Raw genomic sequence first — 113,523 nt, 5'->3', positions numbered from 1 at the left:
ATCATGATGAACGTGGGCAACCCGGAGCTGGCCTTCGAGTTCTCCCAGCTGCCCAGCGCCGGCGTCGGCCTGGCCCGGGTCGAGTTCGTCATCAACAACGTCATCGGCATCCACCCCAAGGCCATCCTGGAAATCGACCGTCTGCCCGCCTCCAAGCGGGAAGAGATCCTGCGTCGCGCCCGGGGTTACGCCAATCCGGTGGAATTCTTCGTCGAGAAGCTGGCCGAGGGTGTGTCCACCATCGCCGCCGCCTTCTGGCCCAAGCCCGTCATCGTGCGTCTCTCCGACTTCAAGTCCAACGAGTACCGCAAGCTGCTGGGCGGCGACCTCTACGAGCCCGAGGAAGAAAACCCCATGCTGGGCTTCCGCGGTGCCTCCCGCTACATCGCCAGCACCTTCCGCGACTGTTTCGAGATGGAATGCCGGGCCATGAAGAAGGTCCGCGAAGAAATGGGCCTGACCAACGTGGAACTGATGGTGCCCTTCGTGCGCACCGTCGATGAAGGCAAGGGCGTGGTCAGCCTGCTGGCCGAACATGGCCTCAAGCAGGGTGAGAACAATCTCAAGCTGATCATGATGTGCGAGATTCCCTCCAACGCCCTGCTGGCCGACCAGTTCCTGGAAGTGTTCGACGGCTTCTCCATCGGCTCCAACGACCTGACCCAGCTGACCCTGGGCCTGGATCGTGACTCCGGTCTGGTGGCTTCCCTCTTCGACGAGCGGGACCCGGCGGTGAAGACCCTGCTGGCCATGGCCATCGCCTCCGCCAACAAGAAGGGCAAGTACGTCGGTATTTGCGGCCAGGGCCCCTCCGACCATCCGGATCTGGCCGAGTGGCTGATGGACCAGGGCATCTCCTCCATCTCCCTCAACCCGGATACGGTGGTGGACACCTGGACCCGCCTGGGCGCCCACAAGGCCGGCTAAACGAAAAGGGAGCCCCGTCTCCCTGACGACTGCGGAAAAGGCGCCGAGTGCACAACTCGGCGCCTTTTTTCTTGGCATGCCCCGGGAGGTAGAAGGCATGCGGTTTTCCGGATCGGGTGCCTGGAGAGGCGCATCCGTGCTGGCTTGTGGGGGAGATGCTGGGGCGGGACCGAAAATGGCCAGCCACCGCGGCCGGCGGCTAGGTCCGGGCCTTGAAGGTAGGCAGGGAAATCTTGAAGACGATGGCGGCCCAGCGCAGGCCAAAGATCAGCGCCGCCGCCAGCCAGGCGGCCCAGACCGGGGAAACGCCGAGGGCCTGCAGGCCGATCAGCAGCAGGCAGCCGGCCAGGGCGGCCGAGGCGTAGAGTTCGCCGGGAAGGAAGATCAGGGGCACCTGGTTGCAGAAGATGTCCCGCAGTACGCCGCCGAACACCCCGGTGATGACGCCCATGAGGCTGGCCACCAGCCAGGGCGCATGCCAGTGCAGGGCGGCCTGGGTGCCGAGGACGGCGAACAGGGCCAGGGCCAGGGCATCCGGATAGAGGAAAAGGCGAGGGGAGATGGGGCGCCGGCGGACGATGAAAAAGGTGAGAATGCCGGTGGCGAAGGCGGTGATCAGATAGGTCTGGTCCACCACCCAGAAGACATTGCGGTCCAGCAGCAGGTCCCGCACCGTGCCGCCGCCCAGGCCCGTGGCCACCGCCACCATGACCGTGCCGACCAGGTCCATGCCCTTGCGTTCGGCTTCAAAGACGCCGGTGGCGGCACCAACCGCCACGGCCACCAGGCCGACCCAGTAGAGCAGATCGGCCAGCAGCATCAGACCTTGACCCGCATCAGGCGCTGCTTTTCCCGGTCCCAGTCGCGCTGCTTCTCGGTTTCCCGCTTGTCGTGCATCTTCTTGCCCTTGGCCAGGCCCACTTCCACCTTCACCCGGCCCCGGGTGTAGTGCAGGTCCAGGGGGACGAGGGTGAAGCCGGCCCGTTCCACCTTGCCGATGAGCTTGTCGATCTGCTCCCGGTGCAAGAGCAGCTTGCGGGTGCGGGTGGCTTCGGGATGGACGTGGGTGGAGGCGGTGTAGAGGGGCGTCAAATGCATGCCCAGCAGCCAGATTTCGCCGTTCTTGATGACGACGTAGGATTCCTTGAGATTCACCCGTCCGGCACGAATGGCCTTCACTTCCCACCCTTCGAGGGCGAGACCGGCTTCGATCTTCTCCTCGACGAAGTAGTCGTGAAAGGCTTTCTTGTTGGTGGTGATGCTCATTGGGCCGGGCTTTCCGCTAAAATGCGCCATTCTACAAGGATTCCGAGAAAAAGGCCGCCCATGGCCCTGGTGGAAAAATCAGTATTGATCGAGTTTTCGGCCCAGCAGATGTTCGATCTGGTGGACCGGGTGGAGGACTATCCCCAGTTCCTGCCCTGGTGCAGCTCCACGGAACTGAAGTTCCGCGACGGGCAGAAGACGGCGGCGACCCTGCATATCAACTATCACAGCGTCAAAAGCCACTTCACCACCGAGAATGAGAAGGAAATTCCCCTGTGGATGAACATCCGCCTGGTGGATGGTCCCTTCCGCCGCCTCGAGGGGCGCTGGGTATTCAAGCCTCTGGCGGAAAAGGCCTGCAAGATCGAATTCACCCTGAGCTACGAGTTTTCCAGCAAGCTCTTTGAAAAGGTGATCGGTCCCGTCTTCAATCACATTGCCAATACGTTCGTCGAAGCCTTCGTCAAACGTGCGGCCCAGATTTATGGCTGAAAAAATCAACGTCGAAGTCGTCTACGCCCAGCAGCGCAAGCAGGACCTGGTGTCCGTCAAGCTGGAGGAGGGCGCCACCGTGCGCCAGGCCATCGAGGCCTCGGGCCTGCTGGAGAAATATCCGGAAATCGACCTGGCCAAGAACAAGCTGGGCATCTTCGCCAAGCTGGCCAAGGCCGACGGGGTGCTGCGGGACAAGGACCGGGTGGAAATCTACCGCCCCCTCATCGCCGACCCGAAGGAGGTGCGCAAGCAGCGGGCCGCCGAAGGCAAGGTGATGAAGAAGGGAGCCGGGGACGAAGGCTCCGGCGAATGAAAAAGGCGGCTTGAAGCCGCCTTTTTTATCGAATCAGATCTGCTGCAGCGCTATTTGCACCATTCATTGACCGCTTGCTGTGCCTTGGCTGCTTCCGCAGCCCGCTGGCTGTCGTCGAGAATTTCCCGTTCGCCGGCGTCGTTGCGGCGGGCGATGCGCTCTCCGGACTGATAAAGCGCCAGATTGCGGCGGGCTGCATCGCAGTTGTCCTTGCGCTTCTTCTGCTGGGCAGCCTCCTCTTCAGCCTCTTTCGCCTTGTCCTGCCGGATTTTCTGCTGCTGGCGGAATTCCATTTCCTTTTCCGCCAGGCTCTTCGGTGGGGGCGTCTGGACACTGCCGGCAGGAGGCGTATCAATCACCCGTTTCTGCTGCACCTTGCCCACGGGAGGCTTGTCGGACATGACGGTGCGGCCGTTTTCGTCCTTCCAGGTATAAATTTGTGCCAGTGCCGAAGTGGCTGCGAAAAGTAGGGATATGGCAGCGATTCGGGCAATATGGGGACGGTTGCCGGAGGATGTCGCAGGCCGGAATGGGAAGATGGGCATGCCTAGGCTCTTTTCCGAGGGTAATCCAGTCCCGTATAATACGTTTTTGAGACTCCGGATCAAAGCCATGCGTGTAATCCAGAAGGCCTTGACGTTCGACGACGTCCTGCTTGTCCCCGCCCATTCCAACATCCTGCCTCGCGACGTCAGCCTGGCCACCCGCCTGACCCGCAACATCTCCCTGAATCTGCCCCTGGTGTCCGCCGCCATGGACACCGTGACCGAAGCCCGCCTGGCCATCGCCATCGCCCAGGAAGGCGGCATCGGCATTGTGCACAAGAACCTCTCGGCCAAGGCCCAGGCCGCCGAAGTTTCCAAGGTCAAGCGCCACGAAGCCGGCATCCTCAAGGATCCCATCACCATCACCCCCAGCATGACCATCGGTGAAGTGGTGGCCCTGACCCGCCAGCACAAGATTTCCGGCCTGCCGGTCTTGGAAGGCAAGAAGGTGGTGGGTATCGTCACCAACCGGGACCTGCGGTTTGAAGGCAAGCTGGATCAGCCGGTGACCAAGATCATGACCCCCAAGGAGCGCCTGGTCACGGTCAAGGAAGGTGCCAGCATCGAAGAGGCCAAGGAACTGATCCGCGAGCATCGCATCGAGCGCGTGCTGGTGGTCAATGACGACTTCGAACTGAAGGGCCTGATCACCGTCAAGGACATCCTCAAGACCTCCGAGCACCCCCTGGCCAACAAGGACGAAGCCGGTCGCCTGCGCGTTGGCGCCGCCATCGGCGTCGGTGCCGGCACCGAGGAGCGGGCAGAACTGCTGGCCGCCGCCGGTGTGGACGTGCTGATCGTGGACACCGCCCACGGTCATTCCCAGGGTGTGCTGGACCGGGTCAAGTGGGTCAAGCAGAACTTCCCCCATGTGGAAGTGATCGGCGGCAACATCGCCACCGCCGCCGCCGCCCGTGCCCTGGTCGATCACGGCGCTGACGGCGTCAAGGTCGGCATCGGCCCCGGCTCCATCTGCACCACCCGTATCGTGGCCGGCGTCGGCGTGCCCCAGATCACCGCCATCACCAATGTGGCCGAAGCGCTCAAGGGCACCGGCGTGCCCATGATCGCCGACGGCGGCATCCGCTTCTCCGGCGATATCTCCAAGGCCATTGCCGCCGGCGCCAACTGCGTCATGCTGGGCGGCCTGTTTGCCGGTACCGAAGAGGCCCCGGGCGAAGTGGAACTGTTCCAGGGCCGCTCCTACAAGTCCTATCGGGGCATGGGCTCCCTGGGCGCCATGCAGGCCGGCTCCTCCGACCGCTACTTCCAGGACAACACCGCCAACGTGGACAAGCTGGTGCCGGAAGGCGTCGAAGGCCGGGTTCCCTACAAGGGTTCCGTGCTGGCCGTGATCCACCAGCTGATGGGCGGCCTGCGCGCCTCCATGGGCTATGTGGGCTGCGCCACCATCGACCAGATGCGGGAGACCGCCGAGTTTGTCGAGATCACCGCTGCCGGCGTCCGGGAATCCCACGTCCACGACGTGCAGATCACCAAGGAAGCGCCCAACTACCACCAGGACTGATCCTCCGGGACCAAGCAAGGGCGGCCAGTTCCAACTAGGCCGCCCTTTTTCATAGCATCGGCTTCATCGCCCCTATTGCCCACATAGCAGACCCATCATGGCCCACCAGAAAATCCTCATTCTCGACTTCGGTTCCCAGGTCACCCAGCTCATCGCCCGCCGGGTGCGGGAGGCCAAGGTTTTCTGCGAAATCCACCCCTACGACGTGTCGGAAGAGTTCATCCGCAACTACGGCGCCAAGGGCATCATCCTCTCCGGTGGCCCCAGCTCCGTGACCGAGGGCGATACCCCCCGGGCCCCCAAGGTGGTGTTCGAACTGGGCATCCCCGTGCTGGGCATCTGCTACGGCATGCAGACCATGGCCCAGCAGCTGGGCGGCACCGTGATGACCGCCGAAGCCGCCGGCAAGGCCCGGGAATTCGGCTATTCCGAAGTCCGCGCCCACGGCCATACCGCCCTGCTGAAGGACATCGCCGACTTCACCACCCCCGAAGGCCACGGCATGCTCAAGGTGTGGATGAGTCACGGCGATTCCGTCATGGAACTGCCGCCGGGCTTCAAGCTCATGGCTTCCACCCCTTCCTGTCCCATCGCCGGCATGGCCGACGAGGAACGCAAGTTCTACGCCGTCCAGTTCCATCCGGAAGTGACCCACACCGTGAAGGGCCGGGCCATCCTGGAAAGCTTTGTGCACGGCATCTGCGGTTGCGGCACCGACTGGGTCATGGGCGACTACATTGCCGAGGCTGTGGCAGCCATTCGCGCCCAAGTGGGCAGTGAAGAAGTCATCCTGGGCCTCTCCGGCGGCGTCGATTCCAGCGTGGCCGCCGCCCTGATCCACAAGGCCATCGGCGACCAGCTCACCTGCGTCTTCGTGGACCACGGCCTGCTGCGCCTCAACGAAGGCGACATGGTGATGGACATGTTCGCCCGCAACCTGGGCGTCAAGGTCATCCGCGTCGATGCGGTGGACGACTTCATGGGCAAGCTGGCCGGCGTTTCCGACCCGGAACAGAAGCGCAAGATCATCGGCAAGGAATTCGTGGAGGTCTTCCAGGCCGAATCGAAAAAGCTCTCCGCCGCCAAGTGGCTGGCCCAGGGCACCATCTACCCGGACGTGATCGAATCCGCCGGCAAGGGCAAGAAGGGCGCCCACACCATCAAGAGCCACCACAACGTGGGCGGCCTGCCGGAAGACATGCACCTCAAGCTGCTGGAGCCCCTGCGCGAGCTGTTCAAGGACGAGGTGCGGGAACTGGGCGTGGCCCTGGGGCTGCCCCGGGAGATGGTCTACCGCCATCCCTTCCCCGGTCCCGGCCTGGGCGTGCGCATCCTGGGCGAGGTGAAGCAGGAGTACGCCAAGCTGCTGCAGCGGGCCGACGCCATTTTCATCGACGAACTGCGCGCCACCCTGGCCACCGAGCGGGACGTGGCCGCCGGCGCCTGCACCGAGGCCGATATCGGCAAGAGCTGGTACGACCTGACCAGCCAGGCCTTCGCCGTCTTCCTGCCGGTGAAGAGCGTGGGCGTCATGGGCGACGGCCGCACCTACGAAAACGTGGTGGCCCTGCGCGCCGTGGTCACCAGCGACTTCATGACCGCCCACTGGGCCCATCTGCCCTACGAGCTGCTGGGCAAGGTCTCCAACCGCATCATCAACGAAGTCCGCGGCCTCAACCGGGTGGTGTACGACGTCTCCGGCAAACCGCCCGCCACCATCGAGTGGGAGTGAGTGTGCCGTTCTGCCGATAGATATCAGGCAGCCTGGCCCAATAAAAAACCGGACGCGAAGTCCGGTTTTTTTATTCCGAGTCCTGGGGATCAGGTCCGGATGAAGCTCGAATCCGGGTTGAGGCGCGGCATTTCGTCGTCCTGCCGATCCTTCAAGGTCTCCCGCAGGGCACTCACAACTTCGGCATGGCCGTGCTGCTGCGCCAGCATCAGGGCGGTCTGGCCGTCACCGGCCGCCTGGGTCGGATTGGCGCCGGCCTGGAGCAGGGCCTGTACCAGGGGCAGGTGGCCGTTCATGGCGGCCATCGCCAGGGGCAGACGACCCTGTTCGTCCATCTGGTTGGGATCGATCTCCATGGCCAGGACGCGGCGGGCCAGGGACAGGTTGTTCCGTTCTACCGCGCCGCACAGGGCTCGGGTGCCTTCGCTGCTTTTCACCTTGGGCTTGGGCTCCAGGCCGCTCGGCACCAGGCGGGTGACCTGATTCACCAGGGAACCGGCCACCATGAAGCCGAGGGCGATGAGCAGGGGCATGCGCGATACGCCCAGGCCATCGGCCCACTGGTCCGGCAGGTTGGCGCCGACCACCAGCAGGGCGTAGAGCAGGAAAAAGGTGAAGCGGACGTAAAGGAAGAGGGCCAGCAGCACCATCAGGCCGAGGACGGCCACCAGGTAGTTGGTGTTGAGATGCAGGGCCTGGCTCAGGTCGTGGGGCAGGTTGGCCAGCACGGCCAGCAGCAGGACCAGGCCAACGAGCATCCATTCGCGGCGACGGCGGGCTTCAAATTGATCCATGGCGATCACTTGTGTGAAATATTTCACAAAATTGTCCGGCATTATTCTTCCCCCTGCAAGTCTTGCCTGAGCCGTTGGCACCCCCAACCCCTTTCCACCTGTCATGGTTCTGTCACATGGGGCGCGAACAATGGCTCGTTTTCGCCACGAGGCTCCCATGAAAGACTTCGACGACGCCTGTTGCAGCAATGCCAGTCCCAATCCCCATCTTCTCGATCTGACCAGTCCAGGCCGCCGCCAGATGCTGGCCGGCGGCCTGGGAGCCGCTGCCCTGGCCGGCCTGCCCATGCCGGCAGCAGCCGTCAGCGCGGCTTCCGATGCCGGGCGGGCGGCCAAGGTGCCCATTGGTTTCGATCCCATCCCGGTTTCCCAGCTGGATCAGGTACGGGTGCCGGCCGGTTACCGGGCCGAACTGCTCTATGCCTGGGGCGACCCGGTGTCCGACGGCCCCGCCTATCGGGCCGATGGGGGCAACAGTGCCGCCGAGCAGCGCCTGCAGTCCGGCAGCCACCACGACGGCATGCATTTCTTCCCCTTCGTCGAGGGCAGGAAGCTCTCTTCCACTCACGGCCTGATGTGCATCAACCACGAATATACGGACGACGGTCTGCTCCACGCCGGCGGCATGGCCGACTGGTCTGCCGAGAAGGTGGCCAAGTCCCAGGCGGCCCACGGGGTTTCAGTCATCGAAGTGAAGGAGGAGGGCGGCCGCTGGCAGGTGGTACGGCCTTCCGCCTACGCCCGCCGCATCACGGCCCAGAGCGCCATCACCGTCTCCGGCCCGGCCGCCGGCAGTGCCGGCCTGAAAACCGCCCAGGACCCCCACGGCCGGCTCATTTTCGGCACCCTCAACAACTGCGCCATGGGCCATACGCCCTGGGGTACCTACCTGACCTGCGAAGAGAATTTCAACGGCTACTTCAAGGCCGGCAGGAGCGCCACGCCGGACGAGAAACGCTACGGCATCAACGACAAGACCGCTGGCTATCGCTGGCACGAGTTCGACGAGCGCTTCGACGCCGCCAAGCACCCCAATGAGCCCCACCGTTTCGGCTGGGTGGTGGAAATCGATCCGTGGAACCCCATGCAGCCGCCGGTCAAGCGCACCGCCCTGGGCCGCATCAAGCACGAGGGCGCCACCGTGACCCTGGCGGCGGATGGCCGGGTGGTGGTCTACATGGGCGACGACGAGCGCTTCGAGTACATCTACAAGTATGTCTCCAGGGGCATCTACCAGCCCGGCGACCGGGCTGCCAACGCCAGCCTGCTGGACGAAGGCACCCTGTACGTGGCCAAGTTCGGCGAGGAGGGTAAGGGGCGCTGGGTGGCCCTGGAACACGGCAAGAACGGCCTTACGGCGGAAAACGGCTTTGCCGACCAGGCCCAGGTGCTGATCCGTACCCGCCAGGCCGCCGACCAGGTGAGCGCCACCAAAATGGACCGGCCCGAGTGGATCGCCGTCCATCCCAAGAGCGGCGAGGTCTATGTTTCCCTCACCAACAACGTCAAGCGCGGTACCAGTGAAGTGCCCGGGCTCAATGCCGCCAATCCCCGGGCCGACAACGTCTTCGGCCACATCGTGCGTTGGCGCGAGACCCCGGCCAAAGGCCGGCACGACGCCGGCAGCCTGGACTTCGAGTGGGACATTTTCCTCCTGGCCGGCGACCCCCAGCATCCGGAGGCTTCCCGCCGCGGCAACATCAAGGGCGATGCCTTCGGCAGCCCGGATGGCCTGTGGTTCGACGCCGCCGGCCGCCTGTGGATCCAGACCGACGTTTCCACCAGCGTCCTCAACCAGGGCGACTACGCCCGCCTGGGCAACAACCAGATGCTCGTGGCCGACGTGGCGACGGGCCAGGTCAAGCGCTTCCTCACCGGGCCCAAGGGCTGCGAGATCACCGGCATCACCAGCACGCCGGACGGGCGGACCCTGTTCGTCAATATCCAGCACCCGGGGGAGCCGGCCAGCGAGCGTTCCGAGCCGGCCAAGGCCACCGCCATTTCCCACTGGCCCCACAGCCAGTTCCCGGAAACGCCGGCCGGCCGGCCCCGTTCCGGCACCGTGGTGATCCGGCGCGAAGACGGTGGCGTGGTGGGGGGCTAGGGCAGCAGCTTGGGAGCCAGGGGGCGGACCAGGTAGGCCGCTCCCGGCCCGTAGGAGGAAAGATCGGGCGCTACCTGCCCGGGAACGAAGCCGTGACGGGCCCAGTAGGGCACGGAGCCCTGGACGGCAATCAGGCTGGCCCACCGCAGGCGGCCATGCCGGAACTCGGCTTTCTGTGCGGCCTTCATGGCATGGGCCGTCATGCGGGCCGCCAGCCCTGCCCCCCGGGCCAGGGGGCTGACGGCCATGTCATGCAGGTGCAGGGTGTCGGCGCCATCCCCTTGGCTACCGCCGCCGTCGCCAAGACAGGGCGGGCGGCCCAGGCGGGCGGGCTGGGTGAAAAGGTAGGCGGCCAGTTCGCCGTCCGCCATCTGCGCCACCCAGCACCAGTCCGGAAAGGCCGCCAGTTTGCCGCGAAAGACGGCTTCGTCCTCATGGAAGAAGGGCGCGTAGGCCCGGGCCTGGAGCGCCAGCACGGCGGGCAGGTCGGCCCCTTGCATGGGGCGCAGGCGGAAGTTGCTGGAGGTCATGGTCGCGAGCCCCTATTTGGGGCGGTTGGCGGACTTGTCCCGCTGCACCGTCTCCCGGGCAGCCAGGATGTCCGCCAGGTTGCCCTCGATCCAGTCCGCCAGGGCCTGGACCCGCGCCCCGGCCTCCCGGCCCAGGCCCGTCAGGCTGTATTCCACATGGGGCGGCACCACCGGGAAGGCCTGGCGCCGCACCAGACCGTCGGCCTCCAGCCATTGCAGGGTCTGGGCCAGCATGCGTTCGCTGACGCCGGCCACCTTGCGCCGCAGGTCGCTGAAGCGGTGGGTGCCCTCCAGCAGGGCCACCAGCACCAGCACGCCCCAGCGGCTGGTGACGTGCTGCAGTACTTCCCGGGAGGGGCAGCGGTCGGAAAAGACGTCGCCCCGGCGCATCAGTTCGGCCAGGGTCGGTGTCTCGGCGGGAGTGGGGGCCGGAACGGCGAGTGGGGAGGAGGGCATGGGTACTTACCTTTGTGTGCGTACTTATTTTTAGTTTGTATGGTTGCTATTCTCCCATTTCCCTTGGCAAAACCCAAGCCCGGGGCGGGAGGCGGCCAGTGGCCAATGCTTTCCGCCTCCAACCAGAGAAGAAGGAGCAATTCCATGATCGTCGTTACCGGCACCACCGGCCAACTGGGCCGCCTGGTCATCCAGTCCCTGCTGCAACGGCAGGTTCCCGCCAGCCGCATCGTCGCCGCCGTGCGCAACCCGGCCAAGGCCGCCGACCTGGCGGCCCAGGGCATCGTCGTGCGCCAGGCCGACTACAGCCAACCGGAAAGCCTGCGTACCGCTTTCGCTGGTGCCGAGAAGGTGCTGCTCATTTCCTCCAGCGAAGTGGGCCAGCGCCTGCCCCAGCACCGCAATGCCATCGAGGCCGCCCAGGCAGCCGGCGTGGGCCTGCTGGCCTACACCAGCCTGCTGCATGCCGATACCTCGCCCCTCGGGCTGGCGGAAGAGCATCGTCAGAGCGAAGCCCTGCTGCGCCAGTCCGGACTGCCCCACGTGATCCTGCGCAACGGCTGGTACACCGAGAACTACCTGGCCAGCGTCGCTCCGGCCCTGCAGCACGGCGCCTACATCGGCGCCGCCGGCGAGGGGCGCATCGCCTCGGCGGCCCGGGCCGACTATGCCGAGGCGGCCGCTGCCGTCCTCACCCAGCCCGATCAGGCCGGCAAGGTCCATGAACTGGCCGGGGACACGGCCTACACCCTGGCCGATCTGGCCGCCGCCATCACCCGCCTGAGCGGCAGGGCCGTGCCCTATGTGAACCTGAGTCAGGCCGATTTCGAGGCCGCCCTGCTCAAGGCCGGCCTGCCGGCGCCCCTGGCGGCCCTGCTGGCCGACTCCGATGCCGCTGCGGCCCGGGGCGCCCTGTTCGACGACCAGCACCAGCTGAGCCGCCTCATCGGCCGTCCCACCACGTCGCTGGAGGCCCTGCTGCCGTCCGTGCTGGGCTGACGACGTCTGCGCCCGTCTCTCCCAGGCCGTCCCGGGGTTACGCCCCGGGGCGGCTTTTTTGCGCCCATCGTCTATAATTTAGATAACGTTATCAAAATTAACTGCCATGGACGACGCCAATCCGGAACAACGCCCCAGCCGGGGACGGCCCCGTAGCCGCTATGCGGAACGCAGTGAGCAGGTGAAGCAGAACATGCGCCTCTACCGGGCCCGCCAGGCGGCAGAACAGGCGGCCCTGGGGCGGGCCCTGGAAGGCTTGCTGCAAGCGGTTTCCAGCGGCGACCTGCAGAGTAGCTTCGCCGCCGGCGCCGCCGTGGCCGGCATCTGGCAGGAAAGCCTGATGCGCTCCCGCTTCCTGGGGGAGGGCAAAAACAAATCGCCGAAGCGCCGGAAAAATCCGGACGGTTCGGCGACTGGGGCGGCGTGAAGCCAGATCAGGCGGCGGGCACGGCAGGCGGGGCGTCGTCGTTGGCGGCGCCTTCGCTGCCCTCAGCCGGCTCCTGATTTTCCGGAGTGTCGTCCGGCAGGCCTTCCTGCTTGCGGCGCAGCTTTTCCTCCTTTTTCCTTTTCTTGGCCAATTCCCTCTGGCGTTTTTCAAACTGAAAATTGGTTTTGGCCAACTGGATTCCTTCGCGGGTCTACTACGTTGATGATTCGGAATGTGCCGTCCGGTCGGGCACAGCGGTGAAGAAGCGGGACTGCATCTCTTCCAGTCCCAGGCTTTGCAGCAGTTCGTTGAGGCGCTCGGCGGGCTTGCGCCGGGGCAGGTTCTTGTAGGTGGCGATGATCAGCTCGTTTTTCATGGAATGCTCCCAGCCCACCAGTTCGGTCACCCGGACCTGGTAGCCGTGGGCCTCCAACTGCAGGCAGCGCAGCACGTTGGTCAGCTGGCTGCCGAATTCCCGGGTGTGGATGGGGTGGCGCCAGATTTCCGTCAGCACCGTCTGGCCCAGGGACTTGCCCTTGTTCTTGTTCAGCACCGCCGCCACTTCCGCTTGGCAGCAGGGCACCAGGACGATGAAACGGGCCTGCTTTTCCAGGGCGAAGCGGATGGCGTCGTCCGTGGCCGTGTTGCACGCATGCAGGGCCGTGACCATGTCCACCCGGGGCGGCAGCAGGGGCGAGGTGATGGAGTCGGCCACCGACAGGTTGTGGAATTCCATGCCGGGAAAGCCCAGCCGTTGGGCCAGTTCCCGGGATTTGCCCACCAGTTCGTCCCGGGTCTCGATGCCGACGATGCGGGCCAGGGGGGCGCCAGACTTGAAGAACAGGTCGTACAGAATGAAGCCCAGGTAGCTCTTGCCGGCGCCGTGGTCCACCAGGGTGAATTCCGGCTTGTCCTGCAGCAGCTCGAGCAGCAGGGGCTCGATGAACTGGTACAGGTGGTAGACCTGCTTCAGCTTGCGCCGGCTGTCCTGGTTCATCTTGCCGTCCCGGGTCAGGATGTGCAGTTCCTTGAGCAGATCGAGGGACTGGCCGGGGCGGATTTCCGGCATGGAGGCGGCGGCAGGGGCGGGCGTGGCTTTGGCTTTTGCAGGCATGGCGAAACGGGAGGCAGCGTGAGGCGAAGGGGCGATTATAGGCGCTGGGCCCGCAGGCCATGAGGTAAACTATGGGCCTGCTTCGATTCGCTGCCGCCTTTTTCCCTTATTTCGCCTCTTTGCCGTCCTTTTTCCGCCCATGACCGACGAATTTTTCATGCGTGAAGCCCTGTCCCAGGCCGTGGCTGCCGGCTGCCTGGGGGAGGTGCCGGTGGGCGCCGTCGTCGTGCGGGAAGGCGTCATCGTCGGCCGGGGTTTCAATTCGCCCATCGGCGACAGCGATCCCACGGCCCACGCCGAAGTGGCGGCCCTGCGGGATGCGGCCCGCAACCTGGGCAATTACCGGCTGCCCGGCTGCGAGCTGTTCGTCACCCTGGAGCCCTGCGCCATGTGTGCCGGCGCCATCATGCATTCCCGCATCGCCCGGGTGGTTTATGGCGCCCGGGACCCCAAGACCGGCGTGCACGCCAGCGTGCTCGACCTGTTCGCGGTGGACCAGCTCAACCACCACACGGAAATCGTCGGCGGCGTCCTGGCCGACGAATGCGGCCAGCTGCTCTCCCGTTTCTTTGCCGAACGGCGCAAGGCGGCCAAGGCATGAAACTGCGCGTCTCCCTCGGGCGCCAGGTCCTGGAACTGCTGGACGATCAGGGCCGGGTGCTGCGCGGCTATCCCGTCTCCACCTCGGCCAGGGGCGCGGGGGAGGAGAGCGGCAGCTTCTGTACCCCCCGGGGCCGCCATTACGTGCGGGCCAAGATCGGCGAGGGCCTGCCGGCCCATGCCGTATTCCGCGGCCGCCGCTTCACCGGCGAAATCTGCACGCCGGAACTGGCTGCCGCCATGCCGGAGCGGGACTGGATTCTCTCCCGCATTCTCTGGCTCTGTGGCCGGGAGCCAGGCTTCAACCGGCTCGGCCCGGTGGATACCATGGCCCGCTACATCTACATCCATGGCACGGCGGACGAGGCCGCCCTGGGCACGCCGGCGTCCCACGGCTGCATCCGCATGGGCAATGCGGACATCGTGGATCTTTTCGAGCGGGTCCCGGCGTTTACGGAAGTGGATATCGTCGAGGATTGAGCTTTTGGGACTGGGGCTGTGCAGATGGAAATTCCAAAAGCGGTGCCACGGCCGGCACCATGAAAAAAGCCCCGCAGTGCGGGGCTTTTTTTACAACCGTTCAGCGAACCTGGATTACAGGGGCTGAATGTTGGTTGCCTGGGGGCCCTTTTGGCCTTGACCGGCGACGAAGTTAACCTTCTGGCCTTCGCTCAGGGACTTGAAGCCGTCAGCCTTGATTTCGGAGAAGTGGGCGAACAGATCGGGGCCGCCATTGTCCGGGGTGATGAAGCCGAAGCCCTTAGCGTCGTTGAACCACTTAACGGTACCAGTTTCCATTTTGTATTCCTTAAAAACAGCTTAAAAAATGAGCAGATGCTCGAGGCGCGCAATAATCAAGGGAGACTACATGGAACAATGGAGTACCACTATGCAGAGGGACAACGATGAACTTGAATCTGGAACTTGAAGATTTAGCCCGATCCGTTATACGCACCCCCCAAGGGGCTGTCAAACGATTCTTGGAAAAATGCCGATTTATTTGATGTCGAGGCACCTCGGCATGGGCAATAGCCATCGTGCCTGCCGATGGCCCGGTGGATGACGCCGCGCCACCAAAGGCCTTCAGCCGGCAGCGGCGGCCCCCTTAACAGGACGCCCGGGTCATCCTAGTCAGCCTGGAAGTGCCGCTGCACTTCGCCGCTGGGGCCGGCGGCGTTGAAACTGCGCTCCGTCAGGCAGACCTCTCCCTGCCGATCCACCGTCAGGACGGTGGAGGCCCGGGTGCCGTATGCCGGTGACTGGACGAAGATGGCGGAGAGCATTCTTTCCCATTCCAGGGAGACGCCCGTATCCGGCAGGTGCTCGTCGGGCCAGCGGGTGGGATCTGCCAGCAGATGGAACAGGGGTTCGGTCTCCGGCAGGGCCTGCAGGGCCTCGCTGAAACGGGCCTTGGCCGCCACCAGCTTGGGCCAGGGGGTTTCCAGGAGATGGTTGGAAAGGCCGTAGATGCCGGGCGGAAGTTCCTGGATGCGGCCCTGCCGGTTGGAGTAGTAACAGAGGCTGTCCCGGTCGGCGAGAAACAGGTTGAAGCCGCCGTAGGCCCCGCCGTCCAGTCCGGAGAGGAAGTCCCGGGGCGAGAGGTCGCCGGCCAGATAGTCCCGGGTCAGGTCGCCCCGGGAGCGCTGGCCTTCGGGAGCCTTGGGATCCCGGTAGTTGGTGACGGCGGCAAAGCGCCGCCGCCGGTCGATGCCGAGCCAGGTGCCGCCGGCCTGCAGGTCCCTTCCGGCCAGGATGCCGGGCTGGTCGCTCCAGAAATCGGCGGCCAGGGTGGGGCGCGCATGGAATTCATCCCGGTTGGCACAAACCGCCAGGGGGTAATCCGGATGGGTCTGCCAGGCGAGGAGGATGAGGCACATGGGAAGGATTTTTGGCCACAGAGAGCACAGAGGGAAAAGCGGGTGTGCGCCAAAAGGACAACGGCGCCAGTTCAGCCTGCCGGGGTCAAAATACCCGGGGTTTAACTCTGTGTTCTCTGTGCGCTCTGTGGCAATGGTTTTTTAGTAGGGCAGGGGCAGCAGTTCCAGCACCGGGCCGTCCGGGCCGCCGGCATGCACCGGGCCGCCACTGGCGCAGTTTTCCGGGATCACTGCCAGCAGCTCCCAGCTGCCGTCCGCTGCCGGTGCCCCATTGACCACGGTACCGCCGTGGTTCTCGTCGGCCAGGGTGGAGAAAAGGGCGTCGCCAGCCCGGACCGGAGCAGCCACCTTGGCGCGGAAGAGGGAGCGCTTGACCTTGCCCAGGTACTGGGTGCGGGCAACGATTTCCTGGCCCGGGTAGCAGCCCTTGTGGAAGCTGACGCCGCCGATGCGTTCGAAATTGGCCATCTGGGGCACGAAGGCTTCCTGGGTGGGGCCGCTGATGTGGGGAATGCCGGCCTGGATCTGCAGCCATTGCCATACCGGCGTGCCCACGGGGCGGGCACCGGCGGCCAGGGCTGCCCACAGGCTGGGCGCGGCGGCCACGGCCACGGCGATTTCGAAGCGCTCCTTGCCTTCCAGGCGGATCACCTTGCCCGCCGGCGCTTCCAGTGCTTCCAGGGGCTGGGCCGGCACCGGCAAAGCGGCCTGGGCCAGCAGGGCGGCGCTGCCCGGTCCGGCCAGGCCGATCAGGGCCACTTCGTCGCTGCGACTGGTGATCTGCACCTTGGCCCGCAGCACAAACATCTGCAGGCGCTTCTGGATGGCGGGCTGCAGTTCGGCAGCCAGCTGCACCTGGTAGGCGTCGCCTTCCTTCCACAGCAGGAAGCTGGCCAGCATGCGGCCCTTGGCGGTACACCAGGCGGAATGCTGGGCCGCTTCGGCTTTCAGGTGGTTCACATCGCTGGTCACCTGGTTGTGCAGGAAGGACTTGGCATCCTCGCCGCCGACGGCGATCAGGCCCAGGTGGGAAAGGGGAGCCAGCACCGGTCCGTTGAGGGCGGCCTGGCGTTCGCCGGCGGCATCGCCGAAATCGGTGACCAGATCGGCGTCGAACTTGGCGCCAGCCGTTTCCAGGGTGTTTTTCCAGAGAGCGTTCATGGGGATTTCCGTGGCAATTGGGGGAAAGTTAAGGGTTTTCGTGAGTCGCTTGTCGGAAACGGTCGGCCATCGGGGGCCGGCTCGTACAGCAGGTCCGCGTCGTCATTGGCCGGCGCGGGCGTCAATAGCTGGGGAGAATACAGGGCTTGGGCTATTATATCGCCTCCTTTTACCCCGAATTCTCGGCAACGGCCAGGCCGGTGGCGGCAGCCGTTCCCCTAGACCCGCTTTCCTATGCGCTTGTTCCGCAGACTGTTGTCCCTGCTGATCCTCGCGGCCCTGCTGGGCGGCGGCGGCCTGGCCTGGCTGGCCCTGAGCCCGGTCCGCCTCAATGCCTCGCCCCTGGACTTCCAGGTGCAGCCCGGCAGCAGTGCCCGCGCAGCCGCCCGGCAGATGGTGGAGGCGGGCATCGATCTCAATCCCTGGGCCTTCGAGGCCCTGGCCCGGGCCAGCCGCAGCGCCGCGGCCCTCAAGGCGGGCAGCTACGAGGTGGAGCAGGGCATCACCCTGTGGGCTCTGCTGCAGAAGCTGACCCGGGGTGACGTCAGCCAGAGCGAACTGGCCATCATCGAGGGCTGGAATTTCCGCCAGCTGCGGGACAAGCTCAATGCCCACCCCGACCTGCGCCATGACGGCGCCGGCTTGTCGGACCGGGAACTGCTGCAGCGCATTGGCGCCGCCGAAAGCCATCCGGAAGGACTGTTCTTCCCCGACACCTATCTCTTCAGCAAGCAGTCCAGCGACCTGGACCTGCTGGCCCGGGCCTACCGGGCTATGCAGAAGCGCCTCCAGACCGAATGGGCGGCCCGGGACCCGGGCCTGCCCCTGCAGCATCCCTACCAGGCCCTGATCCTCGCTTCCATCGTGGAAAAGGAAACGGGTCGGGCCGCGGACCGGCCCCATATCGCCGCAGTGTTCGTCAATCGCCTGCGCCAGGGCATGCTGCTGCAGACCGACCCCACGGTCATCTACGGCATGGGCGAGCGCTTCGACGGCAATTTGCGGCGCCAGGACCTGCTCACCGATACGCCCTACAATACCTACACCCGGGGCGGCCTGCCGCCCACGCCCATCGCCATGCCCGGCCAGGCGGCCCTGCAGGCGGCGCTCCATCCCGCTGCCAGCCCGGCCCTTTATTTCGTCGCCCGGGGCGATGGCAGCAGCCATTTTTCCTCCTCCCTGGACGAGCACAACCGGGCGGTAAACAAATACCAGCGGGGCGGACGCTGATTACAGGATGACCATGCGCGGAAAATTCATCACCTTCGAAGGTATCGACGGGGCCGGCAAGAGCACCCACATCCAGTGGCTGGCAGACCAGCTCACGGCCCGGGGCAAGACCGTGGTCACCACCCGGGAGCCCGGCGGCACGCCCCTGGGGGAAAAGCTGCGGGCCCTGCTGCTGGCCGAGCCCATGCACCTGGAAACCGAGGCCCTGCTGATGTTCGCTGCCCGCCGGGAGCACCTGGCCGAGGTCATCGAGCCGGCCCTGGCGGCCGGCACCTGGGTCATCTCGGACCGTTTCACCGATGCCACCGTGGCCTACCAGGGCGGCGGCCGGGGGCTATCCCTGGACAAGCTGAAAGTCCTGGAGGACTGGGTCCACGGCCACCTGCAGCCGGACCTGACCCTGCTTTTCGATCTGCCCCTGGCGGTAGCCCAGGCCCGCATCGGCAAGGAGCGCATCCTCGACCGCTTCGAGCAGGAAGAGGCTGATTTCCACGAGCGGGTGCGCCAGTGCTATCTGCAACGGGCCGGCCAGTCCAACGGCCGCATCCGGGTGGTACAGGCCGACCGGACCGTGGATGAAATTAAGAAATCAATTGAAGAATTGATTTCAACTATTTGTTTATGAATATATTTCAATTACAGGAATCGGCCTGGCAACGGCTCCAGGGGCGGCGTGCGCAGCTTCCCCACGCCCTCCTGCTGATCGGCCAGCGCGGCGTCGGCAAGTTCGAACTGGCCCGGGCCTTTGCCGCCGGCCTGCTCTGCGAGGCGCCGGGCATGGACGGCCATGCCTGCGGCCAGTGTTCCGCCTGCAACTGGCTGGGGCAGGGCAACCACCCGGATTTCCGGCTGGTGCAACCGGCGGCCATGAGCGACGAAGAGGCCGAGGCCGACGAGGAAACGGGCAAGAAGAAGCCCAGCCAGCAGATCACCATCGACCAGGTGCGGGGGCTGGACGACTTCCTCCACGTCGGCACCCACCGCCAGGGGGTGCGCATCGTCCTGCTGCACCCGGCGGAGGCCATGAACCGCAACACCGCCAACGCGCTGTTGAAGAGCCTGGAAGAACCCCGGCCCGACACCCTGTTCCTGCTGGTGTCCAGCGAGGCCGACCGGCTCCTGCCAACCATCCGCAGCCGCTGCCAGACCGTGGAAGTGCCCCTGCCGTCGCCCCAGGCGGCCACCGCCTGGCTGGCGGCGCAGAAGGTCAGCGACGGCGGGCGCTGGCTGGCCCTGGCCGGCGGGGCGCCGCGCCTGGCGGCGGAACTGGCCGGCAGCGGCCAGCGCAGTCTGCTCGATGCCCTGCTCGGGCAGTTGCAGAAGGGACGCCAGCTGGACCCCATTGCCGCGGCCGCTCTGATCGAGAAAACTCTCAAGGCGGACAAGTCCGGCGCCCTCACCATGAAGCGGACGGTGGAATGGCTGCAGAAATGGAGCGCCGACCTGGCTCTGGTGGCGGAGGGGCTGCCGCCGCGCTACTTCCAGGACGATGGCGCTACAATAGGGCAGCTGGCGGCTTCATCAAGCACTATTAAAATAATAAATTTCAATAGATTGCTGATTAAATTTAAAGCTCAATCTGAGCATCCGTTGAACCTGCGCTTGGTACTGGAAGAACTCTTCTTCGCCTACCGGGCCCTGTACTGAAAGACGCGAGGACCCCATGTCGGACACCAATGCCGCAAGTTCTGCCGCTCCAGCCGCCGCCGGAGCCCGCCCCAGCGTTCTCTCCCTCAACATCAATTCCAAGTCGGCCCTTTACGCCGCCTACATGCCCCACCTGAAAAACGGCGGCATCTTCATCCCCACCAACCGTCGCTACACCCTGGGGGACGAAGTTTTCATGCTGCTCTCCCTGATGGAGGACCCGACCAAGCTGCCCATCGCCGGCACCGTGGTCTGGGTGACCCCGGCCGGGGCCCAGAACAGCAAGGCCCAGGGCATCGGCATCCATTTCAACAACGACGAGAGCGGCATCGAGGCCCGGCGCAAGATCGAAGGCCTGCTCGGCGGCCTGCTCCAGTCCAGCCGCGCCACCCATACCATCTGAGGGCCCTGGCGGCCCCGCGTAGAGAAACCATGCTTGTCGATTCCCACTGCCACCTGGACTTTCCCGACCTGGCCGCCAGGCTGCCGGAAATCCTGGCCAAGATGGCAGCCAACCAAGTCCAGGCCGCCGTCTGCATCGGCGTCAATCTGGAGGACTTTCCCCGGGTCCTGGCCCTGGCCGAGGCCCATCCCCAGTTGCTGGCCAGCGTCGGCGTCCATCCCGAACACACGGAAGGGGCCGAGCCCACGGCGGAGCAGCTGGTGGCCCTGGCCGCCCATCCCCGGGTCGTCGCCATCGGCGAAACCGGGCTGGATTACTACTGGCACAAGGACAAGCCGGAGTGGCAGCGACAGCGCTTCCGCACCCACATCGCTGCCGCCAAGGCCTGCGGCAAGCCCCTGGTGATCCATACCCGGGACTCGGCCGCCGACACCATCCGCCTCATGGCGGAGGAGGGGGCCGGAGCGGTGGGCGGCGTCATGCACTGCTTCACCGAGGACTGGGAAGTGGCCAAACAGGCCCTGGACCTGGGCTTCTACATTTCCTTCTCCGGCATCGTCACCTTCAAGAACGCCAAGGTGGTCAAGGAAGTGGCCGCCAAGGTGCCCCTGGAGCGCATCCTGGTGGAGACCGACTCGCCCTACCTGGCACCAACGCCCTTCCGGGGCAAGACCAACGAACCGGCCTACGTGCGCCACGTGGCCGAGGAAATCGCCACCCTGCGCGGTCTCACCCTGCAGGAGGTGGCCGCCGCCACCACCGCCAATTTCTTCCGCTGTTTCCCTGCCGCCGGCACCGCCCTGGCCGCCTGACCCTCGAGGAACCACCATGCGCAAGCTCCTGGCAGCCCTGCTGCTCTCCCTGGCTTTCCCCCTTGCCCAGCCGGTCCTGGCCGGCATCTACGACGACACCCTCAAGGCCGTGCTGGAAAACCACACGGAGGAGGCGGTGGCCCTGCTGGAGCGGGGCATCGATCCCAATACCGCCGATGCCGAAGGCAGCACCCTGCTCATGCTGGCGGCCCGCAACGGCAATGCGGAGCTGGTGGACCAGCTGATCCTGCGCCGGGCCAAGGTCACCGCCCGCAATCGTTTCGGCGACGACGCCCTGCTGCTGGCCAGCTTCCGCGGCCATCTGCCGGTGGTGAAGCTGCTCCTGGCCGGCGGCGCCCCGGTGAACCGCAGCGAAGGCTGGCCGCCCCTGGCCTATGCGGCCTTCAACAACCAGCTGGAGGTGATGGAATACCTGCTGGCCCACGGCGCCGACATCAACGGCACCAGCGACAACGGCACCACCGCCCTCATGGTGGCGGCCCGCAATGCCCATATCGAAGCGGTGCGCCTGCTGCTGAAGCACAAGCCGGATGTGGACAAGATCAACGAGGCCGGCGGCACCGCCCTGAAGTGGGCCGTGGCCGCCAACAATACGGAAATCGCCGACCTGCTGCGCCAGGCCGGCGCCGTCCTGGAGTAAGCGGGAACGCGGGTTTCGGCCGCTCCCGATTTTTCCTGCAGCAACCTGGTTTCGGGAAGAACACTGCCATGCAACGACGTGACTTCCTGCTCGGCGCCGGCGCTTCGGCGGCCCTGGGCGCGGCTACGGCCCGGGCGGCGGACGGCCAGCCGGTGGTGCGCTGGCGCCTGGCCTCCAGCTATCCGAAGAGCCTGGATACCCTCTACGGCGCCAGCGAAGTGCTGGCCAATCGGGTGGCGGCCCTGACCGAGGGACGCTTCCAGATCCGCCCCTTCGCCGCGGGCGAAATCGTCCCCGGTCTGCAGGCCCTGGATGCGGTGCAGCAGGACACCGTGGAGTGCGGCCACACCCTGGGTTCCTTCTACGTCGGCAAGAACCGGGCATTCGCCTTCGACAGCGTCCTGCCCTTCGGCCTCACCACCCGCCAGCAGACGGCCTGGATGCATTTCGGCAACGGTCTGACCCTGCTGCGGGAGCTGTACCGGGATTACGGCGTCATCAACTTCCCCGGCGGCAACACCGGCGCCCAGATGGGGGGCTGGTTCCGCAAGGAACTGCAGGGCCTGGCCGATCTCAAGGGCCTGAAGATGCGCATTCCAGGCCTGGGCGGGGAAATCATGGCGCGCCTAGGGGCGGTGCCCCAGACCATTCCCGGGGCCGACGTCTATCCGGCCCTGGAAAAGGGCGCCATCGACGCCGCCGAATGGTCCGGCCCCTACGATGACGAGAAGCTGGGCTTCTTCAAGGTGGCCCGCTATTACTACCATCCGGGCTGGTGGGAACCCAGTGCCCAGCTGAGTTTCCTGGTCAATGCCCGGGAATGGGAAAAACTGCCCAAGGCCTACCAGCAGGCCTTCGAGGTGGCGGCGGCAGAAGCCCACCTGCTCACCACCGCCGAATACGACGCCAAGAATCCGCCGGCCCTGACGCGCCTGCTGGCCCAGGGCGTCAAGCTGCGCCGTTTTCCGGATGACGTGATGAAGGCCGCCTACAGGGCCGCCTTCGCCTTCTACGAGAGGGTCGGCCGGGAATCATCCGAAATCCTCGAAAAAATCGCTTAGTTGATTGTTCCGAAAAGAAAATCACCTTATTTGAAGTGAAGGCCAGTTTTCACCGGCCTACCCTCTTCAGTTGAAGCTTAGGCTCCGCAGGTCAGTGCTTTGTTTGCGCTGACAAAAACTTTGTCAGGCTTGGATTTGAACTCAGTGTCCGGCTGATTGTTGTGTGACTTACACATCGGCGCAATGTAGTTGAGTTTTCGCAGCGATTCGTCTTTCATGTTCGGCAAAATGATATGCGCCCCAACCTCAGCTTGAGAGTCACACCCTTGCACGTGGCTTTTGGCGTTGCGGAAGCCTTCGCAAACTTCTTCCAGTGGCCAAGCCAAGTACCGCAACTACAATTTTTGTCTGAGGTTCCATTCAGATTTTTCATCGTGATCGAACCACTGCCGGTCAGTGTCTTGCTCATGAACATCTCCCTAAAGTGACCACGCACGCGCATGGCAATCCATGATATTGGGATTCTCTCCGAGAAATTCAATAGTCATTGACCTTGGCTTGTTGATTCGGCCTCCAAAATCCGGAATCCCTCATCCAGCGCTTCGGCCTTGCGGCGGAAATCCAGCACGTAATCGCCGAAACGATTGATGTGCTCCAGCCGGTATGGTGCCAGTCCAGCCAAGACTTCCTGGTTGATCACAGCCCCTTCGGCTTGGAGTTGCTTCAGCACCCGGCTCATCCCCACCACGTTGTGCAAGATGACCAGGTTGGCAACAAGATGGTTGTACTTGATGATCTTGCGCTGTTCATGGCGCAGGTTTTCGGCAATCACCCCTTCTCCGCCGAAGAACAGTTTTTTCTCGAAACCATTGAATTGCTCCGACTTGTTGGTTTCCGCGTGGATGAGCCGGCGTAGTTCGACGTTGCCAACGTATTTCAGCAGAAACATGGTTCGGATTACTTTGCCGAGTTCCTTAAAGGCGAAATACAGCTTGTTCTTTCGACTGTAAGTCCCCAGGCGGCGCAGGATGGCCGAGGCAGAAATTTTCCCGAGCTTGATGGAAACGGCCACGCGCAGCATGTCCGGCAGATGAGTCTCGATCATCTGCCAATTGATGTCATCACTGAATAATCGGTCGATATGGGTGAACTTCTTGTTGTTGTCGGGGCGATGGAATACCAGATCCTTGATGCCACGGATGCGCGGCATCAGCTTGATACCCAAGAGGTGGGAAAGAGCAAAAACCGTGTAGCTCTGGGCTTGGGTATCACCGTGAATGGTGTCCGGTCGGATATCCGAGGTATTGGTCATCAGTCCATCGAGGATGTGGGTGCCTTCGTAGGTACCACAGGAAATGAAGTGGCTGAACAGCGCAATGAACTTGTCGGAAACATGGTAGTAGCCGATACCGCCATAGCCGCCGTAGCGGATGTGATGCTCGGAAATCAGATTTTGCTCGTAGAGGTTCCATTTCGTGCCGTCGGCCGAAGCATGCTTGCCTGATCCCCAGTAGCCAGGCAATTCGAACTTGTTGTAGGCATTGATGACTTTGACGATGGCTTTTTCCAGCACCTCTTCCGTTACGTACTTGATGTTGAGCCAAGCGATCTGCTTGCGGCTCATGCCCCGAATTGAGCGCGCCGTCTGGGTCGGTCCGAGGTTGCAGCCATAACAGAACAAGGTGCTGATCACTCGTGGCCGCAATTCCTCGATCCGGCTTTCGGTCCCCATCAAGGGCCGAAACAACTTGTGCAATTGCAGCCAGCGCTCGGTGTCGATCAGTACGTCGACGATACTGATGTTCTCCATGTGCTCGGTGATTAGCTGGTCGATCGCCCTGATGCCGGGCGGTGGTTCGCTGGCTGGCGGTTTCTTCAGGATCAGCCGGCCATCGACGATTTCGGCATAGGCATTTTCGGGAAATTCGGCATCGACCTCCTCAGCCGTCTCCAGTAAAGCCGCCTTCAAGGACTCGGTAAAGGCCCTGGAATCCGTTTCGACACCGGTGACCTCGCCATACTGCGCCAATTCCCGATTCAGGGTGTCGTCATCAACCAGTTGTTCCCGGTAGTCGTCGTAGCGCTCACCGTGCTGAATAAACAGATCGCCCGACTTCAGTTCATCGCGGATCGCATACAGAACCGCCAATTCGAAGTAACGGCGATTGATGGCAACGACCTGACCGTCGGCGCGTTCGGAAATGACCAGCTTCCGCCAGGTCGAGGGGAGCCACTGGAAGTCCTCCTCGACATTCAGACCGACCAACGATAGCGGAACGACTTCGTGCCGGGTGCCACGTAGCGCCTGCAACGCTTTCATCATCCGGATCAGGGTATCGTCTTCACTGCTGCTCTGCGGATTGACGATTTCGATACAGTTCAGCAACTGAGCTCGAACCATCTTGTAAGGCTGGATGAGGAACGGCAGATGATTGCGTCCGGCGTAAGCCATGTGCTCATCGCAGATGGCCACCAGGTCATCGACCTCGGCGATCAGGCTGCCGCCGATGGCTTCCACCCGTTGATGATCCGTGCCGTCGATCCGGTAGGCCAGCAACATCTCTTTCAACTGGCCGATCAGGCGATCAGTTCGCTGGAGGTGTTCCTGCTGGTATTCACCCAGCTTGTTGCGTGCCTGATTGTCCAGGTTCTGGAGCATGCGGACGAATAGGTCGGCCGCATCGTCAAGCGTCTGGGCAAATTGCGAGCGGATGTAGATGACCGCCAGGGCATAGCGCTTCTGGGGCTTCAGCTCCGCCATTTCTGTCGCATCCAGCGAACGGGCGATGTAGCGGTACTGTTTGAGTTTTGGAACGGGAATATCGGGGATGGGTAGTTGGTCGACCAGCAACTGGAGCCTGCGGATATGCTGGAGATAGAAGCGGGTTTCCTTGTTGGTTGGCTTTTTTGGTTCGCGCTTGAGCAGGTTCCAGGTACTGCTGGTCTCACCCGACTTGACCTTGAACAAGTTGTCGATCAAGGCTTTCACCTTGGCATCAAGTTGGTCGGCAAGGCTCGCAAAATGGACGTCGTGGATCTTTTCCCGGGCCTGGACGGCCAGTCGGTCGAGTGTTGAGAAACCAGGGAGTTCGTAGCGGTGGTGCACCAGTTCTTCAAGCATCACATTGATGATGTCGGCCACCACATGTCGGCTGTCTGCGGCGGTTTCTGCAACATGCCGTAACCAGGCGCGTCCCTGATCGTCCAGAGGGCGAACATTCAGGTAGCGTCGCAAGGCAGCAATCAGGGTGGTGCGCGCCGTCGTTCGGTCGAACTGCCGAAGTTCATCTGCCCTGGCTGGCCGATGCCCCGTTTGGACCACAATGTGTTGGCGAATCGCCGCCGGAACATCCCTGATGTGGACGAAGTACCCAAGACGCTGAAACAGCTTCAGGTAGATGAATGCAGCCGAGCGAGCAATGGGACGCTTTACAGTCTTATCGATGAATCTGATTTCATCAGGCGTCAGGGTATAAATCTCGTCGAGATCCTGTGCCGATGGGTCCGCTTTCAGGCGGGGATACGCGGTCTCGTGAAGCTGGGTCATGCGGGATCAATCCCAATGCCTGCCGGTGGCCGGGTCACGGCAGACCGCCTCCAGGAAGCACTCACGGGCATCGGCAATACGATGGAGTTCGTCGAGCAAGGTGTAGAGGTGCTCGTCCAGGGTGTCGGTTGAAGGCGTCGGGACGGAAATTTGATATCGACGGCCATCCTGATCCAACGGTTGTGCCTGGAACTGGGCAAGGCAAGTGTTCGTCATGTCCCGCAAGGCATTGGCGACACCGCGTCGGCCGCCATTGAAGGCAGACAAATCGATGGAAACCTCGATCATTGCGAGTGGGACCTCGGGCAGACTGGGCAACTGTGGGGTCGAGGCTGTTGCTGTTTCTGGCAGCGCCCGATCCAGTCCCTGCTCGAAACGCGCCTTCTGGTCGGTGCTGACCCCATCCAGATAGCGCATGGCAGCCTTCACATCACGCCAGCCCACGTAACTCATCAACTCCCGGATATCCCAGCCGCTCATGCCAGCCCACTGGGCGAACCCACGGCGTAGCGAGTGACTACTGAAGGTCTCTGCATCGGCCACACCTGCCCGGCTCAGCAACTTTCGAAGCATGGGAATGATACTGCTCGGGGTCAATTCGACTTCAGATAGATGCCCCCAGCGATCGACCTTGCGGAATAGCGGCCCTCCAGTCAGTTTGGACAAGGCTAACCAGTCTTCAACTGCCTCGACCGGACACAGCCGGGACAGTGCTGGACATGAGTAGCTTCGGCCTTCCAGGTTGCGATCTCCCTTGCTGCGCGGCAAGAAACAGGTCAGCCCCTCGCCAGGCTTGATTTCGATAAATTCGATGCGAAGGTTGGCCAGTTCGTCGGAGCGGAACCCGCGCCAGAAACCGAGGAGAACCAGGGCTTGGTCCCGCGTGTGTCGCAGGGCGCTGGTCAAATCCCCCCGGCTGATTGCAGCCGCCGTGGCCGAAGTCAGCCAGTCGGCAACACCGCGCAGGATTTCCAGTTCCAGTGGCTTGGCCCGTTTTTCCTGGGCAGGATGCAGCGTTCGGATACCTTTCAACAGTTGCCGAATTTTTGGGGCTTTGGTCGGGTCCGGAAAGCCATGATCCTGATGCCAGCGCGACAGCGCCGCGAGGCGGTGCTTCAGCGTGTTCAGCGACAGGGATTCGGCATAGGCCGCCAGGTAGCGGGCAACCGAATCGATGGTTGCCGGCAACAAGCCTCCCCACTCGATCTCGAAGTGCTGGATGGCTGACGCATAGCTGCGTCGGGTATTGGCCCGTGCGGCGGCATTGAGGTAGAGATCGACCTGGCTCATCGCATTCCTAGCTGGATTCAGGTCCGTGCGCGCAGCGGCAGCGAGACTTGCGGTTCCAGCGCTTGGAGCACGGCGTGGGCCTTGAGTATGTCCTGATGTAACTGCGCATGCTTCGGGGCGTGTACGGTAACCACCAAGGCGTAGCGGATGGCAGGCGCCCCTGACGAAGCCTGGCCCCCAGCCTCGCGAGCGTTGTAATGCACGTCGAACAAGGGTTCAAGCAGGCTGCTACCGTAGTAACTGTGCTCAGCGTGCAGCACAGTTTCCCACTTACCCAGATCTGCCCGCAGTTCGGCCTCGGTCCGAAAGTCGGCCGATGGGAAAAAACTGACCGACGATGCATTGGTAGCACCGGCCTTGCGCTTGCTGCTGTTGGGTCGAAAGGTAATGCCGAGGCCGGCTTTCGTGTAGGCGCCGGCATCCTGAGGATCGACCGGGCTGGCGTAACAGAAGGTTGCCCGTAAACGCACCTTCCCCTCCAGCTTAAAAGCCGGCAAGGGAATCGGTGCGCGCAGGAATTTTCCTGGACGTAGCTCGCCCTGATAGATGATTCGAGCTACCCCGTCGTCACAGGTGATCAGGCGATTGATGTCCGACGGGACACGTCCCCAACCGACATGATGCACATCGTGCTCTTCATTGCTTTCGCAGCCATGGACCAACAGCGTCTTGATGGTCAACGGATGTACAGGGTCGCCCAGAATAGCCCGGATACCAACTGCCGAGCGCAGCGCGAGTGGTGCCGCGAAGCTGGTTCCCAGCGTGGCGGCCAGGTTCGGTCGGCTGCCAGGGGCTGCTACGTGAAAATACTCCTTGGGCGCGCCGCCAAACGCCACCACATCGGGTTTCCGTCTTCCCGGGCTACGACCGGGGCCGGTGGCGCTGTAACCAGCGCGTTTCCAATCCGGGCCGCTTCGATCGGCGGCGCCCACAGACAACGCATTCACGCTATCAGAAGGCACCTGGATACGGTTAAGGCCAAGTGCTGCATCGCGTTCCCCATTATTGCCGACTGCAACAGTCATCAGGGTTTCACCATCGCTCAAAATGCTGTCGATCACCGCTGTCCACGCGTGTACATCTTGGTCCTCGACTGGCAGATCCGGACCCAAGCTGAGGTTGATGAACTGGTATTGACGGGAAAGCAGTACGGTTTCGACGTGGCCGAGCGTGCGATACAACTCGTAGGGATCTTCTCCGTCAATCTTGGCATCCAGCACGCGATGATGGTCAACCGGCGCGTAGGGACGTTCTGCCGCTGCTTCCGGCTCAATCGGCCCAAACAGCAAAGCCGAGGTGACGCCGAGTCCATGCTCGGTGAAGTCGGGTACGTCGCTCGCATCCTCGTCAGCCAGGAAATAGCGGCGGACATAGCCATCGAGGATGTGCTCCGCCGGTAGGCCGCCATCCAGTACAGCGACCTTGGGTTCGCGAGAAAGCGGCTCGCCGCTCGGCAACGAGAACGACACCGCAAGCGGCATGCTGCGGGTGACCGGACGTGCCGCCCGCAAGTGCGGCATCGGCCGGACGACGCGGGTCAGGGTGAACTGGGCCAGGTTTTCTAGGGCGGCAGCCTCCCCCTCGACCGCAACGAACAGCAGGCGGCCCGCTTCAAATTCGAATTCGCCATTGACCCTGAAGCCGCAGTCCTTGGCGTAGTCAGCGAACATGGCACGAACATCCGAGGCGTCGCCTTCGGGGGGTAAATGCAGGCCGACCTCGAAAACGTGGCCGATATTGGCGCCCTCAAGATGCAGGCGATCAGATGGGGTCATGGCGGCAAAGGTCTCGATGCGAGCAAACTGCTCGGCGACCGGCATCTGTTCGTTCAGGTTTCGGGCGAAAGCCGGGAAGTTTCCCAGTGCCGCCCGCGTGCCAGCCACGAAAAGTTCCGTGGTTTCTGCTTCCGGCGGCGCCTTCTTCTGAGTTTGGCGGCGCGGCTGGATACGGCGGGTCCGCGACCCGACCGAGGCGAGGCCGACCTGATCGAGCAGCAGCTTCGGGAAAAACGACTTGGCCAGGTAGGCCGGGTGCAATACCAGACGGGCCACCGCTAAATCATCGGCACAGGCCTTCGCCGGTAATTCTTGGAAAATGCTGTTGGCTAACTCGATCTCCGGCACGATGATGCGCTTGGCCTCGCCAAGCGTATAGGGGTGAGCCTTGTCGCCAACCTTCTTCTTGGGCGCTTCGATGGGATAGGTCAGTAACTCGGCACGGCCGATCAGGTATCGCGTAGTCATTTATTTGAGCCCCCTGCCTTTGCGGGGTGATGGTCCCGCGTGTTTGCGAATGGTGTCGCGAGCGACCCCCGTCATCTGGCTAATCTGCATGTGAGTGTGCTGGCCCGCCTTGGCCAGTTCGATTGCTAGATTGAGGCGTTCTGCCTTGCTCAAGGCTTCCTGACGCTGGCCCAGTGCCGAGCCGATCAGTTGTTCTAACGGTGCTGTCTGCAAGGCATGGCCACGACGCAAGGCGTTAATGCTACGTTCGACATCCGACAGCGACTGCCCCTGTAGGCCGGCGGCCAGCACATCGACCCAAGACTCAAACAGTTTCAGGTCGTCGCCAAGGAATCGCTGGATGGCAACCGCAATCGCCGAGGCATCCGGTGCGTCGAACTTGAGGACCAGATCGAAACGTCGCCACAGCGCCGGATCGACCAGCTCCGGATGATTGGTGGCTGCCAGCAGTAATCCGCTGTCCGGCCACTGGTCGACTTCCTGCAACATAACGGTGACCAAGCGCTTCAGTTCGCCGATATCGGATTCATCGCTGCGCCGTTTGGCGATGGCGTCGATCTCATCGAGCAGTAGGACGGCGGCGTGCTTCTTGGCGTGGTCCAGGGCGGCACGCAGATTGTTGCCAGTCTTGCCAAGCAGGCTGCTCATGACCGCCGTCAGGTCAAGCACCCATAGGGGCTTGCCCAAGGCGCTGGCGATCCAGCGGGCCGAGAGTGTTTTGCCGACCCCGGGTGGCCCAACCAAAATGGCTGAACGGGTCGGGCTGATACCGCGAGCAGCCAGCCGTTCGCGTTCCTGGCGTTCGCGAATGATGGCGCCGATGGCGTCATGAACGCCGCCGGGAAGAATCGGCGGAGCCAACCCGACTCGATCATCGAAGACGCGAATCAGTGCTAGGCGGGAGTCGCCATCAACTGGTAATGCCACTTCGCCAGCTTCAACCACTGGTGTGCCTCGACGCAGGATTGAATTACCTGCTGATCGGGTCTGGGATGCTTTCAGAGATTGATCAAGACGTGCTGCCAGTTCGGGGCGCTGCTGACGATACTTGCGTACGAGGCGCGCTAGCAGCAGGCGTGTATCTTCATGTGCCTCTGAAGCAGCGAGTCGAGCTAAATTGGCGAAATCATCCTCTATGTTTTCTATCTCGCCTGAAATTCTTTTTTTTTCCACAAAATAGCCTTTTAAAGAGTGCAGTTTGTTTTGGCGAATTTTATGGCGAAATATAATTATTGGTCAATAAGGCCGATGTTGATCAGGCCATCCTGAGATCAAGCATTTTTGAATGGGAAACAATTACCGGTGAGAACTGGGCAGGGATAGCGTAAAGCGCGTTTTTTCAGCGGTCGATTGGACACGTACTTTCCCGCCATGTGCAATCACAATTGATTGGGTGATAGCTAACCCAAGTCCCGAATTTTCGGTTGTCCGCAGTCGGGAACTGTCAACCCGATAAAAACGATCGAACAGGCGGGGCAAATGCTCCGCAGGAATCTCGTTCCCTGTGTTTTCGACGGCAATATGTGTCAATCCGTCATCACGCTCCTCGATTTGCACTGTAACCACTCCATCGTTTGGCGTGTGCCTCAACGCATTGGACAGCAGATTGCTTATCGCTCGGCGCAACATCAATCGGTCTCCGAGGATTTGGCCGGCGCCAGAGAATGACAAGTCAATCGATTTCTCTTCGGCAAGCACATCGTAATACTCGAGCAAATCGCCAATTTCCTCGGCAAGGTCTATCGCCTCTCGATTGGGGATGATCTGGTTGTTGTCGGCCTTGGCCAGGAAAAGCATGTCGGAAATGGTTCGCGATAAGCGTTCGAATTCTTCCGCGTTCGATGCCAGGATGTCCCGGTAGTCCTCTGCAGAGCGTGCTTTCGAGAGCGTGACCTGGGTCTGGGTCAACAGATTGCTGACCGGCGTTCGCAACTCATGGGCCAAGTCCGATGAAAAATCCGACAGGCGCTGAAAGGATTCTTCCAAGCGCGAAAGCATGCCATTCAGTGTGTCAGCCAGATCCGCCAATTCGCGGGGGATGGCTTCGACCGGCAAGCGGGTATGCAGGCGATTGGCGGTGATCTCAGCCGCCTGCCGCTTAATGGCCAGTAAAGGCAACAGGCCGCGCCGGACGACAAACCAGCCGAGCAATCCCATCGCCAGGGTTGCCAAGCTCATGAACCCCCACAAGGTCTGCCGGAAGGAAGTCATGAAGTGCTCGTGATGGGTGATTTCGGTAGCAATTGCCACGGTGTAACTACCGCCACCATCGGTGCCTTTGATCATCGAGGAAATTCCCCGCCATGGCTGGCCGTCGTTACTGTTCCATTTGACGGGTTGCTCGCGCCTTGGTGTCGCGCCAATGCTTAGTAGATCCTGCGGAAACACCATCGCTTCGTTGGCATACAGCGTTTCGCCATTCTGGTCATAGACGGCAACGATCAGCCCGTGATGCCCCGTCAGCGCATCGTCCAGTTGCTGGGTCAGTGTCTCTTTCGGCTGACTATCTGGTTTTCGTTCCAGGATATGCCTCGCCAACTGCATTTTGCCGGTCAGCACATCCAAATCCTGCTCTTCGAAGTGGCGCTCAACCGCATTGCCAATCAGCAGGCCGAGCAGGAACAGCACAAAGGCCGAGGCCAGCGCAAACAGCAGGGTCAGGCGAAGCGTCAGTGAAGGGCCGCGAGTCGGGGTCAATCGGTAATCTCCAGAACATAGCCCATGCCACGCACCGTACGAATCAATTTGGGTTCGAACCCGTCGTCAATCTTGACCCGCAGGCGCTTGATCGCGACCTCGATGACGTTCGTGTCGCTGTCGAAATTCATGTCCCAGACCTGAGAGGCTATCAATGAGCGTGGCAACACCTCACCCTGACGGCGCAGCAACAGTTCGAGCAAGGCAAACTCCTTGGCGGTCAGGTCAATCCGTTTCCCGGCCCGATTGACGCGGCGGCGCAGCAAGTCGAGTTCGAGGTCGGCTGCGCGCAGAATCTCGGATTCCTTGGCTTTTCCGCCACGACGCAAAAGAGATCTGACGCGAGCCAACAGTTCAGAAAACGCAAAGGGCTTGACCAGATAATCATCTGCTCCCAGTTCAAATCCTTTAACCCGATCTTCCACCTGGTCGCGTGCCGTCAGAAACAGCACCGGCATTTCCTTGCCGGCCCGGCGAATGCCTTGCAACACCTGCCAGCCGTCGATACCCGGGAGCATGACGTCGAGGATCGCCAGATCATAGGCCTCTGTCAGCGCCAAATGCAGCCCGTCGAGGCCGTTGACGGCCAAATCCACGACGAAGCCTGCCTCGACCAAGCCCTGCTTGAGGTAGGTGCCGGTTTTGGTTTCGTCTTCCACTACAAGAATTTTCATCGCTCTCTCCGCCAACCATTGGCTATTGATGGCGCATTTTCCGTCGCTTTTAAAGGCCAATTGCCTAGATTACGAAAATGTAATCCGCAAGTCAGCAAGATGTTGGTTTGGCGAAAGCATGATGTCGATCATCGGGGCAAAAGACTCCGCATATTCCCAATGGAGGCATCATGAAAATCATGGCGTTAACGGTCGCGCTCGCCGCGACACCCGCCTGGGCCGATTCCCATCCGCCCAAGGAACCGATACCCGAAACATCCTACCAATCGGCTTTCGCGGATTACAAACCGTTCCAGGATGAGACGCTGCATGACTGGCGTCAGGTCAATGGCGAGATGGGTCGCCTGCGCGGACACATCGGGCATCTTGAAACCGGCCAAGCGGCTGGAGAGCCAGCCCATGAGCACGGAAACCCTGCTGAACGCACCCCACAGGCGACCGGAGATAAGCCATGACGTCCGCTCTCTCTTTGTTGCCGATGCGTCGCGGAAAACTGCTTGTCGCCACCGTCGGAATTCTCGGTTTGGCCGGTTGTGCCACGTTTTCGGACGATGGCGGATTCGGCCGTGTCGAGCAAACGACCCGCGAGCGTCTGGACAAGGACGTCCAATGGGCGCGCAGCGATGCGGAGCGCTCGACACTGCAGGCCCCGGGTCGGCGAACTGCTCGCCAATCCGCTAACGGCGGATGACGCGATTCAGCTTGCGCTCTACAACAATCGCGGCTTGCAGGCGGCGTTTTTCGACCTGGGGATCGGCGAGGCCGAACTGGTACAGGCGGGACGCTTGCCCAATCCTCATTTCTCGATGTTGCGTGCCAGCAAACCTGAGAACGGCATCCGTGAATACAAGATTGAACAGGCGCTGACCTTCAACATCTTCGCCCTGATCACCATGCCGCTGGCGGTCGAGGTGGAGAAACGCAAATTCGCCCAGGCGCAGCAACTGGCGGTGATCGATGTGGCCCGCCTGGCCGCTGAGGCCCGCCAAGCTTATTACACGGCGCTGGCTGCCGAGGAGTCCGTGCGTTACCTGCGTAAAGTCAGGCAGGCCGCCGAGGCAGGTGCCGAACTGGCCCGGCGCATGGCGTTGGTGGGCAATTTCAGCAAACTGCGCCAGACTCGCGAGCAAGCGTTCTATGCCGATGCGGCTTTGAACCTGGCCAGATCGGAGCAGTCGGCAATCGCGGCACGCGAACGCCTTGCTCGCGTGCTGGGCCTGCCTGATCGCAATGCCATTCGCTTGCCCGAACGACTCCCCGATTTGCCCAAGACGGTCGACGAGTTGCCGGGTGTCGAGCAGGCGGCGCTCGACCAACGCCTCGATCTGCAGGCAATCCGCCTCGAAACCGAGGCGCTGGCGAAGAATCTTGGCCTGTCCAAGGCGACCCGTTTCATCAACGTTCTCGAAGTCGGCCCGGCCCGGGTGCTCGAAGGCGCACGCGACAGCGGCTACAAGAAAGGCTACGAAATCAGCTTCGAATTGCCGATTTTCGATTGGGGTGGTTCCAAGGTGGCCAAGGCTGAATCGATTTACATGCAGGCGGTGGAGCGTGCCGGCGAATCGGCAATCAATGCCCGCTCGGAGGTTCGTGAGGCCTATCACGCCTACCGAACCAATTACGACATTGCCCGCCATTACCGTGACGAGGTGGTCCCCCTCAACAAGCGGATTTCGGACGAGAACATGCTCCGCTACAACGGCATGCTGATTGGCGTTTTCGACTTGCTCGCTGATGCCCGGACGCAGATCGGTAGCGTCAACAGCTATATCGAAACCTTGCGCGATTTCTGGATCGCTCGCGGTGATTTGGAAATGGCGATGATCGGCAAGCCGTCTTTGAATGCTTCGGCCCGAGCCACCATTGCGGCCACCGGCCGCGCCGACCATTAAGGGGACATCCATCATGACCACACGTCGCGATTTTTTCAAAAACCTTGGCATGGCTGGCGGTGCCGTGGCGGCTGCCTCTGTCAGTTCCGTCGCGCTTGCCGCGTTGCCCGAACTGGTGTCCATGGACAACCCGGACACGGCATCTCCACTGACTCCGCCCAACGGACGTCCCTACAATCCGGTCGTCACCCTTAACGGCTGGACTCTGCCTTGGCGCATGAACAACGGCGTCAAGGAGTTTCATTTGGTTGCAGAACCGGTTGTCCGCGAAATCGCTCCCGGCATGAAGGCTCACCTGTGGGGTTACAACGGACAAAGCCCCGGCCCGACCATCGAGGTGGTCGAGGGCGACCGGGTACGTATCTTTGTGACCAACCGGCTGCCGGAGCACACAACCATTCACTGGCACGGCCAGCGCTTGCCCAGCGGCATGGATGGCGTGGGCGGTCTCAACCAAAAGCAGATTCCGGTCGGCAAGACCTTCGTCTACGAGTTCGTCGCGCGTCGCCCCGGCACTTTCATGTATCACCCGCACGCTGACGAGATGACGCAGATGGCGATGGGCATGATGGGATTCTGGGTGACCCACCCGAAAGAGCGCCACCCGCTTATCGAAACTGTCGACCGCGACTTCTGCTTCCTGTTGAATGCCTACGATATCGACCCCGGCAGCTACACGCCCAAGGTCAACACGATGCTCGATTTCAACCTCTGGACCTGGAATAGCAGGTCATTCCCCGGGATCGACTCGCTCAACGTCCGCAAGGGAGACAAGGTCCGCATCCGGATCGGCAATCTGACCATGACCAATCATCCCATGCACCTGCACGGACACGAATTTGTCGTCAGTGGCACCGATGGCGGTCCGACGCCAATCGGCTCGCGTTGGCCCGAGGTGACCACCGACGTGGCGGTCGGCCAGATGCGGCAGCTTGATTTTCTCGCTGACGAAGAAGGCGACTGGGCTTTCCATTGCCACAAAAGTCATCACACGATGAACGCCATGGGGCACGACGTGCCGACCATGATTGGCGTTGATCACCGAGGCGTCGTCAAGCAGATCACGGACTTGATACCCGACTACATGGTGATGGGGGAACGCGGGATGGCCGACATGGGCGAGATGGAAATGCCCATCCCCGACAACACGCTGCCGATGATGACCGGCCAAGGCCCTTATGGTGCGGTTGAAATGGGGGGCATGTTCTCCGTCCTCAAGGTCCGTCGCGACCAGAAACCAGGCGACTATCGCGATCCGGGATGGTACAAACAGCCAAAAAACACCCAAGCCTATGAATGGACCGGACCGGTGGCGGCCGCAACCCGCAGCCACGATGCCGGCAAGGGCGCGATGCGCCCAGCGGGCAAAGCGCAATCCCAGGAGGTCGTGGTCAGGAAGCCTGGCAGCCACGGCCAACACTGAAATCACACCCATATCGCAGGAGATTTATCATGAACAAACTACTCTTGGGCGCTCTGGCTACCATCGGCTTGGGCGCGGCAACGGCTGGGATCGTCGTCGTGGCCGGCGTCGTCGATGTCGGTGCCGACACCCCCCACAGTTCATTCACCTACCAGGCGCTGACGTTTGCCCGCGAAAGGGCCATTGCCAGCCGTACGGGTGAAATCCAGATCCCGGCTGATCTTGCCGATCCCGAGCGCGTGCGACGCGGGGCCGGCAACTATGCTGCAATGTGCGTCAATTGCCATTTGTCTCCGGAAGCGCCAGATTCGGAGATTCGCAAGGGGTTGTATCCGACTCCCCCCAATCTTTCCGAAAAACCGGCGGCGCAATCGTCACGTGACGCTGCCCGCGATTTCTGGATCATCAAGCACGGAATCAAGGCTTCCGGTATGCCGGCCTGGTCGAAGGGCGGCATGGAGGATGAGGCCATTTGGGACCTGACGGCCTTCCTGCAAAAGATACCTTTGCTGTCGGCGACCGCCTACGAGCAACTGGTGGCAGCCAGTGATGGTCATTCCCATGGCGGACTGGAAGGCCACGAGCAGGGGCATGGAGGCCACGAAGAGGCACCAGTAGCCCCGGTCGAGGAAAAACCGGTGGCCAAGGGCAAAAAAGCGCACAGCCATGACCACGGATCGCACAAACATTAACCCCATGAAGATTACAAAAATGTAATCAGGCGGACAGCAAATTGTTGGCGTCTGCTATCCATACTGACGCCACTCGACTGACACAGGATCTTCGCCATGCGTAACCCCATTCTTGTTCTTGCTTTGAGCGCCGTCCTCGGCACCGGCCTTTCCACTGCCGTGGCGGCCGGCGAAACGGTGGATGTTTACAAGAGCCCGAATTGCGGTTGCTGCGGCAAGTGGGTCGATCATCTGAAAAATGCGGGCTTCGAGGTCCGCTCGCACAACGTCATGGATGTCACGGCGGCCCGCAAACAATTGGGGATGCCCGATCGCCTGGGCTCCTGCCACACCGCCAAGGTGGCCGGCTATGTGGTCGAAGGCCATGTGCCGGTTGCCGACATCCAGCGTCTGCTCAAGGAAAAACCGAAAGCCCTCGGCATCGCGGTGCCGTCGATGCCGCCAGGATCGCCGGGCATGGAAAGCCCGAAACCCGTCCCCTACAACACGCTGCTGGTCCAGACCGGTGGCGAAACCAGCATCTTTGCCAAACATTGATCCCCAAAACAGGAGAAACTCATGAAAGCCCTTATCACCGCCTCCCTGATCGCCTTTTCTACCCTCAGTGCTATTTCTGCTCAAGCTGCAAGCGACCATGCCGGTCATGCCATGGCGGCACCGGCCGCCGCGTCCGCTGAAATGCAAATGGTCGATGGTCAGGTCAAGAAAGTGGACAAGGCCGCCGGCAAGGTGACCTTGTCGCATGGTCCGCTGACCAACCTGAACATGCCGGCGATGACCATGGTCTTCAAGGTATCCAATGCCGCCTGGTTGGACCAGATGAAGAGCGGCGATAAGATTCGCTTCATGGCCGACAACGTCAATGGTGCCATTACCGTCGTCCATTTCGAGCCAGCCAAATAACATCATTAACTGACGGCGAGACCGTTCTACCTCTCGCTGTCAGCATGCTTCATAAAAACAAATATTTTCAGGGAGGTCGCATGCGCCGACTCAGGCCGTTACCCGTTTTGATCCTGGCGCTTGCCGCCGCCTTTGGAACGCCCGTGCTTGCCCAAGAGAGCGCCCTTGGCGCAAACGTCGACAGCCTGATCAATTACGCCAAAACGCGCAATCCGGAGTACGCCGCGATGCAGGCCGAGGCCGAAGCGTCGGGCGAGCGGGTGACGCCAGCCGGTGCCTTGCCCGACCCGAAGTTTCGTACCGAGTTGCGCGACATCACCCGATTTGGCGAGCAGAACGCAACCTTGTCCCCGAGTCGCGTCGGCAGCACACGTTACCTGCTGATGCAGGATATTCCCTGGTTCGGCAAGCGCGACCTGAAACGCGAGATTGCAGAGCTTGAGGCCGACGGCGCCAAGGGTCGTGCGCTGGGCACCTGGGCCGATGTGGCCGGGCGGATCAAAGTCAATTTCGCCCAACTTTATTACGTGCACCGCAACGAACAACTGACTCGGGAAATTCTCGACCTGATGACCCGCCTGGAGAAAGTCGCCCAGGTGCGCTACGCCGGCGGCCTGGCGGCGCAGCAGGATGTCATCCGCGCCCAGGTCGAGCAGACCAACATGCGCAACGAATTGATTGCGCTGGAGACCGAACAGCACCACCTGCATGCCCGGCTGAACGCCTTGCTGGCCCGCCCAAGCAATGCGTCCTTGCAGGAACCAGCGCAGTTGCGCAAACTGCCGGCTCCCGTGGCGCTGGATTACGCCACGCTGGAAGAGCGCGTGCGAACCCGCAACCCACAACTGTTCGCCGATGAATCGAAAATCAAAGCCGCCGAGAAATCCCGCGACCTGACCTACAAAAACCGCTATCCCGACTTTACGCTGGGGGTCTCCCCCATCCAGTACCAGAGCGCCATCAAGGAATGGGAGTTGATGGTCGAACTGAATATCCCACTGCAACAGTCTTCGCGGCGGGCACAGGAGCGGGAATCGGAATCCATGCTCAATGCCGCGCGCTCGCGCAAGGAAGCCACCACCAACCAAGTCTCTGCCGAACTGGCCGAGGCTCTGGCCGGCATCGAAGCCGCCCGTCGCACGGAAAACCTGCTGACCAACAGCCTACTGCCACAGGCCGAACTGACCTTCAAGGCGGCACTGGCCGGCTACGAGACTGGCAAGGTCGATTTCGCCACCTTGCTCGATGCCCAGCGCCAAATCCGGCAGGCCAGACAAAACCAGCTTAAGGCCCAAGTCGACGCCCAGATGCGTCTGGCCGAAATCGAACGTCTTTTAGGGGAAGATCTATGAACAAGGGTGCAGGACTGACCATCGGCGTTATTGCCGTTGCCGTGGCAGCCGGGAGTGGTTACTGGCTGGGCGGACGTGGCGGCGCTTCCCATGGCGATGCTGTGCCGGTCGCCAGCGCTCCGGCCGAGCCGGCCAAGAAAGAGAAAAAACTGCTTTTCTACCGTAATCCGATGGGGTTGCCCGACACCTCGCCGGTGCCCAAGAAAGACCCGATGGGGATGGATTACATCGCGGTCTATGAGGGAGAGCAGGATGAGGAGCCGGCATCGGCCAACCAGATCAAGATCAGCACCGAGAAGGTGCAGAAACTGGGTGTGAGGACCGAAGTCGCCCAATTGCGCGTCCTTGACAAGGTGGTCCGCGCCGCAGGTCGGATCGAGCCGGACGAGCGTCGCATCTACGCGATTTCCCCCAAGTTCGAGGGCTACGTCGAACGCCTGCACGTCAATGTCACGGGCCAGCCGGTCAGCAAGGGGCAGCCGCTGTTTGAGGTGTATAGCCCGGAACTGGTTTCCGCCCAGCGCGAATACGCGATTGCCGCCCAAGGCGTCGAGTCGCTGAAGGAAGCCGGCGGCCAAGCGCGGGACGGCATGAAGCAACTGGCCGATTCAAGCCTGTTGCGTCTGAAGAACTGGGATATTTCGGAGGAGCAGGTCAAGGCGCTGGCCAAATCCGGCGAAGCACGGCGCACGCTGACTTTCCGCTCACCGGTCGCCGGCATTGTCACCGAAAAGAAAGCCCTGCAGGGCATGCGTTTCATGCCGGGCGAGGCGCTTTATCAGGTGGCCGACCTGTCGGCGGTCTGGGTGGTGGCTGACGTCTTCGAGCAGGACATCGGTCAGGTCAAGACCGGTGCCAAAGCCAAGGTCAGGATCAATGCCTACCCGGACAAAGTGTTCGAAGGGACGATCACCTACGTCTATCCGACCCTGAAGGCCGAGACGCGGACGGTACCCGTGCGAGTCGAACTGCCCAATCCCAGTCAGTTGCTGAAACCGGCCATGTTCGCCCAGGTCGAGTTGCCGGTCGGGGCCAAAGGAGAGGTCGTCACCGTACCGACCTCGGCCGTGATTGACAGCGGCACCCGCCGCATCGTGCTGGTCCAGGCCAAGGAAGGCCGTTTCGAGCCACGCGAGGTTAAATTGGGGCAACGCAGTGACAACCATGTTGAGGTGCTCGAAGGGATCAAGGATGGCGAGCCCGTGGTGGTTGCCGCCAACTTCCTGATTGACGCCGAAAGTAACCTGAAGGCGGCGGTCGGCGGTTTCGGCCATGCCAGCCATGGCAGCCAACCGAAGCCGGAGTCAGCCAAGTCGGCAGCTGTTGGGCATCAGGCCGAGGGCACGGTGGAGGGTTTCGACACCAAGGCAGGTCTGCTGACGCTCAATCACGGGCCGGTCGCCAGCCTCAAATGGCCGGGCATGACCATGGAGTTCCAGGTCGCGACGCCGGCGCTGTTGAGCGGACTCAAACCGGGTGCGACGGTGGCCTTCGAGTTTGTCGAGCGCAAACCCGGTGAATGGGTCGTCACCAGCATCAAACCGATGGCTGGCAAAGTGGCGGCCAATCCCCACGCAGGCCACTGACAGGGGATACCATGCTCGCCAAAATCATCGAATGGTCGGGACGCAACCGCTTCCTCGTCCTCCTGGCTACACTTTTCGTCATTGTCGGCGGTGTCGTTGCGGTCATGAAAACGCCGCTCGACGCCTTGCCTGATCTCTCAGACGTACAGGTCATTGTCTACACCGAATATCCCGGGCAGGCACCGCAAGTAGTTGAGGATCAGGTGACCTATCCGCTGACAACGGCCATGTTGTCGGTACCGAAGTCCAAGGTCGTGCGCGGCTTCTCATTCTTCGGAGCCTCTTTCGTCTACATCATCTTTGAAGACGGTACGGATATTTATTGGGCGCGGTCCCGGGTACTCGAATATCTTAACTTTGCTGCTGGCCGCATGCCCAAGGGCGTCACGCCGCAGATCGGCCCGGACGCCACGGGCGTGGGCTGGGTCTATCAATACGCGCTACTCGCCAAGGACAAGACGCTGGCAGAACTGCGCACGCTGCAGGACTGGTATCTGCGCTACCAACTGACCAAGGCGCATGGCGTCGCCGAAGTGGCTTCGATTGGCGGCTTTGTCCAGACCTACCAGGTCACGGTTGATCCGGTGAAATTGCGCGCCTATGGCATTCCGCTGGCGGCGGTTTCAAAAGTCATTCGGGAGTCGAACCGCGATGTCGGTGGTCGTGTCGTCGAGATGGCGGAAACTGAATACATGGTACGTGGCAAGGGCTATCTGCGGGGCACGGTTGATATTGAAAACCTGGTGGTCAAGTCACAAGGGGGAACGCCCGTCCTGGTCCGTGACATTGCCCGCGTCGAACTGGCGCCGGACGAACGGCGTGGCCTCACCGAATTGAATGGTGAAGGCGAAGTGGTATCCGGTATCGCCATGGCGCGCTACGGGCAGAACGCGCTGGAAGTCATCCATAACCTGAAGGAAAAGATCGGCGAGATTTCTGCCGGCCTGCCGGAGGGCGTGACGATCCAGACGGTCTATGACCGTTCGGAATTGATTCACCGTGCGATCGATACTTTGACGCGCACCTTGGCGGAAGAAAGTCTCATTGTCGCGCTGGTCTGCGTCGTCTTCCTGATGCACATGCGCAGTGCCTTGGTGGCCATCCTGATGCTGCCGGTCGGGGTGCTGATTGCCTTCATTTCCATGCGATTGCTGGGGATGAACTCGAACCTGATGAGCCTGGGCGGTATCGCCATCGCCATCGGGGCGATGATCGATGCGGCCATCGTGATGATTGAAAACGCCCATAAGCACATCGAGCGTTTGCCGGAGGACCATACCCACGGGGATCGCATCGAGGCAATGATTGCGGCCTGCAAAGAGGTCGGCCCCGCGCTGTTCTTCTCGCTGCTCATCATCACCGTTTCCTTCCTGCCCGTCTTTACGCTGGAATCCCAGGAAGGACGTCTGTTCTCGCCCTTGGCCTACACCAAGACCTTCTCGATGGCGGGCGCGGCTTTGCTTTCGGTGACCTTGGTGCCGGTGCTGATGATGCTGTTCATTCGCGGCAAAATCATGCCGGAATCGAAGAACCCGGTGAATCGTTTCCTGATCTGGGCTTATCGTCCGATCATCGCCGGCGTCATGCAATGGAAAAAGACCACCATTGTTGCTGCGCTGCTTGCTCTGGTGGTCTCGATTTACCCGGCCAGCAAACTGGGTTCCGAGTTCATGCCGACGCTGAATGAAGGCACGTTGTTCTACATGCCGGCCTCCTTGCCCGGAATGTCGATCACCAAAGCAGCGGAACTGTTGCAGACCCAAAACAAAATCATCAAGAGTTTCCCGGAAGTCTCCTCGGTTTATGGCAAGGCAGGACGTGCCAACACGGCAACGGACCCAGCGCCGACGGAAATGTTCGAGACGGTGATCAACCTGAAGCCGGAATCCGAGTGGCGCCCGGGCATGACGACCGACAAGCTGATCGCTGAAATGGACAAGGCACTGCAGTTCCCCGGTGTCTCGAATGCCTGGACGATGCCGATCAAGGCGCGTATCGATATGCTTTCGACTGGCATCCGGACGCCGATCGGGATCAAGGTGTTCGGCAAGGATCTCAACGAGATGGAGCGGCTGGCCCGTGAAATCGAGACGGTCGTCAAGACGGTTCCGGGGACAACCTCGGCTTTCGCGGAACGGATTACCGGCGGTTTTTACTTGAACATTGAACCGGACCGCACGCAGTTGGCCCGCTACGGGTTGGCGGTCGGCGATTTGCAGGATGTCATCGGCCAGGCCTTGGGCGGCGAGATGGTCACCACGACCGTCGAGGGGCGCGAACGGTTTGGCGTCACCGTGCGCTATCCGCGTGAACTTCGTTCCGATCCGCAGCAGATTGCCCGTGAGGTGCTGGTGCCGACCATGGAGGGGGCAATGATTCCGCTCGGCCAATTGGCCCGCGTCGAGGTGGCCAAGGGAACGCCCGGCATCCGGACTGAAAACGCGTTGCTTTCCGCTTATATCTTCGTGGACATTCGCGAACGCGACATCGGTGGCTATGTCGCGGATGCCAAGAAGGCAGTGGCAGAAAACGTCAAATTCCCACCGGGTTACTACGCGACCTGGAGCGGCCAGTTCGAATCCATGGAGCGTGCGATCGAGAAAATGAAGATCGTCGTCCCGGTGACGCTGTTGATCATCTTCTTGCTGCTTTACCTGAATTTCAAGCGACTGACCGAAACCCTAATCGTCATGCTGTCGGTGCCCTTCGCGCTGGTCGGCGGGGTCTGGTTGATGTGGTTGCTCGGTTACAACCTGTCCGTCGCCGTCGCCGTCGGCTTCATCGCCCTTGCCGGGGTTGCGGCGGAAACCGGGGTCATCATGTTGATTTACCTCGATCATGCTTGGGAAGAACTAAAGGCCAAGCGCCGCACTGAAAACCAGGCGCCAACGCTGCATGATCTCTACGAGGCCATCATGGAAGGCGCCGTCGAACGGGTACGGCCGAAGATGATGACCGTCGTCGCCATCATGGCCGGCCTGCTGCCCATCATGTGGGGTACCGGCACCGGTTCCGAAGTCATGAGTCGTATTGCGGCGCCGATGGTTGGAGGGATGATTTCATCGACGGTGCTGACGCTCGCGGTCATCCCCGCCATCTACGCCTTGGTCAAGCAGTGGCGAATGAAACAGGGGATGGAGCAATGAGGCGCAAGCGTTTGTTTTGGATTCCTGCATCGCTTCTTGTGCTGCTGCCCAGCCTTGCCCTGGCTCAAGGCTGGAGCATTCCCAAACCTGGCCCCGGCCTAATGCCCAATCCCGTCATGGGCAAGGCGCTGTTCGCCAATCACTGTGCGGGCTGTCATGGCGGCGACTTGAAGGGATCGGAAAAGGGACCGCCCTTGCTGCACAAGATCTACGAGCCGTCACATCATGCAGATGCGGCCTTCCAGTTGGCCGTGGCCAACGGTGTGCGGGCCCATCACTGGAAGTTTGGTGACATGGCCCCCGTGAAAGGTGTGACGCCAGACGACGTCGCCCATATCACCGCCTATGTGCGGGCTGAGCAGCGGAAGGTTGGCATCCAATAGCGGATGGTTCGAACAAAGCACTATCAGGGGGGAAATTGTCCAAAGAAGACAATTCAATGCGACCGTTTGAGGATGCCGTTGCCATTCTTGTGGTGCTCACCACCGGTCTGAGAGACCATCATCGCGATGCCTTCGATGCGGCAAGGGCAGATCTGTTGCGACTGACGCAAGGCAAGGCATCCGCGCTGGCTTATGTGCGTCGGATTGTCGCTGCCGAACTGAACGGCCCCCATGACTCTCAGTGGCAGGTTTCTGCAGCAGAATTTGAGAGGCGGAGGCAACAAGTCTTTCAGGGGCTAAGCGCCCAGACTCAAGAAATAATCGCTCTCTGTGAGCAGCACGGCAACAAGCTGACGGAATAGTGACCGGGTTGTAATGCTCCCGTTATGGGCGCGACAGCTACCCCCCGACTTCCATTTGGATTTGCTTTCCCAGTTACTTCGCGTGAATCTCGATTGTTTGGAAAAGATGGTTTCCACGCAGTTTTCCCCGCTCAAGGAACTCCTTGAGCAAACTTCATCGCTGTCTCTGGATGATCCTGGGCAAAGCGGGGCATGGTGGGCTGCAGTCGGCAATTTATCCATCGAGTATTGGAAGGCATACACCCTCGACAGCATGGAGTACCAGCACCGGGTTTTGCAGGTACTAGCCCAACATTCGACAAAGTGAACTCGATGATGAGTTCGTCGGGGTCGGTGCGCTGGCAAGACTCTTCCGGCAAGGTCATTGCCTGTACGGAAAAAATCAAGGTACTCAATGAGAACCTGGATGAACTTCGCCAGATGGCCCAGGATGCACTGGAGGACGGAATTTTGATGGGGTGTTGCGAACGGCAATTGCGCGATGCGCTTGCCGACGCAATCGTGCATTTGGTGAATCCGTATTTGGCCATGCTTCCTGAGAACAATGTAATCGACAAGTCACCTTGTTGACAGTGACAGAAGCACAAACTGTATCTGTCCACTCGATTCGGACCGTTGAAATCCCCAAAACTCAGGAGTCAAGATCATGAAAATCTCTTCCCTCATCGCCGCCGTTCTTTTCGCCGGTGCCGCCATGTCTGGTGCCGCTTATGCCGATGACAAGGCAGGTGCCCCGAAAGCCGCCGAGGCCCAAATGGACAAGACCGCGAGCAAGCCGCATTCCCATGTCCAGGAAAAAACCGGCATGCCGCAAAGCATGCCGGATGCCAAGGCCGATAAACCAAACGCAGCTAAGGACAAGAGCAAGCACTACCATCCGCGAGATGGTAAATAACTGTCCAGCAAAGGCCCCGAAACCGGGGCCTGATTATTTCAGCCATGGATATCCGCAAGCCGGCAGAGCACGGCGATCGATGTGTATGTCGCACGCTTGCGCTTGCGGTCGGCAGTGACCCGAAGATGCTGACCTACAACTATTGTCGAACAGTGCTTCAGAAACGCTGGATTGTCGAATGCAATCATGGATGCCTTGCAGAGCCGGCCGTGGCGGCCAGCGATCTGAAATGGCATGACGGCGGCCAGATCGATCCGGTGAAGGCCATCCTGATCATGAACGAGTAATCGCTGCCATGGCGGGACTCCCATCCATTCCCCCGTCCGCCAACACTCCGTTACCTTCGGTTCAAGGTGGACATGAGGGGCATGGAGGAGCGCCGGGCAACATTGACAACGGAGTGTTCTCCGAAGCATTAAATCAGGCGATTGCCCAAAAAGCCAACACCCCCGGTGCCGGCCACGGTGCTCATGGCGGACAATTTCCCGGAATGGCATCCAACACGGCATCTGCCCATCCGAACCACTTCTCAGTCGGGCAAGGGGGTCATGCCGGCCATGATTTTCAGCAGAAAATGCTGGGGGTCCGTGTCTATCGGCAGCAGCTTCTGGCCTCGAACATCGCCAACGCCGATACGCCTGGCTACAAGGCCGTCGATATTGACATCGAAGAAGCCGCCCAAATCGTCAAAGGTGTATCGGGATCGCTGCCATTGGCTACCACCGCTACTAGCCATCTGTCAGGGGGAGTGCAGGCACCACCATTCCCCCTGAAGTACCATGTACCGTATCAAACTGCTGCCGATGGCAATACGGTGGAAATGGATACCGAGCGACAGAAATTCTCGGAAAATTCGCTGATGTACCAGTTTTCCCTGGATCGCGTCAGCGGGCATTTCAAACACTTCATGGAATTGCTGCAGAATTTAAGATGAGAACCTTTGCGCTTCCTGAAACCCCCCGGCAATTGCGCCGCATGTTGGCGCGGCGCCTCGGTATCGGTGCGCTTCTGGTTGGCAGTCTCGCGGGAGGTCTTGCCTACTGGGTCGAATCGTATCGCGTAGAACAGCGCACCCTTGAGCGCGCCATAGCGGGGGTCAGGCATTTCGAGTCGCCCGCCATGCAGATGACGGTCAGCGGAGAGAAAGGTGATGGCCATTCCGCGATAGCTCAGTTGCTGACCGATGAGTTTGTCGGGATTCGAGTTTTTGCGCCCAATACGGAGATGGTGTTTGATGCTTGGCGGCCAATCCCCGAGGCACTGAAAGAGATCGCCCGACAACAGCGCCATCCATGGCCGACACCTCCCGGCAGCCATAGCAAACGATTTTCGGTGGCGGGCGAAGAACTGGTTCAGGTCATTCTGCCGATGAGCACCAATGATGGCCGACTTGCCGGCTATGTTGAGGGAATCACCCTGGTGTCCCGCTCGGCGCTGCACGAGAGAGAACAGCAGATTCGCGGGGCTGTGCTGACGGCCTCGATATCTGTATTCGCAGCAGCGCTGTTGCTTTACCCGTTAATGTCAGGACTGCTGGGCCAAACGGTGGCATTGTCGTCTCGTCTCCTGGAGTCCAATCTTTCGTTGCTGCGTTCCCTTGGAAACGCCATCGCCAAGCGTGATGCGGACACCGACGCCCATAACTACCGGGTTACCTGCTATGCGGTCACACTTGCCGAAGCGCTGGGCGTTGGCAAAGAAACCATTGCCGAACTGGTGCTGGGTGCCTTTCTGCACGACGTTGGAAAAATCGGCATTCCGGATCAGATTCTGTTGAAACCGGGACGGCTGACCAGCGAAGAATTTCAGATCATGCAGACCCACGCCATGCTGGGCATCGAGATCGTCGCTGGCAATCCGTGGCTGGCTGGCGCAGAGAAGACCATCCGGCATCATCACGAACGCTTCGACGGAAAGGGCTATCCGGATGGTCTCATTGGCGAGGCGATCCCGCTAGCCGCACGGATTTTTGCCCTGGTCGACGTGTTTGACGCATTGACATCCGTTCGCCCGTACAAGCCAGCCTTGTCATTGGAAGAGACGTTGAGCATCATGGAACGGGAAGATGCCCAGCATTTCGACCCCAAGATTCATGCCGTCTTCCGGCAAGTTGCTCCGGTGCTATACGCACAAGGCCAATCCAGAGATCATGCCCAATGGAGTCAGGAATTGAAGGCGATGCTTGAACGGTATTTCAAAATGAGAACGACTCCCGAAGGAGCCGTGACTGCGGCAGAATAGTCTTAACCGCGACTACTCGCTGGGCGGAGAATATTCTCGAGGCGCATAACCTCATCACCGTGCATCAAGATTTTCTGGCCATCTTTGGTTTCCATCACGGTATCCTTCTTCATGCGGACCGTGCGGCCAAGTTTATCTTCCATGGCCATCTTTCCGTCTTTGAAGATATAAACCGTCGAGCCGTCTTTGAGTTCGATGGACTTCTCAACTTGGGATGCATCAACGGCATAGGCGGAAACACCCAGAGAACTCAGGGCTAGGATTGCGAGCATTTTCTTCAACATGTTCATCTCCTTAGAAAGTGTTGTACTGCAATGTGAATAGTAGGGGGGGGCTCCTGACAATTTGCCAACTGCTGGATGACGATTCCGTCACCCAGCAGTCAGGTTAATCAACCGCCCTGGTAGGCAGGGTTTTCGGTCACATACACGGTGATACCATCAGCGCCCGATACGATCTTGGAGAGCGGGAAGGAGGCGGTACCCAACGTATCGAAGGTCCAAACGACACTCTTGCCACCAAGATTGATCTTGATGGTCTCCAAGCGGGTGACGTTCAGATACTTGCTTCCGCTAGACAGCGTGACTTCGCGATCGGCATTTCTCGACGCAGCGTAGCCATACGGGGCCAGTTGATTGGCTGTGGGCGCGCCCTTGGCTTCTGAAACATGACTCAGCCAATGATTGGTGCCAGCCTCGGAATAATCCTCGTGAGCGTAGCTCGTTCCAGCTGCAGCAAAGCTAATCGCTGCAATCAGGGCCAGTTGGGAAAATTTCGTTTTCATGGTTCTCTCCTTGTGACATCGGGTTAATCGTGTCGGACTCATCTCGTCCAACCGTGATGCCATCTTAGGATTCCGATACCAACAAGAAGCTGACCCCTGCGTTACGTTTTTGAAAGTTTTCGTACGAAAATTGTCAGGAAGCAAACCGTTTATTTCGTTCCACTCTTACATGAGTTTTCCGCTCGATTGCTTATCACAACAAATAATCAACCATTATCGCGTCTTAGAATTACTGATTTTATGGTCTTGAATTACCTTGGTTTAGTATGTAATATCATATTACGTAATACGGTACGAAATTCGAGGATGCCATGGCCAGAGCCGGAATCTACAAATCAGAAGTCATCAGAGCGCGTAACAACCTATTGGCGACTGGGCGCTACCCGTCGATCGATGCCATCCGTAGCGAATTGGGGAATACCGGCTCGAAAGGCACGATCCACCGCTATCTGAAGGAAATCGAGGAAGAGGAAGGTGGGAGTACCGGTACTCAGGTTGCGGTCAGTGAAGCCATTCAAGACCTGTCAGCCAGGCTCGCCGAACGCTTGCATGAGGAAGCCGATCAGCGCATGGCGGCACTGACCGACAAGCACAAGGCGGAAATTTCTGCGCTGAACGACACTATTACCGCGCTACGTCATGAAGTCGAATCCTTCCGTAGCCAGTCTGAGCGCCAAGCCTTGGAGTTGGCGGCAGAAAAAACGGCCCACGCCGAAACCCTGGCCACGCTCCAGGAAGAGAGAATCGTTCGGGCGCAAATGACTCAGCACATCCAGGACATGGAGGGGCAACAGGCAAAGGATGAAGCGCACCGTGTATCAATGGAAGAAAAGCACCAGCATGCCAGAGAGGCTCTGGAGCATTTCCGCTCTGCGGCGAAGGAACAACGGGAGCAGGATCAGCGACAATTCGAGCAGCAGATTCAGTTCTTGCAGGGCGAACTGCGTGCAGCCAAGGAAACGGTGAACGCGAAACAGCAGGAACTCATCCGCAGCCACCAGGATAATGCCCGTCTTTCCAGCGAGCAGACCCATCTTCGTAGCGAGTTGCATCGTTTGGAAACTGAGATTCGTCCGCTACGCACAACCCGAGAAAATCTGGCCGTTTCCGAACTGAAGAATCAACAATTGGAAGAGCGCTTGGCTCAGACTACCGCACGCGTTGATGAATTGCTCGTGGAAAATCAAAGCTGTGCAGAAAAGTTACAAGATGCGAATCAAGCCGGACTCCGCCTGGAGACTGAATTGACCGCAGCGAGGGCGGTGTTGGTCAGCCAGGAACAAATCCTGCAAAAGCTTACCGTCAGTCAGACACCGGTAACGAAAAACAGCGGGCAGCGCAAAGGAAGTGCCGAGAACCAAGAATCGCTCTTTGACCCGGACAAGCAATGAGGGGGGGGGCAGCGTTGACCAGATTTTTTGCACTAAATCCGATGGTTAGCAGAAGTTTTCGAGGATTTCACACGAATCCCGGCCGCCCCTCTACGACGAGGAAGCCGAGCGCAATCCGGTATTCCGCAAGATCTATAACGACTGGCAGCGCTTCCGCAGCCAGCAACAGGCCTGGTTCCGCATCGGCGAAACCGGCATCGAAAACTTCATGTATTCGCAGAACCTGCAGAAATAAGAGTCCCCATGGAAGAACAGACCCTGAACGATCCCGTCGCCGACCTGGCGCCCCACGCCCTGCAACGGGAAGCTGCCCGCCTGGCCCAGGAGGCCTTTGCCCTGGCTTTCCGCCAGACTCTGGAGGGCAAGGGGGAAGAGCGGCCCCAGATCATCGCCCAGATCGTCCAGCGCCTCATGGGCTGGGCCAACGACAAGCGGGAAGGGGAGGCGGGCGACCACCATGCCGGCCGCCACCTGCGCCAGGCCATGCTGCTCAGCGGCCTGGATCAGTGGGGCCTGGCCTATGCCCAGGTCTACGGTCCCAGCGCCATGACCGGCCTCTCGGCCATGGTGGCCGGCCTGCGCGCCGGCCTGGACGGGGCGGGGGAGAGCGAAGGCTACCAGGCCTTCTTCGAGCGCCTGGTGAACGAGGAAACGGCGGCCTTCAGCTTCAAGTCCGACCTGCGCCAGGCCATCCACATGGCCCTCTGGCACACCATGATCGCCACGGAAAACCGGGGTGAAGCCCTGCAATTGCTGCAGCAGCTGGGCGGCATGATGCTGGCCTTGCCCCAGGCCATGCCGCAGCACGGCTGGATGATCCTGGCCAACACCCTGGCCGACATCCAGATCCGCTGCCTGGCCCACGCCCTGGCGGCGGAAGGCCTGGGCCAGGAAATGACCCAGGAGCTGTTCGGCGCCCTGGCCAAGCAGTTGCCGGGGGAACTGCGTTCCCAGGTGATGGGCAATGCGGCCCGCACGGTGCTGGAATGGCAGCAGACCAACCGGGCCCAGGGCACGGTGCATTAAGGTGGAGGCAGGGGAGGGCTGGCAGGCCTGGTTCGACGGCGCGGCGGCCCCCAATCCGGGCCGCATCGGTTTGGGCGGGCTGCTGCTGTCGCCCGGCGGCGCCCGGCAGGAGCTTTCCCTGCGTCCGGGGCAGCTGGGCTGCAATAACGAGGCGGAGCTGCTGGCCCTGGCCGAGGTGCTGGATCTGGCCTGGGCCGCGGGGGCGCGGCGCCTGACGGTGCGCGGCGACAGCGATTTTGCGGTACGCCACCTGCAGGGACAGGCCCATACCGCGGTGCCCCATCTGGCAGAACTGTTGCAGACCGTGCTGGCCAAGGCGGCCCGTTTCGAGGCGGTGCAGTTTCTCTGGGTGCCACGGCACCGCAACGGCGAGGCCGATCGCCTATCCCGTCAGGCCCTGGGGCTGACGACGGAACCGGTGCAACGCCCCATCAGCAAACGCCGCCGTTAGGCCATCCTGGCCGGGGCAGGGCGGAGAAGACCGCCCCTGGCCGATCTTCAGGGCATCCAGAATTTGGTTTTTTCCGTCACCCGGATGCTGGCGTCAGCCTCGTCCTGCACCGTCAGGGTGATGGGATGGGCGCCCTTGTCGGCGCTACCCGCATCCACCCGGATTTGCAGCGTCAACGTGCCGGTGGACGCCGCTGCCAGGGACACCTGGGCCGGCTGGCTGAGGCGGATGCCCTCGAGGCCGGCCACCTGCACGGTGTAGCGCCGGGGCTGCTCGCTGGCATTGACCAGCTGCAGCTGGTAGTTGTTTTCGATGCTGCCATCGTCCGCCTCCCGGGCCAGGGTACTGCGGTCCCGCAGCACGTCCACCTTGAGGGGCACCCGGGTGGCCAGGGACCAGGCCGTGGCCCCGGTCAGGAGGAAGAACACTGAGGCATAGACGATGGTGCGCGGACGCAGGGCGCGGCGGATGATCTCGCTGCGGCCGAAGTGCTGCTTGACGGCGTTTTCCGTGGAATAGCGGATCAGGCCCCGGGGGTATTCCATCTTGTCCATCACCTGGTCGCAGGCATCGATGCAGGCAGCGCAGCCGATGCATTCGTTCTGCAGGCCGTCCCGGATGTCGATGCCGGTGGGGCACACCTGGACGCAGATGCCGCAATCGACGCAATCACCCAGGCCCTTTTCCTTGGCATCGGCGCCTTTCTTGCGGGTGCCCCGGGGATCGCCCCGCTCGGCGTCGTAGGTGATGATCAGGGTGTCCGGATCGAACATGACAAACTGGAAGCGGGCGTAGGGGCAGATGTACTTGCACATCTGCTCCCGCAGGAAGCCGGCATTGCCGTAGGTGGCAAAGCCATAGAAGGCGACCCAGAAAGCCTCGTTGAGGGTTGGCCGCAGCTGCCACAGGTCCGCCACCAGTTCCCGGATGGGCACGAAATAGCCGACGAAGGTAATGCCGGTCCAGAAGGAAAAGGCCAGCCAGGCGCCATGCTTGGCCGTCTTGATGCCCACCTTACGGGCATCCCAGGGCGCTGCGTCCAGCTTCATGCGCTTGGGCCGGTCACCCTCGATCACCTTTTCGATCCACAGGAAAATTTCCGTATAGACGGTCTGGGGACAGCTGTAGCCGCACCACAGGCGGCCGGCCAGGGTGGTAAAGAGGAACAGGGCGAGGGCGGAGAGGACCAGCAGGATGGCCAGGTAGATGGTGTCCTGGGGCCACAACACCAGGTCGAAAATGTAGAAACGGCGGGCGTCCAGGTCGAACTGCACCGCCGGACGGCCGTTCCAGGGCAGCCAGCAGAGGCCGAAATAGACCGCCTGGGTCAGCCACACCAGGCCCCAGCGCCAGTTGGCGAACCAGCCCGAGATGGAACGCGGATACACCTTCGCGTCGGACTGGAACATCGGTTGAATCGGGATGACTTTGGGCGCTTTGGGAGGCTGGGACATGGGGAAAACGCAAAGACATGGGCGGTTGGAGCAAAGCGTCCGTCACCCAAAAGATTGAAATTTCGTATATCTTTAATGTAACAGGCGCATCAACCTAAATCAATACAACAAATATATCTTTACGGTGTGAACAGTCATGAAGCTCAGTACCTTTTCCGATTACAGCCTGCGGGTGCTCATCTACCTGGGCCTGCACCCCGAACGCCTGGCCACCGTGGCCGAAATCACGGCCGCCTTCGGCATCTCCCGCGGGCACCTGATGAAGGTGGTGCACCAACTGGGCAAGGCCGGCTATCTGGAAACGGTACGGGGCAAAGGCGGCGGCATACGGTTGGGCCAGGCGTCGGAGCAGATCGTCCTGGGACGGGTCATTCGCCACACGGAAGGCGACATCAGCCTGGTGGAGTGTTTCAGCACCGGTTCCGACTGCCGCATCCAGCCGGCCTGTCGCCTGAAGGCCATACTGGCCGAAGCCCTGGCGGGGATGTTCCTGGTCCTGGACAGTTACACCCTGGCGGATCTACTGCAGCAACCCCAAGCCCTGGAAGCGTTGATCGGCTGCGAAAGTCAGGTCACGGTGAGCGCAGGCTGATGCCGTCGTTAGGGCAGCGTCAGCCGATCGGTAGCTGGTACCGGGAGCCCAGAAGCACCGGTAGTTCGCTCCACTAATAGCTATTCTGATGCTTTGCAAAAGAGTTAAAAATAACCAACAGGTTATCTTTTTCTTCTCCAACTTTTAGTGGTGTTTTTTTACGACAATGGGTTAGTTTGCACGTGCGATGTCAGGAAAACATGGGCTTAGGTGAACGCGGAAGTCACCCAATTCACTAAATATTGATGCCTATTCGCCAATGTGCAGAGTCAGGGCTTTCTGACTCTGGTATAAAAATTCCAGAAAATTGCAAAAGTTCGTTGTGTTGCATTAAATAATGTAGTTGAAACAAATGCTTAGCTAATATAGGCTGGTGGGTAGGTTTAAACCAATCCGTCAAGAAAGACCAGCCGCGATGAGTAGCCTGATTGGAGATTTTTCTCAGAAGAGACTGCTTAATTTTGGCTTACGCCAGTACGAGGTGGAAAGGGTGTTTGGCTATGAACACCCCCACACTTTTGCTATTGAGGTGTGTCTTCACTCTCCGAGTCAGGAATTCTTGAGCCGATTTACCAAATGGCTTCATTTGAATGAAGTCGAATTTAGCGAAATTCTGCAAGCGGCCAAAAAGTTTCGTCGTCAGTTGGTGCTCCCGAAACAAGGTTCTTTAGAAAAATATCAGCTCTGTAATGAGCTTGGGGAAAAAATCGACCGTTTATATCCAGGAAAAATCGTTGCCATCCGCCAGCGATTAAGGCCGAACGAAAAAAGCAAGGGGAAAAATGACGGACGTGCGTTACTCCTTTACCAGCTCATAAATCAGGAGACGAAAATGTAGACGGGACAATCCTCACGGCTTGTCCCGTCTGGGGCGAGATCGCCCGGTGAATTTACAGCTAGTTGGCGCTTGTTAGTATCTTTGCCACGCGGTTTTCGGTCAAGACCGTGTTCAATATTCCTCAGATCGTTAATCGAACTTCAGGTTTTTTCCTGAAGAGTAGGTCGTTTTTTGTCTCAAATTGGTAGTGCAGCCTAAGCGGGGACAACTCCGGATTCATATTTTGAAGCGTATGACATTACTTCTCAGTATGGGTGGATATCATGAGTACGATAGGCCATGTGCAAATACATCAAGCCCCCACTACGATTCGTCTTGCAGTGGCAGAGCGGGGCCATAAGCTGCATAACTTGTGGTCAGTGTGGTCATACAAACTGCAAATATCCTGTTTGCTGCCATCGGATCCCGCACTGTTTCACTTTGCACTTTTGGAATCTGATCTGAGAGTGCGTTCTTATGAACTGGAAGCGCCATCACTCGCCATTCGCCTCAACCACGAAGTTGTTGGAACGAGATTTGATGCCGAAGTACATTTCAAAGACGGGACGGTTGCCTGGGATGAAGTAAAAGGCGACGTTGAAGCGATAGATGACGCACAGCAAAAACAGCTGGAAGCGCAGGCAAAATTGGCGGCCGCTCATCAAGTTTTGTATCGCCTTTTTACTATCAACGAACTAAAACCCCATACCACACGCGTTTGGAATTGCCTGCGCATGCTGCAGGTGCTCCAAGCCGCAAAAGAATTTTCCGTGGCTGGTGCCAGAACACTTGTGCTCTCACGTTTATGCGGGGGAGTAGCATCGATCGGAGAGTTGATTGAAACAGGCGGTGACGATAGGGGAATCACGCTAGCTGCTATCTTCGGGTTAATGTTGGACGGCAGCGTTCTCGGCGACCTTGAATCCACGCCGCTAACTTTGGCCACAAAACTGCACCGCATGGAGGACCTCCATGCGTAAGAACACAGTATTACAGCGCATTCCATCTACTCGGCGTGACATACGTACTTGGCCTTCTGTCGATGCTTATGCGCTTCCTGAGGAAAAACGTGAGGATTTTCTACGGAATCGGAAAGCCATTACGGCTTTGCTCGCCCAAGCCTCTTACCGAGAAATCACCAAGGAAACCGGGGTTTCGAGTGCGAAGGTCAGGCGCCTGCTAGCAAAATGTCTTCAACCCGATGGAAACGGTGATATCTGCGGAGAACGTGGTCTTTTACCTTTTATTCATGTGCGGCCCTATATCCGAAGAACGAGGGTTGCCCGGATGGAGGGTGCGGGCCGTGGCGGTTGCTCCGGTGCATTGACTCAACTGTTTGACGAGTTTCCTGAGCTGGAAGAGCGCATCGAGCAGGAGATTCTCAAACGATTACCAGCAGGGGTCAAAGTTGCTGAAGCCAAAATTTCGATTGTCGATTTACATCGAGTCTTCCTCCAGCTATGCGAGAAAGTCGGCCGCAATGCAGACCAACAATGGCCTTTCAACACAAAAACCAAGGGGCGAACGTCGCTCATCAACTATGTCAAAAGAGTGGGGCAGAAGAAACCGCATCAATTCATCCGGGCGCGTTATGGTAAGGATGCGGGTACTCGCCTCCATGTTGGCAGCGGACATAGTTCTCTGTTGTCCCCTCAGCTGCCTTACGACATTGTCGGAATTGACGAATTTACGTTCGACCTGATTACAACGGTTGCTATTCCAATACTGGGCGGAGGTGTCAGGGACGTTGCGATAGAGAGGATTCATGTAGTCGTCGTCATTGAGTTGGTATCGAAAGCGATCTGCAGTTGGTACGCGTTTTTCACCAATTCAGTGACTTCACGCGACATCAGGCATGCGATTCAGAATGCCCTGAATCCCTGGAAGCCGAAGGAGTTCTCTATTAGCGGCCTGACGTATGGCCACCCGGATGCGGGACTGCCGAGCGGACTCATCCCCAGTCTTGCCTACCATCCCTGGACGGTCTTGGTTGTCGACAACGCCCTTGCTCATCAGGATATCGGGCTGCTGTCGGATCTCGGTGAGGTTATCGGAAGTTTCATCAATTTGGGACCGGTGGGGGCCTGGTATAGAAGAGCGGATGTCGAACGAAAGATTCTTGAAGTTCTCAGGTCATCCGCTCAGCGACTGCCAAGCACCACCGGATCAAGCCCGGTTGATGCGCGGAAAAATGATCCAGTACAAACTGCGGTCAAGTTGCGCATTCGCTGGTCTGAAGTGCTTCAACTGATTGAAGTAGTGATCGCTCAGCAAAATGCGATCCCAAGTGAAGGCATCGGCATGCTCACACCAATTGAACTCTTGCGCCAGTTGGTAACCGATCCTTGTCAGCATTTCCTGTTAAGAACGTTGCCCTCAGAGCGGCATGTAAGCAACTGCCTATCTGTTGTTTATGAGGAGGTCGTTGTCCGCGGCTCACAAAGGGTAGGTAGGAGGCCATATATCAATTTGGACCGGGCTCGATATACCAATCCAATACTTGCAAAGTCTTGGCATCTGATCGGCCATAAACTCCGGATTGCCATAGACGAGGACGATTTTCGGAGCGTCGAGGCAAGCGTCATGGATTCCGGTATAAAACTAGGAATGCTCATCGCGCAAGGCCCCTGGTCTCGAACACCGCACACGCGGGAAATGCGTCGGGCAATCAATCGGTTGAAACACCTAAGAACCCTTGCAATACCACCTCATGCAGATCCGGTGGCTGCATATCTAGCGCATCTTGCGGCCAAGGCCGCTACTGAGGGCGGTGCGGAGACTAAACACAAGCGAGTCTCCAAAGCAGGAACTCGGCTTGCCGAAATCGACCATCGCACTGGCGTAACTGCCGCAAGTCTGAGCAAGCCTAATGCCGAGCGTCCGGATTTACCTTCGCTTGCGCTACCATCTGAAGTAGCCCGCTCGGAACTGCGCGATTTGTTGTGGCAGAGCGAGTTGGATGGAGGGGGGGAGCAAGATGAACTCCATCGTTGACCGAGGGGAAATCTGGGAGCGACATCCGGTCAAGTTACGCCAAATTACTTATCCGACGCAAGCTTCAGAACACCTCCTTCGCAGTTGCGAACACGCTATCCGGGCTCGCACCAAAGGCTTTGTCGTTGTTTCCAAACCGCTGATGGGGTTGACGACGGCACTCCGCATTTTAGTTGCTGGATGGCCAAAGCTTTACTCCGAAATTCCCATCGCGCTTGTTCGGTCCCCAGGGGCAACGGTCTATCACCCTGTGAGATTCTGGTCCTCGCTGGTCACCCAACTCATTCCGAATCTTGCGACATGGCGTAATCCCGATGCGCTTCGTCTCGGCCTCTTAAGGAATCTCCTTACGAGAGCCAATGCACACGATAGTGACCGTCTTCTATTGATCGTTGATCGCGCTCATACCTTGCTGCCCGAGGAGTTGTTGCAGCTGGCAGTATTTCAAGATGACCTAGCCGACGAGGGAACGAATCTTGTGGTCGCGCTAGCGGGATATGAATCATTGCGGACGATAAGGGACTGTTTACATGATGAGGCTAGGGAGGAGCCTGTCCGACGCTATTTTGAGAACGAACATTACCTCTACGGAATAAGAAGTTCTCAAGAACTCGCCTATTTTCTCGAGTCCTTCGATAAATGTCGGTTTCCTCAAGGCAGCGAATGGCCAATCTCACGATTCTGCTTTCCCAAGGCATTTGACCGTGGATGGCGTCTTTGGCATGAGGCGGCGAGGGCGTGGTCTATTTTCTCGGGTTATGCAATTCGGGAAGGGGTGCCCGCTGAAGTGGAAATGCAATACGTCACCGAAACGGCTTGTTCCTTGCTGGAATCTGCATATCAGCGAGGGAGCGGGGCGCTGCCACCAGATGAGGATGCGTGGCGTATTGCCGTTCAATCCAGTGGTCTGATCAGTTCGCGAGCGATGCTGAGTCAGATGCCAGAGAGTAAAGCGCCAAGGAGACGGAGATGAGTCTTGGGCAAGAGGCATCATGGAACTGGAGTCCTCGTTGGCATCTGTATGGCGATTCTATGGTGGGCATATTGCTCCGCTTTGCTTACGCGAACGCCCTCTCTCCTCAGTCACTTAAAGGGCTGATTTCCTATACGTCAGTGGTTTCTCCACTGGGACGTCCTCTTTATTGCACCGGGAACATCGGTGAGGAGTGGAGTCGGTTCTGCACTGCCGTGGGGATGCCCCTCCATGAAGCAAAGAATGCGCTTCTGGGGGACATCCTAGAAATCCTAAGGGGGACCCCTGTTGTCGCCCAACGCCTACGGTTCTGCTCTGAATGCCTAAAAGTCGGCTACCACGCTCGGTACTTCCAAATTCTCGCCCTACAAGAATGTCCGATTCATCATCGGCCACTACGTGACACATGCCCAAGCTGCGGATCTGTCACCCCGTTCTTCAGGGTTTGCCGAGAGCTTATGAGTCAAGTGTATTGCTGCTGGAAGTGCAATGCTTTGTATGCGAGCTCCAGTGTGTCGATACAAACATACTTCAATCCCGGATTGGAGACTGATCGGCTCCGGGAGATATGGCAACCAATTGATCAGTGGCTGTCGGCATTTCGTGAGGTAGATCTTAATTTTGCTTCATTACGAGAATGGGTTATCGAGTACGCTGGCGAATACCGTGCTGAACGCGAAGTCGACGCCGTGTACGTGTTGAACGCTATTCGACCATTGCCGGCAGGTCCCTTCGTTTGGCAGACGCCTTCTTTGCCTCGGAAATGCCTTTACTTTGCCGAAGGTGGCGCGCTTCCAAAGCGGCCACGCGCGACCGAAGGATATGTCGCAGCGGCTTATTCGGAGGCGAAGAAGGGGATTGAGCGGCGGCTAACGCCAGATAGGTTAGCAATCCTCCTTCAGCAGTGTCGAGAGCTGGGGTGGTCGTGCGTGAAGCCGGATACAGGGATGAGTGCGGCAGAGCTTGCCTACGTACTGTGGCGAGTGCAATTTGAAAGCTTGTCTACCCCGGAATTGATGGGTAGAACAGGAGAGCGAGAGGATGTTTTCATCGGTCAGGACCTGATCCCATTCGCGTTGGGGAACTTGAAGCCTGCGGGCTGGAAGATATTTTTCTGGGCGGCTTATCGAGGTTTGGTCTTTGATGTCGAGCGTGCCATCCTAAAGGGGGATTACGTGGCGGACCTCGCACGCGGAGGGGCTCTTCGACAGTTCTGTGTTCTCTCAAGCACGAGCCTACGTGCCACCGGGAGGGGAGTAATCGCTTATCCAGTACCGAAATTCTAGTCGTAGGCTCTCTGCTGATCCCTAAGGGAATAATGTCAAACGAAATGGGGCCGGGGAGGATGCCCTATTTCCGCTCCTCGGCCATTGCTGCCGTTAGTGGCGGCTCCCTCGAGTGACCGGTGTTAGGCGAGTTGTGGGCACTGAACATCTGCGGGCTCTATGGAATCCATGAAGCCACTTTTGTTACACCGCTAAGTATTTGCCTTATGGCGGTTTTTCTTAGTCTGCTGCGCCGCATTGTGGTGTGGTACCTCATTCTTGTGCGGGGGGCGGACAGCTATGAAGGCAGCGCGATCGATAATTTGGCTGAATAATGGCTGCTTGCTGCGTGATTCCTGATCGCGCAGGAATCCACTGGCACCGAAAAAAACCAAATTCTCGCGGGCCCGCGAGCATGTCACGTTCAAGCGCTGCCGATCCAGCAGAAAACTGATGGCCCCATCCGTGCGAACCGTCGAATAGAGCACGATATCGGCCTCACTACCCTGGAAATTGTCCACCGTGTCAACTTCGATCGACATGACGTCATGCAGCCGTGCATCTGTCGCCGCCAGGGCTGCCAGCAGTCTTGCAATTGATCGCTTTTGGGCGCCATAGGGGGTTATGATGGCCAATGTCTTCTTCTTGAACGCGCTGCCTTCGTCCTCCTTGCGTTTCACCAGCGGAACCATGGCCACCTGCAGATAATGCAGGATAGCCTTCGCTTCCCCTTCATTCAACAGGCTGGGTCCCTTGCCATTCTCTTTTGTCTGCCTTCCGTGCGGCACGTCAACCCAGCGAAGGGGATGGTCCGGGTCAAGGAATCTTTGGCGGTCATGCACCATACCGTTGAATAGGCGCCGCTCCCCCTGATCCGTATAGAACAGATCGGCCACTAGGTCACCAATTGGCTCAACCATGCGATATTGCTCACGCAACATGCCCCGGCATCCGTCAGGCAGATTCGTATACAGCCGTTCGAAGAAACTCGTCTTGAGGAAGGTTTCATTCAGGAACGGCAGGGTCTCCCGGGCGTCGGCTTCTCGAAGTTCCGCGGCAATGCTCGGCGGCAACTGGAAATGGTCTCCGATAATGATCGCTTTGCGGGAGCGCATCAGCGGAATCAGCATCTCCGGCACGGTAGAGCGTCCGCCCTCGTCTACGATGCACACGTCAAAAATCAGCCGGTCTGCGCCATGGCGGCGCGAAGCCATGCCCACGCACGTGGCCCCCACCAGGGGGTAGTCGTTTACCAGTAATTCCGTCAGCTCTTCGTCGAATCGTGGACGTCCGTCGCCCCCGGGCGAATACACGCTTTCAATCCAGTCTTGGACCCAAGCAGCGCGCGCATCCATATGCAGTGTGACGGAACGGCTGTACTCCTGCTGACGCCTCATGAGGTAATCGCTAAGGATGGTCTCCGTAATGTTCGGATGCAGGCATGCCTGCACCTTACTGGCATCACTCGCCATCCGCACGACGCTCTTGCGACGATCTGGATAGCGTGCCAGATAGCGATCCAGCGCATTATCCACGGCAGTATTCTGTTGTGAAACCACCAACACCCGACTCTCCGGCGCTGCCGCGAAAATCTGATACAGCAACTCGACGATGCAGGTGGTCTTCCCCGTTCCGGGCGGCCCCTGGATCAAATACAGGTTGGACTCGGTAAGCGCCTCTTCGACGATACGCTTGGCAACAGCCGCCTTGTCGGGTTCCTGCCAATTCTTGTCCTGCCAATGCAAGCCCAGGCGAACCCGGGCTTCCCAGACCGGATCTGGTTGCGGAACATAGCTTGCCGGCATGAGAAGAATCTGCTGCAAGACCGGATTCTGCAGGCGGCCGCTCATGAAGGACTGCAGGGCCTCGCGCTGCCGCCCCAGGTTGGACAATTCTCCGCTTAGTGGGAAACGCAAACGCAACTGCACCGTCTCGATCCGTTCGTACCGCTCGTATGGGCTCGGACGCCTGATACCTGTATGCGAGAGCCGGAATAGCCCTTTTCCCAGGGATTCTGGCAATCCGTTCAACTCACCTATGCGCAGCCATCGCTCACCCGCGGCGCTCATGTACTGCTCTTCAAGAAACAGCTTCGGCTTAGACAATGCCTTCTCGATCAAGCATTGAAGGTCTGACCGAAGATTGGTTGCGCACAGGCAATCCCATTGCCCCTCATCCGGGTCTCGATCAGGAGTTAGCCAGAATGTCACGTATCCGTTCTCTTCCAGCAAATAATCGGTAACTTTGCTCCACCGGCTGAAGAACTCCCCAGCAGCCTTGCGGCCCGGCACATCCTCGCCGTAGCGTGTCTGCTGACTGCAGAACTGCAGGAATTCCTGGAATCTCAGCGCATCGCAGAATACATGGTCTCTGAATCGCTGGTCGATCAGGCGCACCGCAAATGGCAATTCGTCCAATTCAACACTGCCGATGCTGGTACGCGCCGTGGCGACGAGTTGTAGCTGGGTGCTGCCAGGGCCAGCTTCCGCCTCGACTTGCCATGCCCCGATTTGCAGCGTGACGCAAAAACGGTCATCCCGCTCGACGCAACTGCTCAAACACCAAACCGCTCCTTGAGCAACTTCCTCTATCAGCGGGTACAAGTCATGCTTGGTGGCATCCGCATGTAGAAAAACTAGAGCGCTGCCGCTGCTTTTGCCGCCTACGTCCAGCGATTCTCGATGCTGCGTGACCGTTGTATTCCCGTTGCTGAGAAGCAGGTCGTAGTAATGAAGGAAGACTTCGATCTTCTCTCCCGGAAAATAGTGCTTGCCTGGGAAACTCGATTCAGACTTCGGCAGGAAGGCGGGTAGGCCGCCATTGAGCCCCTGCTGCCTATCTACGGGGCAAAAACCAGGGTGGCACTGCACAATATATCCATCACCAAACATGTCATGGCGCTTTGCCTGACGAACGATCCCTGTGCACGGCAGTTGCTCCAGGACGTGGTCCACGTAGAGCGCGCCGCGAAGAATGCAGGCCTTAAAGAAGTACGGATTTTTCTGTGCCAACAATTGCACCGGTACTGCTTCTTGGTCCGGATACTGAAGCATCAGCGCGCGCTGCGTTGCATCGCTGTAGTCGCTGCCTACACGTTCCTGTAAAAGCTCGAGCATCTGGCCGTAGCCGTTACGAATGCGGTCAAGTTCCTTAACCGAAGCCAAGGCAACCTTGCCGCCGTAGTACCAGTCCTCCGGCAAGCGTACCGATGGGTCCGGAAAATCGATCAGTGTCTCGAACCGCCCATGTTCCGCCAGCCACTCCTGCTGTTTCAAATACCAGTCGCAATAGTTACCGTAGGCCTTTAGACGGTTTCCCGTGTCCTCCAGGCGTGCTTGCAGCAAGCGCAACGCATTGCGGCGGTAGGGGCTGATGGTGAGATCGCTCAGGCTAGCCTTCAGAGTGGAGGCCAGTTTCTGGAACTCCTGCAGCGGCGTATTCACGCGTTCCTGGAAACGAAGGCAATATTCACGACGAGTGGCCGCCATCTCGGTGGCCAGCTGTTTTCTCTTGATCGCCCGCCTGCGCCGGTCGTCATCCATGCTGGCACTGTACTGCCTGCGCAACTCTGCATTCCTGCCTCGTAGCTCTTCCTGTAGCGCCTCTTCTTCGTCGGTCATCCTATCGTACAGATAGGCCACCACCGATGCGCCGATGACGATGCCTGCGAAAACTACTGGGAGCATGTGCTGCCCGGCCTATTTCTTTTGGTCGTCGGAAAGCAGCGCCTGGTAGGTGTCCACGATCTGGGCCTTACTGACCTCGGAATCCTGCACAAGTCGTTGGACTAGGCTCTCACGAACGTGATTCTGAGATGCCTTGTGATCACGCTCAATGGCGAGCCTTGCCATCTCGGCCTGAAAAATTTTGTCGTCCTTTTCGCGCAACCGGGCGATCTCGTCGTGCGCCACGTTGGCGGAAAGGCGATGCCGCTCAGTTATCTGCCGTGCGGTTTCAATGTCGGCATCTGCCTTTATGCGAACTTGGTTGGTCTTTTCCTTCTCCTTGCCCAGGTCAATAACGCCGCTGCAGACTGAAACAATGCCTTTGCCGATATCGAGCACCTTGTTTACCGTCTGCGTATTCGTCTTGCTGCCGGTGCTCTTGCCGGTTTCATCCTTCTGCGTGCCCTGCTTCGGTGTTGGTTTTTTCACTGTTTTATTTCCTCACTCTTTCACAGCATTCATCATGGCCAGCAGAAGCAGGTCGACCAGATCGTAATACGCGCGCTCCAGCTTTAATAGACATGCGCAGTTGGGCGCCGAATTCACGCGTAGCGCGCCAATAGCACCACCCAAGTTCTTCGCCTGCAGCGAGAGGCTGTCGAAGGCATCTCGGCTTATCTCGATTTCCGCGGCAGTAACAGACAGGCGCGCACGCAACGAACGGACCATTTGTGCATGCCTGTCTTCCATCACTTTTGCATGAATCGCCTGTTGCTCATACAACTCCTGCAACAGACGGCACAGCGAGTCTCCTTCGATCTTCAGTTGCTGGGTGACTTCCTTGGCTCTTCTATACCCAACATAGGCGTCCAGCGCATCGAGTACAGCCAGCGCCGCATCGACCACCACCAAAGGACTCACCGCGGATGCGCCATGCCTTGCGGCCGTGTAAACGTGTTTTCCGGCTCGCACCATGCGATGCACGCGCTCGCGCTCGTTGTCCTCCCACTCGTACAAATCGACGAACAGGTCTACTACTCGCATAGCGACTCCGCTTCAGGTATAGGTTCTGTTTCGCGGGTGGTTTGATTGAACGAGATCAGGAACACTTCCGTGCCTTCGTGCATCAGGCGGGACAACGCCCGGTGATTGATCGCTCGCCGCTCGTAGGTCTGGCTTGTGGTGCAGGTCACGGACAGACCCGCGGGTACAATCGTATCGGCAAGTTCTGGCGGATGCGTACCGGTGATCGCTGACAGGACAGCGACGTCCGGTGCCGCCGGGTCTGCTTGCCCGTCGGGAATGAAATGTGGCAGCGACCGCTGGGTGACCAATTCCAGGTATGACGTCCGTGCGGCAGGTATGGCTACCGGCCAGGGAAAGCCTTCGGCTCGGCTGAACTTCATTGTCATTTCCAGTACCGGCACCAGCAGCAATGGCAGTGCCACCTTTTTCCCGGCTGTTTCCGTATCGGCAATGTCCAGCAATTCGCTTGCCGACAGGAGCAATGGGTAGTACTCCTGCACGTCCACTGTCTCTTGCTCCAATAAGCAATCCATGTAATCGACTTCTTCCGCAATCAACGCCTGGGCGCCGCTCCAGAAATACCCGATGAGATCGGTCAGATTGTCCTGGTCCAGCAGCCTGTGTAGCCGACTCGCGTCGTCGAACAAATGGTATTGGTACCGGCGAACCGGAAGGCGAACCTCCGGCCTTTCGTCTTGACGGAGGTCCCCGTGCGGAATCTGGATCAAGCTAGTGGGGTCAGGTGCAACCAGCAGATGGACAGCTTTCCGGTCCACTGTGAAAGTATCTAGCCAGACCCGATGATCGCCCTGCCGCAAATGTTGTTCGACAGCGACCATCCTGACCCCACGCTCGAGTAATGTCACTACGGTCACATCAGTATCTCGCGCGATGGACACGAAATGGTGGTACTCCAAGAAGGTCATCTGTTGTAGCAGCACCGTGTGCGATAGGGCTACGATCTCAGCAATCTGCTCCAACGCCAAGCCATCAGCCAGCGCGCGAAGAATAAAACGCGATACGCCCCCCAGGCTGTCTAGCAGGCGATGAGAAAACCGCAGCCGGTAGCGTTGAAACGGCAACAACAGCGTGACGGCGGTTTGGGCAGAAGGGGTCACTTCGCTCATTCGGAAAGAAAGACGGAGGCGTTGTGGCGCAAATTTAACGGCGAGCAAGCTAAAGAATAGCCTGAAATGCCGCCGTCCTTAACGGTTTCCGCTAACGTTGAAATAATTCACCGGTTTTCAGCATTATTCGACAGTGAAAATTCCTCTCCGTAACTCGCTCCGGCTCGATGGTTTGAAGGACTGTTTTGATTCACTAAGTGGTCCGTTTCTTAAGCAGATGCAAAGGCCGATTTCCGGACCTACTGGGGGTAATGTCAAACAAAGTAGGGAAGGGGACCAACCCCAATTTCCGCAGTTCGGACAGCGGGCATTGAACCCCCAGCATTACTTGATCAGGAATTTATTGGTATCAGCAGATTGCGCTAAACGGCGAGTGTTCCTGCCTAGCGAATTTATTCGAATAGAAGTGAAAGCAATTTTTCGGAATTTGCCACTTCTAGCTGAAATTCCGGTGGCTCCTCATGCACAGGATCAATTGAGGCCTTAAGGTCGAAAATCACATATTGAGCTAAGCAAGCGCGAATTGATAGAAAGCGATTTTTTTCCCCAGAAAAAAATTCATTTCGAACAACTTGTTGTTGATCAGGCGAGAGCTTGCGATGCGCTTGAAGTTCAAGCTCAACAAATGTCTCCCACCCCTTGTCCTTATCAAGGTTGAGCGGAAATCGTTCAAGAGCTGATTCTGCCGAGCGAATTCGTCCCATAGTGAAATCTCGATAGTCCTGTCGTTTCATACACCAGGCACGAACATGCCATCGGCGACCAACATGCACTATGGCATGTGGAAAAATAACCCGTTTTCCATACGCCGGATTGGTCATCGACGCATAGGCGATTTCAACCCCCGTTTTCGCTAGCACAGCCTTTCGAAGCGTTGCGAATATCTCTGGTCGAACTTCCGTCAGGTCGACGCGTGCATCCACAAGGCCGGGACTCCCACCTTCGGAAGCCATGGTGTGCAAGACGTATTCGTCAAGAGGTATTGAGCACTCAAATTCACTCGGATTTGCAAGGCGGAGCACCTTGGCTCGACCGTCTTCGGTGATTTTCTCTCCAAGCAATACCCTGAAATCGGCGAGCAGCCGGCTGGCCTGCACTGGCTGCAAATTGAAGAGCTGTCGAACCCTCGCATTGCCGATCTCCCCTTCCCAGGAGAGAACGCCTTCCATGATTCTCAATCGTTGATCGCGAAGTGCTGGCCTATTTGACATACTTACCCTGTTGTGCGCTTGTCATTTATCTTATACGATAACATATCATTAACGATAACATCGTACCACCAAGAGGCCAGCTTTGGACTTCCGACTTACTCGCATCATCCTGATCGATTCCTACTGCCGCAGCCGCATCGTTGAACTTGATGTCAGCGGGCACATCACTATCAATGGCGAGAACGGGGCCGGCAAAACCACCTTGCTGCGCCTGCTGCCCATGTTCTTCGGTGAAAGCCCCTCACGGATCATTCGCGGTGATGCAGTCACGGAGCGTTTCGGCAGCTACTATTTCCCGACTACCGGCTCCTACGTCATCTTCGAGTACCTACGCCGGACACATAAGGCCATGGCTGTTATTCATCCAGATGGACAGAGTGGCGAAGGCGTGGTTTATCGCCTGATCGATAGCGAGTACAAACCTGAGTTGTTCAAGCACGAGGGGCAGGTCGTCCAAACTCGCGACCTGTACCGCCATCTCGACAAACAAGGTGTATTCGACTCCAAGCCGCTAACCCTTCATGCCTATCGGCAGATTATCCAGAACACCGCCGGTCGTGAGCACCGCAGCTTGGCTGCACGTTTTTCCTTCACGGGGGGGACTGGGAAACTGACCCATCTTGAGCGCGTGGTCACTGGCATCCTTCAGCGTGCGACAACCTTCCACGACCTGAAGAAGATGATTGTGTCGTCCGTCCTGAACGGCGATGAAGTCTTTGCCCTCCGCACCGGTCGGCGCGACTTGCAGCACTGGCTGAATGAACACGAAGCCCATCGTCAGGTGATGGAAAAAGGGCCGGTCATGGCTGATCTGGAGCAGGCCGATCAAGGCCGCCGGCTGATCAATCATGAATTCACGACCCTGCATGCGAAGTTCCAGTTACTCCACGACTTCTTTCAAGAACTGGTTGTAGAAGGGGAGAAAGCCGAGGAACGGGCCAAGGCCGAACTCACCGAGACGGAGGAAGAGTACAGAAAGCGCCTGCAAACCATTTCCGACGCAAAGATCGCAGCAGACTCTCGCGCCAAGCAGGCTCGCCAGGCCATCGAGCAACTGGATGCCCGGAAGCGCAAATACGAGACGGACGATATCGCCGGCAAGATAACGAAAGTCGATTCGATTACTGCATGGGAAGCTGAACTGAAGCCGCTCAAGCAGCAGTTGGATGACCTGGAGCGAGAGGTCAAGTCGCTGACCGAGACGTTCACGGTGATGGAAACAGAAGCCAGAAATCAAGCCCGCGATCAGAAGTCCGAGCTAGACGACAAGAAGCCCGGCATCTACGAGTCCTTCGGAAAGCGCAAGGAAGCAGTCATTGATGCTCACGGGGAAAATCTCAAGGCGATCCGGTTGCGCCATGAGCCAGAACTCGACGCAGCAAACATCAAAGTTACAGACCTCAAGACCCAAAAAGCCGGGCTTGAGGTCGAGGTCAAAAAAATCCAGGCTGACCCGGAGACCATTCAAGCACTGGAAATCGAACGGCAGAAACAAACCGCCGCTAACACTGATCTGACTGACCTCCACGACAAGACTGATGGCCTCCAAAAGACCTACAGCAAGGCTAAGCGCGAATACGATGATCTGGAATTGCAGGTCAACGAAGGTGAAAACGCCATCGAGAAAGCGGAGGCAGAACTTGAAGAACTGCTAGCCGCCGATGCTGCTGGAGACGACACCTTCCTCGGTTTCTTGCGCCGGAATAAGCCGAACTGGGCTGCCGACATCGGGCGTGTGGTCTCTCCAGAAACGCTACTGAGGACTGATCTGGCCCCGGTTCTTGGCGATGGTCGCGATCTGTACGGAGTAACCATTGATCTGGAGCAACTCAAGGCGGGCCGCTACTCCTCCGAAGAAGCTATCCAGCAGGAAATAAAGCTGGTTAGGACTAGGCTAGCAACCCGGAATGGGGAGGTGGCAGAAGACAGGAAACTCCTGATAAAGAAGAAGGAGGCAATGGATAAGGCCAAGACCGCCATTACCCTTCACGATGCCGCCATCGCTACAGCAAAGAACCGGAAGCTGTCTGCCGATACTGCGGTAAAGACAGCACTTCTCCGAGTCGAGCAAAGCAAAAAGGCGGCAGCCACAAAAGCCCAAGGAGAGCTTGATGTTTGCGCCAAGAATCTTTCCTTGGCTGTTCAGGCGCTGGAATCGCTCAAGAAGGATCACCGCAAAGAAATCGACGAGGTTGAGAGGCTGCATACCGCAACCCTCGTTCAACTAAAGTCCGAAAAAACAAACGCGCTCAATGAGATCGATACCCGCAAGAGGACTATCGATGCCGACTTGGCTGCCAAAGTCGCCCAGATCGCCAAAGATCGCGACGCCAGCCTGCGCGACAAGGGTTATTCAACCGATGTCCTCAGTGGACTCCGGACGCGCATTTCCAAACTGGATGGCCAGATTGCCGAAGCCAACAAGAGGGTTGGCCGGGAATCGTGCGAAATCCTCAAAAAAACAACTTAACTTATTGTTCGTGAAAGGAAAATAACTTGGTTTAGGGTAAGGCCAGTTTTCACTGGCCTTACCCTCTTCTCATCAATTGAGGCTTAGGTTCCGCAGGTCAGCGCCTTATTTGCGCTGACGAAAATGCTGTCGGGCTTGGATCTGAACTCTGTGTCTGGCTGGCCGTTGTGCGACTTGCACATCGGTGCAATGTAGTTGAGTTTTCGAAGTGCTTCATTATCAAGCTTCGGCAGTATCACGTGCGCCCCTACCTCCGCCAGTGAATTGCACCCCGCTACATGACATGTTGGCGTTGAGGAAACCTTGGTGAAGACCTTCCAGTGGTCCAACCAAGATCCGCACTTACAGTCCTTGTCCGAGGTCCCATTAAGATTCTTCATCGTAACGGAACCATTGGTGGTCAGTGTCTTGCTCATGAGCATCTCCCAAAAGTAATCACGCACGTGCATGGCAATTCATGATATTGGGATTTTTCCTGAAGAAATCAATAGTCATTGACCTTGGTTTGCTGATTCAGCCTCCAAAATCCGGAACCCATCATCTAGCACCGCGGCCTTACGTCGGAAATCCAGCACGTAGTCACCAAAACGATTGATGTGCTCCAGCCGGTATGGCGCCAACCCAGCCAACACTTCCTGGTTGATCAGAGAACCTTCGGCTCGTAGTTGCTTTAGGACCCGACTCATCCCCACCACATTGTGCAAGATGACCATGTTGGCGATCAGATGGTTGTATTTGATGACCTTGCGCTGTTCGTGGCGCAGGTTTTCGGCGATCTCCCCTTCTCCACCGAAGAAGAGTTTTTTCGCGAAGCCATTGAATTGCTCCGACTTGTTGGTTTCTGCGTGGATGAGCCGGCGCAGCTCAACGTCACCAACATATTTCAGCAGGAACATGGTTCGGACTACCTTGCCGAGTTCCTTAAAGGCGAAATACAGCTTGTTCTTTCGGCTGTAAGTACCGAGGCGGCGCAGGATAGCCGATGCTGAAATCTTTCCAAGCTTGATCGAGACAGCCACGCGCAGCATGTCTGGCAGATGGGTTTCGATCATCTGCCAGTTGATGTCGTCGCTGAAAAGACGATCGATATGGACGAACCTCTTGTTACTCTCGGGCCGATGAAACACCAGATCCTTGATGCCACGGATGCGCGGCATCAGCTTAATGCCTAAGAGATGGGAAAGCGCAAACACCGTGTAGCTCTGGGCCTGGGTGTCGCCATGGATGGTATCCGGCCGGACATCTGAGGTGTTGGTCATCAACCCATCGAGGATGTGCGTACCCTCGTAGGTGCCGCAGGAAATGAAGTGACTGAACAGCGCGATGAACTTGTCGGAGACATGGTAGTAGCCGATGCCGCCATAGCCGCCGTAGCGGATGTGGTGCTCGGAAATCAGGTTCTGCTCGTAGAGGTTCCATTTCGTGCCGTCGGCCGAGGCATGCTTGCCTGAACCCCAGTAGCTGGGCAATTCGAACTTGTTATAGGCGTTGATAACCTTGACGATGGCCTTTTCCAGTACCTCTTCCGTGATGTACTTGATGTTGAGCCAGGCAATCTGCTTGCGGCTCATCCCTCGAATTGAACGTGCTGTCTGAGTGGGCCCAAGGTTACAGCCATAACAGAACAAGGTACTGATTACTCTTGGACGCAATTCCTCGATCCGACTCTCTGTTCCCATTAAGGGACGGAATAGCTTGTGCAGTTGCAGCCAGCGCTCCGTGTCGATCAGTACGTCAACAATGCTGATGTTCTCCAGATGCTCAGTGATCAGCAGGTCGATTGTCCTGATGCCAGGCGGTAGTTCGCTGGCTGGTGGCTTCTTCAGGATTAGCCGACCATCGACGATTTCGGCATAGGCGTTGTCCGGAAACTCTGCATCGACGGCTTCGGCGGTCTCCAACAAAGCCGCCTTCAAGGTCTCCGTAAAGGCTCTGGGGTCGGTTTCGACACCGGTCACTTCGCCGTACTGGGCCAACTCAGAATTCAGAGTATCGTCGTCAACCAGTTGCTCCCGGTAGTCGTCGTAGCGCTCGCCATGCTGGATGAACAGATCACCCGATTTCAATTCATCACGGATCGCATACAGGACCGCCAGCTCAAAGTAACGGCGGTTGAGGGCAACGATCTGCCCATCGGCACGTTCAGAGACGACCAGTTTTCGCCAAGCCGTAGGTAGCCATAGGAAATCTTCCTCAGCATTCAGCCCAACTAAGGACAGTGGGACGATTTCATGGCGGGTGCCACGCAGCGCCTGCAACGCTGCCATCATCCGGATCAAGGTGTCATCCTCGCTGCTGCTCTGGGGATTGACGATCTCGATGCAGTTTAGCAACTGGGCACGAACAACCTTATAGGGTTGGACGAGGAACGGCAGATGATTACGCCCCGCATAAGCCATGTGCTCATCACAGATGGCTACCAGGTCATCGACATTGGCTATCAGGCTGCCACCGATGGCCTCCACGCGTTGATGATCCGTACCGTCGATCCGATAGGCCAGCAACATCTCTTTCAATTGCCCGATCAGGCGGTCGGTCCGCTGCTGGTGTTCCTGCTGGTATTCGCCTAGCTTGTTGCGTGCCTGGTTATCCAGGTTCTGAAGCATACGGACGAATAGGTCGGCAGCATCGTCGAGCGTCTGGGCAAATTGCGAACGGATATAGATGACGGCCAGTGCGTAGCGTTTCTGTGGCCTCAGTTCCGCCATTTCCGTCGCATCCAACGACCGGGCGATATAGCGATACTGCTTGAGCTTTGGGACGGGGATATCCGGCTTTGGCAGTTGGTCGACCAGTAGCTGGAGCCGACGGATATGCTGAAGGTAGGAGCGGGTTTCCTTATTGGTCGGTTTCTTCGGTTCCCGCTTGAGTAGGTTCCAGGTGCTGCTGGTATCGCCCGACTTGACCTTGAACAGGCTGTCGATCAAGGCTTTTACCTTGGCATCAAGTTGATCGGTAATACTCGCAAAATGGACATCGTGGATTTTCTCCCGGGCCTGGATGGCTAGCCGATCAAGCGTGGAGAAACCAGGTAATTCGTAGCGATGATGAACCAGTTCTTCAAGCATTACGTTGACGATGTCTGCTACAACATGCCGGCTGTCTGCTGCTGTTTCAGCGATATGCCGCAACCAGGCACGCCCTTGGTCGTCCAGAGGACGAACATTCAGGTAGCGTCGAAGTGCTGCGATCAATGCTGTGCGCGTTGTCGTACGGTCGAACTGTCGGAGTTCGTCAAACCTTGCTGGTCGGTGCCCCGTTTGGGCCACAATATGCTGGCGAATCGCCGCCGGCACATCCTTGATATGGACAAAGTACCCAAGGCGCTGAAACAGTTTCAGGTAGATGAAGACTGCTGCGCGGGCAACGGGCCGCTTTACGGTCTTGTCGATGAAAGCGATTTCATCGGGCGTCAGGGTATAAATCTCGGCGAGATCCTGTGCCGATGGATCAGCTTTCAAGCGGGGATATGCGGTCTCGTGAAGCTGGGTCATGTAGCATCAATCCCAGTGCCTGCCAGTAGCCGGATCGCGGCAGACTACCTCCAGAAAGCACTCACGGGTGTCGGCAATACGATGGAGTTCATCGAGCAATGCGTAGAGATGATCGTCCAGGACATCTGTCGATGGGGTCGGGACGGAGATTTGATATCGATGACCATCCTGGTCCAGCGGTTGCGCCTGAAATCGGGCAAGGCAGGTACTCGCCATGTCCCGTAAGGCATTGGCGACACCGCGTCGACCGCCGTTGAAGGCGGACAGATCGATGGAAACCTCGATCGTTGTGAGGGCGACCTTGGGTAGGCTTGGCAGTTGCGGGGGCAAAACAGGCTGCTTTTCTGGGAGCACCCGATCCAAGCCCTGCTCGAAACGCGCCTTCTGATCGGTGCTGACCCCATCCAGATAGCGCATGGCAGCCTTCACATCACGCCAGCCCACGTAATTCATCAGCTCCCGGAGGTCCCAGCCGCTCATGCCCGCCCACTGGGCGAAGCCACGGCGCAGCGAGTGGCTGCTGAAGGCGTCGGCATCGGCCACACCTGCCTGGCTCAATAACCTTCGAAGTATAGGAATGATGCTGCTCGGGGTCAGTTCGGCCTCGGATAGGTGCCCCCAGCGATCAATCTTGCGGAATAGCGGCCCTGCTATCAGTTGGGACAAGGCCAGCCAGTCTTTGACCGCCTCGACTGGACACAGCCGGGACAAGGCTGGGCAAGAGTAGCTCCGGCCTTCCAGGTTGCGATCCCCCTTGCTGCGGGGCAAAAAGCAGGTCAGCCCCTCACCGGGTTTGATTTCGATGAATTCAATGCGAAGGTTGGCCAGTTCATCGGAGCGGAACCCGCGCCAGAACCCGAGGAGAACCAGGGCCCGATCCCGCATAAGTCGCAGGGTGCCGGCAGTATCTCCTTGGCGGACAGCTGCAGCCGTGGCCGTCGTCAGCCAGTCGGTAACACCGTGGAGGATTTCCAGTTCCAGCGGCTTGGCCCGTTTTTCCTGGGCCGGATGCAGGGTCCGAATGCCCTTCAAGAGTTGCCGAATCTTCGGAGCCTTGGTCGGGTCCGGAAAGCCATGATCCTGGTGCCAGCGGGACAGCGCCGCAAGGCGGTGCTTCAGTGTGTTCAGTGATAGTGATTCGGCATACGCAGCCAGGTAGCGGGCAATCGAGTCGATAGTTGCCGGTAACAAGCCTCCCCACTCAATCTCGAAGTGCTGGATGGCTGATGCATAGCTGCGCCGGGTATTGGCCCGTTCGGCCGCGCCAAGGTAGAGATCGACCTGGCTCATCCCTCTATACCTTGGGGGACTTTAATGCGGTACCGTGTACGCCGGATATGTGATTTCCCGTCGGCTCCACGCCGATTCCTGATTGAGACAGTCCTTCAAGAATCCCGCAAGTTGAGGGGCGATGGTCGTCGGGACAACGGCTGCGCAGCTCAAGAAGCTGCTTTTCCAGCACTTGGAGTTCACCAATTCGACGGACGACATGCCCGATATGCTCATCCAGTAAGCGGTTTACCTCACCACAGTTTTCTTCTGGCGATTCCTTGAAGTGCAGCAGTGTTCGAATCTCATCAAGTGTCATGTCCAAGCCACGACAATGCCGAATGAACGTCAGTCGCTCCAGGTGCATTGACCCATAGATACGGTAATTCCCCTCGCTCCGCCCAGGCTCTGCTAGCAATCCTTCGCGCTCATAGTAGCGGATTGTGTCCACATTACTTCTCGCCAAACGCGCCAGTTCGCCAATTTTCATTGCAGCCTCCCTAGTTCGCCTATCAAGCCCTGCTCGGCTGTAGCGCGATGATAGCCACCGACGATTTCAGCCAGCGCGGTGACGATGAAAAGACTCAATATCTTCAGGAACTCCAACATGCCCTTCTCCTTGGCCCTTTTTATTGTAGCCGCTTGACCTTGTAGTGACTCAAGGGTTTTTAATGGCATCAACAACTAGGAGATTGTCATGCTCACCCATGCCGAAAAACACCGATCCAATGAATCTGAACGTTGCGCATGTTCAGGTAACTGTGCAGCCGGCACGACCTCTATTCAGGATATGTCGGATGTCGCCATATCCACCTCTTTGGGGAATACGCGAGTTTTTCGGATTCCCGCCATGGACTGCCCGAATGAAGAAAACGATATCCGCAAGGTATTAGCAGGAATCGAGGGGATTCGGTCACTACGCTTCGAACTGGAGGCCCGGACCCTGACCATCGACGGAGAGCAGCCTCCCCTGGAAAGCGCCCTACAGGCTATCCGCCAGCTTGGTTTCGAAGTGCAGCCCATCGGAATGGAGCAGAAGACCGAAACACCAACGGGCCTCGGCGAGATCGGTAAGGCGCTCATCGCCTTGGTATTGGCTATCGGTGCCGAGGCGTTGGATTTCTTCGCACCCGATACCCTGCCGTTCAAAGGACTGGGGATGGCGTTGGCCGCGGCTGCCATAGCTTTCTCCGGATTTTCCACCTATCGCAAAGGACTGGCCGCATTGCGCCGGGGGCAATTGAACATGAACGCCCTAATGGGTGTCGCTGTGACCGGTGCATTCCTAATCGGTCAATGGCCGGAGGCTGCCATGGTCATGGCGCTCTACTCTATCGCCGAATTAATTGAGGCCCGTTCCGTTGATCGGGCACGCAACGCCATCACAGGGTTGCTCGCCTTGACCCCGGAAACCGCTGAGATTCGCCAGAGCGACGGCTCCTGGCTGGAAACTCTGGCCGACAAGGTTGTCATCGGAGCGCAGGCGCGGGTAAAGCCTGGTGCCCGCATTCCGCTGGATGGACGGGTAACGGGAGGCAGTAGCGCAGTCAATCAGGCGCCGGTTACCGGCGAAAGCATTCCGGTAGACAAATCCACCGGCGATTCTGTTTTTGCCGGCACCATCAACGAGACCGGCACGCTGGAATTTGAGGTGACGGCTGCCGCCAATAACACAACATTGGCACGCATCATCCATGCCGTGGAGGCAGCTCAGGGCACGCGGGCCCCCACCCAGAGATTTGTTGATCGCTTTGCCGCCATCTATACGCCGACAATCTTTGTGATAGCCGTAGCAGTGGCCACCGGAGGTCCCTGGCTGCTCGACTGGACGTGGACACAGGCGCTCTACAAAGCGCTGGTTCTCCTGGTGATTGCCTGTCCCTGTGCGCTGGTCATCGCTACGCCGGTTACAGTTGTCGGCGGACTAGCCGCAGCCGCTCAGCGCGGTATCCTGATCAAAGGTGGCGTCTATCTGGAAGAGGCCCGCAAACTGCGTGCAATCGCTCTCGACAAGACAGGCACTATCACTGAAGGCAAGCCTCGGCTAGTGGCTAAGGAGGTGCTGACCTCCTCTGAACCGGAGATGAAGGTTCTTTCCTGGGCCGCCAGCTTGGCTGGTCATTCGGATCATCCTGTGTCAAAGGCTATCGCTGCCGGCCTAAAGCTGCCCGAAAATGGCCTTACTGACTTCACAGCTCTTCCCGGGCGCGGCATAGAAGCCCGCCTGGATGGATATACCTTGATACTGGGCAACCACCGTCTTATCGAGGATCGCGGGTTGTGCAGCCCGGAGATTGAGGCGCGTCTAGCCGTTCATGAAAACCAAGGGCGAACGGCTACCCTGCTGGCTACCGAGGATCGGGTCCTGGCCATCTTTGCGGTAGCCGACACCATCAAGGAGAGTTCTCGGGAAGCGATCACTGATCTGCATCGCCTTGGTGTCACATCGGTCATGCTCACCGGCGACAACGTGGCGACTGCGGCCAGTATTGCCCGCCAGGCTGGCATCGATGATGCACGAGGAAATCTGCTTCCGGAAGACAAGCTGGCCGCGATTGAGGAACTGCAGGTCCGCCTTGGGCCGACTGCGATGACCGGCGACGGTATCAACGATGCGCCCGCCTTGGCTCGAGCCGATATCGGTGTTGCCATGGGGGCCGCCGGAACGGATACGGCCATGGAAGCTGCCGACGTGGTGATCATGAATGACGATTTGCGGCGGATTCCGGAAACGATTCGGTTGTCGCGACGTACGCATGCCGTACTCTGGCAGAACATCTCCTTGGCGTTAGGAATCAAGGTTGTATTTCTGGGATTGGCACTCTTTGGAAGTGCAACCATGTGGATGGCTGTGTTTGCCGACATGGGAGCCAGCCTACTGGTCGTTGCGAACGGTTTACGTATGTTACGAACCTCAGTGCCGCAAACCAAAGACTAAAGCCCCTTTGGTGGTCGACAGCGGGATCCCATTAGCAGGCCAGCCGTACGCCTATTTCAGTCTTGCCGTGGGAGGATTCTGCAAAAGCCTTCCCATCATGCATCCGGGCAATTGCGCTAACGATGGAGAGGCCCAGTCCATGATTCTGATGGCCTTGGCTACGCGATGCATCTACGCGGAAAAAACGATCAAAGATATGAGCCAGGCTCATAGCTGGAATTGGCTCACCTCGGTTGATCACCGAGAGCTTGACCTGTCCGTTATTTTCCATAGCAATACGAATCACGATTGAACTTCCGTGATCGGCATGCCGGGCCGCATTATTCAGAAGATTGGATACAACTCGCCGCAGCAGTGCCGTGTCGTACTGTCCTGATGCATCACCTTCGATAGACCATTTGAGGTCGGAATCGAGCAGTACGGCTTCGTAGTAGTCAGCTACTTCGGTGCAGAGTTGGGCAAGGCTTGGAACAGGAACCCGCCGGGCTTTGGCACCCCGGTCGGCATGTGACAGGAATAGCATGTCATTTACGATGCCCGACAGCCTGTGCATTTCTTCGAGATTCGAACCGATGCAATCGCGCAGGTGCTCGTCCTTGTCGTTGCCACGCAAGGCCAACTCGCTACTGGCGATGATGTTCGCCAATGGGGTTCTCAATTCGTGCGCCACATCGGCATTGAACCCTTCAAGCTGTTGATAAGCTTTTTCCAATCGGTTCAGCAAATCGTTGAATTGATCGACGAGGATTTGTAGCTCGGCAGGAATCCCTTCTGTCTCTAGCCGCTTGTCGAGGGAAAGGACCGCGAGGCTGTGCGTTTGCTCAGCCAGCGTCCGAATGGGGGCCAGTCCCAAATAAACGATCAGGTAGCCACCTAGTGTGATTGCGGTACTTCCGATTAATGCAGCACCCCAGAGGATGGCTGCGAGGCGATCCAGAATCGCCTCATCGGGTGCGATATCGAGCGCCAACTCGGCAACAGAGAAATTTGTCCTCTGGGCTTTGTCGGGGAGCGCAAGCGAATAAAAACGAGCTTTTGATGGCCATGCACTCGGCATCGAAATGAAGCGGGCCCCACCCTGCCGATCGATTAACTTGAGATGGGAGTCCCGATTGATTTTCAGAAGGTCTTCTAGGCCGTGCTCAAGCGCCCCTGGTTGCCGGTGTGCCGGTGTTTCTTCAAACAGGTGATGAATCGCCGTACTTAGCTTTTCAAGACGCAGATCCTGTTGTGCTTCAAGGTTGGCTTTGACCGAGAAATAAACGCCGAGGCACAAACATCCCAGGACCCCCAAACTCAGCGAAGCGAGCCAGCGTATGAGGCGACCACTCAGCGTTGGGTTGCTCATCCTTTTAGTCTCATTCGCGTAGTTCGAGGATGTAACCCATGCCGCGTACGGTGTGCAGCAACGGCGTCTCGAAAGGTGTATCCATTTTGGCGCGAAGTCGCTTGATTGAAACTTCGACTACGTTGGTGTTGCTGTCAAAATTCATATCCCAAACCTGCTCGGCAATCTCGGTTCGCGACAGCACCTCGCCTTGTTTCCTGAGAAATAGAGAAAGCAGCAGAAACTCCTTGGCGCTCAGGTCGATACGCTGACCGTTCCTGAGAACCTTACGACGAACCAGGTCCATTTCAAGATCGTGCAATATCAGACGGTTCGACTGGGCGTCCGGCTGCTGCGGCGCAGACCGGCGTAGCAGCCCCTGGATTCGGGCAATCAGCTCAGAAAAGGCAAATGGCTTAACCAGATAATCATCGGCACCGGCCTGCAAACCGGTAACCCGGTCTTCCACTTTACCCAGCGCGGTCAGCATCAAGACCGGTGTTTGTTTCTTGGTGCGTAAAGCGGCCAATATTGAAAGCCCATCCATGCCGGGTAGCATGGAGTCGAGGATGATGGCCGCGTAATCGAACTCTAGACTCATGTGAAGCCCAGTAATGCCATCGTGAGCAAGGTCCACGACGAAGCCGGCGGTACTCAATCCCTTCTGCAGATACTGGGCAAGCTTTTTCTCATCTTCGATAACCAGTAGTTTCATTTCTTCACGAATCGAATGATGTCAATTTTGTAAACTTCCTGTTGGGCTTCTGTCAGAGGTCATTTCATATAGTTGAGCCATGCCAGCTAACTGACTGGCATGGCAAAAATCTATTGAAACGACATTTGGTAAAAGGAGACCTGACATGAAAACCAAACAAGTACTTTCCATCACCATTCTTTGCGCCGGCTTTGGCGCATCGGGAATGGCATCTGCGGAGTCCGTGATCCACAGTGGTGCTGGTGGTTCTACTGCGTTCTACCCGTCGCACAGTGCTGGTGGCCAAGCGACTCAACAAGTCCAGAAGGAACTGGATGAGTTCAAACGCAATCCTGTCAGTGCTGATGGTCAATATCGCTATGTGGGTGGTGAACTGGGGTGGGTGCTTATTCAGCACGAATATGCCTATCGTGATGGTAAATGGCAAGATGTTGATAAATTCGACCACAAGACGCCGAAACCCTCTCTGGAGATGAGCCCGGAAGAGCGGAAGCAGCGTGACGAATTGTATCGCTCTTAAGATTCAGGGCTGTGCTCAAGTGATGGCCAAGAGGCAATCTTATCTTGGCCATCAACTTTTTTAATAGCGCCCTCTGCGCTCGGGCTGGCCATCAAACTCTCTTCGATACTTCGCTTCTGGGGTACTCCCGGTTCTGTTAAGATTTCTTCCATGCGCCGCTGGTTCTCCATCTTTCTCCTGGTGTTCCTACCGCTCCAATTCAGTTGGACGATGGCGGCTTCCTATTGTCTGCATGAAACCGATCAGACCGCTCAGCATTTTGGTCACCATGAGCACAAGCATCAGGCCAATGATGTTGCCAAAGATGCCAAGGGATCGCTTGTCAACGCCGACAATGATTGTGCGGTGTGCCATGCAGGTTGTCTTGCGGCTATGACAAGTACGACCACGGTCGTACCGATAGCTGAGATTGTGACAGAACACCTGCAGCACCTTCATTACCAGGTGTCGCTATACGGCGACCAACCTGAACGTCCCAACTGGTTCTTCCCCGCCTAATCGGCGGGGCTGGGTTGTTGTTGCCCACCTGTCTGTAGCAGCATCAGCTGCTACTTTCGCCATGCCGCTTACCGGATGGCGCCCCGCCGATTCCCTATGTGTCTTTCGTCACTGGAGAATCGGATGTACCCAAGAGTCACAATTACCGCATTACTGGTCCGAGGCCTGTTCGGAGTTATGGTGCTTACTAGCACCCATCTCTGGGCGCAGACGGAGAAATCACCGTCATTGAGTGCCGCCGCGCCAACTCCTCTCAAGGAACCAACAGGTACCTTGAATCTCGCTGCTGCAATTAATCTTGCCCTGGCATTCAATCCCGAATTATCTGCCGCGGCCAACGAATTGCGTGCCGTAGAAGGGACTGTGGTTCAAGCCGGCATACTGCCAAACCCAGATATTTCAACCTTAGTTGAAGATACCCAAAACAAGACAACCCGTACCACTACTGTTCAGATCAATCAATTGATTGAATTAGGTGGCAAGCGTGCAGCTCGAATTGCCTCTGCTGAACGGGGAAGGGATGTGGCGACAGCTGACTTAGCTGCCAAGCGCTTGGATGTCAGAGCGACCGTGGTTGGATCATTCTTTGACGTTTTGGTCGCACAAGAGCGAGTCCGACAAGTTGAGGATTTGCTCAATCTCGCTCAGCGAGCTACTCAGGCTGCATCACGGCGGGTTATCGCTGGGAAAATCTCTCCGGTAGAAGAAACCAAGGCCCGTGTTGCAGAGGCAGCCGCTCGGGTTGAGATGAATCAAGCCAAAGGTGACCTGATCACTGCGCGCAACCGCTTAGCAGCAACATGGGGAAGCACAGCACCGCGCTTTGAGCAGGCTGAAGGGAAAACTGACATCTTGCCGGAAGTATTTCCAGCCGAAGAGATCGGGCAGCGTCTGAATAATTCTCCCGTACTTGTCAGAGCCCGCCATGAGGCTGATCGCTTCGCGGCACTTGCCGACGTTGAGCGATCCCGCCAGATACCCAATGTCACTATTAGCGTGGGCTCAAAGCGAGCTGAAGATCTTGGGCGTGATCAGACTATTGTTGGCGTTTCAATCCCATTCCCGATATTTGATCGCAATCAGGGCAACCTGCTCGAAGCGCTTCGACGAGCCGACAAGGCACGAGACGACCTCAGTGCTACAGAAATCCGCTTAAGCACCGCGATTGCGCAAAACCAGGAGCGTCTAAAGGCACTCGTCGTCGAAGCGCAAACCCTGCAAAGCGAAATCCTACCTGGTGCTCGCAGTGCTTATGAGGCTGCCAGCAAGGGTTTCGAGCTTGGGAAATTTAGCTTTCTGGAAGTCCTGGATGCTCAACGGACCTTTTTCCAGGCGAGAGCTCAGTACCTGAGAAGCTTATCCGAGGCCCACCGGACTGCCGCAGAGCTGGAGCGTGTCCTTGGTTCCACCAATTCAATATCGCCCGTCGTACCTAGCCGTCCGTAGGAGCCAGTTGTGAAGATCAATTTTAAAAAGAACGCGTTGAATATCCCTAAAAAGCAGGGTGTCACCATTGCTGTGATTGTGGCCCTGGGCTTGATTACCGGTGGATGGATCCTGGTATCCGGTCCGTCCAAGCCGGCCGGAGAACAGCATGAGCATAACAACCATGAGGAATCCAAGGGGCATGCCGATGCCGAGCACCATGGTGAAAAGGCTGGCGATAGCCATGACCACGCCAAGGAGCACGGCGATGCAGAACATCATGAAGGCAGCCCAAAAACTGGAGTCCATGGGGGTAAGTTGTTTACCGAGGATGGATTCGGTTTGGAATTGCTATTGGCTGAAGAGGGGGGAGAGCCGCATTTCCGGGTTTGGCTGTTCAAACAAGACAAGCCGTTGGTACCAACTGCCACTAACGTTTCAGTGACTCTGACACGGCCAGATGGGGAAAAGCAGGAGATCACTTTCCAGTCAGAAAAGGACTACCTGAAAAGCACAAGCCCGATCGCAGAACCTCATGTATTTGAGGCAGCAATTGTTGCTAGGCTAGGAAATGCTCCGTTCCGGTTTATGTATACACAGGAAGAAGGAAAAATCGAACTGACGGAAGAGCAGGTTAGATCTGCCGGTATTTCTATTCAGAAGGCAGCCCCTGCAAAAATTAGAACCTCTGCGAAATTGCCGGGAGAGATTCGCTTCAATGAAGATAGGACTGCGCACGTCGTACCGCGGTTAGCCGGTGTTGTAGAGAGCGTTCCTGCCAATCTTGGGCAACCAGTCAAGCGTGGACAAGTGCTAGCCGTAATCGCGAGCACGGGACTCTCCGAGCAACGTAGCGAGTTGTTAGCTGCTCAGAAACGCCTAACTCTGGCTAAGTCCACCTATGAGCGGGAAAAGAAGCTCTGGGAGGAAAAGATTTCGGCGGAGCAAGACTACCTTCAAGCACAGCAAGTACTGCGGGAAGCTGAAATTTCCGTAGCGAACAGCCAGCAGAAGCTGGTTGCCCTGGGAGCCGGCTCAAGCGTATCGGGGAGCCTCAATCGCTATGAAATCCGGGCTCCTTTTGATGGCATGGTCGTCGAGAAGCACATCGCACTCGGCGAGGCCGTCAAGGAAGATGCCAGTATTTTTACGGTCTCTGACCTATCTTCCGTCTGGGCAGAAATCGTGGTTCCGGCCAAGGATCTGAACATAGTTCGTGTTGGTGAAAAGGTCATAGTCAAGGCCACTGCCTTCGACTCAAAAGCCGAAGGCAGCATCTCCTATGTGGGAGCTCTACTTGGGCAGGATACCCGTACAGCCAAGGCGCGTGTGACCCTGTCCAATCCAAATATGGCGTGGCGCCCAGGCCTATTTGTCAATGTGGAAGTCGTTTCAGGTGAGGCGGATGTTCCGGTGAGTGTTCTGGCTGATGCAGTTCAGATGATCGGAGACAAATCCATCATCTTCACCAGAGTTGCGGATGGCTTTATTGCACAACCTGTCACCTTGGGACGCTCTGACGGCAAGTTGGTGGAGGTGCTTAGTGGCCTAAAGGCGGGGACCCCATATGCAGGATCCGGTAGCTTTGTATTGAAGTCTGAACTCGGCAAGGGCAGTGCCGAACATAGCCACTGAGCCGGGAGAAGACAACATGTTTGAACGCATCATTCGACTTGCCATTGAGAACCGGTGGCTGGTCCTCTTAGCCGTGCTTGGGATAGCTGGACTTGGAATCTACAACTATCAGCGTCTCCCAATCGATGCGGTACCGGACATCACCAACGTCCAGGTTCAGATCAACACTTCTGCTCCCGGCTATTCGCCGCTAGAGGTGGAACAACGGGTGACCTACCCGGTCGAGACCGTCATGGCCGGGTTGCCTCATCTGGAGCAGACCCGTTCCATGTCACGTTATGGATTGTCTCAAGTAACCGTGATCTTTAAAGATGGGACGGATATCTATTTTGCCCGCCAACTGGTCAATCAGCGCATTCAAGAGGCCAAGGAGAAGTTGCCGGCTGGAATTGCTCCAGCCATGGGGCCCATCTCAACTGGCCTTGGGGAAATCTATCTTTGGACTGTTGAAGCCGAAGATGCTGCAAAGAAAGCAGATGGCACGCCTTATACGCCGACTGATTTGCGCGAAATCCAAGACTGGATCATCAAGCCGCAATTGCGCAATGTTCCAGGGGTTACCGAAATCAACTCGATTGGCGGTTTTGCCAAGGAATACCAGGTTGCCCCCAGCCCAGAGAAGCTGGCTTCCTATGGGCTGACGTTTCAAGACGTAGTTACAGCTCTTGACCGCAACAACGGCAACGTCGGGGCTGGCTATATAGAGAAGCGTGGTGAGCAATACTTGATTCGAGCACCAGGACAAGTACGAACCATTGAGGATATCCGGAACGTCATTCTCGGCAATGTTCAGGGAGTCCCGATCCGCATTCGTGATGTAGCGGAAGTCGGTATCGGCCGAGAGCTCCGTACAGGTGCTGCAACGGATAACGGCCGGGAAATTGTACTTGGCACCGTATTCATGCTGATTGGTGAGAACAGCCGGACGGTATCACGAGCTGTCGATCAGAAGATGGCTGAAATCAACCGCAGCTTGCCTGAAGGTGTCCATGCAGTAACCGTCTATGACCGGACTGTTCTGGTAGACAAAGCGATTAATACCGTCAAGAAGAACCTTCTGGAGGGAGCAATCCTGGTTATCGCCATCCTGTTCCTGTTCTTGGGGAACATTAGGGCGGCAGTGATCACAGCAATGGTGATTCCGCTCTCCATGCTGTTCACCTTTTCAGGCATGGTGTCCTACCACGTCAGTGCCAATCTGATGAGCCTAGGGGCTCTCGACTTCGGGATCATCATCGATGGCGCAGTTGTGATCGTGGAAAACTGCGTTCGTCGCCTAGCTCATGCACAGGAACGTCACGGGCGGCCGCTAACTCGGACGGAGCGCTTCCATGAGGTCTTTGCCGCATCTCAGGAAGCACGCCGAGCGCTGTTATTTGGCCAGCTCATCATCATGATCGTATATCTGCCGATATTTGCCCTCACCGGTGTCGAAGGAAAGATGTTCCATCCTATGGCGTTCACCGTAGTGACTGCTCTGGTTGGCGCCATGATCCTATCCGTCACATTCATTCCGGCAGCGGTTGCATTGTTCATCGGCACGAAGGTCGCGGAGAAGGAGAACATCCTGATGCGGATGGCCAAGCGTTGGTATGAGCCTGCTCTGGCCTATGTCATGGAAAACAAGCCGGTCGTTTTGGTCTTTACCACCGTAATGGTGATTCTCTCCAGTCTGCTTGCAACCCGCATGGGGAGTGAATTTGTTCCCAGCCTTAATGAAGGCGACTTCGCAATCCAGGCACTACGCATCCCGGGAACCAGCCTATCTCAATCAGTTGCAATGCAGCAGCAACTGGAAAAGCAGCTAAAGACAGACTTCCCGGAAATCGAGCGTGTATTTGCTCGATCCGGGACGGCTGAAATTGCCTCTGACCCAATGCCACCTAATATCTCAGATGGCTACATCATGTTAAAGCCTGAAGCTCAGTGGCCAGAACCTAAAAAAACCAGAGATGAACTGCTGGCCGCCATTCAAAAGAGCGTAGGCCAGTTACCAGGCAATACCTATGAGTTTTCTCAACCCATCCAGTTGCGTTTTAACGAATTAATCTCAGGGGTCCGCAGTGACGTTGCCATCAAGGTCTTTGGTGACGATATGGAGGTCATGAACGATACGGCAGGAAAAATTGCCGCCATCCTCGAAAAGCTTCCCGGTGCCTCCGAAGTCAAGGTTGAGCAGACCACGGGTTTGCCCATGCTGACGGTGAATATTGATCGGGACAAGACCGCTCGCTATGGACTCAACATCGGTGATGTCCAAGATGCGATTTCTACTGCCATAGGTGGTCGAGAAGCCGGAACGATGTTTGAAGGAGATCGTCGCTTCGACATTGTTGTTCGTTTGCCTGACACGCTGCGATCAGACCTCGAGTCGTTGAAACGTCTTCCAATTGCCCTACCGAGAGTGAGTGCCGGTGTAAGTGGAATGGAAGGGCGTACGACGTACATCCCCTTGGGGGAGGTGGCTAGCTTAGATTTAGCACCGGGCCCCAATCAGGTTAGTCGCGAGAATGGCAAGCGCCGTGTGGTCGTCAGCGCCAACGTTCGCGGGCGAGATATCGGCTCATTTGTTTCCGAGGCACAAAGCCGTTTGTCCGAGGTAAAAATACCGGCTGGCTATTGGACCGTTTGGGGTGGAACCTTCGAGCAACTGGAATCGGCCTCCCAACGCCTAAAAATTGTGGTCCCTGTCGCATTGCTGCTGGTTTTCACACTGTTGTTCGCCATGTTTGGCAATGTGAAGGATGGACTACTGGTGTTTACCGGCATTCCATTCGCGCTAACTGGCGGGGTTGTGGCGCTGTGGTTGAGGGATATCCCGCTTTCAATCTCTGCAGGAATCGGCTTCATTGCGCTGTCCGGTGTGGCGGTATTGAACGGCCTAGTGATGATTTCCTTTATTCGAAACCTGCGAGAGGAGGGGCGAACTCTAGATGAAGCAATTCATGAAGGCGCATTGACCCGCTTGCGTCCTGTGTTGATGACAGCCCTGGTTGCCTCTCTTGGCTTTGTTCCAATGGCAATTGCCACAGGAACTGGTGCAGAGGTCCAGCGTCCGCTTGCGACTGTAGTGATTGGTGGAATTCTATCGTCGACTGCTTTGACGCTTCTTGTGTTGCCTCTCCTCTATCGCCTTGTCCATGGAAAAGATGCCGAAGAAATTGACTTCGCATCTGTTCCTGACAGTTCGAAAAATTAACTACTCATTTTAGTGGAATCTGTGTCCAGTTCGTCATGTGGCTAGCTGGACACTATTCCATCTAATCAACCTTTATCTGCAAAGACGTAGTGCTAAAGCATGACTATAAAAAGCGTTTGGCATTTTTCTGAATAGGGCTAGGCTAGTCATAAGATGCTTCATAATTCCCATTCTGAATTATTCCACGACGGCCCTTTAATTTTTGTGGCGTTGGTGCTTTTATTTTTTGTCAGTCGTTTTTTAATAGAGAGGCATCTAGAGAAAAGAAACAAAAGAAAGTCATATGCAAAAAGCCTCCCTAACCGATTGAAAAGGCATCCAAGGAAGCATAGAAATCCTAACAGTAAAAATGAGGCATAACAAAGATGGCTTGTTATGAACATTCCACATTTAGGAGAAATAATTGCATATGGCGGATATTCCAAATTTAAATTCTATTGCACTCCCTCTTAGAGGTACAACTACCAAAGAGGGGAGTAATGAGAAATACAATACTCACCAAAGCTTTTCAAAAATATTAGAGCATTATCACTTAATAAATAATCCTAGTGATACACAAAAATTGAAAAACAACACTCCTGATTCTACGCGCCTTTTAAGCAATAATAACGCACGTGGCGGAAAATCTGACTTTCAGGAGAATATGCTGAGTATACGAGCCTATCGGCAACAATTAATTGCTTCAAACATTGCTAATTCCGATACCCCTGGGTATAAGGCTCAAGATATTGAAATTAATGAGTCAATTGGTGTAATGAATCGCGATTCAATGGCGTTAGCAAAATCAAGCGCTAGCCACATGTCAGGAGTCACCTTAAATAAGGTTAATACTTTTAATTTAAAATATCGCGTTCCATATCAAAGCAGTGCTGATGGCAATACTGTTGAAATGGATATTGAACGACAACACTTTGCTGAAAATGCTGTTATGTACCAATTCACTTTGGATCGTGTCGGAGGTGAGTTCAAGGATATGGCTGAGTTGCTTAGGAATCTGAAATAGTAATTTAGTGAATTTATTTCTGGCGAAAGAGAGTAAATCGATTGCATCGAAGTATTTGTCACATGCTCAACCATATGCGGCAGGATGATGGTTTTTTGCTGATTGTCGTAGGGGTTCTAGCACTGCTCATATTTTTGTTGTTATTGATTTTTGCTACTTGGCGGGAAGAGCGATGGATTCGCATTGTCAAATTTTTTAACTCGCTATTTCGGTTATAAATTTAGTTTTAAAATCTATTTTAGAGTAGCGGGTGAACTTTTTTTGGGGGCGCAGTTAATGATGGCGGATATAGGCTACTCATCAGGGACCTGCACCTGCCATCTGAAGACCACTGATCGGGAGCAATCCTGATGAAGCAGGTCGACATGGGGGGTATCGCCACAGCTCTGATCGCGGCGCTCCTTTTCGGTGCCAGCCCCCCATTGGCCAAGCTGCTGTTGGTCCATACCAACCCCTGGCTACTCGCGGCCCTGCTGTACCTAGGCTCAGGTCTTGGTCTCCTTCTGCTTCGCCGCCTCTGGCGGGTGCCGGCGGTGTCCCTGCCAGGACTCGAGTGGGGCTGGCTAGCCGGAGCCATCCTGGCCGGCGGCGTGGTGGCCCCGGTCTTGCTGCTACTCGGCCTAGCGCGGATGCCGGCCTCCGGTGCTTCCCTGTTGCTCAATGCCGAGGGAGTATTCACCGCCTTCCTGGCCTGGTTTGTCTTCCATGAGAACTTTGACCGTCGGGTTGCCCTTGGTATGGTGACCATCGTTGCCGGCGCCCTGGTCCTGTCCTGGCCAGGGGAGGCCAGCTTCGCCGGCAGCCAGGCCGCCTTGCTGGTCTTGAGTGCCTGCCTGGCCTGGGCGGTGGACAACAACCTGACGCGCAAGGTGTCCCTAGCCGATGCTTCCTTTATCGCCATGACCAAGGGGCTGGCAGCAGGTGCCACCAACCTAGCGCTAGCCCTGGCGCTCCATGCTCCGTGGCCGGCTCCTGGCATTGTTACGGGAGCCCTGTTCCTGGGACTGGCCAGCTACGGCGCCAGCCTCATCTTGTTCGTGGTGGCCCTACGCCACCTGGGGACGGCACGTACTGGTGCCTACTTCTCGGTAGCCCCCTTTCTCGGCACGCTGCTGGCCATCGCCCTGCTGCAGGAGCCTGTCACTCCCCAACTCGCCCTGGCCGGTGCCCTGATGCTGCTGGGGGTATGGCTGCACCTGACCGAGCGCCATGAGCACCCCCATGTGCACAAGTCTGGCAGCCACGAGCACACCCACTACCATGGCGACGATCCCCATCACGACCATCCCCATGACCCGCCTGTGGCGGCCGGTACCCGCCATCGTCACAGCCATGTCCACAGGACACTGCAGCACAGCCACCCGCATTTTCCTGACATGCACCACGAACACCGTCACTGAGCCGGAGTGCATGTGGAGCACCTCGCTCCACAAACTTGCGGTTCCTGTACTTATGATGGTTTTTTGTGTTCAGCCCCGAGGACTTATTGACCTCCTTAAGCAGTCGCAAGTGAGTATTCGCATAAATCTTGCCTCCTAGTGGCGCCAGAAGGCGCATCCCAACATTGCCATTGAATGGCGTATCAGACTGCCAGCGAGCTAGAGAATGAGCATTACAAACTAAGGATAGGTGCGACATATCCATCTCGAACATCGCGAAAAAGTCCGGACCATGAATCCAGGCCTTGCCCTAAACCATCTATGTACTAAATCCCAAATGCGTTTCCTGCACCCAACAACGTAGCCACTCCCAAGATGGCAAAAATGACTGCTGCAATGCCATGAACCAGGCGTACAGGGATTCGATGAGCTACACGGTCTCCCAGGAGTACTGCAGGCACATTCGCTATCATCATCCCAAGGGTCGTTCCAGCCACAACGAGAGCGAGACTCTGGAACTGGGCAGCCAAAGCGACCGTAGCGATCTGGGTTTTATCGCCCATTTCGGCTAAGAAGAAAGCGACAAGGGTAGTGCCAAAGACACTCATCTTGGCCAGTTGGGTTTCTTCCTCATCCAGCTTGTCCGGAATGAGGGTCCAGATTGCCATAGCGATAAACGAGACTCCCAGCACCCAGCGAAGTGCTTGGGGGGGCATCAAAGTGGTAATCCAGGTACCAACCGCGCCGGCAAACGCATGATTGGCGAGGGTTGCCGCCAGAATGCCCAGGACGATAGGGATTGGCCGCCGGAACTTGGCTGCCAGGAGAAATGCGAGAAGTTGGGTTTTGTCGCCGATTTCGGCCAGGGCTACGATGCCCGTTGAGACGAGGAATGCTTCCAAAATGACTCCCTGGCCGGACAAATACCAATGACCACACCGCTCCCGGCCATTCCGAGTCGATGTGGTCAAAGGTCTTGCCAAGTTCAGGAACCGCCCGCACCACGGCCAGAAGACCGAGTCTGTTGATACGGGCCCCTCCAATAGATGGAGGGAGGCTACTCCCCAATGACGGGGGCGATACTAGAATGAAAGACATCATCTGTCTATCTCGGGCATGTTACTTAGTGGTATTGGGGCCTGGAAAGTACTTGTTGGATAGGTGCCAAATATCTCTGGAAAGCACTGAGTAGGCAGGGTGGCTGCCTTGTTGCGTCACTGGGTGGTAGGTTTGGTGAGAATACTCACGCAGGCACAGCCTGAGCTAAGCCACTCGAGAGCGAGGGGGGCTGAATAGCAACTGTTTCCTCTGCTTCGTACGGTTTCCGAGTCATGGTTTCCTAAAAAACACGATCACACCAAATAACAAACCATTATCAATTCATATATTTCGTAAATTTCTCACCTTGCGCCATGGCAATTCAGTATGTACTATCGTATTACGTAATACGGTACGAAATTCGAGGATGCCATGGCCAGAGCCGGAATCTACAAATCAGAAGTCGTCAGAGCGCGTAACAACCTGTTGGCGATGGGGCGTTATCCATCGATTGACGCCATCCGTGGCGAACTGGGCAACACGGGCTCCAAAGGTACGATTCACCGCTACCTCAAGGAGATCGAGGAAGAGGAAAGCGGGAATACCGGTACCCAGGTTGCGGTCAGTGATGCCATTCAAGACCTGTCAGCCAGACTGGCCGAACGTCTGCATTTGGAAGCAGATCAGCGCATGGCGGCGCTGACCGATAAGCACAAGGCGGAAATTTCAGCACTGAACGACACCATCATCGCGTTACGCAATGAAGTCGATTCCTTCCGCAGCCAGTCTGAGCGTCAGGTATTGGAGTTGTCGGCAGAGAAGACCGCCCACAGCGAAACCCGGAGCACGCTTCAGGAAGAGAGAATCGTTCGGGCGCAAATGATGCAGCGTATCGAGGATATGGAGGGGCAACTGGCAAAGGAAGAAACGCACCGCGTATCGCTGGAAGAAAAGCATCAGCATGCCCGGGAGGCGTTGGAGCATTTCCGCACAGCGGCGAAGGAGCAACGTGAGCAGGATCAGCGGCAGTTCGAACAGCAGATTCAGTTCTTGCAGGGCGAACTGCGTGGAGCTAAGGAAACGGTGAATGCGAAACAGCAGGAACTCATCCGCAGCCATGAGGACAATGCCCGTCTTTCCAGCGAGCAGACCCATTTTCGTAGCGAGTTGCATCGCCTGGAAACCGAAATTCGACCGCTACGTACCGCCCGGGAACAATTGGCGGTCTTCGAACTGAAGAATCAACAGCTGGAAGAGCGTCTGGCCCAGAGCACTACCCACCTTGATCAACTGAAAGCGGAAAACCAAAGCTACACAGAGAAATTGCAGGATACACATCAAGCCGGACTCCGCCTGGAGGCTGAACTGACTGCAGCAAAAGCTGTGTTAGCCAGCCAAGAACAAATCCTGCAAAGGATCACTATCAGCCAGCCCCCCGCAACGAAAGGCAGCGGACAGCGCAAGGGAAGTGCAGAGAACCAAGAATCGCTCTTTGAACCGAAAAAGTAATAGGAGGATCAGTTGTCGAGCAGCAGTTTGGCACCTCGTCACATGCTTTCAACGATACTATGCTCATAAGTAAAGCGGACTACAGAGGGTGGCATGGATTCCAACGAGTGCATTCGACCGCCGGGAACCTACTACGACGTCATCGCTCATCCGGTCGATCGGAAGCGTGCCATCGAGGTGGCGATCGTTCAGGACCATCGCTTCGCTTTCTTCTATTGGCTCAAATGGCGAAACAAACAAGCTGATCAGCCCAATCCGCCAGCCTTGATTTCTTTGGATTGGCATCAAGATCTTGTTCCGCCCTGTGACCTCGAATGCGAGTGGCTCAGCGCACTTGATGCAGATGACTATAAGGCTGTCGGTTACTTTTGCTGGGATAAGCTACATGTCTTAAACGATGGTCACATCCTGGCCGCGGCTTACCTCAACTTGATTGGTGACATTCACGTTGTGCAGAAGCAGCGTGATGAATGCCCGGAGGACTTCGTGGATGTCGACGGACGGAAGCACCTGGTCTGCTGCTATGACTCTGTGGAGCAATTAACAGAGGCGGTTTCAGGGCTGAAATATGATTCGGCTATCCTCGATATCGATCTGGATTACTTCACCGAAAGTCCAGACTCATGCGGAGGAGGCGACCAGCTTCAACTGGTCGGCCAAGATGAAATCCAAGCATGCCTTGATCCAACAAGTCCGTTCATGTCGTGGATTTTCCCGCGAATGACGGGAATAACTATTGCGACTGAGCCTGAATTCTGTGGTGGGTTAATGAACTCAAATCAATTGTTCAACGTAGTGTGCGGTACGTTATTTGATCCGCCGCTGTTGAGCCACAGGCCTGGCTGGCGCCACCAGTTGAAGTAGTTGACGCCAAAAATTTCTAAATCAAATCCGTCGGTTAAAAGCGATTTTCGAGGATTTCGTATGAATCCCGGCCGACCCTCTACACCCGCCGGCAGCGCGGCGACGAGCAATTCCTAGCGCGTCAGCGCATGGATTTCCTGCTGATGCTGGAGCAGGGCATGCGCATCGTGATCGAGATCGATGGCCGCCAGCACTATGCCGAACCCGATCCCCTGATGCCGGATCGTTTTATCGCAAATGCGCAGCGCTATGCCGAGATGGTTGCGGAAGATCGTCGGCTGCGACTGGCGGGATATGAGGTCTACCGGTTCGGCGGGCACGAGTTTTTGGACGTCGACTTCGAGCAGCGCAAGATTGGGCCGCTCGCTCAACAATGCGTTGCAGAATTTTTCGACCGACTGCTGTCAATACATGGCGTGCTCAATAGAGAACCCCAGGCACCCTGATGTAGAGAATGCGTTGATGCCCCGAACAACCATGCAGCAGATATTGAAAGACCGCTAACGAGCGGTCCGGTAGCGCGCCCTTGGCGAGTAAAGTGCCCTGCCAATCTCTAGTGCGTCATCCGGGGCAGCGGGTACGGGGCACATAATTTTATAGGCGTCGACGCGGAAGTAGTATCTAGGATCGGCGCGATAGATAGTCATCGGATGGCCCAAAATCAGCTATCGCCTTTACCATCGTATGCGATGCTTTTCTTCCGTTTCTTTGTGCCGCCGGTCATCGTCCACATGAAGGTATTGGCTTGTCGTACTCAACGATTCGTGGCCCAGATTGTCTCGGACCAGGCGCAAGTCGATCTGCTGATCAGCCATATGCGAACCGGCAGTATGACGCAACCAGTGTGCCGATGCGCGCTCAAGTAAATTCGCTCGGACGACATACTCATCACCTCGCTGACGCAAGCGCTCCGCTGCTCCCTCGAAAATCTTCTTGACGATCGAATGCAGCGCCGCCCGGGTCAATGGATCCCGCGATTTTCCAATCGGCAGCAGCAAGGGGGTATCCTCATTAGGGCTAGGGAAGGGCGCCAAGCCTATCTCACGCCGATAACGGGCCAGTTCAACCATCAATTCACTGGTCGCCGGCACCAAGCGTTCCTTGTCGCCTTTGCCCAGAACCTCCAGCCACCAGCGCTCATCGCCCTCGCGGTCGCGCCGGCAAAAGAAACTGCCCATGGTGTTTTCAGCGACTTCCGAGATCCGAAGGCCGCCTAGATAGAGGAGGGTGAATAGCCACCGTACGCGAAAATAGTGGGCCCGTTGGCGATCGGTTTCTCGGGGCATGCTATCAATGAAGACTTTCAATTCCTGCCAAAGGTCTGGGTCGAGATAGCGTGTAATTCGGGGTTTGGCCCGACGTGCCCGGTGCCGCGATAAGGACAAGGGATTGCCGGCCAGGTAGCCAGCATCGACCAACCAGGAAAACATCACATTCAAGATGATCATGGCCTGGCGTTGACTGGCCGTCGAGAGCGGCCCATAGAACGGCCGCCAACGAGGATCATCCCGAGGATGCTTGCGACCACCGCCAGCTACCCATTTTTCACGCGGTTGGGGATCCAAGAGGAATTGCTGGTACACCAGGAAATCCTCATGGGTCAGGGAGGAGAGGGGTTTGCCCAATTGGAGCGTTGACCACAGCAATAAGCGCTCAGCTTCCTTCCGGTAGTTGTCGAACGTCGTCTTGGTTTCGATGAAACGCGCCAACCAGGCGTGAATGGCCTGCAGATCATTGGAGGCGGCAATCTGAGCGACCCAACCAACGGCACGATTACGTCCTTGGCTGCCGTCGAGGTCAGCTGGCAACAGAATCTGCTCAACAGGAATCGGCGCGAGCGCGGTATCAGTCATTTTCGGCCTGAAAACGTGGATTAAGGTCTCAGTATTTCCTCAACGCCATCACGTCGCAATAATTCGACATTATAGTCGTAATGTCAAATAAAATGCCGATTGTGCAATATATACAACGTTATACGTTGTATTATTAAAGATTGGCTGGGTATTGTTGCCTGACGACAGTCATAGGAGTCATCAAGATTAGCACCGAAGCCCAAATCCACGCCGACGTCGAAGCCCTCCGCGAGCGGACGCCTGAAACGCAGGATCTGTACCGCGAAGTGTGCACTGTCCTTTTCTTCCGGTATGGCATCACGCCAACCGCCAACAAACTGTATCAGTATGTCCGGAAGGGCAGCATGTCAGCCCCCGCGGAAGCTCTGGCGAATTTCTGGGAGGACTTGCGCGAGAAAAGCCGAGTTCGCATTGAGCACCCCGATCTGCCTGAGGCCGTGAAAGCAGCCGCCGGCGATCTTGTGGCCAGCCTGTGGACACAGGCCCAAGCGGCTGCCCAGGACGGACTGGCTGGTTTCCGCAACGAAGCGCAAGCCGCGGTCCTAGAAGCCCAAAATGGGAAAGCAGCGGCGGAATCCGACCGGGCTACAGCACTGGCAGAATTAGGGCTGGCTCACCACACGATTCAGGTGGCTACGGAGCGTGCCCTGCAATTGGAACGCGACCTGGCAGCAGAGCAAGCTGGTAAGGCATCTTTGGCGGAACAGTTGGCGGCAGCCGTACGTCAACAAATGGTCCTCGAGGCTGCGCTGGCCGAATCCCGGCGAGATTTTGCGGTGGAACTAGAAAAGCTGCGCCAAGCCCTGCAAAAATCAGAAGAACGTCACGAGGCTGGCGAGAAACGAGCGATGCTGGAGATTGACCGCGAACGAACAGCATCCGCTAAGCTCCAGACGGAATTAGCACAACTCCGTAAAAATCAGATGGAAGCCGCAGAACGGCATCGGAGCGAAGCGGGACTCCTTCAGAAGGAACTCGCAGAAGCCCGTCAAGTTGCAGGAATAGCCGAAGGCACGCTTCAGGAAATGCGGGCGATCTATCAGCGGCAGACCGAGCAGACGCAATCCTTGCAAGCAGCCATGGCAGAAGGCGAAGTCCAGAAGACCTTGATGGAACGAGACCTAAAGGCTTGTCAGGAGAAAGTCAGTTCCCTGGAGAAGGAGCGTCAGCAGTTGAACCCCACACCGGCAGGCGAGAGCGAAGTTGCTAAACCACGTAGAAAAAGCAGGAAACCTCTTGGTGGCTGAGTCTTGTAGGTGAAGCCTTCGTTTCATTAACCCAAGTAGTCAGCAGTGCATATGTACAACAGAGTTAGCAATGAGTCTAAGGGTGGACCGCTGAATACACTAAAGGCTGGCTTCGAATGACCAGACAGACAATGACCGCCACTAATTCTTTGGTGCAGGTGGCCAAGAGCAGTATTATTTTGAAATTCGCTGTTTTCACTAGGAAAGCATCTAGCAATTAGTGGGGCGGACTCCGGTTTCCTTCTCTCCAGGTCAATCTATGAATCGCATAATTTGTATTATGTAAAATCGTGGCTCATTAAAACGGCAGCCGAAGTTGTGCGGAATATCCGCGCCATGCTCTTTCGGCCCTTGAGTTTGCAGGGTTAGCCAGCCAGCGACAAATCAAGCGCACTTCCTCACCATCCAGCCCGGCCAACAACAGCCGGGCTTTTTCTTTCTCTATCTGCCGATACCAGTATCGGCGCGGCCCACAGCCGACACGGCCTTCCAATCTCAGGCGGTAATACAGGTTGCAAAGACCAAGGGACCATTCAGGCATGGTTTCTAGTTTTTTTGGAGAAATCGGGGGCGAAAAAAAGCGAAATCTATTTCGCGTTCGTGAGGTGTAACTGTCACCTCACGAAGGGCCGGAGGATTCTAACCGCATTTTTTGAGCGGGCAAATGAGGGTGACCCCCTCCCCCATCTAGACCTACGCCCCGCTGTCGCGGGAGGCCCCTGCGGGGCAGTTAGCGGGGCCTTGCCCCGATGGCTGCACACCGAACCACCTGTCCGCCCATCCCCTCCAGATTTCTTGCCCTAGGCCCTACCAAAATTAGAAGGGCGGCAACGTGTCACGCCAGTCCCGCGAGCGGGACCGTCCGAAAAACGATGAACCCATTTTTCGGCCTCTGTCATGCCCCCTTGCTTCCCATGAAAGGAAGGCGGGAGCGCAAGCGCCCCCTATGGGTCCGGGCAACAAGTGCGGGCAAGAACTCAGGAGGGGAAGGAACAAGCACCACAGCAGGTCAAGAGCGCAGAAATCTAACGCGCGGGACTGAATCTAGGAAAGGTAGGAGGAAAAACCATGGACCACAGCGAATACATCAATCTGTTAGAGCAAGACCGAGACAACATGATGGAGCAACGTGAGGAATATCGACTGCAACGGGATCAACTGCTGGAGGCTCTTGAATACATAGCTAACGGCTACCGGAAAGTAGGCGACATGGAGGAGTTCATCACGGACTCCGAGACATTCCAGCGCATCGCCCGCGCCGCCATCGCCAAAGCCACCGGGAAGGAATAAGCCATGCTCTCCCGCCGATACGAGCAAGGCCAGGAGTTCAAAGAGCGCCAAGGCGCCTTTGACTTCGCGGCTGTGGCTTGTTTCGTGCGGGATGTGGCCGTATCGGTGCGGGCCAGCCTGGGGGGCTGGATGCGGGGCTTCTTTGCAACGAAGAAGCTGGAGGGGAAAAAGCCCCGCCAACTGGTGCTATTCGGCACCGTGGAGGGGCTTTTCGGGAGCGTGGCGGCGTTCGAGTACGCCTAACGGAGAGGTTTATTCCGTTAGAGCGCCTGCACTTCCAGCAATAGCAGGGTTTGACGCTTGGTGTCGGCCTGGGACCGGCCTAGCGGGATGCCGAAGAAGGAACGGCCGCCGCCGGTTTCCTCTTCACTATCCAGGCCGGCGAGCACAACCACATCACCGGGCCGAACCGTCAAGGCAGTCTCCAGCTCGCGCTTGTTCAGCGTCGGGCTGTTGAGCTGGGAAGTCTCAGTGGTCTGGAAGCTGCTAATGGTCTGCTTTATCTCCAGATCAACACCACCATCCCGCACCTCTGGCGTGACGTCGAAAATCACGCCGGCAGACCGGTAAACAATGGCCTGGGTAGCGCCGCCGACGTTCGTTGTCACACCGCCCAGGGTCGGCACTTCCTGGCCCACGGAGAAGCGGGCATGGCCGCCTGAGCGGACACGCACGGCGGGCCGGGACATGGTGCGGAACCGCGAGTCTGAATCCAGCACCTTAGCCACGGCATCCACCGTGGCATTTTTGAAGGTCACGGCCTGGGCAGACTTGGCCAGGACGCCGCCGGAGAGTTGCAGACCGAGCTTGCCGCCGACCAGGGAGAGCGCCAGATCAACACTGGTGCCGGTGGCCTTGTCGGTGGAAACGTCATAGGCCACGGCGCGGATGTACAGCTGCTGCGCCGGGGTATCCACCAGGGGGAACAACTCCCGGGCGGCGCGGGCCTGGGCCGGGGGCAGACGCAACACCAGGACACCCAGGCCGCCGGCCTTCGTCGTGGCCTGGGGGCGGGTGATGGGTTTGACGGCCTCCCCACCATTGACGGGCTCAGAATCCTGGGTTTCCGTCGTCACGCCCACAGAATGACCCGTCATCAACGAGGCGGACGGGAACGCCTGCCTAACCAGTTCGAGCAGATCCGCAACGGGACGATACCGGGGCCGGTAAATCACCAGTTCGTCAGACCGGCGCGGACCGATGAAATAGATCCCGGAATCCTCGCGCACTTCAATGTCCGACGCCTCCAGGACGCGGGCCAGGGTCAGGGCCACGGACGAACGCGGCACATCCTGGAGCTGGACCGACACCGTTTTTTTACCGATGCCGTCCTCGATCACATAGGGCCGCTGGATCACCTCGGAGAACATGGATTTAGCCAGGGCATCCACACGCACAGAATCAAACCGCAGTGACACGTTATCGGCCCAGGCCAAGGGCATGAGCAGGAGCAAGAACAGGGCGCGAATCATCGGCGGACCTCTTTGTGGGGGCTGTCGTCAAAATCTCGGAAGTAGCCAGTACGGGCAATGCCAGCGCATAAGTCAGAAGAAACGCTCAAAACAGTGCCTTGGTCCGACCAACAGCGGCACGAATCAGCGAGGACGGCACAACCCACCGGAGCCGGGGCCTTTACCGGGGTCGTGACTTGATCATAAGCAGGGGCCGTATGCGGCAGGCCAGGAAGGCGGGGAGAACGGGCAGCGAACCAATCCGAGGGCTTGGAGGGGGACGGTTCAGCAGCGGACGGCGAAGAAGCAGCAGCGGGCGCCTGGGTAGGCTTGGGATCGGCCTTGCGCTGAAACCATGTCACCGCAATCCAGACCAGCACCAAGAGCGCCACAGGGCCGAGAATAAGCAAAATGGCGCGAAGCGGAGGGCGGAATTTAACCGTGTGAGCCTCGGCGCTTTTGTACCACTTGTAGATATGCTTCGGGAACAGCCAGGGCTTTTGCTGGCTGTTGGCGCGGATGTTCTCCGGATCGTTTTTAACCTGGGTCCATTCGTGGATATTCGCAGCCTGGGCACCGAAGACGCGGACCATATGGATGTGACGGTTCGTCAGGCGGCGAATGTTGGAATCAAGCAGCATGGGATGCTGCGTTACCAGAAAAAAATCTATACCTTCATGCCGGTGAGTCTCAAATGCAGCCACGTGGTCAGGCACAGCAGATGAAGACGACCGAGGCCGAAACACCTTTTGCGCTTCATCCAACAAAATGACGGCACCAACGGGGAACGTAAAACACGGCACAAGAACAGATTCATCCTCAGGTGACGGGCACTTTTCAGTCCATTGCACAACGGGCGGAACGGCTTGCCAGGGATAGGGAAAATCCTCAGTAAGCGGAACGCCCATCACGAAGAGGGGCCGGTTGTCTTTGCGGCATAGTTCCTCAACGATCTGCAAAACGCGAAGGGTTTTGCCACCACCGGGCAAACCGGTCAAAAGGGTAATCACTTGACCCGCCCGTAAATAATCTTCATGCCAAGCAGCGAACCAGCTGCCATGTAACCACTCAGAATGATGTTCACCGCGTCAAAAAGACCGACATAGGCGGCGACCTGAATAGCCAAGGCGCCCAGGTTAGAACCGCTACCGCCGCCACCAGACGGCAAACTGGACACGATCAACTGAATGTCGGACACGACAAAGCCGAGAAAAGCCTCAAAGCTTTTCACGCCGATGATGGTCAAACCGAGGCCGGCGAGAATGGTTCCGGCCCGAGTGGCGAAGAACTGGACAAGGCCGGCGACTAGGCCACCAGCAAACGAGGCGCCGATACCGGCGAGAGCGACGGGAATAGGCATTACGTCATCGTCCTTTGAATGATGCGGATCACGATCAGGTAGGCACAGAGGTGGAGAATCAGACGGATGAAGCGCCCGAACTCACACACAGCACCGGAATCCAGCGTTATGGACTGGGAGAAAACCTGGATGGTTTGCAAACCGGGACAAGCAGAGGCGTAATTGAAATAGGCCTGACGATGCTTTTGAAAACTATCGAGAACGTCCCAATCCAGAAGGCCGTCCTTATTAAGCGCCTTATTACCAGCTGCAATGTCCGCAGCCGAACCACCGGGAACAGCGCCATCCATTAGGGCGTCGTACGCCCCCTTCTGGTGGATTTCACCGAGCTTGCAATGAGTGCGCCACGCTTCAAGGGAAATGCCGCATTGCACGGCGTCGCCGCTACAGATGGGAGGAACGCCGCAATCGACGGAGTTGTAACTGCCGGTGCCGGGGTCCGTACCAGTGCCAGTACCATTGCCGCCAGTGCCAGTACCTCCCGTACCCGGATCAGTACCGCCCCCGCCGTTGTCCGTTCCGGTTCCAGTGCCACCAGTACCCGTACCACCTGTGCCAGTGCCGGTACCGCCAGTGCCCGTACCTGTGCCGCCAGTGCCGGTACCTGTGCCGGTAGAAGGGGCGCAAGTGACTTGTGTTGAGGTTCCCACCGTAATGGAGCCGGCAGTGTAGCCAGCCGGGCAAGAGCAGCTAGAGCCATTGGGAACAGCAGGGGAAAGGCATTGAGTGGCAGAACCGGCGGGCGGGGTTATTTCTTCGGACTCGCAGGTATTGCCCGTATAGCGGGAGCCGTAATTGATGCAGTTGTAATTCCCGGTGCCATCGGGCGGAGTGCAAACGGCGCCGTCATAGGTGAATTCCCACCCACCCACGCAACCGGTGCCGCCGGGCAAATTCTGATTAGACGTTACGCCGCTGTTGTCGCTGCCCAACTCACCAGGGCGACCGTTATCAGCATTGCTGGGAACGGCGGAACCGGCAGTGGGCGGGGTATCTGCAACACAGGCGCCAGAGGAATCTTTGGACTGACGAAGGGGGCAATCAGGGACGCAGGCGGTTTTGTCGGCGTTTAGGTGGGAGGCCGACTTGCATCGTGGAATACATTGCCCATCGGGGGCGGTGTCCTGGGGAGAGCAACTGCCGTCTGCCTCATAGGTAAAGGTGGCCTTAATAGTGGTCCAACCATAGACCCCCTCATTCCGCTGAAGAACCACAGACGATCCCTGATTGCGACAACCGTAACCGGTATCCCCGGCGCGCTGGGCATAGCAAGCCTTTTCGGCATTGTCATAGCTGTTGTAATTCTTGGTGGCAGCAAAGGCCGGCAGACTGGCGGCCATGGCCAGGAGGAAAACGACTAGGGCGCGAAGATGATCCATGCCGCCCCCAGGATTGCGATTAATACCCATAGACCCATGGTCCGACCTCCAGTAAACGAAGCGGGGGGGAGGCAGCCGGGGCGCATTGCGCTCCCGGCATACCTCCCCCCCTTGCTGTTACAGTGCGCGACGAACCCACTTGTAAACAGCGGCGGTGACCAGGATCACCAGCACAGCACCACCGATGGCGGCAATGGGAGCAGCAGCGCCGGAAATTTCAGTGGTAACGGCGGTCACATCGACGGCGGCGTGAGCGGAACCGACGGACAGCAGGGAACCGGCGAGAGCGGACAGAGCAACGAGCTTCTTTTTCATGGTTGAGACTCCTTTTCGGGTTGGTGAGAAGAATTGAGCATTCCGGCAAGAATGCGGAACACCCACGCGAGAGCCCACAGAACGAGGATTGCGCCCCCGATCTGAGAACCTTGCTCCGGGGTCAGATTCCAGGGACTAGCCTGGGCACTGACGAATTCAGAGCCAGACATGACAACCAGGGAACAGGCGGTCAGGTCGGCGGGTTGAGTAGCGACCAGCTGAAGCTGGCCGGCTTGATTGAGTTCGACGCAGAGGGCCATTACCGGCGAACCTCGAGAAGTGCGGCAGGGTTATAGCCAGTACGTTGGCCGGCGGAAGAAATAGGAGCCACGACAAGCCAGTAAAGAAGGCCGGAAAGGGCCACGGCCAAAAGGGCGGGGCGGAGCATTACGCAGCCTCCGTTCTGTACCAGTGCGGCACAGCAGCCGGGACCATCTCGACAACCCGAATCCGGGCCGCGAAATGCTGGATGTTGGGTGGCTGGGAAATGTCGATACCGAACGGCAGGAGGGCCTTACGCCACATCTGCCGAGTGCGTTTGGTCTTGGTTTCGTCGCGCCACACATCCCGGCCCGCGTAGTAGCTGGCGGCCACCTCGCCGATCCGGCCAGGGATATCGTCCAACGAGGTGATACTTACCTCGTTCCGGTGCAGCTTTTCCGCAAAGCGGCCATAGATCACGTTTTCCATTCGTCTGCCCTCTTCCACTCTTGCCCATCCGCACACATCGTCTAATCCGCGTTCTGCTAGTTCGGTGCTCTTGAGGCTAATCTCATGCCGCAGGATGCCGTTGTCACGGCAGTAGGCAACGACTTCCGGGGAAGCGAACTTGCCCAGGTCGTCGGCCTTGAAATACAACTTTTCGTACCAACGGCGGCTGCCCTCATTCCAGGTGATGCCGTTGCTGTATGCCTTGGGGGCCGCGTTTTTACCCATGCGCTTGGGGGCCTGCCCTGCCATGACGGTGAGGACGCGGGAGGCGTTCTCGGTGCTGCCGGTGGCGTAGTTGCAGGTGAGATCAACCCGGGTAATGACGGCCCGGGTTTTGGTATGCGTTTGAGAGAAGGCGAAGCCGCCACGCTTGGCGTTCACTTCAAACGGAGGAAGGCCCAGGCTTGTGACGATGCGGTTGGCTATCTCGACGCACTCGAGGACGCCGACGCCGAAGAGGTTATCCGGGCGTCCAAAGCGCCCCAGGTTGCCGCTGATTTCGACCTTGGAGCCGTCACAACGAAGCTGGATTTTTGTCTCGTAGCTGCCTTCATGTTCCATGCGGCTAGCCGAGGTGTATTCGATTTCCTCGCCTGCCATGCCATAGACGATGCAGCCGCTATCAAGGTCAGCACACTGGCGCAAACGAGGTGCGCTCACCTTGATAACCTGCCCGTCATTGAGAATAGGCAACTCGCCGGAGTTGGAATGTATTTGGTACATGGAAAGCCAGTCGCAAAAGACGGTTGATTCGCTCATTTGGCCTGGGGGAGCCGGTAGGCTTCTGATTCAGGGGTGTAAAGGGAGCAGTCGAAGGAACCGACCAGGGAGGCGCCACGGATGCCGATAAGGCAGGCAAGCTGGCCCTCGCGGGGGCCGTTGGCGATGATGCGATGGGAGGAACAGGTGGGGCAGGAGCGCACGACGTAGGCCGGAACGGCTTTGGTGTGGCGGTGGGCTTCCTGGGCCACGGCCCACAGAGGGACGGCATGGGAGCCGTCGCCCTGGGGCTTTGCGTAAGTGGCGTGCATTGCCATCAGTTGAGAGGATTCGAAAGTGCCCAGGAACCATGCCGGGGACCGGAGCGACTACGGAAGCCCCACATACGGCATTGCTCAATGGCGCGAATGCGATAGTCCAACTCTTCTCGCACTGACCAAAGCGGGATATAGCCGGTACGGAGCATGACCCCTCCCCTACCCTTTAGGCGGCCTTGAGGGACTTATCAGCCACGCGCAGTTTGGCGCGGATGGCCAGCTGGCCGAACTTATCGACGAACAGGGATTCCGGGGCCAGGGTGTAGGTGCCCGGGGCGTAAGGCTGCTGATTATCTTCCAGGGTCACACGGATGCGCATGGGGTGCGGATGCGGGCGGCCCTGCTGGTCATAGCAGTAGGCCCAGGCGTCCTGTTCGCGGATGCTATAGGGCTTGCCGGTTTTGACGGAGGTGCCTTGCTTGACGTTGGCCTCGGCGGCCTGGACTTCGATCTTGAGCATTTCCACTTTCCTTTCATCTACCTACGGGTTAAGGTTCACTTGTCGCAGACTTGCGAATGTTCGCAAATTGCGACAGGTGGAACGCTACCATGTTCGCAAATTGCGAATCAATAGCCAAAAGGTCATACAAATGGAATTGCGTGATTACATCGAGATGGGCGAAACACGGGCCGGAAACGCGCTAAAGCTGGCGGATTTCCTTGGAGTGGCGCGGAGTTCGATAAGTGACGCGAAGGCTGGACGACGTGGCCTAAAGACCACAGCCTGCTGGAAGCTGGCGGAGCTAATTGGGGTGCCGGAGACTACCGTGCAGGCCGCCTCAGAATTGGTAACGGAGAAGGACGAAAAGGTGCGGGAATACCTGCGCCCTTTTGCTCAAAATTTGAGCAAAGCGGCAGGAATTTTTATGACATTGTCCGGACTTGTAATGTTTTCAACTGCGCCAAAAGACGCGAATGCCGCGCCAGTATTGGAGCCTGTCACTTTGAAAGTGACGGAGAGTGCTAGAAACGCCCTCCCCTTCTCGAAAACGCGTCCAAACGATTTGTATTATGTAAAATAATATGTATGAAAGAAAAGAGGCCCGCAGGCCTCTTTCGGGATCAGCCCACCGCGGAGCTGAGGTTGCTGACGGTGATACGGGGACGGCAGTTGCCGATCACCTTCTGCAGACCGAGCCGGGTCTTGACGTTGATCAGCAGCGGTGCGCGCACGTTGGCGCCCAGTTGCTTGGCCGTCTCCTGTTTGAACAGCAGCAGCATCACGGCTACGTCTTCGGGTTGATCGACCTTGAGGGCGACGCGTTCGGCATCGGACAGTTCCAGTTCGTACTGGAAACCGATGGCGGTCGGATCGATGATCTGGAAAGCCACGGAAGGATTGTCCACCGACTGCAGGGTGAAGCTGACCGGCTCCCCTTCTGCTGCCTCATGCACCAGCTTGTAGCGCACGCTGGATTCGAAACCCGTCAGGCCGGCCGGGAAGGAAATGACGGTGTCGGGATCCACTTCGATGGTGCCGAACAGATGGGTTTGTACTTGCATGGGCTCGCTCCTCTTGGAATCGTTGTTGGTTGGCTGAATTGACGGTTGTTCCGACCGATTATGCCATTGGCGCCGGGGCCCGGGTGGCCGAATTGAAGAAGCGGCAAACCTCGGCGGCCGGTACCGGCGGGCTGAACAGATAACCCTGGACTTCGCCGCACTGGTGCAGGGCCAGGTAGTCCAGCTGGGACTGGTTTTCCACCCCTTCGGCAATGACGCCCAGTTCCAGCTTGGCGGCAATGGCGATGATGGCCTGGATGATGGCGGCGTCGCCCGAATCCTTGATCATGTCGCGCACGAAGGACTGGTCGATCTTGATCTTGTCCAGGGGGAAACGCTTCAGGTAGCTGAGGCTGGAATAGCCGGTGCCGAAATCGTCCAGGGACAGACGGATGCCCAGGGACTTCAGTTCGTGCAGCACCTCGACGGCCCGTTCGGTGTCGTCCATGAGCAGGCTTTCGGTGATTTCCAGCTCCAGCTGGGCGGCCGGCAGGCCCGTTTCGGCCAGCACCCGCTGCACCAAGGAGACCAGATTGCGCTGCCGGAACTGCACCGGGGAAAGATTCACTGCCACCGTGGTGGCCGGCTGCCCTGCCCTCTGCCAGGCCATCTGCTGCCGGCAGGCCTCGGCCAGGACCCATTCGCCGATGGGCAGGATCAGGTTGGTTTCCTCGGCGATGGGAATGAAGCGGGCCGGCGGCACCAGGCCCAGTTCGGGATGGCGCCAGCGCAAGAGGGCCTCGAAACCGATGGGATCGCCGCCGCCGACCCGGTATTGGGGCTGGTAGTAGAGCATCAGTTCCTGGCGCGGCAGGGCCTTGCGCAGGCTGTTTTCCAGGGACAGGCGTTCGAATACCCGGGCGTTCATTTCCGGCGTGAAGAACTGGTAGGTATTGCGACCGGCAGCCTTGGCCGAATACATGGCGGCATCGGCGTTCTTCAGCAGGGCGCCGAGATCGGTGCCGTCGTGGGGATACATGCTGATGCCGACGGAGGCTGACAGCACCAGTTCGTGCCCGTCCACATTGAAGGGCTGGGCCATGGTTTCCAGCAGGCGCTGGGCGATGCGCCCGATCATGGGGGCGCCGCTGCATTCGGTGAGGAGGATGGCGAATTCGTCGCCGCCGGAACGGCTCAGGGTGTCCGCCGCGTCCAGGGTGTGGCGCAGGCGCTCCGCCGCCAGTTGGAGCAGCTTGTCGCCGACCTCATGGCCGAGGGAATCGTTGATGTTCTTGAAATGGTCCAGATCCAGGAGCAGCAGGGCCATGGGCGCCTGGCTGCCGACCGAGCGGTTGATGGCATCGGCCATGCGGGAACTGAGCAGGCTGCGGTTGGGCAGGTCGGTCAGGGCGTCGTGCTCCGCCAGATGGCGGATGCGGGCTTCGGCTTCCTTGCGCTCCGTGATGTCCCGGGCGATGCCGGCCATGCCGACGACCTCGCCCTCCTCGTTGTGCACCGGCACCCGGATGTAGTCCAGGGTACGCGGCTGCCCTTCCCCATTGGTTACCAGGACTTCGAAGTGGCCCGGCTTGCCGCTGGCCAGCACGGCTTCGTCGTGATTCTGGAAGGTCCGCGCCAGGGCTTCGGGCCAGACCTGGAACACGGTCTTGCCGACGATTTCCTCAGCCGGCTTGCCGCACATGCGGGCGTAGGCCTCGTTGACGGCGTGGAAGCGGAAGGCGTTGTCCTTGATCCAGGCCAGGTCGGGAATGCTGTCCAGCAGGGCCCGGATGCGGGAGGAGCTTTCGTCGTAGGCATTGGTCATGGTGTGGGCCATGGACACCGCCCGCACGTAACTGCGCTGCCACACCAGGATCAGGCCCAGCAGGGCCAGGGCCAGCACCACGGCAGTGGCGCCGTAATAGGTGAGCTTGCGATACCACTCGGACAGCACCTCGTCCCGGGAGAGGCCGACGAAAACCACGAAGGGCAGGTTTTCCAGGCGCCGAAAGCCGAACACGCGGCGAATGCCGTCCTGATGCGAGAGGGCCTCGAAGGCCCCCTTCTCCCGGCTGCGGATGTTGTCGCTGATTTCCGTGTTGAGGATGCTCTTGCCCAGCCGGTTGGGCAGGGGCGGGGTGCGGGCGATGAGGCGCAGTTCGGCGTCGTACAGGGCCACCACGCCACCCTCCCCCACGTTCAGGGTCTGGAAGTGCTGCTGCAGGCTGTCCGCATTGACGGCGGCCTGGACCAGGCCGAGGAAGCGCCCGTCCTTGTCCCGCAGGCTGCGGCTGAGGGTGATGACCCAGTTCTGGGTGATGCGGGCGAAAATCGGCTCGGAAAAGACCAGGCCCGCCTTGGGATCGTTCTTGTTGCGCTGGAAATAGGCCCGGTCGCCGATGCTCTGGCTGGATATCTTGCCGCTGGCGTCGTAGCGGAAGGTGCCGGTGGCGTCGGCCACCCGCAGGCTCTGGGACTCGGGAATGCGGGAGAGCAGCCGGGCCAGTTCCGCATTGACGGCCTGGGGCGAAACGGGGCCCTTGGCCAGGCGCTGCTGCATGGAATACTGGACTTCCAGCAGCACCAGGTCGATCTTCTCCACAGCGCCCCGGGTGCGGCCTTCCAGGCTGTCCGCTAGGTTTTCCACATTGCGCCGGGCAAAGGCCATTTCCGTGTCGTAGGAATGGTTCAGTTCCAGACCCAGCAAGGCGCAAAAGCCCGCCAAGGCCAGCAAGGCGATGACGACATAGACGAACTGTCGCGAGGAAATGCCGTTTTGCTTGGTCAAAAAGGGTGTCTCGGCGTTGGGTTCCGGGGCATGGCAGCCGCCAAGTCCCGCCAGACAAGGAAGAATTGGGGCTGTCGCTGAAAAACCGCGCCAGCATTCATTCTCAGCCCGACAGAACGGGAAAGGTGTCATCTTACCTCAGTTGCGCCGGCACTTATATGCCATATCCCCGAGCGGGCCCCGCTGCCTTGTCTTATGCGGCGGCTTTGGTGCATAGTTCGCCCTCTTTTTCCCCTTTCCCCCGAGTCTCATGCTGCCTCCCATCGAACATCGCATCGCCGAGGAACTGGGCGCCCGCCCGCAACAGGTCATGGCCGCCGTGGCCCTGCTGGACGAAGGCGCCACCGTGCCCTTCATCGCCCGCTACCGGAAGGAAGTCACCGGCGGCCTGGACGACACCCAGCTGCGCAACCTGGAAGAGCGCCTGACCTATCTGCGGGAACTGGAAGACCGCCGCGCCGCCGTCCTCGCCAGCATCGACGAACAGGGCAAGCTGACCCCCGAGCTGAAGGCCGCCGTGGACATGGCGGACACCAAGCAGCGCCTGGAAGACCTCTACCTGCCCTACAAGCAGAAGCGCCGCACCAAGGCCCAGATAGCCCGGGAAGCCGGCCTGCAGCCGCTGGCCGATGCCCTGCTGGCCGATCCGACCCTGGTGCCGGAAAGCGAGGCGGAAAAATACTTCAACGCCGAAGCCGGTTTTGCCGACACCAAGGCCGTGCTGGACGGCGCCCGCCAGATCCTCATGGAGCAGTTCGCCGAGGACGCGGAGCTGCTGGGCAGCCTGCGCACCTACCTGGACGAACATGGCATCCTCAAGTCCACCCTGATCGCTGGCCAGGAAGAAGCCGGCGCCAAGTTCCGCGACTATTTCGAATACTCGGAAGCCATCAGCGACATTCCCTCCCACCGGGCCCTGGCCCTCTTCCGCGGCCGCAACGAGGGCGCCATTTCCCTGGCCCTGGTGCTCGATTCCGAACTGGACGAGGAGAACAAGCCCCTCGGCCCCAATCCCTGCGAACTGCGCATCGCCAAGCGCTTCGGCATCAAGGACCAGGGCCGTCCCGCCGACAAGTGGCTGGCCGACACGGTGCGCTGGGCCTGGCGGGTGAAGATGGCCCTGCACCTGGAAACCGAACTGATGACCGTGTTGCGGGAAAAGGCCGAGGAAGAAGCCATCCGCGTCTTCGGCCGCAACCTGAAGGACCTCCTGCTGGCGGCCCCGGCCGGCCAGAAAGCCACCATGGGCCTGGATCCGGGCCTGCGTACCGGGGTCAAGGTGGCCGTGGTGGACCAGACCGGCAAGCTGCTGGACACCGCCACCATCTATCCCCACGAGCCCCGGCGCGACTGGGAAGGCTCCCTGCACACCCTGGCCGTGCTGGCCCAGAAACACAATGTGAACCTGATCGCCATCGGCAACGGCACCGCTTCCCGGGAAACGGACAAGCTGGCCGCCGACCTGATCCGCATCGCCTCGCCCCACATGGCCCTGGCCAAGGTGGTGGTGTCCGAAGCCGGCGCCTCGGTCTATTCCGCCTCCGAATTCGCGGCCCGGGAATTCCCGGAACTGGACGTTTCCCTGCGCGGCGCCGTCTCCATCGCCCGCCGCCTGCAGGACCCCCTGGCCGAACTGGTAAAAATCGAGCCCAAGTCCATCGGTGTCGGCCAGTACCAGCATGACGTCTCCCAGACCAAGCTGGCCCGGGCCCTGGACGGGGTGGTGGAAGACTGCGTGAACGCCGTCGGCGTCGATGTGAACACCGCCTCCATTCCGCTGCTGGCCCGCATTTCCGGCCTCAACCAGACCCTGGCGGCCAACATCGTCGCCTACCGGGACCAGCACGGCCCCTTCCCCAACCGACTGGCCCTGAAGAACGTGCCCCGCCTGGGCGACAAGACCTTCGAGCAGGCCGCCGGCTTCCTGCGGGTGCCCAGCAGCGACAACCCCCTGGATGCCTCCGCCGTGCACCCGGAAGCCTATCCGGTGGTGGAGCGCATCCTGGCCGACATCAAGAAGGGCATCAAGGAAGTGATCGGCGACGCCCGCCTGGTGAAGAGCCTGCAGCCCGTCAAATACACCGACGAGAAGTTCGGCCTGCCGACGGTGCAGGACATCCTCAAGGAACTGGAAAAGCCGGGCCGGGATCCCCGCCCCGAGTTCAAGACCGCCGTCTTCAAGGACGGTGTCGAGGAAATGCGCGACCTGCAGCCCGGCATGATCTTGGAAGGCGTGGTCACCAACGTGGCCGCCTTCGGCGCCTTCGTGGACATCGGCGTGCACCAGGACGGCCTGGTGCACGTTTCCGCCCTGTCCACCAAGTTCGTCAAGGACCCCCACGAGGTGGTCAAGGCCGGCGACATCGTCAAGGTCAAGGTGCTGGAAGTGGACATGGCCCGCAAGCGCATCGCCCTCACCATGCGGCTGGACGATGCCTTCGGCAAGAGCACCGGCGGCGGCAAGCCGGCCGGCGCCCCCATGACCGCCAAGGCCCGCCAGCGGGAAGATGCCCAGCCCGCCGGCCAGAACGCCATGGCCGCCGCCTTCGCCAAGCTGAAGCGGTAAAATGGCGTTTTGAATTAGGAAGTTGCCATGCTCAAGGTATACGGCATCAAGAACTGCGACACCATGAAGAAGGCCTTCGTCTGGCTGGAAGCCAACGGTGTCGCCTACGAATTCATCGACTACAAGAAGGCCGGCGTGGCGGCAGGCAAGCTGCCCGAGTGGTGCCGCAAGGCCGGCTGGCAGGTCCTGCTCAACACCCGGGGCCTGATGTGGAAGAAACTCAGCGAGGCGCAGCGGGCCGACGTGGATGAGACCAAGGCCATCGCCCTCATGGGTGAGTATCCGAGCCTGATCAAGCGCCCCCTCATCGAACACGGCGACCAGGTCAGCGTGGGTTTCGATGCGGAACGCTTCGCCCAAACCTTCAAGTCATAAGGCCTCCCCGTCCCATGCAAGATTCCGTACAACGCCTGCTTTTCGAAGACCTGGACATCCGCGGCGCCATCGTCCGCCTCGGTCCCTCCTGGCAGGCCATGCAGGCCAGCCGCGGCTATCCGGAGGCGGTGGCCCGCCTGCTGGGCGAGATGACCGCCGTCACCACCATCATTGCGGCCCAGCTGAAGCAGCCGGGCCGGCTGACCTTCCAGCTGCGGGGCGACGGCCCCCTTTCTCTGCTGGTGATCGACTGCAACGAAAACCTGGAATTCCGTGGCATGGCCCGGGCCGACGGCCTGGCAGCCGGCGACCTGCCCCTGGAGCGCCTGTGGGGCCATGGCCAGCTGATGCTGACCCTGGACCTGCCCCAGGCCAAGGACCCGTACCAGAGCTTCGTGCCCCTGGAAGGCAATACCATCGCCGAGGTCTTCGAGCATTACCTGCAGCAGTCCGAACAGCAGCCCTCCCGCCTCTATCTGGCGGCTTCCGAGCAGGGCGTCACCGGCCTCTTCCTGCAAACCCTGCCGGGCGCCCACGACAAGGACGCTGACGGCTGGAACCGCCTGCAGCAGCTGGCCGCCACCCTGCGCCCGGAAGAACTGCTGGGCCTGGAAACGGAAGTGCTGCTGTCCCGGGTCTTTGCCGAGGAAACCCTGCGCCTCTATCCGCCCCGGAGCGTGACCTACTCCTGCCCCGAGGACTGGGAAAAGGTGCGCAGCATGCTGCGGGCCGTCGGACGGGAAGAGGCCGAATCCATCCTGCAGGAGCACGGCGAAATCCTCATCCGGGACGACATCTGCAACCGGGAATACCGCTTCGATGCGGCCGCCGTGGCCGAGCTGTTCTCCGCCAATCCGCCGACGCTGCACTGAGTCTTTGGCGGGGGACGCAATGTCCCCCGTCTTGCCCCGTGCCCCAGTCATATGATCTTGGGCATAGGCCGGGCGGATTTAGCACCTTTGGCCGATTCCAGTGGCTGGTGCGGTGCAGCATAATGGGATTCACCCAAGCCCGGGAGGACTCCCATGCAACCCCATCCCCTCTCTGCCGTTGTCAGCGACATCGACCGTCAATACCTGGCCAACATCCATCACCTGCGGCACAAGATTGCCCGGGTGCAGCACGACCAACGGGAAATAAGCCTATGCCTGGAGCGCATCCGCAGCAGGGTGCGGTTGCTTATCGTGGAAATGCAGCGGGTACGGCCAGCGGCCGGCTACCGTAGCTGAATCAGAGTGAATCAGAGAATTTTTCCCGGATTCATCAGGCCCCGGGGGTCCAGACTGGACTTGATGCAGCGCATCAAATCCAGTCCCACCGGGTCCTTGTAACGCACCAACTCCTCCCGCTTCAACTGGCCGATGCCGTGCTCCGCCGAGATGGAACCGCCCAGGCGGGCCACCAGGTCGTGCACGATGCGGTTGGCCTGGGGCGTGGCGGCGATGAAGGTGTCGTTGTCCTGGCGTTGCGCCTTGGACAGGTTGTAATGCAGGTTGCCGTCCCCGGCATGGCCGAAGGCCACCACCCGCACGCCGGGAAAGGCGGCGGCCAGCGCCGTGCCAGCCAGGTCGAGAAATTCCGGGATGCGGGAGACGGGCACCGAGATGTCGTGCTTGATGCTGAGGCCCTCGATTTTCTGGGCCTCGGAGATATTCTCCCGCAGGGCCCACAACTGCCGCGCCTGGGTTTCGTTCTGGGCCAGCACTCCGTCCTGGACCCGTCCATCCGCCATTTCCCCGCCGATAAAATCTTCCAGGTCGGCCTGCAAGTCCGCCCATGCGCCGCCGTCGGCAAGCTCCAGCAAGACCTGCCAGGGGGCCGGAGCCGCCAGGGGCTGGCGACTGCCGGGAATATGCTGCAGCACCAGATCGAGGGACTGCCGTGAAATCAGCTCGAAGGCCGTCAAACGGGCATCGAAGCGGGCCTGGGCCCGCCCCAGCAGGGCAATGGCGGCGGCCCCGTCGGCCACCGCCAGCCAGGCCGTGACCACCGCCCGGGGACGGGGAAAAAGCTTGAGCACGGCGGCGGTGATGATGCCCAGGGTGCCTTCGGCACCGATGAAAAGGTCCTTCAGGTCGTAACCCGTGTTGTCCTTGCGCAGGGCGGTGAGACCGTTCCACAGGCGCCCGTCGGGCAGCACCACTTCCAGCCCCAGAGTCAGTTCCCGGGTGTTGCCGTAGCGCAGCACCTGGACCCCGCCCGCATTGGTGGAGAGATTGCCGCCGATCTGGCACGAGCCTTCCGAGGCCAGGGCCAGGGGAAAGAGGCGCCCTGCCGCGGCGGCCGCTTCCTGCACCTGGGCCAGGAGGCAGCCGGCTTCCACCGTAATGGCATTGTTGGCGGCATCGATCTGGCGGATGCGGTTGAGACGGGAGAGATTGACCAGCACCGAGCACCCGCCCTGGTCCGGCGTGGCGGCCCCGCACAGGCTGGTGTTGCCGCCCTGGGGCACCATGGGCACGCCGGCGGCGGCGCAGGCCCGCACCACTGCGGCGACCTCGTCCGTCGAGCCGGGCTTGACCAGGGCCAGGGCACGGCCCCGGTAGCGGCCGCGCCAGTCGGTCAGATAGGGCGCCAGCTCGGCCTCTCCGGTCAGTACGTGGACCGGGCCGACGATGGCGGCCAGTTGCTGCTGCAGGTCGTTCATGCCGGCATTTCCAGGACGCTGCGCAACATGGGCAGCATCAGTTCGGTGGCCACCCGGCCTTCGGCGATGGCCTCGTTGGCCCGATGGAAATCCAGCAGGCCCAGATCGGCCACCCGGGGGGAAATCAGGGTGTCGGCGGGTTCGCCGGCAAGCCGGCTGCGGGCGATGCGCACCTGCATGATGTTGATGCTGCTGGCCATGACGTCGAGCATGGACGGGCTGTTGCCGCCCTCCTCCACCCCCAGCCAGCGCTTCAGGGTGCCGCGCCAGCCGTCCACGGAAGGCGGCGTCTCGCCCCGGTTGCGCAGGCGTCGGCCCAGCATGTCGGAGCCCAGGTCCACGGCGATGACGATATCGGCCCCCATGGCCCGGCACAGGGACACCGGCACCGGATTGACCAGTCCCCCATCCACCAGAAAGCCGCCATCCCGGGGTATCGGGGCGAACAGGCCAGGCAGGGCAATGGAGGCCCGTACCGCATGGGCCACGCTGCCTTCCTTGAGCCAGATTTCCCGGCCGCTGCCCAGGTCGGTGGCGACGCAGGCGAAAGGCAGGGGCAGGTCGTGGAAATCCCGGTCGGTGAAGTGCCGGGTGAAGAAATCGAGGAGCTTTTCGCCCTTGATCAGGCCGCCGTTGAGGCCCACGTCGAAGAAGCCCAGGACTTCCTTCCAGGACAGGCTACGCACCCAGTGTTCCAGCTTGTCCAGGTCGCCGCAGGCAGTGGCGGCGCCGACGAAGGCGCCGATGGAGGAACCGCAGATGATGTCGGGCTCGATGCCGGCATCCCGCAGGGCGCGGATGACGCCGATGTGGGCCCAGCCCCGGGCGGAGCCGCTGCCGAGGGCGAGCCCGATCCTAGGTTTCACACCCGCTCGGCGTAAAGGTCGTGGGCGTCGCTGTCCACCACCCGGACCTTGACGAAGTCGCCCGGCTCCACGTCGAAGACGCCGTCCAGATAGACGACGCCGTCGATTTCCGGCGCATCGGCGCTGGAGCGGGCGATGGCGCCCTCCTCGTCCACCGCGTCCACCAGGACCGTGATTTCCTTGTCGAT

At 58.8% G+C, this 113,523-nt stretch carries 108 protein-coding genes and 1 riboswitch (2 of these 109 cut by a window edge); of the genes, 61 read left to right on the top strand and 47 right to left on the bottom strand.

Annotated elements, in window-relative coordinates:
* Window positions 1-927, top strand: the final stretch of a protein-coding gene (ppsA, locus tag AC3QLZ_RS02400) for a phosphoenolpyruvate synthase (RefSeq protein ID WP_014237708.1). It extends 1,449 nt beyond the left edge of the window; the window shows 927 of its 2,376 coding nt (coding positions 1,450-2,376); its start codon lies beyond the left edge, outside the window; its stop codon occupies window positions 925-927.
* A 199-nt stretch (window positions 928-1,126) separates the two neighbouring features.
* Here ppsA and AC3QLZ_RS02395 read toward each other — a convergent pair whose 3' ends face one another.
* Together AC3QLZ_RS02395 and smpB are read right to left on the bottom strand one after the other, a co-directional pair.
* Window positions 1,127-1,747, bottom strand: a complete 621-nt coding sequence (locus AC3QLZ_RS02395) for a trimeric intracellular cation channel family protein (RefSeq protein WP_014237707.1) — start codon at window positions 1,745-1,747, stop codon at window positions 1,127-1,129.
* The gene (gene smpB / locus AC3QLZ_RS02390; protein WP_014237706.1) at window positions 1,747-2,193 is read right to left on the bottom strand and encodes an SsrA-binding protein SmpB; all 447 of its coding nucleotides are present in this window, start codon (window positions 2,191-2,193) and stop codon (window positions 1,747-1,749) included. Before smpB ends, AC3QLZ_RS02395 begins: the two co-directional genes overlap by 1 nt.
* Window positions 2,194-2,253: 60 nt before the next feature.
* Between smpB and AC3QLZ_RS02385 the strand changes: the two genes are divergently transcribed.
* Window positions 2,254-2,685 carry a type II toxin-antitoxin system RatA family toxin gene (locus tag AC3QLZ_RS02385; RefSeq protein ID WP_014237705.1) on the top strand — a complete coding sequence of 144 codons (432 nt, stop codon included), beginning with the start codon at window positions 2,254-2,256 and terminating at the stop codon, window positions 2,683-2,685.
* Complete coding sequence (locus AC3QLZ_RS02380) at window positions 2,678-3,001, top strand: RnfH family protein (protein WP_014237704.1); 324 nt, start codon at window positions 2,678-2,680, stop codon at window positions 2,999-3,001. Before AC3QLZ_RS02385 ends, AC3QLZ_RS02380 begins: the two co-directional genes overlap by 8 nt.
* Before the next feature lie 50 nt (window positions 3,002-3,051).
* Here the strand turns inward: AC3QLZ_RS02380 and AC3QLZ_RS02375 are convergent, their stop codons facing one another.
* Window positions 3,052-3,546, bottom strand: coding sequence for a DUF4124 domain-containing protein (locus AC3QLZ_RS02375; RefSeq protein ID WP_157870641.1), 495 nt, complete (start codon window positions 3,544-3,546; stop codon window positions 3,052-3,054).
* Between the two features lie 67 nt (window positions 3,547-3,613).
* On the opposite strand from AC3QLZ_RS02375, the gene guaB reads away from it, so the two are divergent.
* Together guaB and guaA are read left to right on the top strand one after the other, a co-directional pair.
* Window positions 3,614-5,074 carry an IMP dehydrogenase gene (guaB, locus tag AC3QLZ_RS02370; RefSeq protein WP_014237702.1) on the top strand — a complete coding sequence of 487 codons (1,461 nt, stop codon included), beginning with the start codon at window positions 3,614-3,616 and terminating at the stop codon, window positions 5,072-5,074.
* A 97-nt stretch (window positions 5,075-5,171) separates the two neighbouring features.
* Complete coding sequence (guaA, locus tag AC3QLZ_RS02365; RefSeq protein ID WP_014237701.1) at window positions 5,172-6,806, top strand: glutamine-hydrolyzing GMP synthase; 1,635 nt, start codon at window positions 5,172-5,174, stop codon at window positions 6,804-6,806.
* 89 nt (window positions 6,807-6,895) lie between these two features.
* Here guaA and AC3QLZ_RS02360 read toward each other — a convergent pair whose 3' ends face one another.
* Window positions 6,896-7,600, bottom strand: coding sequence for an ankyrin repeat domain-containing protein (locus tag AC3QLZ_RS02360; RefSeq protein ID WP_157870640.1), 705 nt, complete (start codon window positions 7,598-7,600; stop codon window positions 6,896-6,898).
* Window positions 7,601-7,757: 157 nt separating this feature from the next.
* Here AC3QLZ_RS02360 and AC3QLZ_RS02355 point away from each other — a divergent pair, with 157 nt between their 5' ends.
* Window positions 7,758-9,704, top strand: a complete 1,947-nt coding sequence (locus AC3QLZ_RS02355) for a PhoX family protein (protein WP_014237699.1) — start codon at window positions 7,758-7,760, stop codon at window positions 9,702-9,704.
* On the opposite strand, the gene AC3QLZ_RS02350 is transcribed toward AC3QLZ_RS02355, so the two are convergent.
* Window positions 9,701-10,234 (bottom strand): GNAT family N-acetyltransferase, encoded by a 534-nt coding sequence (locus AC3QLZ_RS02350; RefSeq protein WP_014237698.1) that lies wholly within the window; start codon window positions 10,232-10,234, stop codon window positions 9,701-9,703. The genes AC3QLZ_RS02355 and AC3QLZ_RS02350 overlap by 4 nt on opposite strands.
* A 12-nt stretch (window positions 10,235-10,246) precedes the next feature.
* A complete protein-coding gene (locus tag AC3QLZ_RS02345) occupies window positions 10,247-10,690 on the bottom strand; it encodes a winged helix-turn-helix transcriptional regulator (protein ID WP_014237697.1) in 444 nt (147 codons plus the stop codon).
* A 144-nt stretch (window positions 10,691-10,834) separates the two neighbouring features.
* On the opposite strand from AC3QLZ_RS02345, the gene AC3QLZ_RS02340 reads away from it, so the two are divergent.
* On the top strand, window positions 10,835-11,689 hold the full coding sequence (locus tag AC3QLZ_RS02340) for an SDR family oxidoreductase (protein ID WP_014237696.1): 855 nt from the start codon (window positions 10,835-10,837) through the stop codon (window positions 11,687-11,689).
* A 106-nt stretch (window positions 11,690-11,795) separates the two neighbouring features.
* Window positions 11,796-12,116, top strand: coding sequence for a hypothetical protein (locus AC3QLZ_RS02335; protein WP_014237695.1), 321 nt, complete (start codon window positions 11,796-11,798; stop codon window positions 12,114-12,116).
* 7 nt (window positions 12,117-12,123) lie between these two features.
* Here AC3QLZ_RS02335 and AC3QLZ_RS02330 read toward each other — a convergent pair whose 3' ends face one another.
* Both AC3QLZ_RS02330 and AC3QLZ_RS02325 read right to left on the bottom strand, forming a co-directional pair.
* Window positions 12,124-12,267 (bottom strand): hypothetical protein, encoded by a 144-nt coding sequence (locus AC3QLZ_RS02330; protein WP_202945971.1) that lies wholly within the window; start codon window positions 12,265-12,267, stop codon window positions 12,124-12,126.
* Between the two features lie 63 nt (window positions 12,268-12,330).
* Window positions 12,331-13,230 (bottom strand): class I SAM-dependent methyltransferase, encoded by a 900-nt coding sequence (locus AC3QLZ_RS02325; RefSeq protein WP_014237693.1) that lies wholly within the window; start codon window positions 13,228-13,230, stop codon window positions 12,331-12,333.
* 139 nt (window positions 13,231-13,369) lie between these two features.
* Between AC3QLZ_RS02325 and tadA the strand changes: the two genes are divergently transcribed.
* Window positions 13,370-13,831 carry a tRNA adenosine(34) deaminase TadA gene (gene tadA, locus AC3QLZ_RS02320; RefSeq protein WP_014237692.1) on the top strand — a complete coding sequence of 154 codons (462 nt, stop codon included), beginning with the start codon at window positions 13,370-13,372 and terminating at the stop codon, window positions 13,829-13,831.
* Entirely contained in the window at window positions 13,828-14,310 is a 483-nt protein-coding gene (locus AC3QLZ_RS02315) for a L,D-transpeptidase (RefSeq protein WP_014237691.1), read from the top strand. The genes tadA and AC3QLZ_RS02315 overlap by 4 nt, the downstream gene beginning before the upstream one ends.
* Before the next feature lie 114 nt (window positions 14,311-14,424).
* Here the strand turns inward: AC3QLZ_RS02315 and AC3QLZ_RS02310 are convergent, their stop codons facing one another.
* The 3 genes from AC3QLZ_RS02310 to ygfZ form a co-directional block, all read right to left on the bottom strand.
* The gene (locus AC3QLZ_RS02310) at window positions 14,425-14,628 is read right to left on the bottom strand and encodes a cold-shock protein (RefSeq protein ID WP_014237690.1); all 204 of its coding nucleotides are present in this window, start codon (window positions 14,626-14,628) and stop codon (window positions 14,425-14,427) included.
* A 329-nt stretch (window positions 14,629-14,957) separates the two neighbouring features.
* Entirely contained in the window at window positions 14,958-15,707 is a 750-nt protein-coding gene (locus tag AC3QLZ_RS02305) for an NRDE family protein (RefSeq protein WP_014237689.1), read from the bottom strand.
* Window positions 15,708-15,848: 141 nt separating this feature from the next.
* On the bottom strand, window positions 15,849-16,868 hold the full coding sequence (ygfZ, locus tag AC3QLZ_RS02300) for a CAF17-like 4Fe-4S cluster assembly/insertion protein YgfZ (protein ID WP_014237688.1): 1,020 nt from the start codon (window positions 16,866-16,868) through the stop codon (window positions 15,849-15,851).
* 234 nt (window positions 16,869-17,102) lie between these two features.
* Between ygfZ and mltG the strand changes: the two genes are divergently transcribed.
* From mltG to AC3QLZ_RS02265, 7 genes are all read left to right on the top strand, one after another.
* Complete coding sequence (gene mltG, locus AC3QLZ_RS02295) at window positions 17,103-18,098, top strand: endolytic transglycosylase MltG (protein WP_014237687.1); 996 nt, start codon at window positions 17,103-17,105, stop codon at window positions 18,096-18,098.
* 13 nt (window positions 18,099-18,111) lie between these two features.
* Window positions 18,112-18,723: a dTMP kinase gene (tmk, locus tag AC3QLZ_RS02290; protein WP_014237686.1), complete on the top strand. Its 612-nt coding sequence runs from the start codon at window positions 18,112-18,114 to the stop codon at window positions 18,721-18,723.
* The gene (gene holB / locus AC3QLZ_RS02285; RefSeq protein WP_014237685.1) at window positions 18,720-19,745 is read left to right on the top strand and encodes a DNA polymerase III subunit delta'; all 1,026 of its coding nucleotides are present in this window, start codon (window positions 18,720-18,722) and stop codon (window positions 19,743-19,745) included. Before tmk ends, holB begins: the two co-directional genes overlap by 4 nt.
* A gap of 16 nt (window positions 19,746-19,761) precedes the next feature.
* Complete coding sequence (locus AC3QLZ_RS02280) at window positions 19,762-20,148, top strand: PilZ domain-containing protein (protein ID WP_014237684.1); 387 nt, start codon at window positions 19,762-19,764, stop codon at window positions 20,146-20,148.
* Window positions 20,149-20,177: 29 nt separating this feature from the next.
* Window positions 20,178-20,960 (top strand): TatD family hydrolase, encoded by a 783-nt coding sequence (locus AC3QLZ_RS02275; RefSeq protein WP_014237683.1) that lies wholly within the window; start codon window positions 20,178-20,180, stop codon window positions 20,958-20,960.
* 16 nt (window positions 20,961-20,976) lie between these two features.
* The gene (locus AC3QLZ_RS02270) at window positions 20,977-21,621 is read left to right on the top strand and encodes an ankyrin repeat domain-containing protein (RefSeq protein ID WP_014237682.1); all 645 of its coding nucleotides are present in this window, start codon (window positions 20,977-20,979) and stop codon (window positions 21,619-21,621) included.
* A 68-nt stretch (window positions 21,622-21,689) separates the two neighbouring features.
* On the top strand, window positions 21,690-22,682 hold the full coding sequence (locus AC3QLZ_RS02265) for a TRAP transporter substrate-binding protein (RefSeq protein WP_014237681.1): 993 nt from the start codon (window positions 21,690-21,692) through the stop codon (window positions 22,680-22,682).
* 484 nt (window positions 22,683-23,166) lie between these two features.
* Here the strand turns inward: AC3QLZ_RS02265 and AC3QLZ_RS02260 are convergent, their stop codons facing one another.
* From AC3QLZ_RS02260 to AC3QLZ_RS02235, 6 genes are all read right to left on the bottom strand, one after another.
* Window positions 23,167-26,169: a Tn3 family transposase gene (locus tag AC3QLZ_RS02260; RefSeq protein ID WP_014237680.1), complete on the bottom strand. Its 3,003-nt coding sequence runs from the start codon at window positions 26,167-26,169 to the stop codon at window positions 23,167-23,169.
* 6 nt (window positions 26,170-26,175) lie between these two features.
* Window positions 26,176-27,459: a site-specific integrase gene (locus tag AC3QLZ_RS02255; protein WP_014237679.1), complete on the bottom strand. Its 1,284-nt coding sequence runs from the start codon at window positions 27,457-27,459 to the stop codon at window positions 26,176-26,178.
* Between the two features lie 17 nt (window positions 27,460-27,476).
* Entirely contained in the window at window positions 27,477-29,702 is a 2,226-nt protein-coding gene (locus AC3QLZ_RS02250; RefSeq protein WP_014237678.1) for a S8 family peptidase, read from the bottom strand.
* Complete coding sequence (locus tag AC3QLZ_RS02245) at window positions 29,703-30,875, bottom strand: AAA family ATPase (protein WP_014237677.1); 1,173 nt, start codon at window positions 30,873-30,875, stop codon at window positions 29,703-29,705.
* 123 nt (window positions 30,876-30,998) lie between these two features.
* Window positions 30,999-32,399: a heavy metal sensor histidine kinase gene (locus AC3QLZ_RS02240; RefSeq protein ID WP_014237676.1), complete on the bottom strand. Its 1,401-nt coding sequence runs from the start codon at window positions 32,397-32,399 to the stop codon at window positions 30,999-31,001.
* On the bottom strand, window positions 32,396-33,073 hold the full coding sequence (locus tag AC3QLZ_RS02235) for a heavy metal response regulator transcription factor (RefSeq protein ID WP_014237675.1): 678 nt from the start codon (window positions 33,071-33,073) through the stop codon (window positions 32,396-32,398). The genes AC3QLZ_RS02240 and AC3QLZ_RS02235 overlap by 4 nt, the downstream gene beginning before the upstream one ends.
* Window positions 33,074-33,243: 170 nt before the next feature.
* Here AC3QLZ_RS02235 and AC3QLZ_RS02230 point away from each other — a divergent pair, with 170 nt between their 5' ends.
* The 16 genes from AC3QLZ_RS02230 to AC3QLZ_RS02155 all read left to right on the top strand — a co-directional run bounded on the left by AC3QLZ_RS02230 (window position 33,244) and on the right by AC3QLZ_RS02155 (window position 47,948).
* Window positions 33,244-33,528 carry a hypothetical protein gene (locus tag AC3QLZ_RS02230; protein WP_153150882.1) on the top strand — a complete coding sequence of 95 codons (285 nt, stop codon included), beginning with the start codon at window positions 33,244-33,246 and terminating at the stop codon, window positions 33,526-33,528.
* A gap of 111 nt (window positions 33,529-33,639) precedes the next feature.
* Window positions 33,640-34,965 (top strand): TolC family protein, encoded by a 1,326-nt coding sequence (locus AC3QLZ_RS02225; RefSeq protein ID WP_202945970.1) that lies wholly within the window; start codon window positions 33,640-33,642, stop codon window positions 34,963-34,965.
* A gap of 13 nt (window positions 34,966-34,978) precedes the next feature.
* Entirely contained in the window at window positions 34,979-36,388 is a 1,410-nt protein-coding gene (locus AC3QLZ_RS02220; RefSeq protein ID WP_014237672.1) for a multicopper oxidase family protein, read from the top strand.
* Between the two features lie 29 nt (window positions 36,389-36,417).
* Window positions 36,418-37,080 (top strand): c-type cytochrome, encoded by a 663-nt coding sequence (locus AC3QLZ_RS02215; protein WP_014237671.1) that lies wholly within the window; start codon window positions 36,418-36,420, stop codon window positions 37,078-37,080.
* Window positions 37,081-37,176: 96 nt separating this feature from the next.
* Complete coding sequence (locus AC3QLZ_RS02210) at window positions 37,177-37,617, top strand: DUF411 domain-containing protein (RefSeq protein ID WP_014237670.1); 441 nt, start codon at window positions 37,177-37,179, stop codon at window positions 37,615-37,617.
* Between the two features lie 21 nt (window positions 37,618-37,638).
* Window positions 37,639-37,983, top strand: a complete 345-nt coding sequence (locus AC3QLZ_RS02205) for a copper-binding protein (protein ID WP_014237669.1) — start codon at window positions 37,639-37,641, stop codon at window positions 37,981-37,983.
* 80 nt (window positions 37,984-38,063) lie between these two features.
* Window positions 38,064-39,335: a TolC family protein gene (locus tag AC3QLZ_RS02200; protein ID WP_014237668.1), complete on the top strand. Its 1,272-nt coding sequence runs from the start codon at window positions 38,064-38,066 to the stop codon at window positions 39,333-39,335.
* Entirely contained in the window at window positions 39,332-40,921 is a 1,590-nt protein-coding gene (locus tag AC3QLZ_RS02195; protein WP_014237667.1) for an efflux RND transporter periplasmic adaptor subunit, read from the top strand. The genes AC3QLZ_RS02200 and AC3QLZ_RS02195 overlap by 4 nt, the downstream gene beginning before the upstream one ends.
* An 11-nt stretch (window positions 40,922-40,932) precedes the next feature.
* Complete coding sequence (locus AC3QLZ_RS02190; RefSeq protein ID WP_014237666.1) at window positions 40,933-44,067, top strand: efflux RND transporter permease subunit; 3,135 nt, start codon at window positions 40,933-40,935, stop codon at window positions 44,065-44,067.
* Entirely contained in the window at window positions 44,064-44,450 is a 387-nt protein-coding gene (locus AC3QLZ_RS02185; protein WP_014237665.1) for a c-type cytochrome, read from the top strand. The genes AC3QLZ_RS02190 and AC3QLZ_RS02185 overlap by 4 nt, the downstream gene beginning before the upstream one ends.
* Before the next feature lie 35 nt (window positions 44,451-44,485).
* Complete coding sequence (locus tag AC3QLZ_RS02180; protein WP_157870639.1) at window positions 44,486-44,812, top strand: hypothetical protein; 327 nt, start codon at window positions 44,486-44,488, stop codon at window positions 44,810-44,812.
* Window positions 44,813-45,124: 312 nt separating this feature from the next.
* The gene (locus AC3QLZ_RS02175; RefSeq protein WP_014237664.1) at window positions 45,125-45,382 is read left to right on the top strand and encodes a hypothetical protein; all 258 of its coding nucleotides are present in this window, start codon (window positions 45,125-45,127) and stop codon (window positions 45,380-45,382) included.
* Window positions 45,383-45,458: 76 nt separating this feature from the next.
* Window positions 45,459-45,707, top strand: coding sequence for a hypothetical protein (locus tag AC3QLZ_RS02170; RefSeq protein WP_014237663.1), 249 nt, complete (start codon window positions 45,459-45,461; stop codon window positions 45,705-45,707).
* A 44-nt stretch (window positions 45,708-45,751) separates the two neighbouring features.
* Window positions 45,752-45,994: a hypothetical protein gene (locus AC3QLZ_RS02165; protein ID WP_014237662.1), complete on the top strand. Its 243-nt coding sequence runs from the start codon at window positions 45,752-45,754 to the stop codon at window positions 45,992-45,994.
* A 113-nt stretch (window positions 45,995-46,107) separates the two neighbouring features.
* The gene (gene flgB / locus AC3QLZ_RS02160) at window positions 46,108-46,641 is read left to right on the top strand and encodes a flagellar basal body rod protein FlgB (RefSeq protein WP_238526304.1); all 534 of its coding nucleotides are present in this window, start codon (window positions 46,108-46,110) and stop codon (window positions 46,639-46,641) included.
* Window positions 46,638-47,948: an HD-GYP domain-containing protein gene (locus AC3QLZ_RS02155; protein ID WP_014237660.1), complete on the top strand. Its 1,311-nt coding sequence runs from the start codon at window positions 46,638-46,640 to the stop codon at window positions 47,946-47,948. Before flgB (AC3QLZ_RS02160) ends, AC3QLZ_RS02155 begins: the two co-directional genes overlap by 4 nt.
* Window positions 47,949-47,950: 2 nt before the next feature.
* Here the strand turns inward: AC3QLZ_RS02155 and copK are convergent, their stop codons facing one another.
* Complete coding sequence (copK, locus tag AC3QLZ_RS02150) at window positions 47,951-48,232, bottom strand: periplasmic Cu(I)/Cu(II)-binding protein CopK (protein WP_014237659.1); 282 nt, start codon at window positions 48,230-48,232, stop codon at window positions 47,951-47,953.
* A gap of 107 nt (window positions 48,233-48,339) precedes the next feature.
* Complete coding sequence (locus AC3QLZ_RS02145; protein ID WP_014237658.1) at window positions 48,340-48,732, bottom strand: CzcE family metal-binding protein; 393 nt, start codon at window positions 48,730-48,732, stop codon at window positions 48,340-48,342.
* Window positions 48,733-49,043: 311 nt separating this feature from the next.
* Here AC3QLZ_RS02145 and AC3QLZ_RS02140 point away from each other — a divergent pair, with 311 nt between their 5' ends.
* The 3 genes from AC3QLZ_RS02140 (at window position 49,044) to AC3QLZ_RS02130 (ending at window position 51,600) form a co-directional block, all read left to right on the top strand.
* Window positions 49,044-50,123, top strand: coding sequence for a DNA-binding protein (locus AC3QLZ_RS02140; RefSeq protein ID WP_416244267.1), 1,080 nt, complete (start codon window positions 49,044-49,046; stop codon window positions 50,121-50,123).
* A 243-nt stretch (window positions 50,124-50,366) separates the two neighbouring features.
* Entirely contained in the window at window positions 50,367-51,149 is a 783-nt protein-coding gene (locus AC3QLZ_RS02135) for a hypothetical protein (protein ID WP_130458524.1), read from the top strand.
* 1 nt (window position 51,150) lies between these two features.
* Window positions 51,151-51,600 carry a ribonuclease HI family protein gene (locus tag AC3QLZ_RS02130; protein ID WP_197739044.1) on the top strand — a complete coding sequence of 150 codons (450 nt, stop codon included), beginning with the start codon at window positions 51,151-51,153 and terminating at the stop codon, window positions 51,598-51,600.
* A gap of 47 nt (window positions 51,601-51,647) precedes the next feature.
* On the opposite strand, the gene ccoG is transcribed toward AC3QLZ_RS02130, so the two are convergent.
* Window positions 51,648-53,054: a cytochrome c oxidase accessory protein CcoG gene (gene ccoG, locus AC3QLZ_RS02125; protein ID WP_414635386.1), complete on the bottom strand. Its 1,407-nt coding sequence runs from the start codon at window positions 53,052-53,054 to the stop codon at window positions 51,648-51,650.
* Window positions 53,055-53,190: 136 nt separating this feature from the next.
* Here ccoG and AC3QLZ_RS02120 point away from each other — a divergent pair, with 136 nt between their 5' ends.
* The 5 genes from AC3QLZ_RS02120 (at window position 53,191) to AC3QLZ_RS02100 (ending at window position 58,430) form a co-directional block, all read left to right on the top strand.
* A complete protein-coding gene (locus AC3QLZ_RS02120; protein WP_287874720.1) occupies window positions 53,191-53,646 on the top strand; it encodes an Rrf2 family transcriptional regulator in 456 nt (151 codons plus the stop codon).
* 415 nt (window positions 53,647-54,061) lie between these two features.
* Window positions 54,062-54,484, top strand: coding sequence for a hypothetical protein (locus AC3QLZ_RS02115; RefSeq protein WP_287874719.1), 423 nt, complete (start codon window positions 54,062-54,064; stop codon window positions 54,482-54,484).
* A gap of 389 nt (window positions 54,485-54,873) precedes the next feature.
* On the top strand, window positions 54,874-55,443 hold the full coding sequence (locus AC3QLZ_RS02110; protein WP_287874718.1) for a hypothetical protein: 570 nt from the start codon (window positions 54,874-54,876) through the stop codon (window positions 55,441-55,443).
* Entirely contained in the window at window positions 55,436-57,457 is a 2,022-nt protein-coding gene (locus AC3QLZ_RS02105) for a hypothetical protein (RefSeq protein ID WP_287874717.1), read from the top strand. Before AC3QLZ_RS02110 ends, AC3QLZ_RS02105 begins: the two co-directional genes overlap by 8 nt.
* Window positions 57,441-58,430 (top strand): hypothetical protein, encoded by a 990-nt coding sequence (locus AC3QLZ_RS02100; protein ID WP_287874716.1) that lies wholly within the window; start codon window positions 57,441-57,443, stop codon window positions 58,428-58,430. The genes AC3QLZ_RS02105 and AC3QLZ_RS02100 overlap by 17 nt, the downstream gene beginning before the upstream one ends.
* 1,477 nt (window positions 58,431-59,907) lie before the next feature.
* Here the strand turns inward: AC3QLZ_RS02100 and AC3QLZ_RS02095 are convergent.
* The 5 genes from AC3QLZ_RS02095 to AC3QLZ_RS02075 form a co-directional block, all read right to left on the bottom strand.
* Window positions 59,908-63,381, bottom strand: coding sequence for a DEAD/DEAH box helicase (locus tag AC3QLZ_RS02095; RefSeq protein WP_287874715.1), 3,474 nt, complete (start codon window positions 63,379-63,381; stop codon window positions 59,908-59,910).
* 12 nt (window positions 63,382-63,393) lie between these two features.
* Window positions 63,394-63,849 (bottom strand): hypothetical protein, encoded by a 456-nt coding sequence (locus AC3QLZ_RS02090; protein WP_287874714.1) that lies wholly within the window; start codon window positions 63,847-63,849, stop codon window positions 63,394-63,396.
* 12 nt (window positions 63,850-63,861) lie between these two features.
* Window positions 63,862-64,404: a hypothetical protein gene (locus tag AC3QLZ_RS02085; RefSeq protein ID WP_287874713.1), complete on the bottom strand. Its 543-nt coding sequence runs from the start codon at window positions 64,402-64,404 to the stop codon at window positions 63,862-63,864.
* Window positions 64,395-65,513 (bottom strand): hypothetical protein, encoded by a 1,119-nt coding sequence (locus AC3QLZ_RS02080; RefSeq protein ID WP_287874712.1) that lies wholly within the window; start codon window positions 65,511-65,513, stop codon window positions 64,395-64,397. Before AC3QLZ_RS02080 ends, AC3QLZ_RS02085 begins: the two co-directional genes overlap by 10 nt.
* A gap of 392 nt (window positions 65,514-65,905) precedes the next feature.
* Window positions 65,906-66,682 (bottom strand): helix-turn-helix transcriptional regulator, encoded by a 777-nt coding sequence (locus tag AC3QLZ_RS02075; RefSeq protein WP_287874711.1) that lies wholly within the window; start codon window positions 66,680-66,682, stop codon window positions 65,906-65,908.
* A gap of 124 nt (window positions 66,683-66,806) precedes the next feature.
* Here AC3QLZ_RS02075 and AC3QLZ_RS02070 point away from each other — a divergent pair, with 124 nt between their 5' ends.
* Entirely contained in the window at window positions 66,807-69,194 is a 2,388-nt protein-coding gene (locus tag AC3QLZ_RS02070; protein ID WP_492783306.1) for an ATP-binding protein, read from the top strand.
* Window positions 69,195-69,277: 83 nt separating this feature from the next.
* Here the strand turns inward: AC3QLZ_RS02070 and AC3QLZ_RS02065 are convergent, their stop codons facing one another.
* The 5 genes from AC3QLZ_RS02065 to AC3QLZ_RS02045 all read right to left on the bottom strand — a co-directional run bounded on the left by AC3QLZ_RS02065 (window position 69,278) and on the right by AC3QLZ_RS02045 (window position 74,566).
* On the bottom strand, window positions 69,278-69,610 hold the full coding sequence (locus tag AC3QLZ_RS02065; RefSeq protein WP_133247322.1) for a hypothetical protein: 333 nt from the start codon (window positions 69,608-69,610) through the stop codon (window positions 69,278-69,280).
* 75 nt (window positions 69,611-69,685) lie between these two features.
* Entirely contained in the window at window positions 69,686-72,688 is a 3,003-nt protein-coding gene (locus AC3QLZ_RS02060; protein ID WP_109041812.1) for a Tn3 family transposase, read from the bottom strand.
* 6 nt (window positions 72,689-72,694) lie between these two features.
* Window positions 72,695-73,978 (bottom strand): site-specific integrase, encoded by a 1,284-nt coding sequence (locus AC3QLZ_RS02055; RefSeq protein WP_416244270.1) that lies wholly within the window; start codon window positions 73,976-73,978, stop codon window positions 72,695-72,697.
* Window positions 73,979-73,982: 4 nt separating this feature from the next.
* Complete coding sequence (cadR, locus tag AC3QLZ_RS02050; protein WP_205230656.1) at window positions 73,983-74,447, bottom strand: Cd(II)/Pb(II)-responsive transcriptional regulator; 465 nt, start codon at window positions 74,445-74,447, stop codon at window positions 73,983-73,985.
* On the bottom strand, window positions 74,444-74,566 hold the full coding sequence (locus tag AC3QLZ_RS02045) for a hypothetical protein (RefSeq protein WP_275888327.1): 123 nt from the start codon (window positions 74,564-74,566) through the stop codon (window positions 74,444-74,446). The genes cadR and AC3QLZ_RS02045 overlap by 4 nt, the downstream gene beginning before the upstream one ends.
* Window positions 74,567-74,654: 88 nt before the next feature.
* Between AC3QLZ_RS02045 and AC3QLZ_RS02040 the strand changes: the two genes are divergently transcribed.
* A complete protein-coding gene (locus AC3QLZ_RS02040) occupies window positions 74,655-76,895 on the top strand; it encodes a heavy metal translocating P-type ATPase (protein ID WP_416244271.1) in 2,241 nt (746 codons plus the stop codon).
* Window positions 76,896-76,926: 31 nt separating this feature from the next.
* On the opposite strand, the gene AC3QLZ_RS02035 is transcribed toward AC3QLZ_RS02040, so the two are convergent.
* Together AC3QLZ_RS02035 and AC3QLZ_RS02030 are read right to left on the bottom strand one after the other, a co-directional pair.
* Window positions 76,927-78,243 carry a heavy metal sensor histidine kinase gene (locus AC3QLZ_RS02035; protein WP_152089175.1) on the bottom strand — a complete coding sequence of 439 codons (1,317 nt, stop codon included), beginning with the start codon at window positions 78,241-78,243 and terminating at the stop codon, window positions 76,927-76,929.
* A gap of 10 nt (window positions 78,244-78,253) precedes the next feature.
* Window positions 78,254-78,937: a heavy metal response regulator transcription factor gene (locus AC3QLZ_RS02030; RefSeq protein WP_152089176.1), complete on the bottom strand. Its 684-nt coding sequence runs from the start codon at window positions 78,935-78,937 to the stop codon at window positions 78,254-78,256.
* 145 nt (window positions 78,938-79,082) lie between these two features.
* On the opposite strand from AC3QLZ_RS02030, the gene AC3QLZ_RS02025 reads away from it, so the two are divergent.
* The 7 genes from AC3QLZ_RS02025 to AC3QLZ_RS01995 all read left to right on the top strand — a co-directional run bounded on the left by AC3QLZ_RS02025 (window position 79,083) and on the right by AC3QLZ_RS01995 (window position 88,617).
* Window positions 79,083-79,457: a hypothetical protein gene (locus AC3QLZ_RS02025; protein ID WP_152089177.1), complete on the top strand. Its 375-nt coding sequence runs from the start codon at window positions 79,083-79,085 to the stop codon at window positions 79,455-79,457.
* 150 nt (window positions 79,458-79,607) lie between these two features.
* Window positions 79,608-79,955 (top strand): cation efflux protein, CzcI family, encoded by a 348-nt coding sequence (czcI, locus tag AC3QLZ_RS02020; protein ID WP_152089178.1) that lies wholly within the window; start codon window positions 79,608-79,610, stop codon window positions 79,953-79,955.
* 180 nt (window positions 79,956-80,135) lie between these two features.
* On the top strand, window positions 80,136-81,401 hold the full coding sequence (locus AC3QLZ_RS02015) for a TolC family protein (protein ID WP_416242513.1): 1,266 nt from the start codon (window positions 80,136-80,138) through the stop codon (window positions 81,399-81,401).
* Window positions 81,402-81,410: 9 nt separating this feature from the next.
* The gene (locus tag AC3QLZ_RS02010) at window positions 81,411-83,015 is read left to right on the top strand and encodes an efflux RND transporter periplasmic adaptor subunit (protein ID WP_314624382.1); all 1,605 of its coding nucleotides are present in this window, start codon (window positions 81,411-81,413) and stop codon (window positions 83,013-83,015) included.
* A 16-nt stretch (window positions 83,016-83,031) separates the two neighbouring features.
* The gene (locus AC3QLZ_RS02005; protein WP_152089180.1) at window positions 83,032-86,214 is read left to right on the top strand and encodes a CusA/CzcA family heavy metal efflux RND transporter; all 3,183 of its coding nucleotides are present in this window, start codon (window positions 83,032-83,034) and stop codon (window positions 86,212-86,214) included.
* A 409-nt stretch (window positions 86,215-86,623) separates the two neighbouring features.
* Window positions 86,624-87,217, top strand: a complete 594-nt coding sequence (flgB, locus tag AC3QLZ_RS02000) for a flagellar basal body rod protein FlgB (protein WP_492783305.1) — start codon at window positions 86,624-86,626, stop codon at window positions 87,215-87,217.
* 350 nt (window positions 87,218-87,567) lie between these two features.
* Complete coding sequence (locus AC3QLZ_RS01995; RefSeq protein ID WP_152089181.1) at window positions 87,568-88,617, top strand: DMT family transporter; 1,050 nt, start codon at window positions 87,568-87,570, stop codon at window positions 88,615-88,617.
* A gap of 305 nt (window positions 88,618-88,922) precedes the next feature.
* Here the strand turns inward: AC3QLZ_RS01995 and AC3QLZ_RS01990 are convergent, their stop codons facing one another.
* Window positions 88,923-89,498, bottom strand: coding sequence for a TMEM165/GDT1 family protein (locus AC3QLZ_RS01990; RefSeq protein WP_152089182.1), 576 nt, complete (start codon window positions 89,496-89,498; stop codon window positions 88,923-88,925).
* A gap of 3 nt (window positions 89,499-89,501) precedes the next feature.
* Window positions 89,502-89,674, bottom strand: a riboswitch (yybP-ykoY riboswitch).
* 392 nt (window positions 89,675-90,066) lie between these two features.
* On the opposite strand from AC3QLZ_RS01990, the gene AC3QLZ_RS01985 reads away from it, so the two are divergent.
* From AC3QLZ_RS01985 to AC3QLZ_RS01975, 3 genes are all read left to right on the top strand, one after another.
* On the top strand, window positions 90,067-91,143 hold the full coding sequence (locus tag AC3QLZ_RS01985) for a DNA-binding protein (RefSeq protein ID WP_416242514.1): 1,077 nt from the start codon (window positions 90,067-90,069) through the stop codon (window positions 91,141-91,143).
* 93 nt (window positions 91,144-91,236) lie between these two features.
* Window positions 91,237-92,007: a hypothetical protein gene (locus AC3QLZ_RS01980; RefSeq protein WP_416242515.1), complete on the top strand. Its 771-nt coding sequence runs from the start codon at window positions 91,237-91,239 to the stop codon at window positions 92,005-92,007.
* Between the two features lie 128 nt (window positions 92,008-92,135).
* Complete coding sequence (locus AC3QLZ_RS01975) at window positions 92,136-92,453, top strand: putative endonuclease domain-containing protein (protein WP_043798269.1); 318 nt, start codon at window positions 92,136-92,138, stop codon at window positions 92,451-92,453.
* 228 nt (window positions 92,454-92,681) lie between these two features.
* On the opposite strand, the gene AC3QLZ_RS01970 is transcribed toward AC3QLZ_RS01975, so the two are convergent.
* A complete protein-coding gene (locus tag AC3QLZ_RS01970) occupies window positions 92,682-93,860 on the bottom strand; it encodes a tyrosine-type recombinase/integrase (RefSeq protein ID WP_014237655.1) in 1,179 nt (392 codons plus the stop codon).
* A 266-nt stretch (window positions 93,861-94,126) separates the two neighbouring features.
* On the opposite strand from AC3QLZ_RS01970, the gene AC3QLZ_RS01965 reads away from it, so the two are divergent.
* The 3 genes from AC3QLZ_RS01965 (at window position 94,127) to AC3QLZ_RS01955 (ending at window position 96,640) form a co-directional block, all read left to right on the top strand.
* Window positions 94,127-95,107: a DNA-binding protein gene (locus tag AC3QLZ_RS01965; protein ID WP_157870638.1), complete on the top strand. Its 981-nt coding sequence runs from the start codon at window positions 94,127-94,129 to the stop codon at window positions 95,105-95,107.
* A gap of 1,068 nt (window positions 95,108-96,175) precedes the next feature.
* Window positions 96,176-96,397, top strand: coding sequence for a hypothetical protein (locus AC3QLZ_RS01960; RefSeq protein WP_492783304.1), 222 nt, complete (start codon window positions 96,176-96,178; stop codon window positions 96,395-96,397).
* A gap of 3 nt (window positions 96,398-96,400) precedes the next feature.
* The gene (locus AC3QLZ_RS01955; protein ID WP_014237594.1) at window positions 96,401-96,640 is read left to right on the top strand and encodes a hypothetical protein; all 240 of its coding nucleotides are present in this window, start codon (window positions 96,401-96,403) and stop codon (window positions 96,638-96,640) included.
* 17 nt (window positions 96,641-96,657) lie between these two features.
* Here the strand turns inward: AC3QLZ_RS01955 and AC3QLZ_RS01950 are convergent, their stop codons facing one another.
* The 8 genes from AC3QLZ_RS01950 to AC3QLZ_RS01915 all read right to left on the bottom strand — a co-directional run bounded on the left by AC3QLZ_RS01950 (window position 96,658) and on the right by AC3QLZ_RS01915 (window position 103,110).
* The gene (locus AC3QLZ_RS01950) at window positions 96,658-97,869 is read right to left on the bottom strand and encodes a type II secretion system protein GspD (protein ID WP_014237593.1); all 1,212 of its coding nucleotides are present in this window, start codon (window positions 97,867-97,869) and stop codon (window positions 96,658-96,660) included.
* Window positions 97,866-98,858 carry a zonular occludens toxin domain-containing protein gene (locus AC3QLZ_RS01945; protein ID WP_083833969.1) on the bottom strand — a complete coding sequence of 331 codons (993 nt, stop codon included), beginning with the start codon at window positions 98,856-98,858 and terminating at the stop codon, window positions 97,866-97,868. The genes AC3QLZ_RS01950 and AC3QLZ_RS01945 overlap by 4 nt, the downstream gene beginning before the upstream one ends.
* Window positions 98,855-99,208 carry a DUF2523 family protein gene (locus AC3QLZ_RS01940; protein ID WP_014237591.1) on the bottom strand — a complete coding sequence of 118 codons (354 nt, stop codon included), beginning with the start codon at window positions 99,206-99,208 and terminating at the stop codon, window positions 98,855-98,857. Before AC3QLZ_RS01940 ends, AC3QLZ_RS01945 begins: the two co-directional genes overlap by 4 nt.
* Window positions 99,208-100,587: a hypothetical protein gene (locus tag AC3QLZ_RS01935; protein WP_492783303.1), complete on the bottom strand. Its 1,380-nt coding sequence runs from the start codon at window positions 100,585-100,587 to the stop codon at window positions 99,208-99,210. The genes AC3QLZ_RS01940 and AC3QLZ_RS01935 overlap by 1 nt, the downstream gene beginning before the upstream one ends.
* Window positions 100,588-100,704: 117 nt before the next feature.
* Complete coding sequence (locus tag AC3QLZ_RS01930; protein WP_014237589.1) at window positions 100,705-100,902, bottom strand: major capsid protein; 198 nt, start codon at window positions 100,900-100,902, stop codon at window positions 100,705-100,707.
* A 387-nt stretch (window positions 100,903-101,289) separates the two neighbouring features.
* A complete protein-coding gene (locus AC3QLZ_RS01925; RefSeq protein WP_492783302.1) occupies window positions 101,290-102,372 on the bottom strand; it encodes a phage/plasmid replication domain-containing protein in 1,083 nt (360 codons plus the stop codon).
* Window positions 102,369-102,644 carry a hypothetical protein gene (locus AC3QLZ_RS01920; protein WP_492783301.1) on the bottom strand — a complete coding sequence of 92 codons (276 nt, stop codon included), beginning with the start codon at window positions 102,642-102,644 and terminating at the stop codon, window positions 102,369-102,371. Before AC3QLZ_RS01920 ends, AC3QLZ_RS01925 begins: the two co-directional genes overlap by 4 nt.
* Before the next feature lie 172 nt (window positions 102,645-102,816).
* Window positions 102,817-103,110, bottom strand: coding sequence for a single-stranded DNA-binding protein (locus AC3QLZ_RS01915; protein ID WP_492783300.1), 294 nt, complete (start codon window positions 103,108-103,110; stop codon window positions 102,817-102,819).
* Between the two features lie 130 nt (window positions 103,111-103,240).
* Between AC3QLZ_RS01915 and AC3QLZ_RS01910 the strand changes: the two genes are divergently transcribed.
* The gene (locus AC3QLZ_RS01910) at window positions 103,241-103,672 is read left to right on the top strand and encodes a hypothetical protein (protein ID WP_492783299.1); all 432 of its coding nucleotides are present in this window, start codon (window positions 103,241-103,243) and stop codon (window positions 103,670-103,672) included.
* Between the two features lie 40 nt (window positions 103,673-103,712).
* Here AC3QLZ_RS01910 and fliW read toward each other — a convergent pair whose 3' ends face one another.
* Both fliW and AC3QLZ_RS01900 read right to left on the bottom strand, forming a co-directional pair.
* Window positions 103,713-104,153: a flagellar assembly protein FliW gene (fliW, locus tag AC3QLZ_RS01905; RefSeq protein WP_014237582.1), complete on the bottom strand. Its 441-nt coding sequence runs from the start codon at window positions 104,151-104,153 to the stop codon at window positions 103,713-103,715.
* A 58-nt stretch (window positions 104,154-104,211) separates the two neighbouring features.
* Window positions 104,212-106,881: a bifunctional diguanylate cyclase/phosphodiesterase gene (locus tag AC3QLZ_RS01900; protein ID WP_014237581.1), complete on the bottom strand. Its 2,670-nt coding sequence runs from the start codon at window positions 106,879-106,881 to the stop codon at window positions 104,212-104,214.
* Window positions 106,882-107,131: 250 nt separating this feature from the next.
* On the opposite strand from AC3QLZ_RS01900, the gene AC3QLZ_RS01895 reads away from it, so the two are divergent.
* From AC3QLZ_RS01895 to AC3QLZ_RS01880, 4 genes are all read left to right on the top strand, one after another.
* On the top strand, window positions 107,132-109,447 hold the full coding sequence (locus AC3QLZ_RS01895) for a Tex family protein (RefSeq protein ID WP_014237580.1): 2,316 nt from the start codon (window positions 107,132-107,134) through the stop codon (window positions 109,445-109,447).
* Between the two features lie 27 nt (window positions 109,448-109,474).
* Window positions 109,475-109,822, top strand: coding sequence for an arsenate reductase (locus AC3QLZ_RS01890; protein WP_014237579.1), 348 nt, complete (start codon window positions 109,475-109,477; stop codon window positions 109,820-109,822).
* A gap of 14 nt (window positions 109,823-109,836) precedes the next feature.
* Window positions 109,837-110,694 (top strand): Hsp33 family molecular chaperone HslO, encoded by an 858-nt coding sequence (gene hslO, locus AC3QLZ_RS01885; protein ID WP_014237578.1) that lies wholly within the window; start codon window positions 109,837-109,839, stop codon window positions 110,692-110,694.
* A gap of 153 nt (window positions 110,695-110,847) precedes the next feature.
* Complete coding sequence (locus AC3QLZ_RS01880) at window positions 110,848-111,051, top strand: hypothetical protein (RefSeq protein WP_014237577.1); 204 nt, start codon at window positions 110,848-110,850, stop codon at window positions 111,049-111,051.
* 11 nt (window positions 111,052-111,062) lie between these two features.
* On the opposite strand, the gene AC3QLZ_RS01875 is transcribed toward AC3QLZ_RS01880, so the two are convergent.
* The 3 genes in view from AC3QLZ_RS01875 to rimO are tightly spaced (each overlapping or abutting the next) and all read right to left on the bottom strand, a layout consistent with a single transcriptional unit that may run on beyond the window.
* On the bottom strand, window positions 111,063-112,469 hold the full coding sequence (locus AC3QLZ_RS01875; protein WP_014237576.1) for an FAD-binding oxidoreductase: 1,407 nt from the start codon (window positions 112,467-112,469) through the stop codon (window positions 111,063-111,065).
* Window positions 112,466-113,335 carry a patatin-like phospholipase RssA gene (gene rssA, locus AC3QLZ_RS01870; protein WP_014237575.1) on the bottom strand — a complete coding sequence of 290 codons (870 nt, stop codon included), beginning with the start codon at window positions 113,333-113,335 and terminating at the stop codon, window positions 112,466-112,468. Before rssA ends, AC3QLZ_RS01875 begins: the two co-directional genes overlap by 4 nt.
* Window positions 113,332-113,523 carry the final stretch of a 30S ribosomal protein S12 methylthiotransferase RimO gene (gene rimO, locus AC3QLZ_RS01865; protein ID WP_014237574.1) on the bottom strand. Its footprint extends 1,152 nt past the window's final position, so the window shows 192 of its 1,344 coding nt (coding positions 1,153-1,344); its start codon lies beyond the right edge, outside the window; its stop codon occupies window positions 113,332-113,334. The genes rssA and rimO overlap by 4 nt, the downstream gene beginning before the upstream one ends.

This window comes from Azospira sp. MPR-LB4, assembly GCF_058809525.1.
The sequence above is the reverse complement of the archived record's forward strand: the minus strand, read 5'-3'. Positions and strand labels throughout refer to the sequence as shown.

Coding starts and splice junctions, on each gene's coding strand:
- holB (WP_014237685.1), top strand. CDS start 18,720: ATGAATATATTTCAATTACAGGAATCGGCCTGGCAACGGCTCCAGGGG.
- AC3QLZ_RS02080 (WP_287874712.1), bottom strand. CDS start 65,513: ATGAGCGAAGTGACCCCTTCTGCCCAAACCGCCGTCACGCTGTTGTTG.
- AC3QLZ_RS02325 (WP_014237693.1), bottom strand. CDS start 13,230: ATGCCTGCAAAAGCCAAAGCCACGCCCGCCCCTGCCGCCGCCTCCATG.
- AC3QLZ_RS02260 (WP_014237680.1), bottom strand. CDS start 26,169: ATGACCCAGCTTCACGAGACCGCGTATCCCCGCCTGAAAGCGGACCCA.
- smpB (WP_014237706.1), bottom strand. CDS start 2,193: ATGAGCATCACCACCAACAAGAAAGCCTTTCACGACTACTTCGTCGAG.
- AC3QLZ_RS01915 (WP_492783300.1), bottom strand. CDS start 103,110: ATGCTCAAGATCGAAGTCCAGGCCGCCGAGGCCAACGTCAAGCAAGGC.
- AC3QLZ_RS01930 (WP_014237589.1), bottom strand. CDS start 100,902: ATGAAAAAGAAGCTCGTTGCTCTGTCCGCTCTCGCCGGTTCCCTGCTG.
- AC3QLZ_RS02095 (WP_287874715.1), bottom strand. CDS start 63,381: ATGCTCCCAGTAGTTTTCGCAGGCATCGTCATCGGCGCATCGGTGGTG.
- AC3QLZ_RS02165 (WP_014237662.1), top strand. CDS start 45,752: ATGGATATCCGCAAGCCGGCAGAGCACGGCGATCGATGTGTATGTCGC.
- ccoG (WP_414635386.1), bottom strand. CDS start 53,054: ATGTCCCAGCCTCCCAAAGCGCCCAAAGTCATCCCGATTCAACCGATG.
- fliW (WP_014237582.1), bottom strand. CDS start 104,153: ATGCAAGTACAAACCCATCTGTTCGGCACCATCGAAGTGGATCCCGAC.
- AC3QLZ_RS02170 (WP_014237663.1), top strand. CDS start 45,459: ATGAAAATCTCTTCCCTCATCGCCGCCGTTCTTTTCGCCGGTGCCGCC.
- AC3QLZ_RS02200 (WP_014237668.1), top strand. CDS start 38,064: ATGCGCCGACTCAGGCCGTTACCCGTTTTGATCCTGGCGCTTGCCGCC.
- AC3QLZ_RS02270 (WP_014237682.1), top strand. CDS start 20,977: ATGCGCAAGCTCCTGGCAGCCCTGCTGCTCTCCCTGGCTTTCCCCCTT.
- AC3QLZ_RS01875 (WP_014237576.1), bottom strand. CDS start 112,469: ATGAACGACCTGCAGCAGCAACTGGCCGCCATCGTCGGCCCGGTCCAC.
- AC3QLZ_RS02235 (WP_014237675.1), bottom strand. CDS start 33,073: ATGAAAATTCTTGTAGTGGAAGACGAAACCAAAACCGGCACCTACCTC.
- AC3QLZ_RS01935 (WP_492783303.1), bottom strand. CDS start 100,587: ATGGATCATCTTCGCGCCCTAGTCGTTTTCCTCCTGGCCATGGCCGCC.
- AC3QLZ_RS02340 (WP_014237696.1), top strand. CDS start 10,835: ATGATCGTCGTTACCGGCACCACCGGCCAACTGGGCCGCCTGGTCATC.
- hslO (WP_014237578.1), top strand. CDS start 109,837: ATGCAAGATTCCGTACAACGCCTGCTTTTCGAAGACCTGGACATCCGC.
- AC3QLZ_RS01955 (WP_014237594.1), top strand. CDS start 96,401: ATGCTCTCCCGCCGATACGAGCAAGGCCAGGAGTTCAAAGAGCGCCAA.
- AC3QLZ_RS02250 (WP_014237678.1), bottom strand. CDS start 29,702: ATGACTACGCGATACCTGATCGGCCGTGCCGAGTTACTGACCTATCCC.
- AC3QLZ_RS02310 (WP_014237690.1), bottom strand. CDS start 14,628: ATGGAAACTGGTACCGTTAAGTGGTTCAACGACGCTAAGGGCTTCGGC.
- AC3QLZ_RS01970 (WP_014237655.1), bottom strand. CDS start 93,860: ATGACTGATACCGCGCTCGCGCCGATTCCTGTTGAGCAGATTCTGTTG.
- AC3QLZ_RS02140 (WP_416244267.1), top strand. CDS start 49,044: ATGGCCAGAGCCGGAATCTACAAATCAGAAGTCATCAGAGCGCGTAAC.
- AC3QLZ_RS02115 (WP_287874719.1), top strand. CDS start 54,062: ATGAGTAGCCTGATTGGAGATTTTTCTCAGAAGAGACTGCTTAATTTT.
- AC3QLZ_RS02230 (WP_153150882.1), top strand. CDS start 33,244: ATGAAAATCATGGCGTTAACGGTCGCGCTCGCCGCGACACCCGCCTGG.
- tadA (WP_014237692.1), top strand. CDS start 13,370: ATGACCGACGAATTTTTCATGCGTGAAGCCCTGTCCCAGGCCGTGGCT.
- AC3QLZ_RS02280 (WP_014237684.1), top strand. CDS start 19,762: ATGTCGGACACCAATGCCGCAAGTTCTGCCGCTCCAGCCGCCGCCGGA.
- AC3QLZ_RS01960 (WP_492783304.1), top strand. CDS start 96,176: ATGGACCACAGCGAATACATCAATCTGTTAGAGCAAGACCGAGACAAC.
- AC3QLZ_RS02275 (WP_014237683.1), top strand. CDS start 20,178: ATGCTTGTCGATTCCCACTGCCACCTGGACTTTCCCGACCTGGCCGCC.
- AC3QLZ_RS02215 (WP_014237671.1), top strand. CDS start 36,418: ATGAACAAACTACTCTTGGGCGCTCTGGCTACCATCGGCTTGGGCGCG.
- AC3QLZ_RS02155 (WP_014237660.1), top strand. CDS start 46,638: ATGAGAACCTTTGCGCTTCCTGAAACCCCCCGGCAATTGCGCCGCATG.
- AC3QLZ_RS02345 (WP_014237697.1), bottom strand. CDS start 10,690: ATGCCCTCCTCCCCACTCGCCGTTCCGGCCCCCACTCCCGCCGAGACA.
- AC3QLZ_RS01880 (WP_014237577.1), top strand. CDS start 110,848: ATGCAACCCCATCCCCTCTCTGCCGTTGTCAGCGACATCGACCGTCAA.
- AC3QLZ_RS01980 (WP_416242515.1), top strand. CDS start 91,237: ATGGATTCCAACGAGTGCATTCGACCGCCGGGAACCTACTACGACGTC.
- AC3QLZ_RS02075 (WP_287874711.1), bottom strand. CDS start 66,682: ATGGAAGGCGTTCTCTCCTGGGAAGGGGAGATCGGCAATGCGAGGGTT.
- czcI (WP_152089178.1), top strand. CDS start 79,608: ATGCGCCGCTGGTTCTCCATCTTTCTCCTGGTGTTCCTACCGCTCCAA.
- AC3QLZ_RS02185 (WP_014237665.1), top strand. CDS start 44,064: ATGAGGCGCAAGCGTTTGTTTTGGATTCCTGCATCGCTTCTTGTGCTG.
- AC3QLZ_RS01995 (WP_152089181.1), top strand. CDS start 87,568: ATGAAGCAGGTCGACATGGGGGGTATCGCCACAGCTCTGATCGCGGCG.
- AC3QLZ_RS01940 (WP_014237591.1), bottom strand. CDS start 99,208: ATGCCTATTCCCGTCGCTCTCGCCGGTATCGGCGCCTCGTTTGCTGGT.
- copK (WP_014237659.1), bottom strand. CDS start 48,232: ATGTTGAAGAAAATGCTCGCAATCCTAGCCCTGAGTTCTCTGGGTGTT.
- AC3QLZ_RS02265 (WP_014237681.1), top strand. CDS start 21,690: ATGCAACGACGTGACTTCCTGCTCGGCGCCGGCGCTTCGGCGGCCCTG.
- AC3QLZ_RS01920 (WP_492783301.1), bottom strand. CDS start 102,644: ATGCACGCCACTTACGCAAAGCCCCAGGGCGACGGCTCCCATGCCGTC.
- AC3QLZ_RS02120 (WP_287874720.1), top strand. CDS start 53,191: ATGAAGCTCAGTACCTTTTCCGATTACAGCCTGCGGGTGCTCATCTAC.
- AC3QLZ_RS02035 (WP_152089175.1), bottom strand. CDS start 78,243: ATGAGCAACCCAACGCTGAGTGGTCGCCTCATACGCTGGCTCGCTTCG.
- flgB (WP_492783305.1), top strand. CDS start 86,624: ATGGCGGATATTCCAAATTTAAATTCTATTGCACTCCCTCTTAGAGGT.
- AC3QLZ_RS02100 (WP_287874716.1), top strand. CDS start 57,441: ATGAACTCCATCGTTGACCGAGGGGAAATCTGGGAGCGACATCCGGTC.
- guaB (WP_014237702.1), top strand. CDS start 3,614: ATGCGTGTAATCCAGAAGGCCTTGACGTTCGACGACGTCCTGCTTGTC.
- AC3QLZ_RS02360 (WP_157870640.1), bottom strand. CDS start 7,600: ATGGATCAATTTGAAGCCCGCCGTCGCCGCGAATGGATGCTCGTTGGC.
- AC3QLZ_RS02145 (WP_014237658.1), bottom strand. CDS start 48,732: ATGAAAACGAAATTTTCCCAACTGGCCCTGATTGCAGCGATTAGCTTT.
- AC3QLZ_RS01895 (WP_014237580.1), top strand. CDS start 107,132: ATGCTGCCTCCCATCGAACATCGCATCGCCGAGGAACTGGGCGCCCGC.
- mltG (WP_014237687.1), top strand. CDS start 17,103: ATGCGCTTGTTCCGCAGACTGTTGTCCCTGCTGATCCTCGCGGCCCTG.
- AC3QLZ_RS01950 (WP_014237593.1), bottom strand. CDS start 97,869: ATGATTCGCGCCCTGTTCTTGCTCCTGCTCATGCCCTTGGCCTGGGCC.
- AC3QLZ_RS02030 (WP_152089176.1), bottom strand. CDS start 78,937: ATGAAACTACTGGTTATCGAAGATGAGAAAAAGCTTGCCCAGTATCTG.
- AC3QLZ_RS02085 (WP_287874713.1), bottom strand. CDS start 64,404: ATGCGAGTAGTAGACCTGTTCGTCGATTTGTACGAGTGGGAGGACAAC.
- AC3QLZ_RS02205 (WP_014237669.1), top strand. CDS start 37,639: ATGAAAGCCCTTATCACCGCCTCCCTGATCGCCTTTTCTACCCTCAGT.
- AC3QLZ_RS01925 (WP_492783302.1), bottom strand. CDS start 102,372: ATGAGCGAATCAACCGTCTTTTGCGACTGGCTTTCCATGTACCAAATA.
- AC3QLZ_RS02210 (WP_014237670.1), top strand. CDS start 37,177: ATGCGTAACCCCATTCTTGTTCTTGCTTTGAGCGCCGTCCTCGGCACC.
- AC3QLZ_RS02195 (WP_014237667.1), top strand. CDS start 39,332: ATGAACAAGGGTGCAGGACTGACCATCGGCGTTATTGCCGTTGCCGTG.
- AC3QLZ_RS02385 (WP_014237705.1), top strand. CDS start 2,254: ATGGCCCTGGTGGAAAAATCAGTATTGATCGAGTTTTCGGCCCAGCAG.
- AC3QLZ_RS02380 (WP_014237704.1), top strand. CDS start 2,678: ATGGCTGAAAAAATCAACGTCGAAGTCGTCTACGCCCAGCAGCGCAAG.
- AC3QLZ_RS02375 (WP_157870641.1), bottom strand. CDS start 3,546: ATGCCCATCTTCCCATTCCGGCCTGCGACATCCTCCGGCAACCGTCCC.
- AC3QLZ_RS02005 (WP_152089180.1), top strand. CDS start 83,032: ATGTTTGAACGCATCATTCGACTTGCCATTGAGAACCGGTGGCTGGTC.
- AC3QLZ_RS01975 (WP_043798269.1), top strand. CDS start 92,136: ATGGATTTCCTGCTGATGCTGGAGCAGGGCATGCGCATCGTGATCGAG.
- AC3QLZ_RS02025 (WP_152089177.1), top strand. CDS start 79,083: ATGAAAACCAAACAAGTACTTTCCATCACCATTCTTTGCGCCGGCTTT.
- tmk (WP_014237686.1), top strand. CDS start 18,112: ATGCGCGGAAAATTCATCACCTTCGAAGGTATCGACGGGGCCGGCAAG.
- AC3QLZ_RS02315 (WP_014237691.1), top strand. CDS start 13,828: ATGAAACTGCGCGTCTCCCTCGGGCGCCAGGTCCTGGAACTGCTGGAC.
- AC3QLZ_RS02065 (WP_133247322.1), bottom strand. CDS start 69,610: ATGAGCAAGACACTGACCACCAATGGTTCCGTTACGATGAAGAATCTT.
- AC3QLZ_RS01890 (WP_014237579.1), top strand. CDS start 109,475: ATGCTCAAGGTATACGGCATCAAGAACTGCGACACCATGAAGAAGGCC.
- AC3QLZ_RS02105 (WP_287874717.1), top strand. CDS start 55,436: ATGCGTAAGAACACAGTATTACAGCGCATTCCATCTACTCGGCGTGAC.
- ygfZ (WP_014237688.1), bottom strand. CDS start 16,868: ATGAACGCTCTCTGGAAAAACACCCTGGAAACGGCTGGCGCCAAGTTC.
- AC3QLZ_RS02220 (WP_014237672.1), top strand. CDS start 34,979: ATGACCACACGTCGCGATTTTTTCAAAAACCTTGGCATGGCTGGCGGT.
- AC3QLZ_RS02190 (WP_014237666.1), top strand. CDS start 40,933: ATGCTCGCCAAAATCATCGAATGGTCGGGACGCAACCGCTTCCTCGTC.
- AC3QLZ_RS02355 (WP_014237699.1), top strand. CDS start 7,758: ATGAAAGACTTCGACGACGCCTGTTGCAGCAATGCCAGTCCCAATCCC.
- AC3QLZ_RS02040 (WP_416244271.1), top strand. CDS start 74,655: ATGCTCACCCATGCCGAAAAACACCGATCCAATGAATCTGAACGTTGC.
- AC3QLZ_RS02135 (WP_130458524.1), top strand. CDS start 50,367: ATGGAAGAACAGACCCTGAACGATCCCGTCGCCGACCTGGCGCCCCAC.
- AC3QLZ_RS02055 (WP_416244270.1), bottom strand. CDS start 73,978: ATGAGCCAGGTCGATCTCTACCTTGGCGCGGCCGAACGGGCCAATACC.
- cadR (WP_205230656.1), bottom strand. CDS start 74,447: ATGAAAATTGGCGAACTGGCGCGTTTGGCGAGAAGTAATGTGGACACA.
- AC3QLZ_RS02175 (WP_014237664.1), top strand. CDS start 45,125: ATGATGAGTTCGTCGGGGTCGGTGCGCTGGCAAGACTCTTCCGGCAAG.
- AC3QLZ_RS02305 (WP_014237689.1), bottom strand. CDS start 15,707: ATGTGCCTCATCCTCCTCGCCTGGCAGACCCATCCGGATTACCCCCTG.
- AC3QLZ_RS02045 (WP_275888327.1), bottom strand. CDS start 74,566: ATGTTGGAGTTCCTGAAGATATTGAGTCTTTTCATCGTCACCGCGCTG.
- AC3QLZ_RS02395 (WP_014237707.1), bottom strand. CDS start 1,747: ATGCTGCTGGCCGATCTGCTCTACTGGGTCGGCCTGGTGGCCGTGGCG.
- AC3QLZ_RS02060 (WP_109041812.1), bottom strand. CDS start 72,688: ATGACCCAGCTTCACGAGACCGCATATCCCCGCTTGAAAGCTGATCCA.
- AC3QLZ_RS02350 (WP_014237698.1), bottom strand. CDS start 10,234: ATGACCTCCAGCAACTTCCGCCTGCGCCCCATGCAAGGGGCCGACCTG.
- AC3QLZ_RS01910 (WP_492783299.1), top strand. CDS start 103,241: ATGGAATTGCGTGATTACATCGAGATGGGCGAAACACGGGCCGGAAAC.
- AC3QLZ_RS02335 (WP_014237695.1), top strand. CDS start 11,796: ATGGACGACGCCAATCCGGAACAACGCCCCAGCCGGGGACGGCCCCGT.
- AC3QLZ_RS01985 (WP_416242514.1), top strand. CDS start 90,067: ATGGCCAGAGCCGGAATCTACAAATCAGAAGTCGTCAGAGCGCGTAAC.
- AC3QLZ_RS02255 (WP_014237679.1), bottom strand. CDS start 27,459: ATGAGCCAGGTCGATCTCTACCTCAATGCCGCCGCACGGGCCAATACC.
- guaA (WP_014237701.1), top strand. CDS start 5,172: ATGGCCCACCAGAAAATCCTCATTCTCGACTTCGGTTCCCAGGTCACC.